The following is an 83,755-nucleotide window of genomic DNA, read 5'->3' on the forward strand; positions in this document are numbered from 1 at the left end:
TCTTTGCCTTCGGACTTTGTTTCCTTGTCATCGTCGGTCAAAACTATGCCGCATTCCTCGCGGATCAAATTGATTGGGTTGGAATCGCCGCGACATATGTCGGTATTCCGTTATTCCTTGCTTTCTGGTTAGGTCATAAATTTAAAAACCGGACATCGGTCGTTCCTTATTCAGAAATGGAATTCCCGAAACATCCGCGTTCGTAAGGTAAAAGTCGATTCCGTTTCAAACGGAGTCGGCTTTTTTTGATGGATGTTGAAAAAGAAATAATCTAGAAAAGCATATCAAACAGTAAAAAATCGTATAAGATAAAAGAAAAATGGAGGCGACCTCAGTGAACTATTGGTATCACTTTAAACGGGCATTCATCCCGATTGCGATTTTGCTTGTGACGTTAGCCATCTATCAGATGCTGTACCGTATGAATAACATATGGTATTCACTCGGTGGATTGATTTTAGTATTTGCGGCGATTTATTTTGTCATGCGCCGTCTAAAAGCGAATCCTGAAGAGTGACTGAGCAAGATAGTAGGGTAGTGGCGCGGAACGCGTTAAAATAGACCTATACAGAGGAGGGGAAGCTAGATGGCAAAAGCAATATTCGCAGGTGGCTGTTTTTGGTGCATGGTCAAGCCATTTCATAAATATGATGGCGTCGAACAAGTCATTTCCGGTTATACAGGTGGTCATACAGAAAACCCGACTTATAAAGAGGTCTGTTCTGAAACGACAGGACATTTAGAAGCGGTGGAAGTGACGTATGATCCGTCTGTCATTTCATACGATGAGTTACTTGAAATTTTTTGGCGGCAAATCGATCCGACGGACGGCGGCGGACAGTTCAATGACCGTGGTCAATCGTACGAACCGGCAATTTTTTATGTCGATGAAGAACAAAAGCAAGCCGCAGAACGTTCGAAAGCGGCGCTGGACGCCTCTGGACGTTTTTCACGTCCTGTAGCAGTCGACATCCGTCCGGCAAACCCGTTTTGGCCGGCAGAAGAATACCATCAGGATTATTACAAAAAAAATCCGTTCCGTTATCAGATGTACAGTGTCGGATCGGGACGTGCCAAGTTCGTGAAGGAAGCCTGGAAGGATCAGGGAAAAGAACAGGAACTGAAACAACGTCTGACGCCGATTCAGTATAAAGTTACGCAGGAAAACGGGACGGAACCGGCTTTCCGTAATGAATATTGGGATGAGGAACGACCGGGACTTTATGTTGATATCGTCGACGGGACACCGCTCTTTACGTCAAAAGATAAGTTTAACTCGAACTGCGGATGGCCGAGCTTCGCCAAACCTATTTCCGAGGACAAGATGGAAGTGGAACTCGATACGACACACGGCATGACACGGACAGAAGTCCGTTCCGCGAATGCAGACAGTCATCTTGGTCACATCTTTGATGACGGTCCGACCGAGCTTGGTGGTCTCCGCTACTGCATCAATTCGGCAGCACTCCGGTTTATTCCGGTAGAAGAGCTTGATTCGGCAGGATATGGGGAATATAAAAAACACTTCGAATGAAGTCAACAGGCAGGCAGCAAAGCGGATTCGTTTTGCTGTCTTTTTTCTAGAAAAAGGAGGGTTTTGTATGTTTACACAAGTCTATGAAGAAATTCGACAGCTGACCATCGCGAAAGTACTGGATTTTTACGATCATGAAGTCCGTGGACTGGATGAAGCAGCACGGCAAACGAAGTATCAAAAGATGAGTACCAGCCCGTTTCTCTTTTTCCGCGGCAGTTCACATTTGTTTTATTATGATGTGACACGGATTCCGCTCGGATTTGATACGCCCCCTGAGACACCGACCTGGATTCAAGGTGATCTCCATTTTGAAAACTTCGGGGTTCATGGTAATGCCAAGGGTGAAATCATTTATGACGTCAATGACTTTGACGAAGGGTATCTCGGTTCTTATCTGTACGATTTGATTCGGATGGCGGTCTCCGTCCAATTGTTTGCGGAAGAAGCGGGGTATGATGCAGAGCCAGCCATTGCAGCCTACATTCAACATTACTTAGATGACTTACGCCAATATGCCAAAGGGAAAAATCCAAGCAAGGTCTGCTTTACGATCGACAACACGAAAGGTCCGATCCGTAAACTGATTAAAAAAGCAGAGAAAAAGAAGGCGGAATTACTGGGAGAACGGACGACTGTCGTCGATGGACAACGTCAGTTCACTGATTTACCGGATATGAAGCGGCTGGATGCCTCGACTTATGCAGCAATTGAAGCCGTTTGGCCGGAATATATCGCAACGATTGATCCTGAAGATCGGCAAGAGGACGGATTCTATGACATTAAGGATATCGTCTATAAACTCGACAGCGGAACGGCTTCGATCGGTCTTGAGCGGTATTATATTTTGGTCGAAGGAAAAGGGGGAGAGCATGAAGACTTGATTCTTGAGATGAAGCAAGCCCAGTCTTCTGTGCCGTCCTTGTTTGTCCCGGTGTATTTGCAGGAGGTTGAGACGGTTCACCAAGGTCGCCGGATTATCACGTCACAAAAGGCCATGCAGGCACATGAGGATCCGTATCTCGGTTATGTGACGATGCAAGAGAAAGAATATTATGTAAGGGAACGCTCTCCATACAAAAAAAAGTTGAAAGCAAAACACATTAAAAGCCAGGATGACCTCGAAAACGTCCTTTCGATTCAAGGTCAAATTACCGCCAAAATCCATGCACGGGCCGACATGGATGCAGGAATTGAGATTGATGTCTTAAACCATCATGCGGACGTCGTCATCATCGAATCGATTGGGGTATTGGATACAGAATTCACCCGTCAAATTCAACGGTGGTCGAGTGCCTATGCAGCACGGACAACGCTTGATTTCCAAGTGTTTTTAAGTTGGTTAGCTACTCGTTAAACACTATTTTCGAAGAGCTTTTTTTTAGACAAAGATTCCTTCTGAATACCAGTTCATACTGGGCTGAGAAGGGATTTTTTCATGCATTTAAAAACATGTAAGCGAAACACAATTTACAAATGGGTCTAATGACCTATATCAATTTATCTGAAAACTTCGTAAATTTTGGATTAAGTAATTGCAAAACATTTTTTGTAATTCGAACTAAACATACAACAGGGGGAGTATCATCATGAGTTTGACGCGGAAAAAAGATGTTTCCGCTATGATTGCTGCGAGTCAGCGTAACAATGGACTTGCTCGAAATCTTGGCGCAATGGATTTAACGTTTTTAGGAATTGGCGCCATCATTGGTACGGGAATTTTCGTCCTAACCGGAACAGGAGCATTGACAGCAGGACCTGGTCTTATCGTCTCATTCATTTTATCTGCCATTGCCTGTGGGTTAGCGGCACTCGCTTATGCGGAATTCGCTTCGACGATTCCAGTCAGTGGTTCCGTCTACACGTACACGTATGCAACGATGGGAGAAATCTTTGCCTGGATCATCGGGTGGAACTTGATTTTGGAATATGGACTCGCCTCCAGTGCCGTTGCGGCAGGGTGGTCAGGTTACTTCCAGTCGTTACTCGGTGGATTTGGCATTCATATCCCGACAGCACTCTCAGCAGCTCCCGGGGCGGTAGAAGGCGCAAAAACGTTCTTCAACTTACCGGCTTTCCTGATTTTACTTGCCATTACAGCCCTGTTATCGATGGGGATTAAAGAAACAAAACGTGTCAACAACATCATGGTTGTCATTAAACTGGCAGTTGTTGTCTTGTTCATCGTCGTCGGTGTCGGCTATGTTGAACCAACGAACTGGGCACCATTTACACCTTTCGGATGGGGCGGCGTCTTCTCTGGAGCAGCCATCGTCTTCTTTGCTTACATCGGTTTTGATGCCGTCACATCGGCAGCAGAAGAAGTACGTGAGCCACAAAAGAACTTACCACGTGGTATCATCGGTTCTCTTGCGGTCTGTACAGTCCTTTACGTCATCGTAGCGGCTATCATGACAGGAATCGTCCCGTACCAAAAATTTGCGGGCGTCGATCACCCGGTTTCACTCGCCATTCAAATGGCAGGACAAAACTGGGTCGCCGGTTTCATCGATTTAGGTGCCATCCTCGGGATCACAACCGTTATCCTCGTCATGACATACGGAATGGTACGTTTAGCGTTCGCCATCTCACGTGACGGAATGTTCCCGAAAGTATTCTCGGAAGTACATCCAAAATACAAAACACCGTTCAAAGCAACATGGATGATTGGTCTTGGTAGTGCGACAGTCGCAGGACTCGTTCCACTCGATGTCATCGCAAACCTCGTTAACATGGGGACACTCGCAGCATTCGTCTTAATCTCTGTTGCGGTCTTGATCCTTCGTAAAACACAACCGGATCTTCCTCGTGCATTCAAATGCCCGGGAATGCCTTATGTGCCGATCGCAGCGATCGCTTCTTGTCTCTTCTTAATGTTCAACTTGAAACTCGAAACATGGATTGCTTTCTTCATCTGGCTGGCGATTGGACTTGTCCTGTACTTCGCCTTTGCCCGGAAGAACTCGAATCTGGAACCAGGAAACATGCCGGCTACTGAAATCGCAGCTGCAGACGAAAAATAAAAAAATGCGATCCCGTGAAGGGGTCGCATTTTTTTGTTGTAAGTCAGAAGTATAGTGAATTAAGAAGGCAGAGAGGTCTTGATCCGAACCGCATCGAACTCACGTTGGATGCTGGCATTGGCTTTAGCTTCTTCTTCTGCCGACCATCCAAGTTCGCTTCGCATTAAAGCGAGAACACCGTCGGCATATTTTTCTGCATTCGGGAAATCGAAGAAGACGGCAGAGGCGCGGCGATTCAAGAAATCACCCGGTTGCATGACGAGTTCTGCTTCCATTCCGTATAACAGTCCTCCGAACCAGTGAAGGGGAAGCTGATAACGCTCCGCTTCACTGCCGCGCGAGCGAATTAATTCAAAGACACGTTCGACATCCGTTCCGTAACGTTGAATCAGCCATGTCGCTTCCTTCGGAGACAATCCGAGGGCTTCACCTTTAGGTTGCTGTTCTTTCAAGTAACGGGCAAATCCTTTACTGCCGTCAGGATGACCGCCGCCGAGTAAAATATCGTGTGTCCGGGACGCGAGATAAATCCGGTTCTCCTCCTCCTTGAACTGATCGGCGACCATATCGATGATTCGTTCTGCCATCTTCCGGTACCCCGTCAATTTTCCGCCGGCAATCGACATCAAGCCGGATTTCGAGACGAAGATTTCATCTTTACGCGACAGTTCACTCGGATCTTTGCCGTCTTCGTGAATCAACGGACGTAAGCCGGACCATGTCGATTCGACGTGGTCAGGGTGCAAATCAACGTTGAACATCTGATTTGTCGCATCCAAGATATAGTCCCGGTCTTCTTCTGTCACACCAGGTTCGAGAATGTCACCCTGATAATTCGTGTCCGTCGTGCCAACATAAGTTTTTCCTTCGCGCGGAATCGCGAAAATCATCCGTCCGTCCACCACATCAAAGTAGACGGCTTGTTGCAACGGGAAGTGAGCTTGGTCGATGACGAGATGAATGCCTTTCGTCAGATGAAGCGACTTCCCTGATTTCGAGCCGTCCTTTTCGCGTAATTCATCAACCCACGGACCGGTCGCATTGATGATTTTTTTCGCACGAATCGTATAAGTCTTGCCGGTTAAGACGTCCTGTACTTCAACACCGACGACTTTTCCGTTGTGGTAGACCAGTGACTCAGCCTTCGTATAGTTGACGGCACGTCCACCGTATCCGACCGCCGCTTTTAATACTTCGACCGTCAAGCGGGCGTCATCCGTTTTGTATTCGACATAACGTCCGCCTCCGACAAGGTGTTCCGATCGTAAAAGCGGTTCGTAGCGAAGCGTTTCTTCTTTAGATAACATCGTCCGTCGTTCATGGCGTCGGACGCCTGCCAGTTGATCGTAAACCCGCAGACCGATCGACGTCGAAAAATTGCCGAATGTCCCACCTTCGACAAGCGGTAACATCATCCACTCAGGTGTCGTGACGTGCGGTGCATTTTCATAAACAATCGCCCGTTCTTTCCCGACTTCTGCGACTAACTTGATTTCAAATTGCTTTAAATAACGTAAGCCTCCGTGAACAAGTTTCGTCGAGCGGCTTGATGTGCCTTCTGCGAAATCCTGCATCTCAATCAATCCGGTCCGCATACCCCGGCTTTGAGCATCGAGTAAAATCCCTGCACCTGTAATGCCGCCACCAATGACCAATACATCGAGCAATTCCTGTCCCATCTCTTCTAACCATGCGGTTCGTTCCGTACTTGAAAACATGCATTTTCCCCCTGTTCGTCTGAAGTGGATTATTTTATTCTACTTCTATCCATGTACCCTCTTTTACACTTTTTTGAGCACAATCAATAATTTTCATGACGAGCAGAGCTTGTTCCGTCGTGACGGCAAGAGGGGCCTCATGACGTAAGGCCTGCGCTAAATCATGATAGTAGTCGGCAAAACCAGAAGCGACGAAAGGACGTTCCTCGAGAGGCTGTTCAGGTCTTCCCCATGTGTACGTCGAGCGTTTCGTATCCACACTGTCGACGAAATAACTCGCTTTCGTCCCGTGGACGGCAAGCGAAGGACCGGGAGCCGGAACAAGTGAGCCGATATGCAAAACAGCGCGTCGTGTTCCGAAAGCCAGAATCAGGTGCGTATAGTCTTCGACCGGACCATCCGGCCGCTGAATCGTCTGATCACAAAAGACACGATCCGGTCGTTCGCCAAATAATATCAGGGCTTGATCAATTAAATGAGAGCCTAAATCATAAAGCAGACCGGCACCCGGGACGTCCTGTTCCCGCCAGCGTGCCCGGACGGTCGGACGATAGCGGTCATAGTGGGCTTCGAAGGTCTGAACGACGCCCAGTTCGTCGGCTTGCACCAGTCCGAGCAACGTTTGGAAGTCTTTTGTATAACGGCGGTTATGGTAAACTGTCAGTAATCGATTTTGCTGACGCGCAAGATCCGTCAGCTGTTCGGCTTCCGTCAAGGTGACGGTAAACGGCTTCTCGACAAGGACATGACAGCCGGCAAGTAACGCTGTCTTGGCGAGGGGATAATGTTCAGCATTCGGTGTCGCGATGACGACCAGTTCAATCGTTTCAGCAGCTAACAACGCTTCAAGCGAAGAATACACCGGCACATCCGGATAACGGGCGGCGACTGCTTCCGGACGACTGGACTGAACTGCAACAAGTTGATAATCAGGTGGTGTAAGATACGGGGCATGCAGGTGTTCGCCGGCAAGTCCAAAACCAATTAAAGCAGTACGAATCATGGAGGACACTTCCTTTTCGGTTAATACATTCAATCTATCATATGAGGTGAGCAAGATGATTACAGAACAACAAGTCATTGAAAAAATGCGACAGATGATGGCAAAAATTGAGCAATCGAACAGTTCGTTGCAAATCGAATACGTTGCGGCCATGAAAGCCTATTGTGAGTTGCTGCTCGAACAACCGGCGACAGAACAGACGATCCGTCCGGTCATGACTCCGGCAACCGAACAGCAAAAGCCGGAAGTCGATCCGATGCTGGCCCGTTTTATGGGAGTTGCCCAGGAAAAAGAAGAAAAAGGACCTTCCTTACTCGATTTTTGAGTAAATCAAATCAATTGTGGGAATAGGGTAAAAGGAAAAAATAAGGGGGAACAGATCATGAAAACAGTCATCGTCATTGGCGCCGGCCCAGGAAACGGAGCCGAAATCAGCAAGCGGTTCGGTAAAGAAGGCTTTCAAGTCGTTTGTGCCGCACGAACACAGGAAACATTGGCAGCCGTCATCACAGAACTGAAAGAACAAGGCATCGAAGCCGTTGGGGTTGAATGTGATGCCTCACGCCGCACAGATCTCGAATCACTCGTCGAATGGACAAAAGACCAATACGGACAAATTGATGTCCTTGTCTATAATGCCTCAATCCTGCATCAAGCGTCCGTACTCGAGGTATCGGCTGAACAGATTACAAAAGAATTTGAAATTGATGTCCTTGGAGCGTTGCATGCCGCGCAAGTCGTTGCACCGGATATGGTGGCACGAAAAGACGGAGCCATCTTGATTACCGGCGGCGGAGCAGCACTGAATGCGATTAAATCCTTACCGGGTTTATCGATTGGGAAGGCCGGTGTCCGTCAACTGACGCATATGTTGCACGACACGCTAAAAGACGACAATGTCTACGTCGGGACCGTGACGATTGCCGGAGAAGTCAAACGTGGAACGGCACTTGATCCGAAAAACGTTGCCGAAGCCTTCTATACGCTGTACACGAATCGCACCGATGTCGAAAAAGTGCTCGAAGCAGACTGATCAGCCGTCAGCCTCGGCAGAACGGCATAGGATGAAATGAACTTCAGGCAAGATGGGAATGGGCAAGCGTCGACGCTGATGTCGACGCTTTTTTGAATCGAATGAACGAGGGGGACGAGAATATGAAACGATGGTTCACCCAACTGCTTCTCATCGTCAGCATCATCAGTTTGACCGGATGTGCGCTGGATTCAGAGACATATGAACAGATTGGCATCAAGCAACCGGATGAAACAAAAGTGACGGAAGCCACCGTCGAGCGTGTCATCGACGGGGATACGGTGAAAGTCCGGCTACAAAACGGTCAAACGGAAGATGTCCGTTTTTTATTGGTCGATACACCGGAAACCGTAAATCCGGAAAAGCCGGTTCAGCCGTATGGTCCGGAAGCCTCCCGTTTTACGAAAGAGGCATTACCGGTAGGGAGCGACATCCTGCTTGAACGGGATCAGTCAAAGACAGACCGCTATGGGCGATTGCTCGCTTATGTCTGGTCAGACGGCAAGATGATCAATCAGGAACTGTTGCGAAAAGGCTTGGCCCGGGTCGCGTATATCTATGAGCCGGATACCCGGTATGTCGAGACTTTTCAAGAAATTGAACAGGAAACAAAAGGGCAACAGGCAGGCATCTGGCAGACAAAAGGGTATGCCACTGATCGGGGATTTGATACCTCGGTCATGAATGGGACATCGGAAGAGTCAGCGGACTGTGCCGACATCAAAGGCAACATTAACCGCCAAGGGAAAAAAATCTACCACATCCAAGGGGGACGTTCATATGATGAGGTGAACCCGGAAGAGATGTTTTGCAGTGAACAGGAAGCAAAAGAGGCCGGATTCGTCCGGGCGGCGAATTGACTAAAAAAGCAGGAACATCCCCAAAAGGACGTTCCTGCTTTTTTTGTGTTAGGGCTGTGTCGGTGGCTGATAGTGTTGAATCTTATCATCTTCATCAAAAGAAATTGTAACATCCGTGATCCCTTTTAGAATCCGAATCTGCAATTCAAGGCGGTCTTTAATATCGTCTGCTTGAGCAATCGTCAGTTCAGGATCCACTTCAATCTCAATTTCGACGTGGAAGTGATCTCCTTCTTTGATGACTTCAAGTTTTTCGATATCACGTACGTCCGGATCACGCATCAGGATTTCCCCGATTTTTGCGGTTAAGACTTCATCAATTTCACCGAGCGCACCGGCAGCATTTTGAATGAAGACATTATAGACGACATAGAACATCATTAAACCGATCAATATCGAAGCGATTCCTTCTGCCTGATAAAACGACGTATAATGTGAAATCAAGACAGCGATAATGGCGATGACACCACCGAGCGTTGCGACCAAATCTTCCATGAAGACAAGCCGTGTCGCCGGTTTTGCCTGCGATAAGTTAGCAAAACTTTGACCGACCAGCGTCAGGCCACGGGATTTTAATCCGGTCTCATGGGCAATCTCAATCATTGCTTTGTAAAAGACACCGATTTCAAGTACGACACCGATTCCAAGCGCAGTCAGGATGATCCAAAGACCGCTTGTTTTCTCACCCGGTGCATGCAGGATGTGCAGGATACCTTCACGAATCGTTTCGTAGGCAAGAATGGCGACAACAAGAATGGCGGCAAGTAAAACAAGGTTGACGAGTCGACCGAATCCGTTCGGGAACCGTTTGGTCGGTGCTTTTTTACTTAATGCTGATCCGATATAAACAAAAAACTGATTGGCTGCGTCACCGATGGTATGCATCATTTCTGCAAACATGGCGATATTACCCGTCAAGATGTAAGCAACGAATTTTATAATGGCGATAATGGTATTGACGATTGCAGCAGCGAGAGCGGATTTATTTCCGCGCCTGAGCAGAGTAAAAAAATTCGACATGAGGGTTCCTCCCTTTAAAGAGCGGAAACGCGGGAATTACCCGCGTCCAGCTTGGAATGATGGATAAAGTGTCATACCGCCGTCAGCAAACAGAGTAATCCCCGTTACATAACTCGCTTCGTCCGAAGCAAGCCATGCTGCGACTGCAGAAATTTCTTCCGGCTTCCCGATATTACCCATCGGAATCATGCTTTCGACGTCAGCACGTTGTTTCGGATCCTCGAATTTCTCGGCATTGATGGGTGTATTGATTGCACCCGGTCCGATTGCATTGATGCGGATACCTTTTGGTGCATATTCCATTGCAAGCGTCTGAGTCATCAGTTTGACGCCACCTTTACTTGCTGCATAATGGACGAACGTCGGCCATGGAATGATTTCGTGGACGCTCGACATATTGATGATGTTTCCTTTGACGTTATGCTCAACAAAGTATTTGAGTGCTTCGCGGGCACCGAGGAAGGCACCGGTTAAATTGACATCGATGACTTTTTGCCAGTCTTCAAGTGACATTTCATGCGAGGGTGACGGCATTTCAACACCGGCATTGTTGACGAAAACATCGAGCTGTCCGAAGTGATCGACCGTTTCTTTGACGAGGTTGATCATGTCCTCCTCTTTTGATACATCCCCTTGAACGGTGATGGCTTCACCGCCGGCTTGGATGATGTCATCGGCAATTTTCTTGGCTTCTTCCGGATGACTCCGGTAGTTGATGACGACACGCATGCCTTCTTCCGCATAACGGCGAATGATGGCTTCACCGATTCCCATTGATCCACCTGTGACGATAGCGACTTTACCTTTTAGACTGTTATACATAACATGAATTCCTCCTTATTATTGCTTCGTAAATCCAATCATGATCCCACCGACGACGACTAAGATACAGCCGATAACGACGAAGGTCATTTCTTTTTTTGTTTTTGCTTCTTTTAGCAGGACGACACCACCGATTGTCGAGATGACGACACCGGTTTGTGACAGTGAAAAGCTGGTGGCGACACCGACCTTGGCAGTTGCAAACAACAGGGCGATGTTACCGACTGCCCACATGAGACCACCAATTGTATTACCGGCTGTTTTTTTCGTAAACAAGTTTCCTTTTCTTAAAGATAAAAGGATGGCACTGATGACCATACCGATGGCCTGCGGCAAGACCGCTTCCCAACCGTTGATGTTGAACCAACGGGCGATGACGACATAGCCGACGTAACCGACAGTTGAGATCAGGAGTAACAGTAAACCTTTTCCGATATGTTCATCCTGTTTGCTTTTATCTTCTTTATAAGAAGTGAAAGCGGCACCGGCAACGATCAAAACGAGTGCACTGATACCGAGGATCAAGGCGGTTCGGTTTGACCATTCGCCAAAAGCGAGGACACCGAACAATGACGTCCCGACGAGTTGCATCCCGGTTGAAATCGGCATCGTTTTTGAGACACCCATCTGTTTAAAGGCAGCAAACTGATTCATTTGACCAAGTGCCCAAAAAGCACCGGAGAAGAATCCAGCCACCCAGGCAGTCGTCGAAAGTTCAGGACTGACGAAAAAGAACGTAATGATGGCAAACGCTAACGCCCCAAGTGTTGTTCCGATAATTTGTTGTTCCGTCGAACCGCCGATTTTAGAGACGACTAATGGAAGTGTCCCCCACATCAAGGCAGGTACGAGCGCGATTAAGATATCAATCAAGTGTTTCACCTCTTCTAAATTTCTTTCTATCTACTTGAAGATGTACCCCGGGAACAGATCTGAAAAACATAGAAGAATGAAGAAACATTATTTTAAAATAAAAAAACGTCCTCTTACAAGGACGTTTTGGTGATTATTTAAACGGTTCATCAGCAATCCGGACGATTTGTCGTCCGATGCGTCGACCGTTCCATAAAGCAATGATGGCAATGGTCAGTGAAATTCCCATCAAATCGTAGTGGGCGAGAAAATAGCCGGTGTAGCTGACCGGCAGGCTGACGATTCCGACAAGAGAACTGGTCCACTGACGGATTTTCAACGACTCCATGTTAGCGACACGGGAAAACTTCTGTTGTTCAAACAGACGCCATCTTGTCGGTTCACTTAAGGCATCGTTGACGAGACGAGGGAAGGCAACTAATCGTGCGCCGTAGGAAGCGGCGATTTGCAAGTAACGGTTTTGGTTTTTCCCTTCTTCGTCGAGCCATCTCCGGACCATCGGCTTAGCAAGATCGAGTAAATTGATTTTCGGTGATAAGATTTGTAAGATACCGAGAATCGTCGAGGCCGCACGACCGAAAAAGGCAAATTCTGCCGGAAGTTGGATTGGTTCGTTTCGGACCAGTAATTCAATATCGGATAATACTTTTTCAATCAACTTCGTATCAACGTTCTCCATGTCACTCTCAAGATAGAAGGTAACGGCTTTTTCGATCGCTTGACGGATGTTTTGTTTGTTGGCGTTTGGTAATAAAAAGCGTAAGTCTTCGAGTCCGTCGACAATGGCATCGTAATCGAGCGTCACGAAGGACTGGAGAATACGTTGAATGGCCCGCATATCGTCGGCTGTCGTCGCACCGATCATCCCGAAATCGAGTAAGACGATCCGACCGTCACTTTGGACAAGGACATTACCCGGATGGGGATCGGCATGGAATTTACCTCCGAACAATAACTGTTCTCCGGCATTCAGGAACAGGTTTTGGGCCAGTTCATCGCGGTCGATGTTATGTTCCGCTAAGTAATCAAGATCCGTGATGCGTGTGCCTTCGATCCATTCCATGACAAGAACGCGGTTGGTACAGTGTTCTTCAAAATAATCGGGAATATAGATGACAGGATTCGTTTCGTACATTTTCTTGAAGTACAAACCGTTTTTCAGCTCAGTCCGGTAGTTCAGCTCATCTCCGATGACGAACACCATCTGACGGTACAGACTTTGTAAATCGGTTGATTTATTGAGTGACGTCCGGCGGAGCATCGCAATGACGAGCCGCATCGCCCGGAAATCGGTTTTGATGATTTGATCAATGTTCGGCCGTTGAACTTTGATCGCTACTTTCCGGCCGTTTGATTTAAGAGTTGCGCTGTAGACTTCACCGATTGAAGCAGAGGCAATCGGCCGGGGGGAGATGTTATCGACGATGTCTTCGATCGTCGTTCCCCAGTCTTCTTCGATGATTTTCCGGGATTCGCCGAGTTTACTGGATGGAACTTTGTCGACGAGTTCCGTCAGCTCCATCAAGACGGACGGGGGAAACAGGTCGGCCCGAATCGACAGGAACTGCCCCAGCTTAATGAGGAGTCCTTCGAGACGAAGGGCTTTTTTCTTATAGTCACGCGCAATCGTAATCATGATGCGCTCAAATTCTTCATTATTCGTACCGGGTCGGTTCTTCCGGGTGAATCGATAAATCGTCCAAATGTAACGAGCGAACATCGTTACGATGATGAAAATCCGATAAAGCGCCCAACGTTTCATGCCTTCACCTAGCTTCCTGTACAGTTTGTTTCAGTATAGGTTACTTTACCTAAAAACGTCACTTACAAACGGTTGAATCGGTGACAGAAAAAATAAGCTTGCCGGAATCAAAAAAGAGCGTATAGTAAGTATTGGAATTTCTAATGGGAAAGGTGAAATGTGCGTATGTCCTGGGACTTATTAAATATCATTGGAACGGTTGCGTTTGCGATGAGTGGCGCGATTGTCGCGATGGAAGAAAAGTATGATTTGTTTGGTGTTTGGCTGCTCGCTTTAATCACGGCCTTCGGTGGTGGTGCCATCCGTAACCTGTTGATTGGTGTCCCGGTTTCTGCGCTCTGGTCGCAAGGCGGATTGTTTTTAATCGCGATTTTAGTCGCTTTGTTGATTTTCATTTTGCCGCAATTATTTTTACCGCACTGGACGCGATGGGGCGTGCTTGCTGATGCCCTCGGTTTATCCGCCTTTGCGATTCAAGGAGCTTTGATGGCTTCTGCGAAAGGTCTGCCGTTATCGGCAACCATCTCCGCAGCAGTTTTGACAGGTGTCGGTGGTGGTGTCATCCGCGATTTACTCGCCGGACGTAAACCGCTTGTCCTGCATAAAGAAATCTATGCGATGTGGGCCGTCATGGCAGCACTCGTCATCGATCGGTTCGAACTGACGAATCCACTCCATTTGTTCACATTACTCGGACTGATTACGATTTTACGTATGCTATCCTATTATTATGAATGGAATTTACCAGCACGACGTTTAGGGGGAGACAAAGAATGAAGATTTTCATCATGATTGGAGCATTATCGATGATGCTCGCCGTAGCACTTGGTGCGTTCGGTGCCCATGCCTTAAAAGATATGTTATCGGAGCGGATGCTCGCGAACTGGCAGACGGGTGTGTTATATCAAATGGTTCACTCGCTTGGAATCCTCGCACTTGGCGGGATGTTATTGAAAGTATCAATTTCCCAGTTCTCATTAGCCGGTTGGTTGATGCTTGCCGGAATCGTTTTCTTCTCAGGAAGCCTGTATGTGATGGCGCTGACAGGTGTGACGAAACTCGGTGCTGTGACGCCGATCGGCGGAGTCCTGTTCATCGCAGCATGGATTTTCGTTGCCATCGGGGCGTATAAAGGATTGTAAAGACAATAAGGATCTACTCGCTTCACGTGACTCACACAGAGAAACGTATGAAGCGAATAGGTCTTTTTTTGATATGTGAATGTCTACAAAAAACCGGTGAACAGACAATAATTGTCTGTTCACCGGTACGATAGAGCGACAAAAGCAAATGCTTTAGCGCTTGGCAGGTTGTGTTTTGTTTAGCTTCGATAATGCTTGCTCATAGCGGTCCAGTACGCGTTCTGCGACTGGCTTTAGCTCTTTTGAAAGCACAGCGAATTGCAATTCACGCGATCGTGTTGATCGGTTCATAGCATTCCCCATGGTAATTCCTCCTTCAGGTACAAATCTGACAGTTTTTGTGGCCGCAAAGAGTATATTCCCGCAGGGTTTTCCTATGAAACGTGATTTAGCAGATTAAAGTGCGAAATGTGCTTCAATATCCGCTGTTTCGAGGCGGTTACCGATAAAGAACTCACCGAACTCACCGTATTTGGCACTGACTTCGTCAAAACGCATTTCGTAGACGATTTTCTTGAACTGCAGAATATCGTTTGCGAACAGCGTGACGCCCCATTCCCAGTCGTCGAATCCGGTTGATCCGCCGATGATTTGCTGGATCTTCCCGGCGTAGCTCCGACCGATCATCCCGTGGCGGTACATCAGTTCTTTTCGTTTCTCCATCGAAAGCGTATACCAGTTGTCCCCGTCGCGGCGTGACTTGCTCATCGGATAGAAACAGATATGCTTCGATTTTGGCAGGATTGGATAGAGACGGTCGCGGACGTATGGATTTTCGTACGGGTTACCTTCTCCGGATCCGCGGTATGTGCCGAGTTCGACAACAGAGACGTACGAATACGTCGGAATCAGGTAGTCATATAAATCAAGTTTTTGCATCTTCACTTCGACGTCTTGAATGTCTTCCATTGTCGGACGAAGGACCATCAGAACGAGATCCGCTTTTTGACCGATGATCGTATAGAGGGCGTGACTGCCTTCTTTTTGTTCTTCGACTTGTGCGAGTTCGCCTAGGAATGCCTGAAACTCCTGTACCATCTTCATCCGGACAGAAGCGTCGACCTGCTTTAGACGGGCCCAGTCAATCCGGCGGAAATCATGAAATGTATACCAGCCGTCGAGTGTTTCGGCAGCTTGTTGTGTAACGGTTGGTTCGGATGATTGATGTTGCATGAGAAAACCTCCTGAATCTGTAGTAGTAACGTGTTAATCCATGTTCAATCTTACCATATCTTTTTGTTTTTCCCGTAAGAAAACGGGTTCGATCTTCAGGCGTCACCGACATAGAAAAACAGAAAGCAGGGTATGAAGTAAAAGGGTGTGAGAAACAGTCTCTCTTTTTTTCTGTACTATATTAAAAAAGATACTGTAATAGTATTCGAAAAGTCAGGCGTCAGAATGAAAAACACACTTTTTTGCAAATTGTTTTAACAACGAAACAGAACTGTGTATAATGAACAATGGAATGGAATAACAACAGAAACCGACACTTATTCGCCACAAAAGGAGCTAATATCATGCAATTATTCGAAATGCTTGAGACAAAAGTCAAAGCCCATCAACCAACGATTGTTTTCCCTGAAGGAATCGATGCCCGTGTTCTTGGTGCAGCTGTACGTTTGAAAAAAGACGGTTTAGTCACACCGATCGTCATCGGACCACGCGGTCAAATCGAAGAGACGGCAGCAGCGAACAACATCGACGTTGCAGATCTCGAAACGATTGATCCTGCTTCATATGAAGGAATCGAAGAACTCGTCGCGTCATTCGTTGAGCGCCGTAAAGGAAAAGCGACGGAAGAGCAGGCACGTGCGCTTATCCTGAAAGACGTCAACACGTTCGGAACGATGCTCGTTCACACAGGAAAAGCAGAAGGTCTTGTTTCGGGTGCGATGCACGCAACAGGTGACACGGTTCGTCCGGCGCTGCAAATCATCAAAATGCAGGAAGGCTATAAAAAGACATCAGGTGTCTTCATCATGGTCCGTGACGATGAGCAGTACGTATTCGCCGACTGTGCAATCAACATCGCACCGGACGCAAACGATTTAGCGGAAAACGCGATTGCTTCTGCGAAAACGGCAAAAACATTCGGCATCGAGCCGAAAGTTGCGTTGCTCAGCTTCTCGACAAAAGGTTCTGCAAAATCACCGGAAACAGAGCGTGTCGTCGAAGCAACACGTCTTGCAAAAGAACGTGCACCGGAACTCGCAATCGACGGAGAATTACAATTTGATGCAGCGTTCGTCCCGAGTGTCGCGAAATCAAAAGCACCAGAATCAGACGTTGCCGGTCAAGCGAACGTCTTCATCTTCCCAAGCCTTGAGTCTGGAAACATCGGCTACAAAATCGCACAACGTCTTGGTGGTTTTGAAGCAATCGGACCGATCCTGCAAGGACTCAACAAACCGGTCAACGATCTGTCACGCGGATGTAACGAAGAAGACGTCTACAAATTGGCGATCATCACGGCAGCGCAAGCGGTTGAAGAACGCCAAGCGTAATCCATTTTCGAAAAAGACTTTACTTTTTCAGTGAACTCCGTAAAATGGAACACATCACGCATCAACGAATAAACGTATAGCAACGCTCGTATAATAGTGGGAATTGGCCCACGAGTCTCTACCGGATCGCCGTAACGATCCGACTACGGGTGGTGAGTTACTGCTCTCTTTTTAGCGTACAGTGGCTGCCCCCGGGTAGCGGCTGTACGTTTTTTTCGTTCAAAAAGGAGAAATCAGTTATGAAACGTTTGGAAGAAATGATTCAACAAGAAGGGTTAGTCTTATCGGATCAGGTATTAAAAGTCGATTCCTTTTTAAACCACCAGGTCGATCCGACCTTAATGTGGGAAATTGCTTATGAATTCATGGATCGGTTCAAGGATGCCGGAATCACACGGATCTTGACGATTGAAGCGGGCGGAATCGCCCCGGCGATGATGACCGCTCTCCGATTAGGGGTTCCGATGGTCTATGCCCGGAAAACCAAGTCGTTGACGTTAAACGAAGGTACGATTTCAGCAGAAGTCTACTCGTTTACGAAACAGCAGACGAGTACGATTACGGTCGCGGAAAAGTATCTGCAGGCAGGAGAACGCGTTCTGATCATCGATGATTTCCTCGCGAACGGGGAAGCGGCATTTGGTTTAGCGAAACTCGTCGAACAGGCAGGAGCAGAAGTTGCAGGTTTCGGCATCGTCATTGAAAAATCATTCCAACCGGGACGTCAAAAGCTGCTGGATGCCGGATTCCGTGTCGAATCGCTTGCCCGGATTAAAAAGTTAGAAGCCGGAGAGGCGACGTTCGTTGACCCGGTGACGGTATGAAGACGTTATCCAACGCCAAAGCGGCGAGCCTTGGTCTGCAACATGTCCTCGCCATGTATACGGGAGCCGCGATTGTCCCGTTGATTGTCGGCAGCGCAATCGGTTTATCAGGGGAAGAACTGGCTTATCTCGTTGCAATTGATTTGTTCATGTGTGGTGTAGCGACGTTGCTGCAAGTTTTCGTGACGAAGTATACGGGTGTCGGTTTACCTGTCGTCCTCGGCTGTACGTTCACAGCTGTCGGTCCGATGATTGCGATTGGCAGTCTGCAAGGCATTACCGCGATTTATGGAGCGCTGATCGCCAGTGGATTAATCATCTTAGTCATTTCCGGTTGGTTCAGCCGGATTGCGATTTTATTTCCACCGGTCGTGCTCGGTTCTGTCGTGACGATCATCGGGATCTCGTTGATTCCGGCTGCCATTAACGATATCGGCGGCGGACAAGGAGCAAAGGATTTTGGTGACATGCGGTACTTGGCACTTGCCGGACTGACCATCGTTTTGATTTTAGTCTTTAACCGTTACGGAACGGTCTTTTCGAAAGCGGCAGCGGTCTTGATTGCCGTCCTGATCGGAACGCTCGTTGCATTCGGTATGGGGATGATTGATTTCAGCCCGGTTGCCGAGGCGTCGTGGTTCCAAATGGTGACACCGTTTTATTTTGGTGTCCCGACCTTTAATGCAACAGCGATTTTGACGATGACACTGGTCGGACTCGTTTCGATGGTCGAGTCGACCGGAGTCTTCTTGACGCTTGGAGAAATCACCGACAAGAAGTTGACGGATCAGGATTTAGCCCGCGGCTACCGCGCGGAAGGGGCAGCGACCATCATCGGCGGAATTTTCAACAGTTTCCCGTATACGACATACAGTCAGAATGTCGGTCTTGTTCAATTGACAGGTGTGAAAACACGAAAAGTCATCATCTTTGCCGGATTCTTTTTGATTGTGCTCGGTTTCCTGCCGAAAGTCGCAACCTTCACGACGCTGATTCCAAAGCCGGTTCTCGGCGGGGCGATGCTCGTCATGTTCGGAACGGTCGCAGCGAGCGGAATCCGGATTTTATCCCGCGTCGATTTTTCCAAAAATGATCATGTCATCACGGTGGCTCTTGCGCTTGGTGTCGGACTCGGTATCAGCATGAATCCGGCGATTGTCGCGTCACTTCCGGATCAAGTCCGTGTCTTAACGGACAGCCCGATCGTTGCCGGATCAGTAACCGCGTTGCTCTTAAACGGTTTATTCCGATTGACGGAAAAGAAAACCACAATGAAAAAATCATCTTTGGCAAAGGTTGAATAAGTTTTGTAACCCTTATGAAAGGAGCAGTCATGTATACTATTCGGTATAGGTGGTTGCTCCTTTTATGTACCGTTACATAAATCAGAATATTTCGAGTATGTGGGATTCGGAGAAAATATCTCTTGAAAACGTTTACAAAACGGACACAATTTCTTTATACTGACAACGTAGCGGTTAGGGGAACTGCTAAGAATCAAACACAGACGGGAAGGACGTCGTACAGATGAAACAACAGACAGAACTGAATCGGGGATTAGAGGAACGTCACATTACACTGATGTCGCTGGGGGCGGCAATCGGTGTCGGATTGTTCTTGGGATCCGCAAAAGCGATTCAATTAGCTGGACCAGGAATACTGATCGGGTACTTAATCGGTGGTCTTATTATCTTCATTATCATGCGGGCTCTTGGGGAACTCGCAGTCCGTGAACCGGTATCAGGCAGCTTTGCCGAGTATGCCCGAAAATATGTCAGCCCGCTCGCCGGTTTCCTGACAGGATGGAATTATTGGTTGCTCTGGATTTTCACATGTATGGCCGAAATTACGGCCGTCGGGATTTATATGCAGGAATGGTTCCCGAATTCGCCCACTTGGATGTGGGCGCTTGGTGCACTGATTTTGATGACGAGCATCAACTTCATTGCCGTTAAGTTTTACGGGGAATTCGAATTCTGGTTTGCATTGATCAAAATTGTTGCCATCGTCGCAATGATCATCCTCGGAACGCTGACGATCGTCATCGGGTTCGGGAACGGCGGTACGCCGGTCGGGATTTCAAATCTTTGGTCGCATGGCGGATTCCTGCCGAACGGGTTCGGCGGTGTTCTACTTGCGATGCAAATGGTCATGTTTGCCTTCTTAGGGATTGAAGTGATCGGGGTCACAGCAGGAGAAGCAAAAAATCCGAAGAAAACGATTCGCAAAGCGGTCAACAATGTCTTCTTACGAATTTTAGTCTTCTACATCGGTGCTCTGTTCGTTATTCTTTCGATTTATCCATGGGATCAAGTCGGACAAAATAACAGCAGTCCATTCGTTTTATTATTTGATTCACTAGGCATTCCGGCCGCTGCCGGAATCATTAATTTCGTGGTCCTGACGGCGGCTTTATCCTCATGTAACTCAGGGATTTTCTCAACAGCCCGGATGATGATGAACTTGTCACAAAATCAGGAAGCACCGAAGCGTTTTGCGAAGATTTCTAAAAACGGTGTGCCGGCACTTGCAACGATCCTTTCTGGCGTTGCGTTGCTGGTCGGTGTCGCACTCAATTACTTCTTGCCGGACGATGTCTTTGCGATCGTCACAAGCATTGCGACATTCGGAGCTGTCTGGACATGGGCGATGATTTTGATTGCTCAGATGCGGGCACGTAAAGTGCACGGATCAGCTGAATTCGCAGTTCCGTTCTTCCCGATTGCGAACTATCTTGCGTTAGCCGCACTCGCGGGTGTCATCGTCCTGATGGCATTTGATGCCGGAACACGGATTGCACTGATTGTCGGACCGCTCTGGTACGTGATTTTGATTGCTGTGTATTATGCACGGGGAATGCATAAGCAAAAGCGTCAACCACTGGATCAGGCATCCGGAGAATAAGAACTGGAGATCAGCTTTGGCTGGTCTCTTTTGTTCTGTTTCGACGTCAGTTTTGCTACACTGGACACAGATACGTCAAAGGAGGAATAATCATGAAAACGATTCATGTCGATGAACTGCAAGAAAAGCTTGAAGCGGGTGAATCTTTACACGTCGTAGATGTCCGGGAACAGGACGAATACGATGCCGGTCATATTCCGAATGTCCGTTTTCTGCCGATGTCTGAAATCGGTGAACGGTATACAGAGTTGCAGGAAGGCGAAACGTACTATCTGATTTGTAAAGCAGGCGGACGAAGTGAAAACGTCGGACGCTTCCTCGAACAGTACGGATATGACATCGTCAACGTCGAAGGCGGCATGATGAACTGGAAAGGCGATCAAGAAGCGTAAGTCATGAAAATTGGAAGCGGATTCCTAAACGGATCCGCTTCTTTTTTTTTATTTTCTGTGAAAAAGTATACATTTTAACCGATAAAGAAACTAGAACAGCGATTATGTAGCGCGAGAAGGAGAGTTGGATATGGAACAGAAGAAAAAACGCACGTTGAGTATTAAACAGAAGTTGATCCTGACATCGATGCTCTTATTATTGATTCCTTCTTTATTGATCGGTTTTGTTTCTTACAGCCAGGCCAAACAAAAAATCACGAATGAAATTCTGCAGTCGGCGCATGCCGGCGTCGACCGGATGAATGATGAAATCATGAATATCATCGATCCGATGCGCCGCGATGTCGCCTTTTTTGCGGACCGAATTGACGGAACATTATACCAATCAGGCAAACAGAATCTCAACTTAAAAGAAAAGATGACCGAATACTTAGATACGCATCCGCAAGCCACTAATATTTATTATGCAACGACGTCAGGCGAGATGACGATTTATCCGGAACAATCGATGCCGGATGATTATGACCCGCGGGAACGCCCCTGGTACAAAGCAGCAGAAGGCGCCAGCGGAAAAGTCGTCATCACGGATCCATACGTCGATGCTGCATCGGGCAAGATGATGGTCACACTCTCGCAAACAGGTGGAAACGGACAGGGTGTCATCGCAATCGACGTCGATGTCGACCGGATTTCAGAAATCGCCCAAAAAATCAAAATCGGAAAAGAAGGTTATGTCACGATTTTGGATTCGAAGAAAAAATTCGTCACCCATCCGACACTCAAACCGGGTGAAACGGCATCCGGCAGTTGGGTTGGATCTCTTTATGCAGGAAAAGAAGGACGCTTCTCTTACTTATTTGAAGATGAAGACAAACAAATGGACTTCATGACGAACGGTCTGACCGGTTGGAAAGTTGCCGGGACATTGTACGATTACGAAATCACGGATGAAACAGCAGGTATTTTATGGACGACATTAGGTGTCATTGCCGGTACGTTCATCCTGGCTGCACTCCTGTTATTCTTTATCCTACGTTCGATCATCAGCCCCTTGAACCGATTGACGAAAAGTGCGGAACGAATCCAGGAAGGAGATTTGACGGAGGAAGTCGTCGTCGAGTCGGATGATGAGATCGGCCAAGTCGCCAAGAGCTTTAATACGATGATTCTGTCACTGCGTGGTATCATCTCAAATCTTGATCAATCCATCGGCCAAGTCGCGGCTTCTTCCGAAGAACTGATGGCGAATGCGGCGCAAACGACGGCAGCCTCAGAACAAATTGCCGGTTCGATTCAAGAAATGGCCGCCGGGGCAGGTCAATCGAAACGACAACTCGACGGTAATGCCGTTTCTCTGCAAGCCATCACATCAGGTGTCATGCGGATTGCCGAGAGCTCAACGAATGTCTCGGAACTGTCGCGCGCAACCGCTTCAGAAGCAGAAGACGGGACAGCAGCTGTCACGAAGAACGTGGAACAGATGAAAGCAATCGATGCATCGGTCGAGAACTTTGGTGAGGTCATCCAGTCGCTCGCGCATCGCTCGAATGAGATTGGCAAGATTGTGGATGTCATCAACGGCATTGCGACCCAAACGAATTTACTTGCCTTGAATGCTGCAATTGAAGCGGCACGGGCAGGGGAAAACGGCAAAGGATTTGCTGTCGTTGCCAGTGAAGTCCGGAAACTTGCAGAACAATCGCAGGAATCGACGAAACAAATTTCCCACCTGATTCAAAACATCAAACAGGAAACGGAACGTTCGGTTTTCTTGATGAAAGAAGTGTCGCATCATACGAAAGCAGGACTCGAAACGACGGAAGATTCAGCCGTTCGATTCAAACAAATCATGTTACGGACGCAAGAGATGACACCGCGGATCGAAGATGTCACGGCAACGGTCGAAGAGATTGCTGCCAACGTCCAGGAAGTCTCGGCATCGGCAACGGAAATCGCCCATATCGCAGATGAAAATTCTGCAGCATCAGAGCGCGTCGCAGCGACGACGGAAGAACAGCTCGGCTCGATGGAAGATATTTCGCAATCGGCAAAAACCTTGTCCGATATGGCGGAAGAATTGCAAGTCCTCGTATCGCGATTCAAAGTATAACCTGCAGACGACCGTCCTCTTTCAGGAACGGTCGTTTTTTTTGAAAAAGACGTTATCTTCGACCGGATTACTGATGAATGTTGCTTGAATAGAATAAGAAACGGGAAAATACTTATATAGCCTGGCAGCTTGTAATCGGGAGGTGTTGGTGATGGCACGACAGACGAAATTAATGGAATGGCAACAGGCTGGTTTGATTGACGCAGAGACGATTCAACGGATTAAAGAGTATGAAGCCCACCGCCAAAAAAAGAAACGTGTTCCGCTGTTGTTGATTGTCGGATTGACATTTGTCGGTTTAGCACTACTCAGTTTTTTAGCCGCCAACTGGCAAGTGATTCCTGTCCTCATTAAAATTGGTTTAGTTTTGATCATCATGGTCAGTTGTTATGTTTTGGCAGATGTATCGGAACGGCGTACCATTTGGAATCCGGTCGCTTTTCGAATTCTTGGATTAATTGCCTTTGCCGGAGCACTCATCGTCACCGTTCAGAGCTTCCATATGTCCATGCAAGGTTCCTTTATTGGTTGGGCCGTCTTTCTCGCTGCACTGGCTCATTTCTTTACGTGGCGTCATCCGGCCTATGCCATTCTCGCATTCATCTCGGGTTTGAATATGTTTACCGGAGTTGGCGGATTCGGAAGTGAGCACGCCACGTTCCTCGACTGGACATCGATTGTCTTCGTCGTGATCGTTTCGCTTGCCTGGTTTTATTTCAGCCAGTCCTTCCCGTCGCTCATTCTTAGTTGGTTATTTCTTTATGTATCGGGACTTGAGTTGTTTGCACTTGTCTCTTACGACGGTGTCCTTTGGCCGATTTGGACCTTGTTCGCGCTTGTCCCGCTGTTACTCGTCGTCAAACAGGAAGAGGACCGTCATTTTTTATACAACCTCTATTTAATCGTCGCCGCAATCAATTCACTGATCTATTTAACAGTCCGTGCGGAAACAACGGACTCTGTCATTCCTTTAGGAGAAGCCATCGCACTTGCCGTTTTTGGTCTCGCAGTCGGTTATTTGATTTATCAAAGATTCCGTCCGCTTCTTTGGATTTTGCCGCTCGGTTTGTTCGGATTCCTTTGGTTTGACGAACAAGCCATCTTGATTGCTGCGCTCGTCGAAATCATTGCCTTTGTCTATTTGATTGTGCAGGAGCGCCAAGGTCGTCGCCTGACGATTCCATTCGTTTACTTCATCGCCGTCCAACTGACGATTTATTTCATCTATGCCTGGGATCGCCTCGATATGTCGTTATTCTTCCTTGTCGGTGCATTGCTCGTCTTCCTGATTGCCGGTGTCTTGTGGTGGATTCGAAAACGTCATGAAGGAGGGGTTCCGTCATGAAACGGTATCTGTTTCCAGTCCTGCAAATTATCGTTGTCCTCGGTGTGATCCTCAGTTTTTATTCCATTTCCTGGTTCGGTGACAGCTATCGTTTTCGGGCCGAACCGTATGATCCGTTTAGCCCGGTCTACGGTGAATATGTCATGTTGCAGTATCCTGACTTGAAGCCGGCGGATTCCGTTAAAAAAGGATTGGTCTACGTTACGTTTACGACGGATTCTGATGGTTATGCCAAGATTGACCGTATCTCGAATGAACGCTTTTTTGGTTCAGTTGCCGGAGATTATTATGACAAATACGTCACGATTCCCCAATTGAACCAGTATTATGTGGAGCAGGGAACAGGAAAAGGATACGAAGATGAAAAAAAATTAGTGGTCAAAGCCGATGTCTCGCCATGGGGTACGGTTCGGGCAACTGATTTGGGTGTTCGTAAATAAAAAAACCGCTTGGATGGATACACGAAATCCGTGTACAATCCAAGCGGTTTTGATTAAGCTGATTTTTTCACTTTTTCCCAACGCGGTGAATTGAGCAATTCAATCCATTTCCGCACAGCTGAAATCGTGATGACAATCGCTAAAACGCCCATCGTGACCGACAGGATCGTATTCAGAATACTGAAGCCGGCAGAGGCCGGGTTTGCATAGACATTGGCGACCATCCAGATGTCAGCGAACGTGACCGTTACGAGCAGGTAGACAAGTGGAATGAATGTCGTTAACGCATAGACTTTTTTATCGGCAATTTTCAGGATAATCGTTGTTCCGATGATCAAGCCGATCGAAGCCATCAACTGATTCGAGACACCGAATAAGGCCCAAATCGAACCGATATCGCCGGAGAAGAGCAGGTACCCCCAGAAGAACGTTCCAAGCGCACTGGCAAAAATGGCACCCGGAATCCAGTCAACACGTTTCAATGGTTTGTAAAATTCACCGAAGAAATCTTGAATCAGGTAGCGGGCTACACGTGTTCCGGCATCGATCGCTGTCAGGATGAAGACTGCTTCGAAGAGAATGACGAATTGGAAGAAGAAGCCGGCAATTTCACGGAACCAGGGAATGGCCCGGAAGATAAACGTCATACCGACGGCCAGCGAAACAGCTCCACCAGTCCGCCCGGCGAGATCGAGACCGATTTCCCGTGACAATTCATCGAGATAGACCGTACTCATCCCGAGTGTTGCAAAGACTTCCGGTGTTGAGTTGATGGCGAAGTAATCACCGACTTCAAGGGAAGTCGCGGCAATCAAAGCCATGACAGCGACGAGACACTCAACAAGCATCGCACCGAAGGCGACCGGTTTGATATCGCTCCACCGATTGATCATCTTTGGTGTCGTTCCGGAACCGACGAAGGCGTGGAAGCCGGAAATCGCACCACAGGCAATCGTGATGGAGATGAACGGCCAGACCGGACCGGCAATGATGGGACCGCCACCGTTGACAAATTTCGTGAAAGCCGGGAAGCGGATGTCCGGGTTGATGATGAAGACACCGACGATCAAGGCCAGGAAGACACCGATTTTCATAAAACTGGATAAGTAATCACGCGGTGCAAGCAACAACCAGACCGGCAGTGCTGCAGCGAAGAAGGCATAAATCGGTAACGCAATCGCGAGTTGACGTGACGACAGGTCGAACCATGTTCCGATGAACGTGTCAGTCAACTGGGGACCGAAACCAATCGCAGCAAGAATTAATAGGAAACCGACGACTGAAGCCAAGGCGAGGTTGCCGCCTTTTCGTAAGTAGATGCCGACACCCATTGCAATCGGAATGGTCGAGAAGACAGCGAATGTTCCCCATGGATTGTGCTCAAGGGCATGCAGGACGACCATTGATAAGCCGGCCATCGTGATTGTGATGATGAATAGCATCGCAAGACCGGCACAAAAACCGGCGACAGGTCCAAGCTCTTTTTTAGCGACTTCCGATAACGACTGTCCATCTTGACGCATCGAAGCGAACAAGACGACCATATCGTGGACGGCGCCACCGATGACGGCACCAATCAAGAGCCATAACAGTCCCGGTAAGTAGCCGAACTGGGCAGCAAGTACAGGACCGACGAGCGGACCGGCAGCGGCGATTGCTGCGAAGTGGTGACCGAACGACACCCATTTGTTGGTCGGGACATAATCTTTTCCATCCGCAAACTTATGGGCCGGTGTTTCCCGGTCCTCTTTGATTTTTAAGACTTTGACAGCCATGAATGTGCCATAAAGACGATAAACGATCAATAAAATACAAATGACGGCAATAACAATTGGTGTAGCACTCATGTATGAACCTCCTCATAAACTGGTATGAGAAAAGTGTACTTGATTTGGAAGCGCTTTCTTTCGTTAAGCGGATGAACTGTTCGTTTTGACCGATGACATGTCGAAAAAGAAGGATGAACGGAAAAAAGAAAACCCTCAGATACCGAGAGCTTCCTTCAAGACTTTGACATACGTCCGACTGACAGGTACATCAATCTGTTGGATCTTGATCGTATAGGCACCATTGAACCAGGGTTCGATCGCTTCGATGGCAGCCAGGTTGACGAGATAGGAGCGGTGGACCCGCAGAAAACGGTGATCCGATAATTTTCGTTCAAGTTCCTGTAACGTATCATTTGACGGATAGGATTCGGAACGGGTCACGATTTTTGTTTTTCCGCTTTCAGCGACGATATAGTCGACATCCTGCGGGGAAAGCAATTTTAACTGCTCTCCGGATTCGACGGCCAATCGTTCGATCCGCGGTGTTTTCAGCGCCGGTTTTCGCATGATTTTTTCAATCGCCCGAATAATCCGTGACGGATCATACGGTTTTAAGATGTAATCGTAAGCGTTCAGTTCGAACGCTTCGAGGGCATGGGCATCATAAGCCGTCACAAATAAAATCGCCGGCGGATGCGGCATCGATTGCAAACGTTTGGCGACGTCAAGCCCGCTCCCGTCAATCAGTTCGATATCTAAAAACACGAGATCCGGTTGCAACGTCCGAACGAGTTGTTCAGCCTCACCGACGTGTCCTGTCTCGGCGATGACTTCGAGTCCGGCCCGGACGACATGATACCGTAGTTCATCGCGGGCAAGTGGTTCATCTTCAATTAAGATCGTGCGCATGCGGCGCCTCCTTTCCTGTTTCGATCGGCAGATGGATGGTAATGGTCGTACCTTCTCCAGGTTGACTGGTCAATCGGAAAGAACCGTTTTCGGCATACAGGCTTTTGATTCGTTCCGCAGTATTGAACAGGGCGGTCCCGGTGCCACGCGATTCGATGACTTCCCGGCCGAGGCGTGTGAGTTGCTCCGCTTCAATCCCGCGTCCATTATCGACGACTTCCAATACCAATTGATCGGCGGTCAACCAGGCAGTGACACCGACATATCCGGTTTGTCCGGGACTGAACGCATGTTGGAAGGCGTTTTCGATTAACGGTTGGAGAATAAACGGAGGAACGAGTAGTTGTTCTGTGCCTTCCTCTAAATCAATATCAACGAACGGACGGCTGGGAAAACGGGCAGCTTCAAGCGAGATGTAGGCTTCGATATGTTCCAGTTCCTTTTGCAATGGAATTTTCGTCGAGCGGGCGCCTTGCAGATTGCTGCGGAAAAAGGTCGACAGTTCCAGCAGTAATGTCCGGGCCTGTTCAACATCTGTCCGGCACGACGCATAAATCGTATTGATGGCATTAAACAAAAAGTGCGGATGAATTTGCGCTTCGAGTGCGCGGATTTCGGCATCCTTTAATAAACCGGCTTGCCGTTCCGCTTTGCCGAGAGCGAGTTGGGTCGAAAAGAGCTTCGCCAGTCCTTCGATCAATTCGACTTCGACCGCATCGAGTAATTCAGGGTGAGGATAATAAACCTTCAATGTCCCGATCGTCGTTTCACCGATCGTCAACGGCGCGATGATTCCGGCTTGTAACGGGCAGTCTGCTTTCGGACAGCCAATCTCATCCTGATCAGTGACGAGGCGGAGTTGTCCGTCTGTCAGGACATGTTCCGTCGGACGGGTCGTCCAGTGCCCGCCGGATCGATGGTGGTCACTGCCGACGCCGATATGTGCCAAAATAACCGATTGATCGGTCAAGGAGACGGCATCGGCGCGTGTTTGTTGTAACAAGATATCGGCAACGGCTTCAGCCGTTTGGATATTTAAGCCGCGTGTCAAATACGGTAAGGTCAAATCCGCAATATGCAGGGAGCGTTCCGCTTCACGGGCCCGGACATGCTCTTCTTCCCGCGCTGCGAGACGGATGATTGATAAGAACAGCCATACTCCAAGGACATTGACGACGGTCATCGGAAGAAAGATGAACTGGACCAGTTCGAGGGCAGCTGGAAACGGATCGGACAACAGAAGAATTAAAGACATTTCGAAAACCATTAAAAAGCCGGTCAGACAAATCGGTAATAACGCTTGGCTGCCGAGACGATCGCGCCAGTAAGGACGGAGTAAGCCACTGACACCTCCTGCGACGACAGTCGATAAAGCACAAGCAAAGGCGGTAAAACCACCGAGTGTATAACGATGAACACCGACGAGCAGACCGGTGATCGTGCCGCCGAGTGGACCGGCGAGCAATCCACTGATGACGACAATCATCGTCCGTGTATTCGCAATAGCCGATGTACCATCGACCTGTTCGAGCCAGGTGTGCGGTAAAAACTTGGCCAAATCGACTTTGACACCGGTGTAGTTACTCAAAATCCCGTATGTGGCGAAAAACAGAATCAACAACCCGAACTGCCAGCCGGCTTCAGGCTGTTTCAGTAAACGCCTTGTCGGTCCCCACTGGGCGAGGATGAACGCTAAAATGATCATGATTCCGAGTCGTTCCAGTAAAAAGGGTATGAGTTCAAACATGACATCCCTCCATTCGTCCTAAGTGTAAACGTTACCGAAAAGGAGGACAACGAAAAAAAACTCCAACCGATCCGAGGATTGGTTGGAGTTTCCTTATAGATTACTGTGCATCTTTATCAAAGGTGATGCGTGCAATCGCATCATGCTGGTGAATCGTTTCTTCGTTGCGGCATTCGACGAAGAACGACGCGATGGCATCCATTTCGTAAAGATCAGCGGCGATTAGGCGCACCATATCTTCGACAAAACGTGGGTTTTCATAGGCCATCTCTGTGACACGTTTTTCATCCGGACGTTTCAGGACCGGGTGCAGAGGTGCTGATGCATTGGATTCCGCTGCATCAAGAAGTTCTTGTTTCCAGTTGAAATCATCGGCTTCATCGCGTAATGAAGCTTCCATTGTCACGTAACCGCGTTGGTTATGTGCACTGTATTCGCTGATTTCTTTTGAACATGGGCAGAGTGTCGTGACGTTGATTGTCAGACCGACTGATAAAGTTGCTTCGTTTGTTTCTGTGTTGACGCTGACCGTCTGCCAGACTTCCGCGTTCATCAATCCGCTGAGTCCTGTTGCCGGCGCTTTGCGTGTGAAGAACCATGGGTAACGGATTGTCAGTTGTCCTTCGGATTGTTCCATGCGCTCCGCCAGTTCGCGGGCGAACTGGATGAGTGATTCGTTTGTGACGACCCAACCTTCGTTGTGGTACTGATCCAGTTGTTCCGTCAAACGGCTCATATTGATCCCTTTACGGTCCTGGACAAGTGAAGTCGAAAGTTCAAATGTCGCAATCGTTGCTTGTGTTGTTTCGCCGTCTTGGATGACGACAGGATGTTTGACGTTTGAAATTCCTACAGCATCGAGTGCGAATAGGAAATTCTTCGGTGTATTTTGCAAGTCGATCATTTTATCTTTTTCAGTCGGCTTTGTCCCTTTAATAGGAGGAACAGAACCAAACAGCTTGTGGCGCTCTTCTTTGGTTGGCAGTGTAACCGGGTAGGTAGACATTCATATCGGCCCCTTTGTCCTTTTGTAGTAATGCAAGTAGTAATAACATGACAGGAATGCTAGAGACGAGCAAGTCTGATGATTCCGTGAATGTGTTGTCGCGACGTATCGTTGCTATGAATTTTATCACGAACCTTCCTAAAAACAAAACTTACAAGGCTCGGAAGAAACAGTTTGCTTATTTTCAGGTATAACTTGCTTGCAATCGGGTATATTATCCTATAGTATATGTTCATATGAACGCATAAACGATGTGTCTAATGAAAACTTGATTTTCAATTTAAAATCATAACTTAGGAAGGAATGAAGTAGATGGATTGGCAGTTAGTACTTCAATATGCCTGGGTTGTCCTCGTCTTAATCGCGTTAGAAGGACTCCTTTCGGCAGATAACGCACTTGTCTTGGCCGTCATGGTAAAACATTTACCGGGCGAGCAGCAGAAAAAGGCTTTATTTTATGGATTAGCAGGAGCATTCGTTCTTCGATTTGCAGCATTGTTCGCAATCTCATTCCTCGTCGATATTTGGCAGATCCAAGCACTTGGTGCCGCCTACCTGTTAATCATGGGACTCCGGCATATTTATAAGACGATCAAAGCCCGGCGAATCGGTGAGAATCATGGGGCGGAAAATGAACTCGACGCAGAACCGAAATCAGATGAGCCGGTTTCTAAAGCCGAGTTCTGGAAAACAGTCGCGAAGATTGAATTCGCCGACCTCGCGTTTGCCGTCGATTCAATTTTGGCAGCCGTCGCACTTGCCGTTGCGCTCCCGAACTGGGGAACAGGTGAAATTGGTGGCTTGAACACCGGTCACTTCGTCGTCATTTTGACAGGTGGACTGATGGGTGTCGTCCTGATGCGTTTTGCAGCCCGCGTCTTCGTTAAGTTACTGGGGGAACGTCCGGGTCTTGAAACAGCAGCATTCGCCATCGTTGCCTGGGTCGGTGTAAAACTTGCGGTCCTCGCACTCGAACACCCTAAATACCATGCATCAATCGAAGGTACGATTTTCGAAGCATGGAAACTTCCGGAAGGATTCGCCCACAGCACACCGTGGCAAATCTTCTTCTGGACAGTCATGGTCGGTCTCGCACTCTGGGGTTGGTTCTCTTCTCCGAAGACGAAATCAAATCCGGATGCTGAAAAGAAAGTCGAAAAAAATCTGTAATTTCAATTAGGCTCTCCTTCAAGGGGAGTCTTTTTTTGTCTACTAATCCGGAAGAGCAGATAAAAAGAACCGTCAGATTTAAGTCTTGAGTCTTTTGCTTTTAGGTAAGCGGCCTTATAATAAACTTACTGAACAAAAAGGGGATTCGTTTTTATGGATATTGGATTAATTACACAGTATGCGACGGTTGGGCTTGTTTTAATCATTTTACAAGGTCTGCTGTCAGCTGATAACGCCATGGTCATGGCTGTTCTCGTGCGTCCGTTGCCGGACGATCAACGAAAAAAGGCATTGTTTTATGGATTGATCGGAGCACTTGTTTTACGCTTCGTTGCGATTTTCTTCGCGTCTTACCTGGCGACGATTTGGGAGCTTCAGGCACTCGGCGCCATTTATTTGTTCTATGTTGCCTTCAAAGGGATTATCGAAGCACGTTCAAACAAACATCAGGTTCCCGATGCAATGGCGTCACAAAAAGCGTCGCCGAACTTTTGGTGGACGGTTGTCAAAGTCGAGTTCTCGGATTTAGCGTTCGCGGTCGACTCGACGCTCGCAGCTGTTGCGATGGCGACGACGTTACCAATGATCGGCGGAACAATCGGCGGCTTGAACACAGGACAATTCTGGGTTGTCTTCTTCAGCGGAATCATTGGACTTGTCATCATGCGTTACTTCGCCAGCTGGTTTGTCGTCTTATTACAAAAACGGCCGGGAATCGAAGAAGCTGCCTTTTGGCTTGTTGCGTGGGTCGGGGTCAAGCTTGTCGTCATGACACTGGCGCATCCGTCGATTCATGTCTTACCGCATGAATTCCCGGAAAGTACGCTTTGGCAATCGATTTTCTGGATTGTACTCGTCTTGATTTTAGTGTTAGGTTGGTTTAGAAGTGGTACGAAAACAGACGAATAATAATTAGAAACGGACAGGGTCATCATTCCTCTGTCCGTTTTTTATGAGGAGAGATGACGATGCAAAACGGTAATTTTATTCGCATGTTGACACGGATGCAGAATGTCCCGCGTTGGGACGAATATGCCCCTCGCTTTCCGGATAATGCGGCGAGTCACAGCTTTCGTGTCGCTTTATTCAGTTTGATGGCGAGTTATATTGAAGAAGAGGTAGCAGATACTAAATACGATCGATTGACGTTGCTTGGAAAATCCTTGTTCCACGATATGAACGAGGTCATCACGGGACCGATTAAACACCGGACAAAAAAAGAACCGACGTTGCATGCCCACATCCAGGCGATGGAGCGCCAGGCGAGTGAAAAACTCGTTGCGTTGCTGTCGAAGTCCCTTCAACCGGATTTCACGAATTATCTGGTGTTTGCAGAAGATGACTCAACAGAAGGAAAGCTGGTCGAAGCAATCGACACGTTTGATGCGATGCTGTTTGCGAAACGGGAAGCAGAAGTGACGGGATCGACGTTTTTCCTCGACAAGGCGAATGAACTCAAAGAGGCACTATCGGTTCATCCGTTGTTTTCAATTCGGACGTTGACGGAGTCAGTTTGGGCAGAGGATGACATGTCACGTTTCATTGACAACGTCTTGATGATGGATACGATTCGGCGCTGGAAAGGACGATTCAATACGATTGACGACAATGATGCGACACATGCGTTCCGTGCGGCATCACTCGGTTTGTTCAACGGATTGATTGAGTCCAAAAAATACGGTGTGAAGATCAATACGGCAGAAGTCGTTTCGCGTCTGTTGTGTCATGACCTGGTCGAAGGGACAACAGGCGATGTCCTCGGACCTGTCAAACATGCGACCCCGGTCACGGCAGCAGCTTTTGAAGCGTATGAACGGACGGAAGGCGAAGCGTTGATCAATTTGTTGCCGTCCTCGATGCGAAAGGAATTTCACCGGTTCGTCGTCGAAGCAAAAGATGATACGTACGAAGGACAGATGGTTGATGTCGTCGATAAGCTCGATGCGTTGATCAAGATGAACATGGAACGAAAATTGAATGGTGTGGAATATGAGACCGGTTACCGGGCCCAGTTGAAGAAAGTCCAAACGGCCTATGAAAATCCATCCGTCGTCTTCTTTTTAGCTTATGTCTTACACGATTTAGACTACGTGACATCTTAATAGGAAGGAGGAAAATCATGACGAACACTTCACCGATTCAAACCAAACGATTGACCCTAATCCTGATTTTAGGATCACTCGCCGCACTCGGTCCACTTTCGATTGACATGTATTTACCGGCATTTCCGGACATGTCGCGTTCATTTGGCGCCAGTGCTTCCTCGATTCAACTCAGCTTGACCGCCTGTATGCTCGGGATGGCAATCGGGCAGATCATCGTCGGTCCGCTCAGTGATGTCCGGGGACGAAAACGTCCGTTGATATTGGCCTTATTTGCCTATTTACTGGCATCGCTCGCCTGTGCCTTTGCGCCGACGATTGAAGTTTTGATTGCTTTACGTTTCGTTCAAGGAGCAGCCGGTGCATCCGGAATCGTCATCTCGCGGGCGATCGTCCGGGATTTGTTCGAAGGGCCAGAATTGACGAAGTTTTTTGCGGCGTTATCACTGGTCAACGGAACGGCACCGATTTTGGCGCCGATCATCGGGGGCCAAATTTTGCGGTTCGGCGACTGGCGCGTCGTATTTTATCTGCTTGCCATCTTAAGTACGTTGATGCTGATTGCAGTCGCGTTCCGGTTGCCGGAAACACTTCCGGTTCATCACCGGGTCGAAGGGAATTTGAAGACGACCTTCGGGACGTTTGGACGCTTGCTGTCAGACCGGACCTTCATCGGGTATGCCTTTGCCCAAGCGTTTGCGATGGGTGCGATGTTTGCGTATATCTCCGGTTCCCCGTTCGTTTTACAAAACATCTACGGGGCGAGTCCGCAACAATTCAGTTTTCTGTTCGGTCTGAACGGGATCGGAATCATTCTGGCTGCCCAAACGGCCGGACGGTTGGCCGGGCGCGTCGACAGTGAGAAAATGATGCGGATCGCCTTGACGGTCGTCGCCTTAGCCGGGATCTGTCTGTTTCTTGCGCTGACGTTATCCGACTCCTTGATTCTCGTTATGATTCCGTTGTTCTTCGTCGTTTCGAGTGTCGGGATGATTTCGACGCTCGGTTTTACCTTGGCGATGCAAAACTACGGTTCGACGGCCGGAAGTGCTTCGGCATTGCTTGGTCTGTTGCCAATGCTTGTCGGCTCACTCGTCTCGCCACTCGTTGGCGTGATGGGGGAAGATTCGGCGTTGCCGATGGGCTTGATCATCATGACACTTGATTGTCTGGCATTGCTCGTGTATACCTTACTGATTGTGCGCAGAAATCAATAAAAAGATGCATTCAATGAAGCCGATTCCTTTTTGAGGAAATCGGTTTTTTTGTTGAAGACTGTATTGGAAGAAATGCTGTCAGAAAAAATCAGTGGATTTTGAAACTATTTCCAAAAATAAACCGTAAATAAAGAGGAGCTCAGCAAAGAAGAGAGGAGCAGGCGGATGAAAAAACGATCTCTTTCGGATACACGGCCGGTATCTGAACCGAAGAATCAGAGGACACTGGAGAGTTTATTGGCGCGGCATTACGCGGCACAAAAAAAGTATGCCCGCAGATGTCAGGAAGCAGACAGTCCACGGGAAAAAGAATTAGCCGAATTGTTATATGAAGAAAATCGTCATGCGTACCTTCAAGCTTACCGGCAACTGTACGGATCGAATCCGTTTATCGAGGTGACCGAAGATGGACGTTAGTACGCTTTATCTGTATGCCCTTGCCGCTGCGGCCTGTGGTGTTTTACTGTCTGTCGTTTTTTCAGACTTGATTCCCGGTATTGATCAAATCTTTCATCCGACGTTAATCCTGTCCTTTGTCATTTTGACATCTGCTTTTGGATTTGGACTCGAGCATCTGACGTCACTTGGTTCGCTCGTTATTTTGCTGATCAGTGCCGGTATCAGTCTCATCTTGACGTCTTTGTTGCATTTATTCATTTTTGTACCGCTTGCGAAAGCGGAGCAATCCATCAGTTTTTCGGAACAGACGCTTGAAGGACGCAGTGCCATCGTCATCCTCCCGATTCCGGAGGACGGCTACGGTGAAATTCTCGTCGATGATGTGTCAGGACGGATTGCCAAATCCGCCGTTCTTTTTGAAGGTCCGGCTCTGGCACAAGGAACAAAAGTCATCATCATTGAAATTAAACAAGGCGTGGCGCATGTCATGACCTATCCTACGCAGTGGAAAGAGGAGATGTTTTCATGAATCCGATTATTATTGTAGCAATCATAGCCGGCGCACTGATTTTAGCGCTGATCGCCTTATTCGTCACAAAGTACCGCACAGTCGGACCGGAAGAAGCGTTGATCGTGTCCGGGAGTTATCTCGGGAACAGTCCGACCGTCAACACTGATGAATCCGGCAACCGGGTCAAAATCATCCGTGGCGGCGGAGCGTTTATCTTACCTGTCTTTCAACAAGCATCCCCGCTCAGTCTGCTGTCGAGCAAGCTCGAAGTGACGACACCGGAAGTCTATACAGAGCAGGGTGTTCCGGTCATGGCAGACGGGACAGCAATCATCAAAATCGGCAGCTCGATTTCTGAAATCGCGACGGCAGCCGAACAATTCCTCGGTAAATCAAAAGAAGACCGGGAAGGCGAAGCACGGGAAGTCCTTGAAGGGCACCTGCGCTCGATTCTTGGTTCGATGACAGTCGAAGAAATTTACAAAAACCGTGATAAATTCTCACAGGAAGTGCAACGTGTCGCGTCACAGGATTTAGCGAAAATGGGACTGATCATCGTCTCGTTCACGATCAAAGACGTCCGCGATAAAAACGGTTATTTGGAATCACTCGGGAAACCGCGGATTGCCCAGGTCCGCCGCGATGCCGATATCGCAACAGCCGACGCAGAAAAAGAAACACGGATCAAGCGGGCGGAAGCCTCAAAAGATGCGAAAAAAGCTGAACTCGAACGGGCAACGGAAATTGCGGAAGCGGAAAAAGAAAATCAACTGAAGATGGCAGATTACCGCCGCGAGCAGGATATCGCAAAAGCGAAAGCCGACCAGGCGTATGATCTTGAAAATGCACGCGCCCAGCAGGAAGTCACGGAACAACAGATGCAAATTAAAATCATCGAACGTCAGAAACAAATTGAGCTCGAAGAACGCGAGATTCTTCGTCGTGAGAAACAATACGATGCGGAAGTCAAAAAACGGGCGGACGCTGACCGTTATTCCATTGAGCAGGCGGCCCAGGCCGACCGGGCGAAACAATATGCGGAAGCTGATGCGACGAAGTACCGGATTGAAGCCTCTGCCAAAGCCGACGCCGAACGGATTCGTCTCGATGGTCTGGCGAAAGCGGAAGCCGAACGGGCGCAAGGGGAGACAGAAGCCGATATCATCCGTCTGAAGGGTCTCGCGGAAGCGGAAGCGAAAGAAAAGATCGCTCAAGCGTTCGAACAGTTCGGACAAGCGGCGATTCTCGACATGGTTGTCCGGATGATGCCGGAATATGCGAAACAGGTCGCAGCACCACTCGGCAACATCGACAAGATTACAGTCGTCGATACAGGGAGCGGCGAAGGCGGCGGAGCAAACCGGGTGACCGGATACGCAACCGACTTGATGGCGTCATTGCAGGAGACACTAAAAGCGTCATCCGGCATCGATGTCAAAGACTTGATTGAAAACTTCTCGGGTAAAGGAACGGCGAAACCATTGACGGTCAACTTGAATCAAGGGGAACCGGTGACGTCGGGAACGAAGTCTGAATGAAACCGAACGTTGTCTTGACAGCGTTGCTTTTACTGGTCGCGGTGAATCTTGTTTTCCCGCTTTCGACACTCGTCCTTGTAGCGCTCGGTGTGGCGTTCGGGCTGTATAAAGGCTATACATCAGAGGGCGGGTTTAACTCAATCTTTAATGTAAAACGTGTCTCGTACTCGCTCCGCCATCCGCTGACGCGCGCGGAAGCAGCGGCGGCCGGTCTGTTCGGTCTGTTGACGACAGATATCCCTTACTGGTGGAATGAAATCCGGTCGGGGTTATCGCTTCAAGGCGTTGGTTATTTATTATTTGAATGGGTGACATTGCTCTTGTTTGTGTATGTCATGTTCCGCTTTTTGTTGCTCGGACTTTTTGAGCCGGGAAAAGAACGGACTCCAACAGGACTAACCGAATAAAACGATTGTACCAGGTAACAAAAAATCCGAATGCTCCCATCCCTCTGTCAATAAGAAGAGGTGGGGACATTCGGATTTTTTAATGATGAATCAGGCCGGTAAATCATAACCGATGACGATTAATCCGGGACCGGTGTGAGAACCGATCGCGGCTCCAGCGACTGTGATCAGGATTTCACTCGGTGAGAATTGGGATTCAATCAACTGTTTCAGTTGTTCCGCCCGTTCGATTGAATCGCCATGACCGATGATTATCCGGTGTCCATCAATGGATGGACGTGCTTCTTCCATCCATTCGACAATCCGGTTCATGACTTTTTTCTGACCGCGGATCTTTTCTTTTGGAATCAGTTTCCCGTCTTCGACCGTCAAAAGTGGAAGAATCGACAGTAAACCACCGATGAAAGCACTGGCCCGCGAAACACGGCCGCCCCGCATCAGGTATTCGAGCGATTCGACAGTAAACAAATGACGGACGGTATTGATTTTTTGTTCGGCATACGCTTTTGTTTCCTCAAACGAATGGGTTTTCGCAAATTCAGCGACATCTAACACGAACAGTCCTTGACCGGTCGAGGCTGTTTTCGTGTTGATGATGGCATAGGGGACATCCGGATACGTTTCAGCAAGTTCTGCTGCGAGCATCGTTGCGGTTTGATACGTACCGGATAGTTCGCTTGAGAAAGCCAGATAGATGAACGATTCACCTTGTTTAAAGTGTTCTGTAAAGACTTCGACCATCCGTGACACTTCTACTTGAAACGTCTTTGGTGCCGCCCCGTTCCGCATTTTTTCATATAATTCGACCGGTGAAATCGATTCGCCGTCGAAAAATGTCTCTTCGTCAATCAACACGCCGAACGGCATGACGGTGAAGCCGTAAGCGTCTAGTAATTCTTTAGGTGCATCAGCACCGCTGTCAGTAATAAAACGTACCATGTTCGTTCTCTCCTTTATCAACCTAGGACTTTTTCATTTCGATCCAACATCCGACCCAGGTTTACACCGAAGCGTTCGTTCTCGACCTCGCTCAAGACGGACGGCGTGAGTGTCGCGCCAAGTTCCATTAAGGAGCGGTAAACACGTACCAAGCAGTCTTCGACCGTGAAGGGGAGTTGCAACAGCTCTTCCAAAGAGGCCATTGTTTCGGGAACGACTGTCGGATACACGAACTTGGTCGCTTCTCCTTGTAGGGCGGCAGCATAAAAATCACGGACAAGTTGCGCCCGGGCACTGCCACTGCCGTTCACGCAGAGGTAAATTTGAACCGCGACGCCTCCGCGGACACGCCGCTGTGAAATACCGGCGAACTTTTTGCCGGCAATCGATAAATCATAGGATCCGGGGCAATATGATCCGACGACCTCACCGGCGACGATGGCATCGGTTTCTTCGGCGAACATCTGCCGGACAAGGGCGAGCATTGCTTCATAGCCGCTGTCGATATCGATTCCACCGCGTTCCGGGAGGACAAGCGAGATGTTCAGGACACCGGCATCGAGCACGACGGCCAGCCCGCCGGAATTGCGGATGACCGGTTGAAAACCATGAGCGTGTAAGACGTCGATTCCATCATCGAGATGAGGGAGACGCGCATCTTGAATCCCAAGGACAACCGTTTCATGGTGGACCCAGGAGCGGATGGCGGCACCCTCTGTAGCGACGGAGGCGCACAATGTATCGTCCATCGCAAACGATTGTGTGGCATGAAAGGTGTTTCCGAGTGACGTTTGATCAAAAATACGATAATGTTCTTGTTTTAAGAGTTCGATTCCCATAGGCTCGTTCCTTTTTTTCTAGATTTGCGACATTATTATAGCATACGGCAGTGTAAACTTTTTAATAAGAAGCCAGTGAAGCAACAGGAACGGACCGTTTCAAACCGAACTATGAACTATACCGATCGAGAACGAGCTACTAAAGGAGAGAGTGTATGTATCAGTCACTGGGACAGCTAAAAGAAACAAAAGTATTCAAGGATCCCGTTCATCGCTACATCTATGTCAGCGACCAATTGATTTGGCAATTAATCGGAACAAAAGAATTTCAACGTCTCCGCCGGATTAAACAGCTCGGCACATCATTTTTGACGTTCCATGGAGCCGAGCATACCCGTTTTCATCACTCGCTTGGCGTGTACGAGATTACCCGTCAATTGATTGATGTCTTTAATGGTCGCGCCGATTGGGACGATCAGTACCGCGAATTGACACTCGTCGCCGCACTCTTGCACGATGTCGGTCATGGTCCGTTTTCCCATGCCTTTGAAAACGTCTTTGGTGTTGATCATGAAGAATGGACGGAACGGATTATCCTTGGGGATACAGAAATCAAACAGGTCCTCGATCAGGTCGGGGAAGGATTTGCAGAAGAAGTCGCGTCAATCATCAACAAAACCCATCCCAATCAATTGCTTGTGACGATGATCAGTTCCCAGCTCGATGTCGACCGGATGGATTACTTGTTGCGGGATGCACATTTCGCCGGTGTCAGTTACGGAAAGTTTGATCTCGAACGGATGTTGCGTGTCCTGCGTCCGGCACCGAATCAGATGGTCGTCAAGCAGTCCGGGATGCATTCGATCGAAGATTACATCATGCGGCGTTATCAGATGTACTGGCAGGTCTATCTCCATCCCGTGACGCGTTCGAGCGATTACTTATTAAAAGCGATTCTTGAGCGGGCAAAAGAACTGTATACGGGCGGGTATGCCTTCACGATTGATCCGGTCCACTTAAGTCCACTTTTTACACAACAGATGTCGCTGAAGAATTATTTGGCACTGGATGAGACGATCGTCTACTTCTATTTCCAGCAGTGGGCAGAGGAAGAGGACGCCGTATTAAGCGATTTAGCACGCCGGTTCGTCGACCGGAAATTATTTAAATATGTGGATTATCCGGCAGAAAAGCGCGCGCGTGTCCATGAGAAACTGTGTACGTTATTTGAAAAAATCGGGCTCGATCCCACTTATTATCTGCTCGAAGACAAGCTCAGCCGCCTGCCGTACGACTTATATGGAGATAATGGCGAAATCAGTAAACAACCGATCATGCTGCAGATGAAAAATGGTCAGATGAAAGAAATATCGCAAGTCTCACCGCTCGTTCAGGCGATTGCCAATTCACGTCAGACGGATGAAAAGCTATTTTTCCCGCAGGAAATCCTGCATGACTTACGGGAATTTGCGAACGAGAAGATGCAAATCGATCAATTGTTACTCGGCGAAGAAATATGAACAATATCATCGCAACCATCTTAAAGCATGCCGGCTTGGAAGGGGAAGCGGTTATCCCCTTAAAGGGAGCGACTTCCTCGTACGTGTTTCGAGCGGGGAATAGTGTCTTTCGAATTCATACCAATCCTGCCTGGCTAAAGCAGGAACCGGACCTCGTCGCGCACGAGGTCTTTGCGTTACGGGCGACCGGTAGATTAGGGCCGGATGTCGAAAATTATCAATTGACGTGGGAGGGGGAGATTCCCCCATGGATTCAAATGACGTGTTTACCGGGAGAAGTCCGACTCGAACCGTTAAATCGAGCGTACCTCAAACAATTGGCAAAAACGCTAGTTGCGATTCATCAACTGCCGGTTCCAGAAGCCCGGTACCGGTATGCACCATACGTGACAAAGCGAACGGTTCCTTTTTGGGCAGTTCAAAAGGAGATGTGGCAACGGGCTGTGGCAGAACCGCCGGCAACGAGTCAACAAGTTCGATTCATCCACCGCGATTTTCATCCGGTCAATGTGTTATACGAATCAGCTGAAAAGTATAACGTAGTCGATTGGATTAGTGGCTGTGTTGGACCCATTGAAGCAGATGTCGCCCATTGCCGATTAAATCTGGCGTTGCTTGAATCGGTCGAAGCAGCAGATCAATTTTTAGCTGAATATATTGCTTGCAGTGGATTTTCGTACGATCGGAAATGGGATTTAACAGCTGTTTTTGATTTTGAACCGGACACCCTCGATGTTTATCCCGGTTGGAAAGCATATGGGAAGGCGAACATCAGTCAGGGCAATGTTCGGGAACGGATGGAAAACATTGTATTGAAAGTTTATGAAAATGACGAAAGCGGTTACTAAATGAACTTTACCCCTTGCAGTTCTTCCGAATGTTGATTATTGTAGTACTTGGGAAAGAGATTGAACGTCAGACCTCGTACTTATGTACAACTGATAAAATAAACTATGGATTGAGGGATAGTTCGTGAAATATTTAATCGCAATACTGGGACTTGTCATCGTGTTTGGTTTGGCATACCTTGTCAGCAGTAATCGTAAAAGCATCAAATTGAAACCGCTTGCGGTCATGCTAGTGCTTCAGCTTGTCCTGGGATACATTCTGTTGAACACGTCATTCGGCTATATCGTCATTAAAGGGATCGCTCAAGTCTTCGAAAAATTGCTCAGTTATGCCGCGATCGGTATCAACTTTGTCTTCGGTGGATTAGCGAACGAAGGCGCGCAACCATTCTTCATCAACGTCCTGTTGCCAATCGTTTTCATCTCGGCTTTAATCGGAATTTTGCAGTTCACGAAAATCCTGCCGCTCTTAATGCGCGGAGTCGGGTTCGTCCTTTCGAAAATTAACGGAATGGGACGACTTGAGTCATATAACGCCGTAGCGTCAGCAGCGATCGGTCAATCAGAAGTATTCATCACGGTTAAAAAGCAAATTGGTAAATTACCGCCTCACCGTCTGTATACATTATGTGCGTCTGCGATGTCGACAGTTTCGATGTCAATCGTCGGTGCATACATGACGATGGTCGAACCGAAATATGTCGTCACAGCAATCGTCTTGAACCTGTTTGGTGGATTCATGATCGTTTCAATCATCAATCCGTATACAGTTGATCCAAAAGAAGACATTTTGGAAATCGTGGAAGAAAAACAAACGTTCTTCGAAATGCTCGGCGAATACATCATGGATGGATTCAAAGTCGCGATCATCGTCGGCGCGATGTTGATCGGATACAATGCTTTGATCGGCATGGTCAACGATATCTTCTTGATGGTTCTCGGTATCTCGTTCCAGGATATTCTCGGTTATATCTTCGCACCATTCGCTTTCATCATGGGGATTCCGTGGGCGGAAGCAGTCAGTGCCGGTAGTATCATGGCAACGAAACTGATTACAAACGAATTCGTCGCGATGCTCAGCCTGCCTGAATACGCAAAAGAATTCTCAGCACGGACACTTGGAATCGTTTCCGTTTTCTTGATTTCATTCGCCAACTTCTCGTCAATCGGGATCATCGCGGGTGCTGTCAAAGGACTCGACGATCGCCAAGGAAGTGTTGCAGCGAGCTTCGGACTGAAATTGCTTTACGGAGCAACACTCGTCAGTGTCTTGACGGCAATCGTCGTCAGTATCTTACTCTAAATCACATACGAATGGCAGATCTGTCATTTCTTAAAACAAAGCAGGACCCGACTAGAAAATCGGGTCCTGCTTTTGGTTTCTACTATTTTTAGCCGCGTGAAGCAATTCCGACCCGTTCGCGATGGAACAGCCCTTCATCGTAAACGTCATAAGCGAAGCGGGCGACATTGATGCGGGGGATTGGACCGGTTTCGTGGGTGAATCGATTGGATTCAATCAAGACGTCCTCGATCGCATCTTCTTCGACGAGTTGTGTCGGACAAATGATGGTATAGTCGACATCTGCGTCTTTTAACGTCAAGTAGGCTTTGAGATGATCTTCAGCTGCAATCGTCGAGCGACGACGGGATTCACTGGATTGGAAACGATATTTTCCCGGTTCTTCCGAAGCATCAAGAATGCCGGCCGTTCCGACGAACACGATTCGTTCGATTTGCTGTTCTTTCATTTTAATGATGAGGTGGGGAACCGCAACAGAAAGAATTTGTTTTTGATCGGTTCCTAAACAGCTGAAGACGGCAGACGTCCCAGCGATGACCCGTTCGAGATCGTCTGCATCCGTCGCATCTCCTTTTATAACCGTCAAGTGGGGATGGTCAGGTAGTCCATGCTGCTCCGATCGGACAAGGACCCGGACGTCATGTCCTTTCTCCAATAGTAAATCCAGTAAAGGCCGTCCTGTACGTCCGGTTGCCCCAAGTAAGCTGACTTTTGCCATGATGATTCATCCTTCCTGTGATAAGTATATGGAACAGGAGGAACGACGGGTTAAATCGTTCCTCCTGAAAAGTGTTTATTTGTCGGCGAACATGACGCCGGCTTGACCGTAATCGGTTTTCTCCATCTCTTCGATGAAAACCGTAATATTTTCTTTTGGCGCATCGACGGATTCAGAAACGGCTGCTGTGACTTTTTCGATCAAAGCACGTTTTTGCTCCACTGTGCGTCCGGATAACATTTTAACAGTAACGTAAGGCATGTCAGATTCCTCCTCTTAGCATAAGTACAATACGCCCTCAGTATACCGTACGCCACCCGGGTTCCGTCAAACCGCACATTGAAATTGAAAAAGATGGGTATAGAACAGGAATAGTCTGTCGGAAGCAAGAAGTAGTACTTAATAAATGATGAGGATGAGGTGAAGGCATGGAGATGGAACCGGTGATTCGTAAAAAAATCCATACGCTACTGATTTTTGACCGCGCTTTACCAGAAGACAACACATACCCGTTATCAGGCGCAAAAGGTCTCGAAGTCGCAGATGTCTTATTTGATCAAAATATTCCGTTTGGACGGCTCGTGACGGATAAGGAATTGGCAGCGCTTGTCGGAAATGAAGAAGCAAAACGCTACGGGATGTTGACGTTGCTTCGGGATGAGGACCGCTTCAAGCCGATTTTTCAAAATCGTAAACCGACACCTGATATTGAAGACGAGTTGGCAGAGCGGATTCGGGAACTGGCCAAGCAATTACGGGCGATTCGTTCGAAATGTTCATCACTGGAGCGGATTGTTCTGTTCGGTCGTGCCTCGCAAACGTTGTATGACCGGGCATTGGTGCAACTGGAAGAGTTGAATCCACCCGCTCATGAAGAACTCACGTCCCTCGAATGTCTGCGGTTACCAACGATCCGTCGTGTCACCCGGGAGCAGCTTGAGACACTCAAGCGGTAAACGAAGGCTTGCACCGACTGTTGGATGCGGTATGATAGAAGCAACAGTAGTAAAAGGGGACAAGTAAACGATGGAAAAGAAAATTAACTTCAATATCATTTCAGATAACTCAACGGACGGGCATGGTGGATTTGGTGTCGGAACACTCAGTCTGAACAGCATGTCACCGGTCATCATCTCGCCGGAAGACGGTGAAGCCTATATTGATATGGGTGCGATGCATGCGAAAGCAGCTATCGAGAAACGGATTAAATTCACGACGGACAAGGCGGATTCACCAAACGGAAAGCTGTACTGGATCGTTTGGGTGACGGTTGGCCGGAAACCGGAAGGATTTTATTACGGTGGCGTCGCAGCGTGTGACCTGTTAGTTGATGTCGAAGCACGACGCGGCTTTAAGATTTTAGCAGATCATGTCAATAAGATGGATAAATCGTTAAAAGGACGGATTGTCGTCGATCATATGGACGATACATCGAAACACTTGTTGCGTGACTTCCTGCAAACACATAAACCGGAGATGTGGGAAAATGCTGAACCTGAGTTGCATGAAGCGCTCACTTAAAAATAAAAGTGCCGACTCTGTGAAAGAGTTGGCACTTTTTTGATTGATTATCTGCGTAACGTCACGACAATTAACTCAGGGTGATTAAAGATTCGGAACGGAAATAAGCTGTTGCCGAGCCCACGGCTGATGATCAACCGTGTGTTCTCCATCGTATGCTGTCCAGCTGTCAGTTCAGGGAAAAAGCCTTGACCGGGAGCATACATGCCGTCCGTGAACGGTAACCGGATTTGTCCGCCATGGGCATGACCCGATAACACCAAATCGACTTTCCGTTCCGCGTACAACGGTAAATATTCCGGACGGTGCGCCATCAATAGTTGAAAAGCACGGGGATCAGCAGTCGACTGGGCTTGATCGAGACTTTGCCGGATGCCATCCGGCTCCTGCAGCCCTTCACTCCAACGGGTCGTCGTCGGATCGTCAATTCCAAGCAACTCAATGAACTGACCGTCTCGTTCAAGCGGAACGGACGTATTTCGAAGGACGGTGACGCCAAGTCGTTCAAGCTTCGGTAAAATCGTCAAATTCAGACGGACTTCATGATTGCCTGTCACGAAATAGACCGGATAGTCCGGTATCAGCTGTTTCATCAGCTGAAGTGCTTCTTCTTCTCCATTACGTCTTGAATCAATCAAGTCACCGGTCATTAAGATGACATCCGGCTGCAGTTTATTCACTTTTTTCAAAAGAACCTTTTGACGGGAACCAAAGGATTTACCATGCAGATCGGCAATCTGTAAAATCTTATAGTCATTAAACGCGGCAGGCAGTTTATCCGATTGGACCGTTACTGCCGTCGTGTCGATTTGATTATTTTCCCGGTACAAAAACCAGCTACTGAGAGCGAGAATGCCGATGGGAATAAACCATTTTTTCTTGACGCGCAAGTCTTCACCCCTTTTCTTGTATTCAGCATACCAAAAAGACCCTGACTTCCGCCTGACGGAAGACAGGGTCTGACTGCAGTTAGGCTTCTTTTTTCAACTCGTCGGCTGATTTCGCAGCATCCGGTTCATTGGACAGATCCATGAACAGGGCAATCACCATCATCCCGACAACGAAGATGAACGGGAAGGCGGCAAGGACAGCTGCGGCCTGCAAGGCGCTGAGTCCGCCTGCGTACAAGAGAACAGCTGCGATTGACGACTGGATGATTCCCCATGTCAATTTGATGCGGAGACTCGGCAACAGACTACCGCCGGAAGATAACATCCCGAGGACGTACGTCGCGGAGTCGGCAGACGTGATGAAGAACGTCGTGATCAAGAAGACAGCAATGATACTGAGGAATGTTCCGAGACCACCGAATGTTTCGAACAAGGCGAACATACCGGTTTCGACTCCTTTTTCGTTGACCGTTGAAATGAGATCAACATTGTTGAACAGTTCGTTCCAAATCGCAGATCCACCGAAAACAGAGAACCAGAGCAGACCGAAAATTGTCGGTACCAGCATGATGCCAAGTACGAACTCACGAATTGTCCGTCCTTTTGAGACACGGGCGATGAACGTTCCGACGAACGGCGACCAGGAAATCCACCATGCCCAGTAGAAGATTGTCCAGTCATTGATCCATCCCCGTTCATCGGGATTGAAGGCTGACGCCCGGAAGCTCATTGTCGGTAGGTTTTGCAAGTAAGCACCTGTCGTTTGAACAAACAGATCCATGATGAAGCTGAACGGTCCGAGGAAGAGAACCCCAACCATCAAGAGGATCGCCAAGACAATATTGGCGTTGCTCAAGCGGACGATTCCTTTATCAAGACCGGAAGCGGCACTCATCATATAGAGGACGGATACGACTAAAATGATGATTAATTGGGTCATGAAGGAGTTCGGGATGCCGTCGACAAGGAAGTGAAGTCCACCTGAAATTTGTTGGGCTCCGAGACCGAGTGACGTGGCAACACCAAATGCCGTAGCTACAATGGCAAGTACTTCAACTGTTCCTTTACCGGCCGCTTCGTACTTCGGTTTCATCAGGGAAGCAACGGTATCACCGATTGTGGCCGGACGTCCTTTACGGAACGTCGAGTAAGCGATGGCGAGGGCGACGACCGCGTAGAGTGCCCACGGATGCAGACCCCAGTGGAAAAAGGAATAACGCATGGCGAGTGGAGCAGCTTCTGTTAAATCATTTGTTGCGACCGGGGGGGTATGAAAATGGGTCAGTGGTTCTGAGACACCCCAAAAGACTAAACCAATCCCCATGCCGGCACTGAATAACATCGCGAACCATGAGATAAGACCGTACTCGGGACGATCGGAGTCCTTACCGAGTCGGATTGAACCAAAACGTGAAAAAATTAAAAAGATGGCAATTAATAAAAAGGCACTCATACCAAAAAGATAAAGCCAGCCGAAGCCGTTCGAAACAAAGTTTTGAGCGATGCCTGTGACATTGCCAAGATTTGCGGCACCAATGAGTGATTCAGGCAAGATTCCCCATATGGTAAAGAGCACACAGAAAATGACAGAGATGATAAAGACATTCGTAATTTTACTTTTTCGTTTATTTTCCATCGTGATCAACACCTTCTTTCGAATTTTACATGTAGTTTTGTAACTCTTTTAGACAACGACATTAGTAATACCCGTGTCATTTGAAAACAAAACTTTATCACGCAAGTTCTAACCGTAACAAAGATGGAGCAGACTGGCAAACCGAAATGGGTAATGATGGAAAGGGGACGGACAGTAGAAAAACTAACGAAATTTAAATAAAGCCTGAAATGACGGGTCTGAATCAAGGGGATAGAAAAGGTTGAAATGATCGAATTATTTATTATTTCCCGCTTCAGATGTTTTGTAACATGCATTTCAGATACATTGATGAAGCAAAAAAACAGACGGAGTGAAACGGGTTTGATATCGTATCAGGTAGTCATCATATTAATCAGGAGGAATCAGTTATGAATCACAATCAGACAAAACAACAGATTATCGATGCTTTTCAGTTCCGGCATGCAACCAAATCATTTGATCCGACTAAAAAAATAACAGAAGAAGATTTTTCATTTATTTTGGAGACAGCGCGTCTTTCACCGAGTTCTTTCGGATACGAACCATGGAATCTGCTTGTCATTCAAAACGAAGCCGTTCGAAATGAGATTCGGGACGTCTCGTGGGGAGCACAAGGTCAATTGCCGACAGCGAGCCACTACGTCATCTTTATGGCCCGGACAGGTGGACAGATGCAACCGGACGGGGAGCACGTGAAACATATGATGGATGTACTCGGTCTGTCGGATGAAGCAAAAGCCGGTCGGACAAAACGGTACGGTCTGTTCCTCGAAGAAGATTTCAAGATTGGGGATAATGAAAAGGCGATGGCCGATTGGTCGGCGAAACAAGCTTATATCGCGCTTGGAAACATGATGTCGACAGCAGCGCAAATCGGCATCGACTCGTGTCCGATTGAAGGATTCGATCAGCAGGCAGTGGAACAGATTCTCGAACGGCACGGTGTGCTCGACCGGTCTGTTTTCACCGTACCGGTCATGGTCGCATTCGGCTACCGGGCGGATGAACCGAAACGGGCGAAGCAGCGTCGGTGCCTGGATGAAATCGTCACGTTCGTCGACTAAAAAAACAGTCGAATCTTTTCGAATTATATAGAAGTTTCTTTCAAAGTCCGGTATACTCGCATTTGTATGATTAAGAAGCGCCGTAAACGCCACTCGCATACGAACAACTTTTGTCTTGATGAAAGAAAGGGGTTCTATCGCAAATGGAACAAAAATTAAAGTTATGGTTCACGGAACACCAAACGGAAGATTACGGTATCACATTCCGTGTCAACCACGTTTATGAGAGCGAACAAACGGAGTTTCAACGCCTGGAGATGGTTGAGACGGACGAGTTCGGTACAATGTTGTTACTTGACGGAATGGTCATGACGACAGATCGTGATGAGTTTGTCTATCACGAAATGGTCGCACACGTTCCACTCTTCACACACCCGAATCCAAAATCTGTTTTGGTCGTTGGTGGAGGAGACGGCGGAGTCATCCGTGAAGTCTTGAAGCATCCATCTGTTGAGAAGGCGGTTCTTGTCGAAATCGACGGAAAAGTCATCGAATACTCGAAAAAATATTTACCAAACATCGCAGGTGGTCTTGATGACGCACGTGTTGAAGTCATCGTCGGAGACGGATTCATGCATATTGCAGAAGCAGTCAACGAATATGATGTCATCATGGTGGATTCAACGGAACCGGTCGGTCCGGCCGTCAACCTGTTCACAAAAGGATTCTACTCAGGAATCTCAAAAGCATTAAAAGAAGACGGTATTTTCGTCGCTCAGTCGGATAACCCGTGGTTCACACCGGACTTAATCCGTGATGTGCAACGCGACGTTAAAGAAATCTTCCCGATCACAAAACTCTACATTGCCAACGTTCCGACGTATCCGAGCGGTCTGTGGACATTTACGATTGGATCGAAAAAACATGATCCCCTCGCTGTCGCACCAGAGCGTTTCCACGATATCGAAACGAAATACTATACACCGGAACTTCATACAGCTGCATTCGCGCTACCGAAGTTCGTCAAAGACTTAACGATTTAATTAAACGTCAGGAGTGTTCCGTTTTCAGGGGCACTCCTTTCTATGACTGGAGGAATAATGATGCGATTTGATGAAGCTTACTCAGGTAAGGTATTTATCGCGAGTCAACCGACTCACGAAGATGCAAAAGGTGTGTTGTACGGTATGCCGATGGACTGGACGGTCAGTTTCCGCCCCGGTTCACGGTTTGGTCCGGCCCGGATCCGTGAAGTCTCACTCGGACTTGAAGAATACAGTCCGTATCTTGACGGCGATATCGCCGATGCGAAACTGTTTGACGCTGGAGATATCCCGCTTCCATTCGGTAATGCGCAAAAATCACTTGATATGATTGAAGAATACGTAGACTCGTTATTGACGGCAGGTAAGTTCCCGCTCGGTATGGGCGGCGAACACCTCGTTACATGGCCGGTCGTCAAAGCTTTTGATAAACATTACGAAGATTTTGTTGTCCTGCACTTTGATGCGCATACGGATTTACGCGATTCGTATGAAGGTGAGCCGTTGTCACACTCGACACCACTTAAAAAGATTGCGAACTTAATCGGACCGGAAAACTGTTATTCATTCGGGATTCGTTCAGGGATGAAAGAAGAGTTTGAATGGGCGAAGACATCTGGTTACAACCTGTTCAAATACGAAATCGTCGAACCGTTGAAAGCTGTTTTACCAAAACTTGCCGGTAAAAAGGTCTACGTGACGATCGATATCGATGTCCTTGATCCGTCAGCGGCGCCGGGAACAGGAACACAGGAAATCGGCGGCGTGACGACAAAGGAATTGCTTGAAGTCGTCCATATGATTGCACGGGCTGATGTTGACGTCATCGGAGCTGATCTCGTAGAAGTTTGCCCGGCGTATGATCAGTCAGACATGACAGCAATTGCGGCTGCTAAAGTCTTGCGTGAAATGATGATTGGTTTTATAAAGTAAAAGAAAAGGTCAGATCCGTTTTTGCGGAATCTGACCTTTTTGTTGTCAGACAGACAGTTCATACAAACCGCAGTTACCAAAACCGAACAGCAACAGTGCGGGTACACAGTAAAATGAATGTGATCATACGGACGGAAATCATCTCATTTCGTCAGGAAACTTAATGTGTTTTTCCTGACAAGAAAGCACACTCAGACATTTACAGGTTTGAACAATTGCTTTAAGTTTAAGATGTCACCACAAACAGAATATTCTGAATGTAAAACGAAATGTTGGTTTGAGAGCGAAATACATTATGACATGAGAGGTGGAAAAAAGATGAAGAAACTCTTATCTTTCGTCACAGCTGCTCTGCTATTCGCACTATTTGTGCTCCCGGTAGGTGCAGCAGACGATGCAATGGTTCGTGTGATTCACGCTTCACCTGATGCTCCCGCAGTGGACATCGCCGTCGATGGCAAAAAAGCAGTCTCAGGAGCAGAATTTAAAGCCGTTACAGATTATCTCACTCTCCCAGCCGGAGAACATAAAGTAGAAGTCTTCGCAGCCGGTACAACAAAAGATCCTGTACTTTCTCAAACACTCAACATCGAAGCCGGAAAATTCTATTCTGTAGCCGCAATCGGTAAATTGGCAGATATCAAACTTGCTGTCATGGAAGATAACGGCAAAGGCGAAGATGGAAAATCAATGGTCCGTGTCGCTCACTTTGCACCGGATGCACCAGCCGTTGATGTCGCACCAAAAGGTGGAGATCCGCTCTTCAGCGACCTCGAGTTCTCGAAAGTCTCTGACTACGGTACACTGGATGCCGGTACGTACGACCTTGAAGTACGACCAGCCGGTGCAACGGATGTCGTTAAAGCACTCGATGGTATCAAACTCGACAGTGGCAAAAACTATACAGCACTCGCAATTGGACTCCTTGAAGGCGAACCGGCCTTTGACGTCCTCCTGATTCCGGACGGCGGTGAAATGGCAGCAATGCCGGACACTGGTCTTGGCGGAACAACTGAAAATTCTTCGATGGCGACAACTTGGGCACTCGTAGCACTTTCTGGAGCTGCACTTGTTGGGACAGCTTATGTCGTCCGTCGTAAACAAAACGCGTAATCTCTTATTATTTCTCACCGTGGTGCTTGCAGGGTGTGGAGGAGCAGAAGAGGCTTCTCCGCCGCGCTCTGAGGAACCGGCACCACCTGTCGTCGAATCACCGGCACCAAAGTCTGACTCAAAAGCAGAAGCCGTCGAAACATTCATACCGAACCGTTTAAAAATCCCGGCGATTGATGTGAATGCAAAGATTGAAGTCGTTGGAAAAGATGATAAGGGACGGATGGATGTTCCGAAGCAGACGGATCAAGTCGGTTGGTACCAATACGGGGCAAAAGCCAATCAGACCGGCAATGTCATTTTGGCAGGACATTTAGATGACACGGATGGTCCGGCTGTCTTTTATGACTTGGCAAAAGTGAAACGGGGACAACGGATTGAAGTAAGTTCTAAAACGGGAGAACAGGTTTCATACGTGGTGACGAACGTAATGTCTTATCCCGTTGACCAGGCACCTGTCGGATCAATTTTTGGTGCGACACTTGCGCAACGTTTAACGTTAATCACCTGTGTCGGAACGTTTACCCAATCAAAAGGATACGATCAGCGATTGGTTGTGACCGCCGAACAGGAAAAATAAACGAAGGGACCTTTCCGCTAACGGAGAGGTCCCTTCGTTTGTTTCGTTTGCTCAAGCATTGACTTCAGAAGCGGCAACGAGATCTGTCGTTAAGGCAGACAATCCTTGGGTCGTCTGACTGATTCCTTGAATCGTTTGAACGATTTGGCTTAAGTCGTTTTTGTTGCGACCGAACATCTCCAGATAGTTTTCCATTTCCTGTTTAACGGTATGGATACCGCTCTTCACTTGTTGAAGTTCGTTACGGGAAGCAGAATTTGACCGGGTGATATCATCCATTTGGGAAACAAGTTCATTGATGTTCCCGTTATTTTTTTGAATCAACGTATTGATACTGCTGCTGAGTAATTTCGCATTTTCCGCCAAGTTACGGACTTCGATTGCGACGACAGAGAATCCTTTACCGTGTTCACCGGCACGAGCCGCTTCAATGGAAGCATTCAAGGCAAGTAAGTTCGTCTGATTGGCAATATCTTCGATGCCTTGTGTCATCTTGACGATTTCGTCTGATGTCGTTTTCAGTTGCTGGATACTTGTCAATGAAGTGCTGACCTGTTCTGTTGCCTGTACAAACTGCTGCTCCATTTTATCCATTTTCGTCTCATTTTCTGACGTCAATCCGACCAGATTACGGCTTGTTTTTTCCGTTTGATCCGTTTCGGATAAGATTTGTGTCGCCCGGCGGCTCGTCTCGGAAATCGCTTCTTCCGTCTGTTCGACGGTGCTTGCGACTTCTTGACTGACACGGACGACGTCCTGCAACAGACGGCTCCGTGATTCGTTGGCTGCACTCACTTCATGCAAGCGGGCATCAACATACTGGCTTGTCACGATTTGAGCATCAAGATTCATCGCATGATTCAGCGCCAGAATCGCATTCGTCAATCGTGCCGGATCATGTTGGAAATGTTCGACGATTTTTGGAATCAACAATGTATTGAACGCCGCATAAGAAGCGATGAACCAGGTCACCGGGACGAAGTTACGGTTATGGGTTTTCCCCATTCGTGTCCGCATCGCAAGAAATTTATCATCCATATTTCCTGTCAATAAACTACCGAAGTAGTCGGCAAATACTTTTTTCAGACGTTCGCGTGTGGATGAATTTTGAGCGATTTGAACCATTTCAGGATGAAGAAGTAAATGATCAAGTACTTGCTCGAGCACTTCATCCAAAATGCTGTTGACGATAGGCGCCATGGCTTTCAAAGTTTGCAGATGTTCTTCCGTATAGCCCATGTATTCCAGGCGTCCGGTTAAGGTCGGATCACTGGTTTTAGTGATTAGTCGTTTGTCTGGGAATCCGATTGTCGCCTGATAGGTCGACATCGATGATTTAGCTTTAAATGGATTGCGCACGATATGCCCCCGATTTTCTTGGAATTAAGATTTTTAATGTCTTATTTGTTATCGGCTGTTTTAAGAACTCTGATAATCGTTTTCTGAAGAATTTGTCGGATGTGAATAAAGTATTGACCTGAAATCAAAAAACTCATGATCAAGGACCATGAGTGGAATGACCGCTTCTGAAACGAAGGGTACCTGCTATATATGTCAAACGGTGATTTAAACCGGTTGATCTTCTTGGAAGGCTTTTTTGGCATCGACAATCGATCGCATCCGATTCACACAAGTTTGGACGAATTGAATGTCGATGGACGTAAACCGGGTGACAGGTCCTTTGGCTGATTCAGCACTGAATGTGAAGGTTCCGAGATTCCAAAGTTCGATTTTAAATCGTTTTCCTTTGTTGTCATCGAAGTGTTCTACGAATTCGATTTTCGGTACCATACGAACCCCTCCTTGTAGAACCATTCCCGTTTTTTTCAAAATAAAAAAGCCAAACTGCATGTTTCGCGCAGTTTGACTAAAAAATTAGGCAGTCGGAACATCGTATCCAATTTCTTCAATCGCTTCGACGAGACGTTCTGTTGCGACGTCTTCATGTGTCACCGTAACATTGTTGTCTGCAAGTGAGACGGTTGCATTCGTTACACCATTGAGTTCGTTTAACGCCGATTCGACGCTTGCTTTACAGTGATTGCACGTCATTCCGACGACAGTTAAAGTTGTTTCTTTCATGATTGGTTTCCTCCTTTGGATAGTGGAATACGTTTTAAGCGTAACGCATTTGTGACGACAGAGACAGAGCTGAATGCCATCGCGGCACCTGCGACCCAAGGGGCAAGCAGGCCGAGGCAGGCAATCGGAATCCCGATTGCATTATAACCGAGGGCGAAAAACAGATTCTGCCGAATGTTCTTCATCGTTTGTTCGCTGAGCCGGATGGCTGTAAGGACTTGCTGCAGGTCATGTCCAAGTAACGTGACATCTGCCGCTTCGAGTGCGACATCTGTTCCGCTGCCGAGGGCAATCCCGACATTTGCCGTCGCAAGAGCCGGCGCATCATTGATCCCGTCTCCGACCATCGCGACCCGTTGTCCTTTCGATTGAAGGGCTTTGATATGATCAGCTTTTTCAATCGGCAGGACATCGGAAAAGACATGGGTCTGTGGAATCTGAAGTTCCGTTGCGAGTTGTAGGGCGACTTCGCGCCGGTCTCCGGTCAGCAGGTAAACCGCTTTTGTCTGCTGAATCTCCTGAATGACCTGTTTGGTAGTCGGTTTCAGCTCATCCCGGATCGCATAACCCGCTTCAATCGTTCCGTTTACCGTGACATACACAACGGTTGCGCCGACAGATGTCCAGTCGGGCAGGGAGAAGCCGTGTTCCTCCATCATCCGTGCCGACCCGACCATGATGTCCTGATTCATAATCGATCCCCGGACACCGCGTCCCGGATCGACTGTAAAGTGTTCGATGTCAAAGACGACATCGCGCTCTTCGGTAATGGCATGAGCCAGTGGATGTTCCGATTTTTTTTCAAGAGCCGCTGCAAAATCGAGTGCCTGTTCCTGTCCGAACGTCTCGATCACGACCGGGCGGCCAATCGTCAATGTTCCGGTCTTATCAAAGACAACAGCATCCACGTGTTGTAACGACTCGAGTTGTGCTCCTCCTTTAAACAAAACACCGTGTTCTGCCCCTTTACCCGTCCCGACCATGATCGATGTCGGAGTCGCAAGACCGAGGGCACAGGGACAGGCAATAACGAGAACGGCAATTGCCGGACGAATCGCTTCGGCGAATGAACCGGTCGTCCACCACCAGACGGCAAGCGTCACGAGTGCTATGGCGACGACGATCGGGACGAAGATACCGGAAATCCGGTCGGCCTGACGCTGAATAGGGGCTTTTTCCGTTTGCGCTTGTTCGACGACACGGATGATGCTTGCGAGCATCGTCTCCTGACCGACTTTCGTGGCTTGAATCGTCAGGTGACCGTTCGTGTTCAAAGTCCCGCCGATTACAACATCCTCGATTCCTTTATGAGCCGGAAGTGGTTCTCCGGTCAACATCGATTCGTCGAGATGAGCATCACCGGCTGTGATGACACCGTCGACCGGAATTTTTTGACCGGGTTTAACGATCAACTGCATGCCGGGTTGAACCTGATCGAGTGAAACCGTCCGCTCGACGCCTTGCTCCAGGACGATAGCATCTGTCGCCTGCAAGGAAAGGAGGCTTTTGATGGCACCCGTTGTTTGTTGTTTGGCACGATCCTCGAGGACTTTTCCGAGCAGGACGAGCGTAATCAGAACAGCACTGGTCTCAAAGTAGAGATTCGGCATCACCGGGTGAATCATCATTTCGGCAACGGAATAGAAATAGGCTGCGGACGTTCCAAGTACGACCAGGACGTCCATGTTGGCACTCCCGCTCCGAAGACTTTTATAGGCACCGACATAGAAGGGGGCACCGATGATGAACTGGACCGGCGTCGCCAGGGCGAACTGCAGCCAGGGGTTCATGAGCCAAGGCAGATGGATCGGACTGTTCGGAATGTGGGAGACCATACTGAGCAGTAACGGCAGGGACAAGAAAGCGGCAATCCAAAAACGGTAGAGCATCCGGCGGTTTTGCACCTGTTCGTGTGGCGTCGTTTTAATCGTGGCACCATATCCGATTTTTTTAATCTTATCTAAAATCAGTTGTTCATCCATCTCTTCCGGAACATCAATCCGTGCTGTTTCGAGCGGCAGGTTGACGGTGGCTTCGACTCCGTCCATCCGGTTCAAGACCTTTTCTATCCGGGCCGAACAGGCCGCACACGTCATGCCTTCGATATTCAGTTCCATCGTTTTCGACATTGAAATCCCTCCTTACTTCTTAAGACGGGCAATAACGGCCATCAGTTCATCAACGTAGACATCTGTATCCTGTTTGCCGGTCGCCGCATCGTGCATACAAATTTTGACGTGGCGTTCGATGACCTGCAACTCGACTTGGCGGAGCGCCGCTTGAATCGATGCGGTCTGGGTCAGGATATCGATACAATACCGGTCTTCTGCGACCATGTTGGCAATGCCGCGGACTTGGCCTTCAATTCGTTTTAAACGTTTCAATAAGGCGTCTTGTTCTTCCGCGGAACGGGGAACAAGAGGATGATCGTGCGTCATGGGGACACCTCTTTCTTGGTTAGTTGATACATTGAGTATATCATATAGGTATAGGGGGTACTAGTATAAAGATTGATTTTCAAAAAAACCAAATGAAAAAGGCAACGGATTTGGTGTCCGTCGCCTAATCATCAAAGAAAAAGTGTTCGTTTGCTCGAAATCGCTTCCTAGGAAAAAAACAAGCAGGAGCGACCCTGCAGCGAAGCGAAGCGGCGCGATGATTGTTCCAGGAAAACGATTCAAAGCAAACAACAAGAGGTTCTTCCCGATAACGGGAAAAACCTCTTGGCGTTATTGATTGGAAACTTGCGGTTTAATGATTTGTTCATTCAACGACCGGTTACTGATCATGTCTTCCGCTTGGGTCGCCCGTTTAATGAAGAACGACAGAACAAACGCGAGACCTGCGATGAACGTTGAGATGAAGAACGCATAGTTGATGCCGTCAAGCGTTGCCTGCATGATGATTTGTTGTTTCATCGCGGCTGCGGCTTCCGCTGTGGGTTGGCTCGTCATGTTTTTCGCTGCTTCTTGTGCAAGTTCCGTTCCACGCGTTTTTGCGTGCGTAGACATGATTGTAACGAGAAGTGCCGTTCCGATTGCACCGGAAACTTGTTGCAACGTATTATTCATCGCCGTTCCGTGCGGATAGTAACGCGTCGGTAATTGGTTGAGACCGTTCGTCGAGACCGGCATCATGACCATCGACATCCCGAACATCCGGAGTGAGTAGAGAATGATCAAGTGTGTATAGGTCGTATCCATTTTAAGCTGACTGAAATAATAACTCGTGACGACGGTGATGAACAAGCCTGTGATGGCAAGTGGACGACCGCCGATTTTATCAAACAGTTTCCCGTTGATCGGTGACATGACCGCCATGAGGATCGCACCCGGCAGTAACATCAGACCGGCATCGAGCGGAGAAATTCCGCGAATCGTCTGAACGTAAATCGGTAACAGCAACATACCGGAGAACATCGCGATTGTGACGACCATCGAGATGACGGACGATAAAGCAAACATCGGATAACGGTAAATTTTGAAGTTCAGCATCGGACGTTCCATTTTCAACTGACGTGTGATGAACGTGACGAGTGCGACGACTCCGATAATCAACGCTAAAATGACTTGCAGACTGTCCCAACCTTTTGAGCCGGCAGAACTGAAACCATAGAGCAGACCGCCGAATCCGAAGGACGACAAGACGACAGACATAAAGTCGAGTTTAGCGTTAGACCGTTCTTTTACATCACGAAGCAGGACGAATCCGGCAACGAGGACAAGTAAGGCGATTGGTGTAATGAAGTGGAACAACATCCGCCAATCGTAATGTTCGATGATCCAACCGGAAAGAGTTGGACCAATTGCGGGAGCACCCATCATGATGAGTCCGAAGAAGCCCATCGCCGTTCCGCGTTTTTCAATCGGGAAGCTGACGAGCATGACGTTCATCAGAAGCGGCATCATGATTGCGGATCCGGAAGCCTGGACCATCCGTCCGGCAAGCAAGACCGGGAAAGCATCCGCGAAGCCGGCAAGAATCGTACCGGCAGAGAACAACGTCATCGCGAGCAGGAACAGACGACGGACTGAGAATTTTTGAATCAGGAAAGCAGAGGTCGGGATCAAAATCCCGTTGACGAGCATGAAACCGGTCGATAACCACTGGACCGTTGACGTTTCAATTTCAAGATCCTTCATGATGGAAGGTAAAGCAATGTTCAGTAATGTGTTATTTAAAAAAGCGATAAAGGCACCAATCATCAATACGGCAAGGATGCCGTAAGGGGGACGAGCGGTAGCAGATTTTTCGTGTGACATGGTTTTCCTCCTTAATGAACTAACAGTACACAATTCTATACGGTCGTTATATCTGTTGTCTATCTTAATCTGAATTAGCTTGAATTACAAATATTAATAGCTAAGAAAGGTAATTTTATTTGTTATGAAGAAGACGGGCTGTAATGGAATATGAAATCATCAAAAAAACGTGCGCCTTTTCCTGTTAGGAAGCAACAGGAAAAGGCGCACGCTTAGAAATGCCGGGACAATCATCCGACGTGCGTGTGTAAGGCATCTGTCGTGATGTCATAATGAGAGGTCGTCCAGACCGCTTTTCCATCTTGAATGAACAAGACTTGCGGTGATTCATGCCGGACGTTGTACTGTTCTGCGATGTGATTCGATAATGTCCGTGCTTCCTGAATCAATAAATAAGCAGTCGGAATTTCTGTCGTATCCGCATACTTCGTATAGGCGGAAAAACCGGCTGAACTAATCGGACAGGTCGTGCTGTGTTTACAAATCACGAATGTTGCATGTTCGGAAACGAATTGATCAAAGTCGGAAATCGATTGTAATTTTCTGAGTTGTGTCATTTTTATCAGCCTCCATAAGTCCGTAAACGGTCACTTAACTTCAGATTTTCCCTGTAATCGACCGGACAGTCAATTAAAACGGGTCCGTCACTCAGAAAAGCTTGTTCAAGACAACTGGACAGGGTGCCATGTTCTCCGACACGCAGACCAAGTGCTCCAAAGGCGACCGCCAGTTTGACGAGATCCGGATTGTCGAATTCGATATAAGGTGCACGACCGTACGCTTGCTGTTGTTTCCATTCAATCAGTCCGTATGTGCCGTCGCGCCAGATGATGACGACGATCGGCAATTTCAACCGAACTGCGGTCTCGAGATCCTGACCGTTCATTAAGAAGGCACCGTCACCTGAAGCGCAGAGGACACGTTGATCCGGGTGCAACAGTTTAGCGGCAATCGCACTCGACAAGCCGTATCCCATCGAAGAAAAACCGTTCGAGATAAACAATTGATTAGGGCGTGTCGTCTGAAAATGCCGTCCGAGCCATACTTTGTGGGCCCCGACGTCTGAAAAAATCATCCCGTCCTCACCGGTTGCCTGTTCGAGCTCACGCACGATGCTTTGGGGATGCAACGGAAGGGCAAGGGAATACGTCGCCCGGATTTCCTGACGCAACCGGTCGCGGTCCTGTTGCCATCCAGTCCAGGACCGGTTCGGAATACTTTCCGAAAGCAGATGCAGAATGTCAGGTAACGAGCCAATTAAATTCGCGACGACAGGATAGAACTGATCGATTTCATGCTGATTCGTATCAATATGCAAAACGGGCGTCTGATTCGGATTCCACTTCGAGGGCGGCAACTCTGTAATATCGTAGCCGACAGCGATAATCAAATCACTTTGATCCAGAATCCGTTGGTTATAATCGGCATTCGGTAAGCCGATCGTATGGGCTGCGAGCTCATGAAAAGACGAGATTGTTCCTTTTCCCATCATCGTCTCGACGACAGGGGCGCCTAACCGCTCGAAGAAAGCATGAAAAGCATCCGTAGCGCCACTCCGGTTGATACCGAATCCGGCAATCACGACCGGCCGTTCTGCTTGTTCGATTTGTAACAGGACATCACTGTCCGTAACCGATGTCGGATGCAGGAAGGTCGGAGTACTGTCGCGTAAAATCGGTGTCTTGGCATCAACATCGGCTTTTGCGATATCTTCCGGGAACGAGAGATGCGTCGCACCGGGTTTTTCGGAAACCGCCTTCGCGAAGGCTTGGCGAACGACTTCTGAAATGATGTCTCCCGACACAATCGATGTACTTGCTTTCGTGATCGGCCGATACATCTCGACTAAATCAAACATTTGATGGGACGCTTTATGTTGGCGCCACGTCGCACCTTGTCCGGTAATGGCGACGACCGGCGAGTGATCCATCGTCGCACTTGCGATTCCCGTCATCATGTTGGTCGCTCCGGGACCAAGCGTCGACAGACAAACGCCGGGGCGCCCGCTCAACCGGCCGAACATCGAAGCCATGAAGGCGGCATTCGTCTCATGACGTGTCGTGATGAACGTGATATCTGATTTGCTGATTGCTTCAAGTAAGGTGATGTTCTCTTCACCGGGAACGCCGAAAATGTGCGTGACTCCCTCGGCCTCCAGACACTGGACAAATCGTTCGGCCGCGTTCATTGGTCGAGTCCGCCAATCGATACATACTTCGTCTCAAGGTAGGCTTCAAGACCTTCCGATCCGCCTTCGCGACCGACACCGGATTGTTTCATACCGCCGAACGGGGCCTGAGCGGCTGAAGGCACACCGTCATTCCATCCGACGATGCCGTAGTCGAGATGCTCGATGGCTTTAAAAGCGCGGGCATAATTGTTCGTAAAGACGTAAGAGGCAAGACCAAACGGCGTTTGGTTGGCATAATGGACAGCTTCTTCATCCGAACTGACGCGCTGGACAGGTGCGACCGGACCAAAGGTTTCTTCATTCATGATCAGCATCTGCGGAGTGACATCCGCAAGAACGGTTGCCTCATAATAGTAGACTTCGTTTTCGTCATCCGTTTGTCCTGATCCGCCGGTGACAACGCGGGCACCCGCCGATGTCGCATCATCAACATGTTTTTTGACCTTATCGAAGCCGGCCTTATTGATCATCGGACCGATCTTTGTTTCTTCTTCCAGTCCGTTGCCGGTTTTGAGTTTAGCGGTTTCCTGACCGAGCTTTTCAACGAACGCATCATAGATTGAATCCGATACGTAGATGCGGTTTCCGCAGACACAGGTCTGTCCGCCGTTGCGGAACTTCGATTTGATCGTTTCCCGGACGGCAAGATCGAGGTCGCAATCGTCAAAGACAAGAATCGGGGCGTGTCCGCCAAGTTCGAGTGACATGGCTTTGATGGTCTCTGCGCCTTGCGCCATCAACGTCCGACCGACTTCCGTCGACCCCGTGAACGTGATCTTAGCAACATGTGGATGAGTGGCGAGGGATTCGCCTAAGTCTTTTCCGCTTCCGGTCACCGCATTGACGACGCCGTCCGGAATGCCGACTTCCTGACAAAGTTCAAGCAGCCGGAGTGCAGTCAATGGAGTAGCCGTTGGTGGTTTCAGGACAAATGTACAGCCTGCGACGAGCGCTGGTGCCAATTTCCGGGTAATCATGGCAGCCGGGAAGTTCCATGGGGTAATCGCAGCGACGACCCCGACCGGTTGTTTGATGACGTGGAGACGTTTAGTCGCATCATGCGACGGGATGATCCGGCCATAAGCCCGTTTTCCTTCTTCCGCAAACCACTTGACGAAGTTTGCCGCGTACTCGACTTCACCTTCCGACTCCGCGAGCGGTTTGCCCATCTCGAGTGTCATCAAGCGGGCCAATTCATCTTTTTTCTCAAGCATTTTCGCATACAATTTTTCAAGAAGCGCCGCGCGTTCATAAACCGTCCGTTTCGACCATTCCGGAAAAGCCTTGTGAGCTGCTTCAACCGCTTCATTAACATCGGATTTCGTTCCGTTTGGCACACTGCCGACGATTTCACCTGTCGCCGGATTTTTCACATCCGTCCGTTCACGTCCCTGATCGAGCCACTGCCCATTGATTAAAAACTGCCCCTTCATTTACAAAATCCCCCTTTTTTATTCGCATTGTTAAAGATATACCCGAAGATTGAAAAAAAGATTCGCTTTTCCGAAAAAGGTTGTGCAAATGGCTAGAAATTGACCGATAAACAGTGTAGGATAATTCAGTAAATGTAATGTATTTTTTCAATAACAATTCGTAAAGAATCAAATTTCATACATGTGTGAAGTGATGGAGAATGTCCCGAATCATTGACATTCCAACTGGGTTTGATAAGATAAATATAGGGTATCTGCGCAATCGGTTGCGCTTAATTAGAATGAACCGATGATTACTATAAAATATCAAGAATTAGTATAAAAAAACGGACAACAAAGACTGAAATACGAGAGGATTTATCCATAATGACACAAATGATACCGCGCCCTGAAACGGCACAAAAAACACTTACACGAGCTTGGTGGAAAGAAGCCGTTGCTTACCAAATCTATCCGCGCAGCTTTTATGATGCAAACAATGATGGAATCGGCGATATCCCGGGTATCATCGCAAAATTGGATTATCTGAAAGATCTCGGAGTCGATGTACTATGGATTTGCCCCATGTTCAAATCACCGAATGATGACAACGGATATGACATCAGTGATTATGAAGACATCATGGACGAATTCGGAACGATGGCCGATTTTGATTTATTAATGGAAGAAGCACATAAACGTGACATTAAAGTATTACTCGATTTAGTCGTCAACCACACGTCGGATGAACACCCGTGGTTCCTCGAATCCCGTTCGTCAAAAGATAATGACAAACGCGACTGGTACATCTGGAAGGATGCCGTCAACGGCGGTGAACCGAATAACTGGGAAAGTATCTTCGGCGGTTCCGCTTGGGAATACGATGAAAAGACCGAGCAGTATTTCCTGCACGTCTTCTCACGTCGTCAACCTGACTTGAACTGGCGGAATAAAGACATGCGCCAAGCGGTCTACACGATGATCAACTGGTGGCTCGACAAAGGGGTCGATGGTTTCCGGATTGATGCAATCAGCCACATTAATAAAGATCAGTCATACGCAGATCTTCCGAATCCACTCGGCATGCCGCACGTGCCATCGTTTGAGATGCACATGAATGTCGAAGGGATTCACGAATATCTCGAAGAATTGAAAAACGAGACGTTCTCAAAATACGACATCATGACAGTCGGTGAAGCAAACGGTGTAACGCCGGAAGAAGCAGATCTTTGGGTCGGAGAAGAAAACGGCAAGATGAACATGGTCTTCCAGTTTGAACACATGGACCTGTGGCGGGCGGATGCCGAAAAAGGCGTCGACGTTGTTAAACTGAAACAAGTTTTGACGAAATGGCAAAAAGGACTTGAAGAAACAGGCTGGAATGCACTGTATCTTGAAAACCACGATAAGGTCCGCTCCGTCTCCCTTTGGGGTGATGAAGGACAATACTGGAAACAAAGCGCGAAGTCACTTGCAATGATGTATTTCTTCATGCAAGGAACACCGTTCATCTATCAAGGACAAGAAATCGGGATGACGAACGTCCAGTTCCCGGATATCTCCGACTACGATGATGTCGCGACGAAAAACATGTACAACATGCAACTGGCATCAGGGAAAACACACGAAGAGATCATGGAAGTCATCTGGAACTCGTCGCGTGATAACTCCCGGACACCGATGCAGTGGACAAATGAACAAAACGGGGGTTTTTCGGAACAATCCCCATGGTTCGGTGTCAATCCGAACTTTGCCGACATCAACGTGGCGGCGCAGCAAGCCGATGAGGATTCGATCCTGAACTTCTATAAACGGATGATTCAAATCCGGAAGATGGAAGAGACGTTGATTTACGGAGAATACGATCTCATTCTTCCGGAAGATACAAAAGTCTATGGTTACACGCGGACGCTCGGAAACGAACAGTTCCTGATTGTGACGAACCTGAAAGACGAAGTGGCGGAAGTCGACACCGACATCATCCTCCATTCGGATAACATCATGCTTGCGAACTATGAGACAACGTATCATGAAGGAACCGAACTCACGCTTCAACCGTTCGAAGCACGCCTGTACCGCGTACGTTAAAACAAGGCTGGATTTGGCAGATGCCAAATCCAGCCTTTGCTGTCGTGAAAAAAGAAATCAAGAAGATGCAGGACAGAAGAAAATCGTGTACGCTAGACGATGAGGTGATAGAAGTGAAACCAGTACGTTACCCGGTCCGCCTGCGCCAAGTGACATCGATTCAGGATGACGCGGTGCGGGAGTCCGTTGAACTAGAAGCAGAGGGAACCTTGTTTGAAACAAAAGACGGGTTTGCTCTGAAGTTCATGCAAGAAGATGAACAACCGATCGATACGACCATCAAGTGGTCGCACGATCAGGTCGCCTTGAACCGGAAAGGTCCGGTCTCGATGCATCATGTCTTCATTTTAGGTCAGAAGACAAAAAGTGGTTATGAGAGCCAGTTTGGCCAAATGGTGATGGAGACGGAAACAGCTACCATCGAAATGACAGAACAACGGATGCAATTCCAGTACGAGCTGATGATGAACCATCAGCCGGTCGGCCTGTATACGATTGAATTAACTTGGGAACGGAGTGAAACACATGGCATTTGAACAAACAGTAAAAGAGATGGAACAGATGCTCGAAGAAGATTGGTTCGAGTGGTTAGAGAATGACGAACCGAAGTACAACGAGTGGCGCGATCAGCTCGAGGCGCTCGCAGAACAGGTCATGACGGAATACAATTCGAAGGTCGATTCCGATGCGATTGATTCGTTATTATTGATCAACGAAGATTTACCGGTCTTGTACGGAGAAGATACGGTCATGCTCTACACGGCGTTGCTTCATGCACGCAAGGAAGATGATTCGGTCTACGAACGGTACCTGACGATTTTAGGGGCGTTTTCAGAAGAAAACCATCCGGCCCTCCGCGAAGTCGAACAGGCTGTCGCGAAAAAAGATTACAAAACGGCGTATGCACGTGCCGTTAAATTACCGCAATCGCTTGGATTAGAATAAGTACGTGCCAAAGCAGTTCCATTCAAAGGATATTTGAACGGGCTGCTTTTTTTTATGTTCATGACACAGGGGGGATCAGCATGAGAACGTTATACCGGATTGTCGCTGCGATTGTCAGGCAGGAGCAGCAGTTGCTGTTGGTCAAAAATCAGGCGGATGGAGCGGAAGCGGTTTGGAGTCTGCCGGGCGGTGTGATTGAAGACGGTGAAACTTTAAAAGAAGCATTGCAACGGGAGATGAAAGAAGAGGCCGGGCTGTCCGTCGAAACGTTCGAACTGGCTTACGTCACAGAAAACTTCATCGAACAGTTTGACGCCCATAGTCTTGTCACGTATTTTGAATGTTCGGTGACAGGAGAGCTGTCACTGAACGATCCTGACCGAGAAGTCGTTGCCTGTCAGTGGGTGCCGATCGAACAGCTTGGGGACTATCTCCTGAATCGTGATGTGCTTGAACCGTTGCAGGATTATTTGAATGAGACATCCAAATCTTATTATCTGTACGAAAATATGGTCTGGTAATTTCACAGAATAAAGTCTAAAGCTTTTAAAAAGCGGACAAGGGATAAAGAGAAATTGTTTTAGAGATGGAGGAAAACATATGAAAGTTGTCCAAGTCAACGGATACGGCGGTGTCGAGCAACTCGAAGTCATCGAACGTCCAGTCCCGACACCGCGCGCTGGGGAAGTCCTGGTCGAAGTGAAAGCATGCGGCATCAACAACACAGAAATTTGGATGCGAGAAGGCGCCTACGGAACGGATGACAAATCGGGTTGGAAACCGGAGGGCGTTCAGTTTCCCCGTGTCCCTGGTTCCGATATCAGCGGCCGGATCATTGAAGTCGGGAGCGGTGTTGATCCCTCCCGGGTTGGTCAAGATGTCGTCCTGTTTCCGTTTACTTCAAGTGGCGCCGATGGAACGGAACATATCAGTGAAGATATGGCGTTCATCGGATCGGAATATGACGGGGGATACGCCGAGTATGTCGTCTGGCCGGCAACGCTCTGTTACGACATGCCGCTTGACGATTACGTCAAAAGTGCTGTTTTTTCCGTCAGTGGCTTGACGGCATGGCATATGAACGAACAACTCCAGTTACAGCCGGGACAAACCGTCCTCGTAACCGGAGCAAGCGGCGGTGTTGGCTCGTTGAACGTTCAAATCGCCTCGCGGGTGTTTGGAGCAACTGTGATTGCCGTCGTCGGCGACATGAAGATCGAACAGGAATTGAAGCGTCTTGGGGCGAAATACGTCGTGTCTTACCGTTCCGATCAATTGACAGAAGACATCCTAGCTGTTAACAGCGGACCAGTTGACGCAGTACTCGATGTCGTCGGGGATGCGTTATTTAAGACGGCTTTGGCGGTTCTGAAAAACGGCGGTAAATTCTGTATTTCCGGTTCTGCCGGCGGACAACAGACGAGCCTCGATTTTCGGATGCTGTACCTGAAGCACTTAACATTTTACGGCTCAGTGCTTGGAACGCGTGACGAGTTCGGACGGATGCTTGAAGCGATTGCTGACGGTAAACTCGAACCGGTCATTGATCGGACGTTTCCGCTTGAGGAAGCGGCGGCAGCCCAGTCGTATTTTAAAGAGACAGGCAAACTCGGGAAAATCGTGTTGATACTGAAGGCGGATTGAAGCCTATAGTTTTTTTCTGGAGGAGTCTTGGGAAGCGAATAAATTCTCGATAATTCAAAGAGGACACCGGAATTGAAATCCGGTGTCCTCTTTGAATATGAAGAGTGACGCATCCGTCATCCTTATTTTTTAGAGATAGTTACAGGAAAGAGTATTACACTGCTGATTGTGAAGTCGGAGTTTCAGATAACAACTTTGCATGAATTCCACGTTGTTTTAATGCTTGTTGGAATGAATGGTCGATCGGACGATAGCCTTTTTCGATTAAATCATTGATGTAAATTTTATTGTATAAGAAAGAAAAGACGATATTGACAATCCATCCCCCGAAACCGGCAGTCAAAAGTGTAGTGACGATACCGACAATCAATTGAATCAATCCCCATTTAATATCGCCTCGGAAAAATGCTGGAAAGAATCCAAAAAAGAATGTTGTCCATGAGAATCCCGCTTTTACTTCTTTAATTAAGCCGCTTGAATGTTGTAAAATTCCGTTCAAAGCCAATTACCTCCTATAAAATATACATATATTAGAACTTTTTAATTTTAACCTACTTATTTTTCAATTTAAACGGTTTTTTTGTAAGGTATAGTCAATGATTAAGATAGAAGAAAAAACAGTAAAATAATGAATGAATAGTCATTCATTATATGCTATACTCATATCAAATAATGGCTTTAGGGGGAAAGGGGCTTGTTTTATGGGGACATTTTTACTGATTAACTGGATCGCCTTCCTGCTTGTCGCAGGGTACGCGGGCTATTTATTCGTGACGCTCGTCAAGAGTCGGTACGAGGCGATTCGCCGGGGGAAAAAAGCGGAATGGACGCTGACGAACAAAGAACGTCTGAACGCTGTTCTCGTCAATGTCTTTGGGCAAAAGAAACTGCTGAAGGACAAGAAAAGCGGGACGATTCATGTCATGATGTTTTACGGATTTTTACTCGTTCAATTTGGAGCGATTGATTTCATCTGGAAGGGGCTCGCAGTCGGACAACGCTTCCCGCACATCCCGCTCGGTCCACTGTATCCGATTTTTACATTTTTCCAGGAAATCGTTATGCTCGTCATTCTGGTGGCGGTCGTTTGGGGATTCTACCGCCGCTATGTTGAAAAATTGGTCCGTCTGAAACGGAACTTCATGGCCGGTCTTGCCTTGATTTTCATCGGCGGTCTGATGGTCGCTGTTCTGTTCGGAAACGGATTTTTCTTAGTCTATGAAAATCATTCCACGTTCGGTGAACCGGTCGCGTCGGCGATTGCCTTCCTATTCAGCTGGGTGCCGCAACAAGTCGCCTTTGGATTGTTTGTCTTCTTCTGGTGGGCGCACTTGCTGTTCTTACTCAGCTTCATGGTCTATATCCCGCAAGGCAAACACGCCCACCTGATTGCCGGAACAGCCAATGTCTGGCTTGGCCGGACATCAAAAGTCGGACGGATCACGCCCATCGATCTGTCAGTCATGGAAGAAGCAGAAGATGACGAGGCGGAGTTCAGTTTCGGGGTTAACCGGATCGAAGATTTTAATCAAAAACAACTCGTCGATTTATATGCCTGTGTCGAATGCGGCCGCTGTACGAATATGTGCCCGGCCAGCGGAACAGGAAAAATGCTGTCACCGATGGACCTGATCGTTAAACTTCGTGATCACCTCAACATGAAAACGGCAGCGATCACGCAAAAGTCACCGTGGGCACCGGCTTTCGCCTTTGAAGGATCACAAGGCAATCAAATTGCGTCACTTGCCGCAGCCGGACAGATGGATGTCGTCCCGGATTCTTTAATCGGCAACGTTATCACGGAAGAAGAAATTTGGGCGTGTACGACATGCCGGAACTGTGAAGATCAATGTCCGGTCATGAACGAACACGTCGATAAAATCATCGATCTCCGTCGTCACCTCGTGATGATGGAAGGGAAAATGGATCCTGAGATGCAACGGACGATGGCGAATATCGAACGCCAGGGGAATCCATGGGGCATGAACCGGAAGGAACGCGAAAACTGGCGCAAGACGCGCGAAGAGCTGGTCGTGCCGACAGCAAAAGAAAAGAAAAAAGCCGGCGAAACGTTCGAATACCTCTTCTGGGTCGGCGCGATGGGCTCGTACGACAGCCGCAGTCAAAAAATCGCGATGGCGTTTGCACGGATTCTGAATGAAGCGGACATCTCGTTTGCGATTCTCGGAAACGATGAGAAAAACTCAGGCGATACACCACGCCGGATCGGAAACGAAGTTCTGTTCCAGGAACTGGCGGAAGCAAACATCAAATCGTTTGAGAAATATGACGTCAAAAAAATCGTCACGATTGATCCGCATGCGTACAATACATTCAAAAACGAGTATCCTGACTTTGGTCTCAGCCCGGATGTTGAAGTCTATCACCATACCGAGTTGCTCGCGCGGTTGATTGACGACAAAAGGATTACACCAACCCATGAGGTCAGTGAACGGGTCGTCTATCATGATTCGTGTTACCTCGGTCGTTACAATGATATTTATGACGCACCACGCTACATCCTGGAGAAAATTCCGGGCATCACACTGGTCGAAACGGAACGCAACCGCGAAAAAGGTATGTGTTGCGGAGCCGGCGGCGGTATGATGTGGCAGGAAGAAAAAGTCGGCGCTCGGGTGAACGTCGCCCGGACGGAACAGTTGTTGACGGTCCAACCGTCCGTCATCGGATCTGCTTGTCCGTACTGTCTGACGATGCTCAGCGACGGAACGAAGGCGAAAGAAGTCGACGAGCAGGTTGCGACGTATGATGTCGTCGAACTGCTCGAACGGTCAATCGTCGGAACACCGATGAAGGAAGCGGTAACAAACTAAGTTCAAAAAATAGCTTGAGCAAACGGAACGTCTCCTCTGAGAAAGAGGAGGCGTTTTTTAAAGGCGCCTAATAAGCATAACGTTGTTGTGTACGGTTTAACCGTGGTATGATAAAAGCATTATTTAATGAGAGGGAGGTGAGGATCTTTGGGAAGGCGTTGCTTAAAATCGGTCAGGTCGCGGAGGCCACCGGCTTATCAAAACGGACCATCGACTACTATACATCGCTCGGTTTATTAACAACAGAGCGGACACCGGCTGGTTATCGTTTGTATACGGAAGATGTCGTCCAGCATATTCAAAAGATTGAGTATTTAAAGACACAACGGCTGTCCCTGCAAGAGATTCTTGCTTTCTTCACCGAGCGTGAAGTCAAAACGGGTGACGCCATTTATCAAGAAGTACAGCAGCTTCAAGAAAGCGTCAACGGGCTCGAACAGCGTTTATTGCAATCGACCGACTATGAGAAACAGGAGATTCGTCTCGAACTGTCTCAACGTCTGACGTTGATTGCTTCCCTGATTGCGCAGCTGTAACAATAAAATGGAGGTGACCCCTGTTTAGGGGATTTTGGATACTATATTATTTATCAATTTATTTTTAGTGGTGTTATTGATAGTTTTGACCGCGTTTTTCGTCGGATCAGAGTTTGCCGTCGTTAAGGTACGGATGTCCCGTCTGGATCAAATGATTCAGGAAGGAAACAAAAGTGCCATCCTGGCGAAGAAGATTGCCGGAGACCTCGATTATTACTTGTCTGCTTGTCAGCTGGGAATCACGGTGACAGCACTTGGTCTTGGGGCACTAGGTGAACCGACCGTCGAAAAAATCCTGCACCCGGTGTTTGATGAATTCGGTGTCTCGGCTGCTGTCTCGACTTTGTTGTCGTTCGGGATTGCCTTTGTTTCCGTGACGTTCCTACACGTCGTCATCGGAGAACTGGCACCGAAGACACTTGCGATTCAATACGCGGAAAAGATGACGTTGTTGTTTGCCCGTCCACTGTACATTTTCGGGAAAATCATGTATCCGTTCATTTGGTTACTCAATGGTTCGGCCCGCTTTTTCCTTGGATTATTCGGTGTCAAACCGGCTGGTCATGAACAAGCCCACTCAGAAGATGAATTGAAAATCATCATGGCACAAAGTTTTCAAAGCGGAGAAATCAATCAGACGGAACTCGCACTGATGCAGAACGTGTTTGCGTTTGACGAGCATGTCGTCAAAGATTTGATGGTGCCGCGGATGCGAATGGCGACGATCTCAGAACGGTTGTCAAAAGACGAGCTGATGGAAATCTTCATGGATAATCCATTTACCCGTTATCCGGTGACGGAAGAAAATGATAAAGACCGGATTCTTGGTTATGTCAACGTCAAGGAGATGTTGACGGACTTCGCCAACGGAAACAATCATCCGGTTACACATTACGTGAAGGATTTACCGGTCGTCTCGGAAGTCACGTCGCTGCAGGACACGTTGCGAAAGATGAAGAAAACACGCTCGCATATCGTATTGGTCGTCGACGAATACGGCGGAACGGCCGGAATCGTCGCGATGGAAGACTTACTCGAAGAAATCGTCGGTGAAATTCGCGACGAGTTTGATACGGATGAAGTCGAAGAAATCCAGGAGTTGCCGAACAATGAATACCTCGTTGCCGGTACCGTGTTGCTTGAAGATCTCGAAGACCGATTCGGTTTGACGTTTACGAACGATGAAGACGTCGATACGATCGGTGGTTGGATTCAGATGCACAACATCGATCTGCAACCGGGAGAACACATTGATACGGAATCCTTCTCGGTCGAAGTGATGGAGATGGAGAACTATCAAATCAACCAGATCAAATTGTGGTTACACCCGCTCGAACGAGCAGAATAATCCGAAGTGTCTTTCGTCTCGTACGAAAGACGCTTTTTTTTTCGGTAAGACGTCAGTCGGAAAATGAAGTTTAAAACGAATGTGCAAAGAATGAACACGTTGGTAGGGAAACGGGGGCGGGAGCGGGAAAGAGTAAGGAGAGGAAAGATTATTTTTTCTGAGAAGGGAGACGTCCAGTGCTCGAGCAAATCCCGTTTTTACTCAGCCGCTTAGGCATGTTAGCCTTATTGGCTTTTTTATTGTCACAATGGCGCATATCACGCCATTTGTTTCAAACGTCGTCGCGCCGCAGTCATCGTTTTATTTTACTGAGTGTGTTTGTCGTATCGGGTATTTTGATGAACTATGCCGGAATTGGTCTTTCGGCTGATAAGACGATTGATCCGTTACTCGGGTTAGCCGTTTCACCGGAGCAATGGATTGTCGACACCCGATTGACGATCATCGTCACCAGCGGTCTGCTGGGGGGACCGCTCGTCGGTGGTGTGACCGGTTTGCTGGTCGGATTTCACCGCTATTATCTTGGTGCATCCGGTGCGGAATCAGCCTGGATCATTGCGGTCGGAACCGGATTGTTGAGTGGGATGTACAGCCGCCAGTGGAGCAGGAAAGACGGCTATTCCCTGCTCCAACCGATCGGCATCGTCTTAAGTGCCGTCATCCTCGATATTGGAGTCGCATTGATTTTGGCACCGGACCAGGCGCGTGTGTTGGAGTTGACACGTCAAGCTGTCTTCCCGATGTTATTTACGAATGCAGTCGGAATCAGTGTCTTCATCGCCATCTTACGGACGCAATTAAGGCTCGAGAACGAATTGTTCGTTCGCGAATCCGCACGTTCCTATCGTTTACTGGATGCGATTCGTCCGCTACGTAAAAATGGCATGACGGTTGATGTCGCCCGGCAAATCGGATCGACCATCCTGGAAGAAACGAAAATCAACCGGGTCGTTTTACTTGGACCGGATGGGATTTTAGCCGATGTCCGGACGGGACACGATACAGCCGATTTATTCCAGCATCAGACGATTTTGGACTGGGTGGAGACAGCTGTCGTTTACCGGTCGGAAGATGAGTTGACGCGTCAAATCGTCTCGTTTCATCCACTACTCATCGAGGGCAAGAAAGCGGGCATCGTCTGTTGGTTTCCGGCTCATCTGTTCGATGATACGATGGAGTGGACGATGGAACAGTTGGTGGATCTCCTGGCACGCGAACTCGTCGTTCACCAAGAAGAGCAACTGAATCAATTTCCAAACACCAGCATCAAACCGATTCTGAGTCCGAACTATCTCCTCGGCATCGTCGATGAAATCCATCAGACAGCTGATCCGGATACCCCGGTCAAACACCAACTCGAAGCGTTGCGACAGCTTCTTACGACCGCACGACGACTTGATCTGTATCCTTTTCGTGAAGAATTACTGACCTTAAAATCGTATCTGTCGCTGGAAGGAATCCGCCGACACCATCCATTGACACCGGCTGCGGTCACGATTGATTTGGATATCGAAACGGCCGTTGAAGAGCATTTTGTTTTTCCGTTGCTCGTGACACAGCTTGTCGATAATGCGTTACGGCATGCGTTTCCCGAAAGCGGTCCGTATCACCGGATTGATGTTCGGGCATTTCAGGAAGAAACACACTGGATGCTTGAAGTATCGGACAATGGGGTCGGTGTACCGGCTGAATTCCTGAAACGCTGGAAGCAGGATAAAAAAACGGAAACGAGTAATTTATTTTTATTACGACGTGCTCTTCACCGGAGATACGGGGAACAGGCGAGTTGTACGATTCATTCACGCCCCGGTGGAACACACCTGAAACTGATGTTGCCTCTTACGACCGACCAAGTGTAATGATCGTTCGATTCTGATTGCCGGAATCGGACGATTGTTTTTTTTTAGCCAATCCTGGGTAAAAATGAAAGCAAGAGTAGATCGATACAGGAGGATAAGCGCATGATTACAACAAAAGAAGTCGGGTTTTCCGGCGAGCAGCCGATCATCGCTTTTACATTGATGAATCGTAACGGACACAGTGTGGAATTACTCAATTTGGGCGGGAAAATCACGGCAATCCGTGTTCCGGATCAACACGGGACCATCGAGAACGTCGTCCTGGCCTTTGATGATATGGAAGAATATTTAGAGGATCCCCACCACTTGGGGGCAACAATCGGCCGGGTCGGCGGCCGGATTGCCAACGGTGCGTTTGCATTAGAAGGGATGAACTACATCCTGGAACAAAATGAAGGAGAACATCACCTTCACGGAGGAAGCGTCAACTGGTCGAACCGTTTTTTTGATTATGAAATCGACGGTGAACAGTTACATCTGCTCCTGACGAGCCCGGACGGAGAAAACGGTTATCCGGGTCAACTCGATGTCCGGTTGACGATTGACTGGACGGACGACGACGCTTTGATTCTGACGTACCACGCGACGACGACGGCCTCGACACCGTTCAGTCCGACGAACCACACGTATTTTAATTTGACGGGAAATGCGAAAACGACGATTGAGCAGCACCGTCTCCGGATGGATGCCCCGTTTTACGTCCCGTTAAATGCAGAGTCCGTTCCGACAGGCGAGATTTTATCCGTCAACGAGACGGTCTTTGATTTCCGGACAGCCCGCTCGTTGTATGAAGTGACACATGCGAGTGACGAAGCGTTGCGTCAGGCAGGCAGTGGTGTCGACCACCCGTTTTTATTAAAAGAAGGCGGTGAAATCGTCTTGGAGGAACCGGTCAGTGGTCGGATGTTACAGGTGAAAACCGATCAGCCGGGTGTCGTCGTCTATACCGGAAACCATTTGGCCGGTGAGTTTACGATTGCCGGGCGACGGGCGACACCGTATCTCGGAATTTGTCTCGAAACACAAGGATTGCCGGACGCCATCAATCAGCCCGATTTTCCGTCTGTTGTTTTACGTGCCGGCGAGGTCTATGAAAAACGGACGACGTTCCAATTTAGTCGAGTGCAGTAACGTTTTTTTGCTGACATCCGAAGCGAATGTGGTAGGATAAAGCGAGAAGAATCTAACGGAGGCATAGGAAAATGACTAAAATAGCATGGGTGACCGATAGTATGGCCTATTTCAAAAAAGAAGAGGCGGAAGCAATCGGTGTGAATGTCGTACCAATTCAAATCTTGCTTGGTGACACAGCCTACAATGAAGATACGATTACGGTCGAACGGTTGTTTCGGGCACTGGAAGCAGATAAAAAGCTGGTCGCCAAAACGTCACAACCGATTTTCGGGGAATTCGTCGGGACGTATGAACGCTTAAAAGAAGAAGGATACGACTGTGCGATTGCGGTCCACTGTACGAACGGTCTGTCGAGTACGGTCCAAAGTTCCGCTTCAGCAGCGGAAGCAGCAAGCTTCCCGGTCCACATCATCGATTCGCATACGGCGTTTGAAAATCAGCAGGAGTTCATCCGTTACGGGATGGCACTGGAAGCGGAAGGTAAGTCGGTCGAAGAGATTACGGCGGCTTTACAAGCGTTAGCGAAAAAAACGCACTTTTATATGATTGTCGGGAACATGGAGACGATGCGCCGGGGCGGACGTGTCTCGTCCGGTGATTTGTTCCTCGCAAACCTGCTCAGCATTAAACCGATCATCACGACGGATGAATCGGGAAAAATCGTTCCGTTTAAAAAAGCCCGTTCCCTGAAAAAAGCCTACATCGAAATCATCAAACAGGTCGAAGAAGCGATGCGTCAGCATACGTTTTATAAAAACCGGATTTATGTCGCGACGACGATGGCACCTGAGATGGCAGCCGATTTACGGACACAGGTCGCAACAAAATTCCCGGAACTAACGGTGCTCGACGGCACGTTTGGTCCGGCCATCGGAACACACGCCGGTGCAGAAACCGTTGGCTTGTTCTGGCTGAATGACTAAAAAATAAAAACGAACAAGAACCAGGAATTGTTCCCGTGTGCCGGGGCAAGTCCTGGTTCTTTTTAGATATTTAATGAAACAATGATTCCTAAAAATGCGGCACTGATGCCAAGGAGATAACTGAGTCCGAGGTAAAGGGTCAGCGTTTTTCTGTTTTGATTCTGAACGAGTTGCAGTGTCTCGAGCTTAAACGTCGAAAACGTCGTAAAGGAACCGAGAAAACCCGTGCCGAGCAATAACGTCCATGTCGAATCCAAATGCGAACCGATGACGAGACCGAGTAAAAAAGAACCGAGGATGTTGATGACGAATGTCGCGAGTGGAAAATCCTTTTTCCAAAATGTTTTCATCCACTGGCTGACGGCAAACCGGCTGATGGCACCAAAAAAAGCACCGGTCGCAAGAGCAACAAGATTCATGAAGCGTCCTCCTTCTGAAACAGACGTAACCGTCTTGTCCCGAGTGTGTAGCCGAGATAAGACATCAATAATCCGCCGAACAAACTGATGCTGATATAGAGAAGGGCGTAACCGTAAAAACCGCTCCGTAACAGTTCAACGGATTCGACACTGAACGTTGAAAATGTCGTAAAGGAACCGACAAAACCGGTTCCGAGCGCCGTCATCGCGTATTGATGAAGCAACGTCGTCTTAAATAGAAAGTGCGTCGCGTACCCCAAGACGAAACAGCCGATCAGATTAATGCTTAATGTCGCCCACGGAAACGTTCCGACGGCAAAATGAGTGATAAAAAGGCTGAGACCATAACGGGCGGAAGCACCGAGGATACCAGCCAGTCCGACTAATACATATAACATCTGAAGCCGCCTTTCTGTCCATTTTGTATTTACCATACGCTTTTCTGAAATCAAGCGTCAAGTTGTGAAAATGAGCGGGAATACTTCACGTCTTCTTCAAACTGGACGATAAGAAAGGGTACGAATCCAACAGAAGGAGTTTTGCAGATGGTCTCACCCCTTGAAAGACTGAGTACGAAAATTCTCTCTCGTCTCATTGCCTCATTAATTACAATCGCGCATCCTTTGATTTTCATTTTTGTTCAACTGGACTATGTGCCCATGAGTGTATTTTATCAATTTTTGGTCGGAGGTCTGTTACTGACGGTCGCCTTGCTGGGGGGAAATCGTTTTTTTGGCGATCAGCTCAGCGGAAAATATATTCAAATCATATTGACCTATCTGGTACTGGCACTTGTCCTTGTGACCTTGCCAACTCAAAGTATCTGGACGATTGCTTATCTGTATTTAACGATTTCAGTCATCTACCTCATTCCCCATTTAGTCGTAGTGGCAGGTTTGCTCGGATTACTGGAATTGTTACTCTTTACGGTTTTTGGAACGATTCAGTTTTCAAATCTGTTTGATATGATTGTCGCATTCGTCATCTATCTGATGGTTTTTTCAGCAGCCACGTTTGTTGCTGTCTTCGGACGAAATGTCATGCGGGAAGTCAAACGCCAACAGGAGAAGGCGGAGCATTACGCAGCAAGCTCACAGCTGACGCTTGAGCAATCAGCCGCTACAGCAACCGATGTCACGACGTTCACGGCAGGAATGAGTGAAACCGTCGATACGGCGAAAGTGTCATTTGAAAAAATTGATCAGGCGATGCAGATGTTAGCCGATAACTCGTCGAAAAATGCCCAATCCGTCCGGCAGATTAAACGGATGAACACGGATAACGTTGCGTTGATGACGGATGTCGCGACAGCCGTCGACCGGGCACTTGCCCTCAGTTCTTCGTCGAAGGTGACGGCTGAACAAAGCCGCGAGACCATCAGCGAAGCCGGTGAATCATTACAAGAACTGACCGCGAGCATGGACGAATCCGTCACTGCGTTTGGACAGCTTGCTGGACGTTTTAAAGAAATTGTTACGATTACCTCCAGCATCAATGCCATCGCGACGCAAACGAACTTATTGAGCTTAAACGCATCGATTGAGGCGGCACGCGCCGGAGAGTTCGGAAAAGGATTTACCGTCGTCGCCCAGGAAATCCGTAATTTGTCGGCACAGACGGCGGCCGCCTCGACCGAAATCAATCAAATCATCGAACGGGTCGATCGTGATGTCATGCAGACCGGTAATTCGATTGATGCCAGTACCAGCTTGCTGCGGCAGCAGGAGGCCCGGATGCAAAGAAGTCAAGACGCCTTGCAGACGATTGCGACGGATTCCAATGATTCCGTTCAGGCAATCAGTGGAGCGCAGCAACAATTCGTGACGATCACGAACAGTCTGACGAACATTGCGCAGGCAACCGAACAACTGGATGCTTTCATGGATCTGTTGCTGACGAGCAGTGATCAATTGTCCGGTCTGACACGGTCACAAGTCGAACAAATCGTTGATTTACAGCAGGCAATCCATACGTTAAATGCCACGGCCTTAACACTGCAACAGACAGCGCATACCTGACAGGCGTGTACCGATTCGAAAGAGCCGGTACACTTTTTTCGTTTGTCGCAAGTCTTGAAAGGGAACAACTAAAAGGTAAAACAATCAGAGGAGGAAATGACATGAAAGCAGCTTATATTGAACAGTATGGTGGATCGGAACAATTTAAAGTAGGGGAACTCGAACGTCCGATCGTCGGAGCAGACGATGTCTTGATTGCGATTCATGCGGCGAGTGTCAATCCTGTTGATTGGAAACTGCGTGAAGGATACTTAAAGGAAATGCTCAGCTATGATATGCCGCTGATTATCGGTTGGGATGTCTCCGGTGTGATCGAAGAAGTGGGGGCGAACGTGACGGATTTAAAAGTCGGCGATGAAGTGTTCAGTCGTCCGGATATTGCCCGTCAAGGGACGTATGCGGAGTATGTCGCGGTGGATGCCCATCTTGTCGTCAAGAAACCGGAGGCCCTGACGTTCGAAGAGGCAGCATCACTGCCGCTCGTCGCCCACACGGCCTGGCAGGTCATGTTTGAAGTGATGGACGCGAAAGCGGGAGATAAAATCTTTATCGGTGCCGGTTCAGGCGGTGTCGGAACGGTTGCGATCCAGCTTGCGAAAGCACACGGTCTTCATGTCATCACATCGACGAGCACGAAAAACGTCGACTGGGTCAAAGCGCTTGGAGCAGACGAAGTCATCGATTACAAACAGCAGGATCCGGCAGAAACTGTCCGCGATCTGGACTTTGTGTTTGATACAATGGGCGGCGACGACCAGGCGAAGCTGTACCAGATGCTCAAACCGAACGGAATGCTCGTTTCCATTTCGACACCACCGGATGAAGAACAGGCAAAACAGGCGGATGCCCGTGTTGCTTACGTCTTCATGCAACCGACAGGCGAGCGGCTTCAACATATCGCGCAAGCCGTAGAACGGGGAGAATTAAAACCGGTCGTCGATCGGATTTTCGATTTGGATCAAATCAAAGAAGCGCATGATTATGGAGAAGAAGGTCATGCGAAAGGGAAAATTGTCATTAAAGTGAAGTAAGCACATGAAAAGCCGGTTTCCTTGCTCAAGGAACCGGCTTTTTCTATGGCGTCTAACAAACTTGTTTTGATTCGAGCAACCGGTCGAGCAACTGTAACGTGTCCGGTTGATCGATCAGCATCTGTTGCAAGTGTGGCAATTCAGCCTGTAACAATTCCCGGTAAAGACGAGCGGCTTCGTGATGGGTGGCCGGAACGAGGACATCATAAATCGCTTCAAGGCGCAGGCGTGGAGCGTCCGGTAAATAATCAGCAACCGTTTTTAAACCGAGTTGTGCCCGGTCGGGAACATACCGATGTAATAGGACTTTGGCAAATTTGATCAGTGCGCTCCGCAACATCTCGACTGCCCATAAGGCATTCCTGCGTCCGGCTGCTTTTTGATACTGGAACAGGAACCAGACGGCATCAATCGCTTCATCCGCAGCTTCCTGTGTCCCGAGTGCCAAAGAGGAGGTCTCGACGGACGCATCGAGTTGTCTTTTCGGATCATACAAGACACGAATCGTATCGGAATGGTTTAACGATTCGCGGGTCACCGTAAACAGATCGACATGCAAAAGATCGTCATATACGACAATCAGTTGCGGGGCGACAATAAAGAGGTCGTCTTTCCAGATGATTGGGCGATAGACGGACAGGTGGGTCAGTCGACGGGTTAAAAATTTCGCCATCCGTTCTTCGGACACGAGACAATAGAGGTCGATATCCGAATAGACATCTTCTTCACCACGTCCAAATGAACCTTTCAAAAAAATGGCTTCGACAGCAGGATCTTGTTTAAAACGTGTTACTAGCTGTTCAATCGCATGAAGTTGATGCATGGGTTTCGCTCCCTTACGTAGTCTATTCAGTCAGTATACGTGAAATAAGGGAGATTATTCCATAAAAAAAGAGCGATTCATTTAAAATGAATCGCTGGTACTAGAAATAGTGACATCTTGAAGCATGTCTTTCTGAGCCAAATGCTCGACATGTTTTTCGCCCCAGGCATTGATGGCATTTAAAACAGGAATCAGTGTTTTTCCGTAATCCGTCAGTGAATATTCGACGCGGGGCGGGACGACCTGATAGATTTCCCGGTGGACGATATCGTTCAGCTCCAGTTCCCGGAGCTGAGCGGTTAACATTTTTTGCGTGATATTCGGGAGATTTCGTTTCAATTCACTGAACCGGAGCGTGTCGTGGGTGATCAGTTCGAGCAAAATCGACGGCTTCCATTTCCCGGTCAGGATTTCGAGTGCCGTCTCGACGCGGCAGCTTGGTGTCTCTTCCATGGCTGTTCCTCCTTCATGGTATCGTTTAGGATACTATACCACTTCTTTGTGCCTACTTCCGTTCTCTTCACTTCTGACTGATAATGAAGATACGAAGCGAACTTATGAGGAGGAAACAAGATGAACATCAATCCAAATATTACACTGGGACCGGTCAGCTTACGGATTACCAATCTGGAACAATCGATTGCGTTTTACCGGGATGCACTGGGGCTAACCGTTTTAACACAAGACGAGAAAACGGCAACACTCGGTGCAAAGACAACACCACTCGTCATTTTGGAGCAACACAGTACGGCAAAACAACTTCCGAAAAATTCGGTGGCGGGGCTGTATCATTTCGCGATTTTATTACCGAACCGGAAAGAACTAGGATTTGTCATCCGGAATCTGATTGCCCAAGGAATTGAACTCGGGCAAGGGGATCATCTCGTCAGCGAAGCTTTTTATTTATCGGATCCGGACGGAAACGGGATTGAGATTTATGCCGACCGTCCGCGTGATACCTGGACGTATGAAGCAAATGGAGACGTCAAAATGACGACAGATCCGGTCGACTGGCAAAGTATGCTCGTCGAGGCGGGAGAGGAAGACTGGTACGGCATGCCGGAAGATACCGTCATGGGACATGTCCATTTCCATGTGAAGTCACTTGAAGCGGCCCGGAAGTTTTATGTCGAGACACTTGGGTTTGATGTCGCAGCGGACGCGTCCCGGATGCGGGCGTTGTTCCTGGCTGCCGGCGGCTATCATCACCATATCGGAACAAACGTCTGGTCAGGCGTTGATGCGCCGAAAACACCGGAGGATGCCGTTGGACTGACTTACTGGACACTGATTTATCCGGACGCGGCTTCGCGCGAAACGGCAGTCGCAGCACTCAATCAATCACCGTATGAAGTGAAGCGACAAGCAGACGCGATTTACGTGACAGATGATGCCGGAATCACTGCCCGATTAATGGCTCAAGCCTGATGAATCCATAGAAAAAAGCGATTTCGTCATCGAAATCGCTTTTTTGACGTTTCTTAATTTTGACCGGATAAAGCCGACGGGGCATTGCCGTCATAACGGCTGATCAGTTCATAGGGCCGGACTTTATATAAGGCATGCGGGAAGTAATGTGGATCCATCGCATCGAGCGTCCGCAACTGGAAGTGTTCCCGTTTGATATAGGTGTCGATGTTCTCCCGGTTCAAGTCGAAGAAGCCGACTTCCGCCGTCTCGCCTTCTTGCGGACGGAGCTCGCCGCCGGTATAGGTACCACGGAAAGCGACACAAAGGACGTGACTTGAGATATTTTGATAGATACCGGTAATGCCTTCAATCGTGACATCCGCTCCGGTTTCTTCTTTGACTTCCCGTTTAACAGCATCGAGAATCGATTCGTGGTTCTCGACTTGTCCACCCGGCATTTCATACGTGTCACCACGATGGAGATTTCGGACGAGCAGGACTTCGCCGTCTTCATTTGTAATATAAGCGGTGACACTGACGATGGCGCGTGGCGGAGCATAGACGCCGGTTGCCGTCAAAAAGTCTTCCGTTGATTTAATATAAAGGTTTTTTCCGAGACGAGCGCGTTTTTTCATCGCTTCGCGGCGTAACGTACTGCCACGGACGTCCCGGTCGACTTGTTCGTAATGTTCGCGATCACGGTATTCCCAAATCGCAATGACTTCATCTTCTGCTTCATTCACCCAGCGACCAACAAGACGGGCGCCGTGGCTGATTTGTAAAGGGTAGAGATACGTGTGAAAGAACTCGGTAAATTCCTGCAGTCGTTCCGGGCGGATCGTATAGGTCTTCCGGCGATGTAACATGGAAATTCCTCCTCTATCTTTTAAGCAGTTAGGTTCCTTGACTACCTTCTCGCATCAGGGGGAATATCCCTGCTTTTCTGTCGGATTCGATGTGAAAAAAGCGACTTTGCAGGCGTAGGAATCTTTGCGCATGTAAAAGAATATTTTTGTAGCAAGAAGCAGAAAAAGAAAAAAGAAAGAAAAGAAGAGGGCTCAACTCAAGAAAATTCGGGCATACTTTACTTATAGAGAGAAAAAAAGGACGTGAGAGAATGGTAGATGTTATGGCATTGGTCCGATTAGCCGGCGGGATTATGTTTACGCCGCTGTCAGATGACGTCCTGATGATGGGATATGCTGCGTTACGAGTCCGGGAAGGAATTCATCCGGTTTTGATTTGGTTAGCCGCATGGCCTGTCTTTTTTATTGCCTTTGCCTGGTTCTATCTGTTGGCACGCTTTTTCCGTGAAATTCCACTCGTCAAACGGTTGATGAAATCAAAATTCCTGGAGCAGGCTGAATCGATTTTAGAACGCCGTGGACTATGGGCAATCGGGTTGTCGTTCTTTTTACCGGGTGTCCGGCACCCGATTCATTACGTAGCCGGGTTACTTGGTTATCCGTTACCACGGTATTTAGCAATGACATTCTTTGCGGCAGGGCTGTACACCGGATTATGGACGTTCTTGATTGTCCGAATCGGTGAAGCTGTCACATGGTCGGAACTCGGAATATGGTTAAGTGAACATCCAGGTATGGTACTTGTAATTATGGCAGCGTTATTGACAATTATTATTTCAGGTGTCGTGCACGCAAAACGGCGAAATCGTCTAAAAAAAGAAGAAGAATTCGTCACGGAATAAAAACATCCCCTTCAGAAATGATTCCTAAAGGGGATGTTTTTGGTTTAGGTGTAAACTCTTATGCGTTTTGACGTTTGCGTGCGAGGATGATTCCGGCTGCACCGAGTGCAAGACCGAAGAGAGCGATCGCACCAGTTGTACCTGCTGTATTGTTGTCGCTCATGCCGCCGTTACCTG

84 protein-coding genes and 1 riboswitch (1 of these 85 running past the window's edge) are annotated in these 83,755 nt (G+C 48.2%); of the genes, 51 read left to right on the plus strand and 33 right to left on the minus strand.

Annotated elements, in window-relative coordinates:
- From KNP93_RS13410 to bcaP, 5 genes are all read left to right on the plus strand, one after another.
- A protein-coding gene (locus KNP93_RS13410) for an amino acid permease (RefSeq protein WP_131503234.1) crosses the window boundary here: on the plus strand, positions 1–206 show its 3' end. It extends 1,273 nt beyond the left edge of the window; 206 of the gene's 1,479 nt are visible here — the last part of the coding sequence; its start codon lies off the left edge, out of view; its stop codon occupies positions 204–206.
- A gap of 128 nt (positions 207–334) precedes the next feature.
- The gene (locus KNP93_RS13415) at positions 335–517 is read left to right on the plus strand and encodes a hypothetical protein (RefSeq protein ID WP_131503235.1); all 183 of its coding nucleotides are present in this window, start codon (positions 335–337) and stop codon (positions 515–517) included.
- A gap of 69 nt (positions 518–586) precedes the next feature.
- Positions 587–1,534: a peptide-methionine (S)-S-oxide reductase MsrA gene (msrA, locus tag KNP93_RS13420; protein ID WP_131503236.1), complete on the plus strand. Its 948-nt coding sequence runs from the start codon at positions 587–589 to the stop codon at positions 1,532–1,534.
- Between the two features lie 67 nt (positions 1,535–1,601).
- Positions 1,602–2,891 (plus strand): DUF2252 domain-containing protein, encoded by a 1,290-nt coding sequence (locus tag KNP93_RS13425; RefSeq protein ID WP_214855741.1) that lies wholly within the window; start codon positions 1,602–1,604, stop codon positions 2,889–2,891.
- Between the two features lie 232 nt (positions 2,892–3,123).
- Positions 3,124–4,557: a branched-chain amino acid transporter BcaP gene (bcaP, locus tag KNP93_RS13430; RefSeq protein ID WP_131503238.1), complete on the plus strand. Its 1,434-nt coding sequence runs from the start codon at positions 3,124–3,126 to the stop codon at positions 4,555–4,557.
- A gap of 59 nt (positions 4,558–4,616) precedes the next feature.
- Here bcaP and KNP93_RS13435 read toward each other — a convergent pair whose 3' ends face one another.
- Positions 4,617–6,275, minus strand: coding sequence for a glycerol-3-phosphate dehydrogenase/oxidase (locus tag KNP93_RS13435; protein WP_214855744.1), 1,659 nt, complete (start codon positions 6,273–6,275; stop codon positions 4,617–4,619).
- Positions 6,276–6,309: 34 nt separating this feature from the next.
- Positions 6,310–7,278: a Gfo/Idh/MocA family oxidoreductase gene (locus tag KNP93_RS13440; protein WP_131503240.1), complete on the minus strand. Its 969-nt coding sequence runs from the start codon at positions 7,276–7,278 to the stop codon at positions 6,310–6,312.
- A 55-nt stretch (positions 7,279–7,333) separates the two neighbouring features.
- Between KNP93_RS13440 and KNP93_RS13445 the strand changes: the two genes are divergently transcribed.
- The 3 genes from KNP93_RS13445 (at position 7,334) to KNP93_RS13455 (ending at position 9,171) form a co-directional block, all read left to right on the plus strand.
- On the plus strand, positions 7,334–7,603 hold the full coding sequence (locus tag KNP93_RS13445) for a DUF5327 family protein (protein ID WP_214855747.1): 270 nt from the start codon (positions 7,334–7,336) through the stop codon (positions 7,601–7,603).
- A 57-nt stretch (positions 7,604–7,660) separates the two neighbouring features.
- A complete protein-coding gene (locus KNP93_RS13450; RefSeq protein ID WP_131503242.1) occupies positions 7,661–8,311 on the plus strand; it encodes an SDR family NAD(P)-dependent oxidoreductase in 651 nt (216 codons plus the stop codon).
- 122 nt (positions 8,312–8,433) lie between these two features.
- Positions 8,434–9,171, plus strand: coding sequence for a thermonuclease family protein (locus KNP93_RS13455; protein ID WP_214855750.1), 738 nt, complete (start codon positions 8,434–8,436; stop codon positions 9,169–9,171).
- 48 nt (positions 9,172–9,219) lie between these two features.
- On the opposite strand, the gene KNP93_RS13460 is transcribed toward KNP93_RS13455, so the two are convergent.
- The 4 genes from KNP93_RS13460 to KNP93_RS13475 all read right to left on the minus strand — a co-directional run bounded on the left by KNP93_RS13460 (position 9,220) and on the right by KNP93_RS13475 (position 13,648).
- On the minus strand, positions 9,220–10,191 hold the full coding sequence (locus KNP93_RS13460; protein WP_131503244.1) for a cation diffusion facilitator family transporter: 972 nt from the start codon (positions 10,189–10,191) through the stop codon (positions 9,220–9,222).
- 36 nt (positions 10,192–10,227) lie between these two features.
- Positions 10,228–11,013: a glucose 1-dehydrogenase gene (locus KNP93_RS13465; RefSeq protein WP_131503245.1), complete on the minus strand. Its 786-nt coding sequence runs from the start codon at positions 11,011–11,013 to the stop codon at positions 10,228–10,230.
- A gap of 18 nt (positions 11,014–11,031) precedes the next feature.
- Positions 11,032–11,883 (minus strand): GRP family sugar transporter, encoded by an 852-nt coding sequence (locus tag KNP93_RS13470; RefSeq protein ID WP_188005401.1) that lies wholly within the window; start codon positions 11,881–11,883, stop codon positions 11,032–11,034.
- 136 nt (positions 11,884–12,019) lie between these two features.
- The gene (locus KNP93_RS13475) at positions 12,020–13,648 is read right to left on the minus strand and encodes an ABC1 kinase family protein (protein WP_214855753.1); all 1,629 of its coding nucleotides are present in this window, start codon (positions 13,646–13,648) and stop codon (positions 12,020–12,022) included.
- A 165-nt stretch (positions 13,649–13,813) separates the two neighbouring features.
- On the opposite strand from KNP93_RS13475, the gene KNP93_RS13480 reads away from it, so the two are divergent.
- Positions 13,814–14,425, plus strand: a complete 612-nt coding sequence (locus KNP93_RS13480) for a trimeric intracellular cation channel family protein (protein ID WP_012369125.1) — start codon at positions 13,814–13,816, stop codon at positions 14,423–14,425.
- Positions 14,422–14,790 (plus strand): DUF423 domain-containing protein, encoded by a 369-nt coding sequence (locus KNP93_RS13485; RefSeq protein ID WP_012369126.1) that lies wholly within the window; start codon positions 14,422–14,424, stop codon positions 14,788–14,790. The genes KNP93_RS13480 and KNP93_RS13485 overlap by 4 nt, the downstream gene beginning before the upstream one ends.
- 153 nt (positions 14,791–14,943) lie before the next feature.
- Here the strand turns inward: KNP93_RS13485 and KNP93_RS13490 are convergent, their stop codons facing one another.
- Positions 14,944–15,093 (minus strand): hypothetical protein, encoded by a 150-nt coding sequence (locus KNP93_RS13490; protein WP_012369127.1) that lies wholly within the window; start codon positions 15,091–15,093, stop codon positions 14,944–14,946.
- A 93-nt stretch (positions 15,094–15,186) separates the two neighbouring features.
- Positions 15,187–15,963: a hydrogen peroxide-dependent heme synthase gene (hemQ, locus tag KNP93_RS13495; protein WP_131503248.1), complete on the minus strand. Its 777-nt coding sequence runs from the start codon at positions 15,961–15,963 to the stop codon at positions 15,187–15,189.
- A 344-nt stretch (positions 15,964–16,307) separates the two neighbouring features.
- Between hemQ and pta the strand changes: the two genes are divergently transcribed.
- The 8 genes from pta (at position 16,308) to KNP93_RS13535 (ending at position 25,309) form a co-directional block, all read left to right on the plus strand.
- Positions 16,308–17,294 carry a phosphate acetyltransferase gene (pta, locus tag KNP93_RS13500; RefSeq protein ID WP_114597171.1) on the plus strand — a complete coding sequence of 329 codons (987 nt, stop codon included), beginning with the start codon at positions 16,308–16,310 and terminating at the stop codon, positions 17,292–17,294.
- Between the two features lie 66 nt (positions 17,295–17,360).
- Positions 17,361–17,460: riboswitch (purine riboswitch) on the plus strand.
- A 73-nt stretch (positions 17,461–17,533) separates the two neighbouring features.
- Complete coding sequence (locus KNP93_RS13505) at positions 17,534–18,118, plus strand: xanthine phosphoribosyltransferase (RefSeq protein ID WP_131973417.1); 585 nt, start codon at positions 17,534–17,536, stop codon at positions 18,116–18,118.
- Complete coding sequence (locus tag KNP93_RS13510) at positions 18,115–19,422, plus strand: nucleobase:cation symporter-2 family protein (protein WP_131973416.1); 1,308 nt, start codon at positions 18,115–18,117, stop codon at positions 19,420–19,422. The genes KNP93_RS13505 and KNP93_RS13510 overlap by 4 nt, the downstream gene beginning before the upstream one ends.
- 223 nt (positions 19,423–19,645) lie before the next feature.
- Positions 19,646–21,022 (plus strand): amino acid permease, encoded by a 1,377-nt coding sequence (locus tag KNP93_RS13515; RefSeq protein WP_131973415.1) that lies wholly within the window; start codon positions 19,646–19,648, stop codon positions 21,020–21,022.
- A 92-nt stretch (positions 21,023–21,114) separates the two neighbouring features.
- Positions 21,115–21,414 carry a rhodanese-like domain-containing protein gene (locus KNP93_RS13520; protein ID WP_131973414.1) on the plus strand — a complete coding sequence of 100 codons (300 nt, stop codon included), beginning with the start codon at positions 21,115–21,117 and terminating at the stop codon, positions 21,412–21,414.
- A gap of 130 nt (positions 21,415–21,544) precedes the next feature.
- Positions 21,545–23,524, plus strand: coding sequence for a methyl-accepting chemotaxis protein (locus KNP93_RS13525; protein WP_214855756.1), 1,980 nt, complete (start codon positions 21,545–21,547; stop codon positions 23,522–23,524).
- 151 nt (positions 23,525–23,675) lie between these two features.
- Positions 23,676–24,869 (plus strand): DUF2157 domain-containing protein, encoded by a 1,194-nt coding sequence (locus tag KNP93_RS13530; RefSeq protein ID WP_214855759.1) that lies wholly within the window; start codon positions 23,676–23,678, stop codon positions 24,867–24,869.
- Positions 24,866–25,309, plus strand: a complete 444-nt coding sequence (locus tag KNP93_RS13535; RefSeq protein ID WP_131973411.1) for a GDYXXLXY domain-containing protein — start codon at positions 24,866–24,868, stop codon at positions 25,307–25,309. The genes KNP93_RS13530 and KNP93_RS13535 overlap by 4 nt, the downstream gene beginning before the upstream one ends.
- A gap of 53 nt (positions 25,310–25,362) precedes the next feature.
- Here KNP93_RS13535 and KNP93_RS13540 read toward each other — a convergent pair whose 3' ends face one another.
- From KNP93_RS13540 to folE2, 4 genes are all read right to left on the minus strand, one after another.
- Positions 25,363–27,156: a carbon starvation CstA family protein gene (locus KNP93_RS13540; RefSeq protein WP_131973410.1), complete on the minus strand. Its 1,794-nt coding sequence runs from the start codon at positions 27,154–27,156 to the stop codon at positions 25,363–25,365.
- 135 nt (positions 27,157–27,291) lie between these two features.
- Positions 27,292–27,987: a LytR/AlgR family response regulator transcription factor gene (locus KNP93_RS13545; protein WP_131973409.1), complete on the minus strand. Its 696-nt coding sequence runs from the start codon at positions 27,985–27,987 to the stop codon at positions 27,292–27,294.
- Positions 27,968–29,734 (minus strand): LytS/YhcK type 5TM receptor domain-containing protein, encoded by a 1,767-nt coding sequence (locus tag KNP93_RS13550; RefSeq protein ID WP_214855762.1) that lies wholly within the window; start codon positions 29,732–29,734, stop codon positions 27,968–27,970. Before KNP93_RS13550 ends, KNP93_RS13545 begins: the two co-directional genes overlap by 20 nt.
- 100 nt (positions 29,735–29,834) lie before the next feature.
- The gene (gene folE2, locus KNP93_RS13555) at positions 29,835–30,740 is read right to left on the minus strand and encodes a GTP cyclohydrolase FolE2 (protein ID WP_214855765.1); all 906 of its coding nucleotides are present in this window, start codon (positions 30,738–30,740) and stop codon (positions 29,835–29,837) included.
- 312 nt (positions 30,741–31,052) lie between these two features.
- Here folE2 and KNP93_RS13560 point away from each other — a divergent pair, with 312 nt between their 5' ends.
- The 8 genes from KNP93_RS13560 (at position 31,053) to KNP93_RS13595 (ending at position 38,084) form a co-directional block, all read left to right on the plus strand.
- Positions 31,053–31,910 carry a TerC family protein gene (locus KNP93_RS13560; protein WP_131503259.1) on the plus strand — a complete coding sequence of 286 codons (858 nt, stop codon included), beginning with the start codon at positions 31,053–31,055 and terminating at the stop codon, positions 31,908–31,910.
- A 153-nt stretch (positions 31,911–32,063) separates the two neighbouring features.
- On the plus strand, positions 32,064–32,819 hold the full coding sequence (locus KNP93_RS13565; protein WP_131503260.1) for a TerC family protein: 756 nt from the start codon (positions 32,064–32,066) through the stop codon (positions 32,817–32,819).
- A gap of 59 nt (positions 32,820–32,878) precedes the next feature.
- The gene (locus KNP93_RS13570; RefSeq protein WP_131503261.1) at positions 32,879–34,012 is read left to right on the plus strand and encodes a YfbR-like 5'-deoxynucleotidase; all 1,134 of its coding nucleotides are present in this window, start codon (positions 32,879–32,881) and stop codon (positions 34,010–34,012) included.
- 17 nt (positions 34,013–34,029) lie between these two features.
- Entirely contained in the window at positions 34,030–35,229 is a 1,200-nt protein-coding gene (locus tag KNP93_RS13575; RefSeq protein WP_214855767.1) for a Bcr/CflA family multidrug efflux MFS transporter, read from the plus strand.
- Positions 35,230–35,394: 165 nt separating this feature from the next.
- A complete protein-coding gene (locus tag KNP93_RS13580) occupies positions 35,395–35,646 on the plus strand; it encodes a hypothetical protein (protein ID WP_131503263.1) in 252 nt (83 codons plus the stop codon).
- Entirely contained in the window at positions 35,636–36,157 is a 522-nt protein-coding gene (locus KNP93_RS13585; RefSeq protein ID WP_131503264.1) for an NfeD family protein, read from the plus strand. Before KNP93_RS13580 ends, KNP93_RS13585 begins: the two co-directional genes overlap by 11 nt.
- Positions 36,154–37,677 carry a flotillin lipid rafts scaffold protein FloT gene (locus tag KNP93_RS13590; RefSeq protein ID WP_131973404.1) on the plus strand — a complete coding sequence of 508 codons (1,524 nt, stop codon included), beginning with the start codon at positions 36,154–36,156 and terminating at the stop codon, positions 37,675–37,677. Before KNP93_RS13585 ends, KNP93_RS13590 begins: the two co-directional genes overlap by 4 nt.
- Complete coding sequence (locus tag KNP93_RS13595) at positions 37,674–38,084, plus strand: hypothetical protein (RefSeq protein ID WP_131973403.1); 411 nt, start codon at positions 37,674–37,676, stop codon at positions 38,082–38,084. The genes KNP93_RS13590 and KNP93_RS13595 overlap by 4 nt, the downstream gene beginning before the upstream one ends.
- Positions 38,085–38,174: 90 nt before the next feature.
- On the opposite strand, the gene KNP93_RS13600 is transcribed toward KNP93_RS13595, so the two are convergent.
- Together KNP93_RS13600 and lipL are read right to left on the minus strand one after the other, a co-directional pair.
- Positions 38,175–39,023: a DegV family protein gene (locus tag KNP93_RS13600; RefSeq protein ID WP_214855769.1), complete on the minus strand. Its 849-nt coding sequence runs from the start codon at positions 39,021–39,023 to the stop codon at positions 38,175–38,177.
- Between the two features lie 17 nt (positions 39,024–39,040).
- Positions 39,041–39,862, minus strand: coding sequence for an octanoyl-[GcvH]:protein N-octanoyltransferase (lipL, locus tag KNP93_RS13605; protein ID WP_131503267.1), 822 nt, complete (start codon positions 39,860–39,862; stop codon positions 39,041–39,043).
- A 155-nt stretch (positions 39,863–40,017) separates the two neighbouring features.
- Here lipL and KNP93_RS13610 point away from each other — a divergent pair, with 155 nt between their 5' ends.
- The 3 genes from KNP93_RS13610 to KNP93_RS13620 all read left to right on the plus strand — a co-directional run bounded on the left by KNP93_RS13610 (position 40,018) and on the right by KNP93_RS13620 (position 43,473).
- The gene (locus KNP93_RS13610) at positions 40,018–41,322 is read left to right on the plus strand and encodes an HD domain-containing protein (RefSeq protein WP_214855771.1); all 1,305 of its coding nucleotides are present in this window, start codon (positions 40,018–40,020) and stop codon (positions 41,320–41,322) included.
- Entirely contained in the window at positions 41,319–42,170 is an 852-nt protein-coding gene (locus KNP93_RS13615) for an aminoglycoside phosphotransferase family protein (protein ID WP_214855773.1), read from the plus strand. Before KNP93_RS13610 ends, KNP93_RS13615 begins: the two co-directional genes overlap by 4 nt.
- A gap of 124 nt (positions 42,171–42,294) precedes the next feature.
- Positions 42,295–43,473, plus strand: a complete 1,179-nt coding sequence (locus KNP93_RS13620) for a NupC/NupG family nucleoside CNT transporter (RefSeq protein ID WP_114597149.1) — start codon at positions 42,295–42,297, stop codon at positions 43,471–43,473.
- Positions 43,474–43,561: 88 nt separating this feature from the next.
- Here the strand turns inward: KNP93_RS13620 and KNP93_RS13625 are convergent, their stop codons facing one another.
- Positions 43,562–44,191 (minus strand): NAD(P)-dependent oxidoreductase, encoded by a 630-nt coding sequence (locus KNP93_RS13625; protein WP_131503270.1) that lies wholly within the window; start codon positions 44,189–44,191, stop codon positions 43,562–43,564.
- A gap of 75 nt (positions 44,192–44,266) precedes the next feature.
- A complete protein-coding gene (locus tag KNP93_RS13630) occupies positions 44,267–44,452 on the minus strand; it encodes a 2-hydroxymuconate tautomerase (RefSeq protein ID WP_114597147.1) in 186 nt (61 codons plus the stop codon).
- A 167-nt stretch (positions 44,453–44,619) separates the two neighbouring features.
- Between KNP93_RS13630 and KNP93_RS13635 the strand changes: the two genes are divergently transcribed.
- Together KNP93_RS13635 and KNP93_RS13640 are read left to right on the plus strand one after the other, a co-directional pair.
- A complete protein-coding gene (locus tag KNP93_RS13635; protein ID WP_114597146.1) occupies positions 44,620–45,147 on the plus strand; it encodes a hypothetical protein in 528 nt (175 codons plus the stop codon).
- Positions 45,148–45,217: 70 nt separating this feature from the next.
- Entirely contained in the window at positions 45,218–45,712 is a 495-nt protein-coding gene (locus KNP93_RS13640) for a YwhD family protein (protein ID WP_131503271.1), read from the plus strand.
- A 47-nt stretch (positions 45,713–45,759) separates the two neighbouring features.
- Here KNP93_RS13640 and KNP93_RS13645 read toward each other — a convergent pair whose 3' ends face one another.
- On the minus strand, positions 45,760–46,602 hold the full coding sequence (locus KNP93_RS13645) for a metallophosphoesterase (RefSeq protein ID WP_131503272.1): 843 nt from the start codon (positions 46,600–46,602) through the stop codon (positions 45,760–45,762).
- A gap of 79 nt (positions 46,603–46,681) precedes the next feature.
- Positions 46,682–48,238 (minus strand): BCCT family transporter, encoded by a 1,557-nt coding sequence (locus KNP93_RS13650; RefSeq protein ID WP_131503273.1) that lies wholly within the window; start codon positions 48,236–48,238, stop codon positions 46,682–46,684.
- Positions 48,239–48,627: 389 nt separating this feature from the next.
- Here KNP93_RS13650 and KNP93_RS13655 point away from each other — a divergent pair, with 389 nt between their 5' ends.
- The 5 genes from KNP93_RS13655 (at position 48,628) to KNP93_RS13675 (ending at position 52,911) form a co-directional block, all read left to right on the plus strand.
- Positions 48,628–49,302, plus strand: coding sequence for an NAD(P)H-dependent oxidoreductase (locus tag KNP93_RS13655; protein ID WP_131503274.1), 675 nt, complete (start codon positions 48,628–48,630; stop codon positions 49,300–49,302).
- Positions 49,303–49,445: 143 nt separating this feature from the next.
- On the plus strand, positions 49,446–50,285 hold the full coding sequence (gene speE / locus KNP93_RS13660) for a polyamine aminopropyltransferase (protein WP_026829494.1): 840 nt from the start codon (positions 49,446–49,448) through the stop codon (positions 50,283–50,285).
- Between the two features lie 60 nt (positions 50,286–50,345).
- Positions 50,346–51,218: an agmatinase gene (gene speB, locus KNP93_RS13665; protein WP_012369162.1), complete on the plus strand. Its 873-nt coding sequence runs from the start codon at positions 50,346–50,348 to the stop codon at positions 51,216–51,218.
- A 318-nt stretch (positions 51,219–51,536) separates the two neighbouring features.
- Entirely contained in the window at positions 51,537–52,331 is a 795-nt protein-coding gene (locus tag KNP93_RS13670) for a DUF4397 domain-containing protein (RefSeq protein WP_214855775.1), read from the plus strand.
- Positions 52,291–52,911: a class F sortase gene (locus KNP93_RS13675; RefSeq protein ID WP_251138828.1), complete on the plus strand. Its 621-nt coding sequence runs from the start codon at positions 52,291–52,293 to the stop codon at positions 52,909–52,911. The genes KNP93_RS13670 and KNP93_RS13675 overlap by 41 nt, the downstream gene beginning before the upstream one ends.
- Before the next feature lie 51 nt (positions 52,912–52,962).
- Here KNP93_RS13675 and KNP93_RS13680 read toward each other — a convergent pair whose 3' ends face one another.
- From KNP93_RS13680 to KNP93_RS13720, 9 genes are all read right to left on the minus strand, one after another.
- The gene (locus tag KNP93_RS13680) at positions 52,963–54,270 is read right to left on the minus strand and encodes a protoglobin domain-containing protein (RefSeq protein ID WP_214855778.1); all 1,308 of its coding nucleotides are present in this window, start codon (positions 54,268–54,270) and stop codon (positions 52,963–52,965) included.
- A gap of 207 nt (positions 54,271–54,477) precedes the next feature.
- Complete coding sequence (locus KNP93_RS13685; RefSeq protein WP_131503277.1) at positions 54,478–54,702, minus strand: hypothetical protein; 225 nt, start codon at positions 54,700–54,702, stop codon at positions 54,478–54,480.
- Positions 54,703–54,786: 84 nt separating this feature from the next.
- Positions 54,787–54,993, minus strand: coding sequence for a cation transporter (locus KNP93_RS13690; protein WP_114597139.1), 207 nt, complete (start codon positions 54,991–54,993; stop codon positions 54,787–54,789).
- Positions 54,990–57,122 carry a heavy metal translocating P-type ATPase gene (locus KNP93_RS13695; RefSeq protein ID WP_214855781.1) on the minus strand — a complete coding sequence of 711 codons (2,133 nt, stop codon included), beginning with the start codon at positions 57,120–57,122 and terminating at the stop codon, positions 54,990–54,992. Before KNP93_RS13695 ends, KNP93_RS13690 begins: the two co-directional genes overlap by 4 nt.
- Before the next feature lie 12 nt (positions 57,123–57,134).
- The gene (locus KNP93_RS13700) at positions 57,135–57,431 is read right to left on the minus strand and encodes a metal-sensitive transcriptional regulator (protein WP_214855784.1); all 297 of its coding nucleotides are present in this window, start codon (positions 57,429–57,431) and stop codon (positions 57,135–57,137) included.
- 291 nt (positions 57,432–57,722) lie between these two features.
- A complete protein-coding gene (locus tag KNP93_RS13705; protein WP_214855786.1) occupies positions 57,723–59,255 on the minus strand; it encodes a DHA2 family efflux MFS transporter permease subunit in 1,533 nt (510 codons plus the stop codon).
- 230 nt (positions 59,256–59,485) lie between these two features.
- Entirely contained in the window at positions 59,486–59,812 is a 327-nt protein-coding gene (gene ytxJ, locus KNP93_RS13710) for a bacillithiol system redox-active protein YtxJ (RefSeq protein ID WP_131503281.1), read from the minus strand.
- A gap of 5 nt (positions 59,813–59,817) precedes the next feature.
- Positions 59,818–61,443 (minus strand): acetolactate synthase large subunit, encoded by a 1,626-nt coding sequence (locus tag KNP93_RS13715; RefSeq protein WP_131503282.1) that lies wholly within the window; start codon positions 61,441–61,443, stop codon positions 59,818–59,820.
- On the minus strand, positions 61,440–62,879 hold the full coding sequence (locus tag KNP93_RS13720; protein ID WP_131503283.1) for an NAD-dependent succinate-semialdehyde dehydrogenase: 1,440 nt from the start codon (positions 62,877–62,879) through the stop codon (positions 61,440–61,442). The genes KNP93_RS13715 and KNP93_RS13720 overlap by 4 nt, the downstream gene beginning before the upstream one ends.
- 366 nt (positions 62,880–63,245) lie before the next feature.
- Between KNP93_RS13720 and KNP93_RS13725 the strand changes: the two genes are divergently transcribed.
- The 5 genes from KNP93_RS13725 to KNP93_RS13745 all read left to right on the plus strand — a co-directional run bounded on the left by KNP93_RS13725 (position 63,246) and on the right by KNP93_RS13745 (position 67,535).
- The gene (locus tag KNP93_RS13725) at positions 63,246–64,946 is read left to right on the plus strand and encodes a glycoside hydrolase family 13 protein (RefSeq protein ID WP_012369176.1); all 1,701 of its coding nucleotides are present in this window, start codon (positions 63,246–63,248) and stop codon (positions 64,944–64,946) included.
- A gap of 113 nt (positions 64,947–65,059) precedes the next feature.
- Positions 65,060–65,482 carry a YwiB family protein gene (locus KNP93_RS13730; protein WP_255508413.1) on the plus strand — a complete coding sequence of 141 codons (423 nt, stop codon included), beginning with the start codon at positions 65,060–65,062 and terminating at the stop codon, positions 65,480–65,482.
- Positions 65,472–65,891 (plus strand): hypothetical protein, encoded by a 420-nt coding sequence (locus tag KNP93_RS13735; RefSeq protein ID WP_014969289.1) that lies wholly within the window; start codon positions 65,472–65,474, stop codon positions 65,889–65,891. Before KNP93_RS13730 ends, KNP93_RS13735 begins: the two co-directional genes overlap by 11 nt.
- Before the next feature lie 80 nt (positions 65,892–65,971).
- Positions 65,972–66,412, plus strand: coding sequence for an NUDIX domain-containing protein (locus KNP93_RS13740; RefSeq protein WP_131503286.1), 441 nt, complete (start codon positions 65,972–65,974; stop codon positions 66,410–66,412).
- Positions 66,413–66,491: 79 nt separating this feature from the next.
- Complete coding sequence (locus KNP93_RS13745) at positions 66,492–67,535, plus strand: zinc-binding dehydrogenase (protein WP_214855788.1); 1,044 nt, start codon at positions 66,492–66,494, stop codon at positions 67,533–67,535.
- A 154-nt stretch (positions 67,536–67,689) separates the two neighbouring features.
- Here the strand turns inward: KNP93_RS13745 and KNP93_RS13750 are convergent, their stop codons facing one another.
- Positions 67,690–68,034, minus strand: coding sequence for a hypothetical protein (locus KNP93_RS13750; RefSeq protein WP_012369181.1), 345 nt, complete (start codon positions 68,032–68,034; stop codon positions 67,690–67,692).
- A 202-nt stretch (positions 68,035–68,236) separates the two neighbouring features.
- On the opposite strand from KNP93_RS13750, the gene KNP93_RS13755 reads away from it, so the two are divergent.
- The 6 genes from KNP93_RS13755 (at position 68,237) to KNP93_RS13780 (ending at position 76,169) form a co-directional block, all read left to right on the plus strand.
- Complete coding sequence (locus KNP93_RS13755; protein WP_131973391.1) at positions 68,237–70,369, plus strand: (Fe-S)-binding protein; 2,133 nt, start codon at positions 68,237–68,239, stop codon at positions 70,367–70,369.
- Between the two features lie 137 nt (positions 70,370–70,506).
- On the plus strand, positions 70,507–70,905 hold the full coding sequence (locus KNP93_RS13760; protein ID WP_012369183.1) for a MerR family transcriptional regulator: 399 nt from the start codon (positions 70,507–70,509) through the stop codon (positions 70,903–70,905).
- Between the two features lie 34 nt (positions 70,906–70,939).
- A complete protein-coding gene (locus tag KNP93_RS13765) occupies positions 70,940–72,253 on the plus strand; it encodes a hemolysin family protein (RefSeq protein WP_131503289.1) in 1,314 nt (437 codons plus the stop codon).
- Positions 72,254–72,429: 176 nt separating this feature from the next.
- Positions 72,430–74,112: a LytS/YhcK type 5TM receptor domain-containing protein gene (locus KNP93_RS13770; protein WP_214855790.1), complete on the plus strand. Its 1,683-nt coding sequence runs from the start codon at positions 72,430–72,432 to the stop codon at positions 74,110–74,112.
- Positions 74,113–74,214: 102 nt separating this feature from the next.
- On the plus strand, positions 74,215–75,243 hold the full coding sequence (locus KNP93_RS13775) for an aldose epimerase family protein (RefSeq protein WP_131503291.1): 1,029 nt from the start codon (positions 74,215–74,217) through the stop codon (positions 75,241–75,243).
- 71 nt (positions 75,244–75,314) lie between these two features.
- Positions 75,315–76,169 carry a DegV family protein gene (locus KNP93_RS13780; RefSeq protein ID WP_131503292.1) on the plus strand — a complete coding sequence of 285 codons (855 nt, stop codon included), beginning with the start codon at positions 75,315–75,317 and terminating at the stop codon, positions 76,167–76,169.
- 62 nt (positions 76,170–76,231) lie between these two features.
- Here KNP93_RS13780 and crcB (KNP93_RS13785) read toward each other — a convergent pair whose 3' ends face one another.
- Both crcB (KNP93_RS13785) and crcB (KNP93_RS13790) read right to left on the minus strand, forming a co-directional pair.
- The gene (gene crcB / locus KNP93_RS13785) at positions 76,232–76,588 is read right to left on the minus strand and encodes a fluoride efflux transporter CrcB (protein ID WP_131503293.1); all 357 of its coding nucleotides are present in this window, start codon (positions 76,586–76,588) and stop codon (positions 76,232–76,234) included.
- Entirely contained in the window at positions 76,585–76,986 is a 402-nt protein-coding gene (crcB, locus tag KNP93_RS13790; RefSeq protein ID WP_131973387.1) for a fluoride efflux transporter CrcB, read from the minus strand. The genes crcB (KNP93_RS13785) and crcB (KNP93_RS13790) overlap by 4 nt, the downstream gene beginning before the upstream one ends.
- Positions 76,987–77,247: 261 nt before the next feature.
- Between crcB (KNP93_RS13790) and KNP93_RS13795 the strand changes: the two genes are divergently transcribed.
- Both KNP93_RS13795 and KNP93_RS13800 read left to right on the plus strand, forming a co-directional pair.
- The gene (locus KNP93_RS13795; protein WP_251138830.1) at positions 77,248–78,606 is read left to right on the plus strand and encodes a methyl-accepting chemotaxis protein; all 1,359 of its coding nucleotides are present in this window, start codon (positions 77,248–77,250) and stop codon (positions 78,604–78,606) included.
- A 101-nt stretch (positions 78,607–78,707) separates the two neighbouring features.
- Positions 78,708–79,637 carry an NADP-dependent oxidoreductase gene (locus KNP93_RS13800; protein ID WP_214855794.1) on the plus strand — a complete coding sequence of 310 codons (930 nt, stop codon included), beginning with the start codon at positions 78,708–78,710 and terminating at the stop codon, positions 79,635–79,637.
- A gap of 52 nt (positions 79,638–79,689) precedes the next feature.
- Here the strand turns inward: KNP93_RS13800 and KNP93_RS13805 are convergent, their stop codons facing one another.
- Together KNP93_RS13805 and KNP93_RS13810 are read right to left on the minus strand one after the other, a co-directional pair.
- Positions 79,690–80,460 carry a nucleotidyltransferase domain-containing protein gene (locus KNP93_RS13805; RefSeq protein WP_214855796.1) on the minus strand — a complete coding sequence of 257 codons (771 nt, stop codon included), beginning with the start codon at positions 80,458–80,460 and terminating at the stop codon, positions 79,690–79,692.
- An 81-nt stretch (positions 80,461–80,541) separates the two neighbouring features.
- Entirely contained in the window at positions 80,542–80,913 is a 372-nt protein-coding gene (locus KNP93_RS13810) for a winged helix-turn-helix transcriptional regulator (RefSeq protein WP_114597118.1), read from the minus strand.
- Positions 80,914–81,033: 120 nt separating this feature from the next.
- On the opposite strand from KNP93_RS13810, the gene KNP93_RS13815 reads away from it, so the two are divergent.
- Positions 81,034–81,888, plus strand: a complete 855-nt coding sequence (locus KNP93_RS13815) for a VOC family protein (RefSeq protein ID WP_131973384.1) — start codon at positions 81,034–81,036, stop codon at positions 81,886–81,888.
- A 53-nt stretch (positions 81,889–81,941) separates the two neighbouring features.
- On the opposite strand, the gene KNP93_RS15905 is transcribed toward KNP93_RS13815, so the two are convergent.
- Positions 81,942–82,736 carry an NUDIX domain-containing protein gene (locus KNP93_RS15905; protein ID WP_188005035.1) on the minus strand — a complete coding sequence of 265 codons (795 nt, stop codon included), beginning with the start codon at positions 82,734–82,736 and terminating at the stop codon, positions 81,942–81,944.
- Positions 82,737–82,987: 251 nt separating this feature from the next.
- Between KNP93_RS15905 and KNP93_RS13825 the strand changes: the two genes are divergently transcribed.
- Positions 82,988–83,578 (plus strand): DedA family protein, encoded by a 591-nt coding sequence (locus tag KNP93_RS13825; protein ID WP_131503300.1) that lies wholly within the window; start codon positions 82,988–82,990, stop codon positions 83,576–83,578.
- The last annotated feature ends 177 nt before the right edge of the window (positions 83,579–83,755 follow it).

This window comes from Exiguobacterium sp. s166 (assembly GCF_018618855.1).
In the GTDB taxonomy this organism is placed as follows: Bacteria; Bacillota; Bacilli; order Exiguobacteriales; family Exiguobacteriaceae; genus Exiguobacterium_A.

Bases quoted from the DNA above. Each gene is read 5' to 3' on its own strand.
- KNP93_RS13475 (WP_214855753.1), bottom strand. From the start codon at position 13,648: ATGAAACGTTGGGCGCTTTATCGGATTTTCATCATCGTAACGATGTTC.
- ytxJ (WP_131503281.1), bottom strand. From the start codon at position 59,812: ATGACACAACTCAGAAAATTACAATCGATTTCCGACTTTGATCAATTC.
- KNP93_RS13670 (WP_214855775.1), top strand. From the start codon at position 51,537: ATGAAGAAACTCTTATCTTTCGTCACAGCTGCTCTGCTATTCGCACTA.
- KNP93_RS13615 (WP_214855773.1), top strand. From the start codon at position 41,319: ATGAACAATATCATCGCAACCATCTTAAAGCATGCCGGCTTGGAAGGG.
- KNP93_RS13705 (WP_214855786.1), bottom strand. From the start codon at position 59,255: ATGTCACACGAAAAATCTGCTACCGCTCGTCCCCCTTACGGCATCCTT.
- KNP93_RS13515 (WP_131973415.1), top strand. From the start codon at position 19,646: ATGAAACAACAGACAGAACTGAATCGGGGATTAGAGGAACGTCACATT.
- KNP93_RS13440 (WP_131503240.1), bottom strand. From the start codon at position 7,278: ATGATTCGTACTGCTTTAATTGGTTTTGGACTTGCCGGCGAACACCTG.
- KNP93_RS13795 (WP_251138830.1), top strand. From the start codon at position 77,248: ATGAGTGTATTTTATCAATTTTTGGTCGGAGGTCTGTTACTGACGGTC.
- KNP93_RS13595 (WP_131973403.1), top strand. From the start codon at position 37,674: ATGAAACCGAACGTTGTCTTGACAGCGTTGCTTTTACTGGTCGCGGTG.
- KNP93_RS13570 (WP_131503261.1), top strand. From the start codon at position 32,879: ATGCAAAACGGTAATTTTATTCGCATGTTGACACGGATGCAGAATGTC.
- KNP93_RS13540 (WP_131973410.1), bottom strand. From the start codon at position 27,156: ATGAGTGCTACACCAATTGTTATTGCCGTCATTTGTATTTTATTGATC.
- KNP93_RS13690 (WP_114597139.1), bottom strand. From the start codon at position 54,993: ATGAAAGAAACAACTTTAACTGTCGTCGGAATGACGTGCAATCACTGT.
- KNP93_RS13580 (WP_131503263.1), top strand. From the start codon at position 35,395: ATGAAAAAACGATCTCTTTCGGATACACGGCCGGTATCTGAACCGAAG.
- msrA (WP_131503236.1), top strand. From the start codon at position 587: ATGGCAAAAGCAATATTCGCAGGTGGCTGTTTTTGGTGCATGGTCAAG.
- bcaP (WP_131503238.1), top strand. From the start codon at position 3,124: ATGAGTTTGACGCGGAAAAAAGATGTTTCCGCTATGATTGCTGCGAGT.
- KNP93_RS13535 (WP_131973411.1), top strand. From the start codon at position 24,866: ATGAAACGGTATCTGTTTCCAGTCCTGCAAATTATCGTTGTCCTCGGT.
- KNP93_RS13655 (WP_131503274.1), top strand. From the start codon at position 48,628: ATGAATCACAATCAGACAAAACAACAGATTATCGATGCTTTTCAGTTC.
- KNP93_RS13805 (WP_214855796.1), bottom strand. From the start codon at position 80,460: ATGCATCAACTTCATGCGATTGAACAGCTAGTAACACGTTTTAAACAA.
- KNP93_RS13450 (WP_131503242.1), top strand. From the start codon at position 7,661: ATGAAAACAGTCATCGTCATTGGCGCCGGCCCAGGAAACGGAGCCGAA.
- KNP93_RS13640 (WP_131503271.1), top strand. From the start codon at position 45,218: ATGGAAAAGAAAATTAACTTCAATATCATTTCAGATAACTCAACGGAC.
- KNP93_RS13780 (WP_131503292.1), top strand. From the start codon at position 75,315: ATGACTAAAATAGCATGGGTGACCGATAGTATGGCCTATTTCAAAAAA.
- KNP93_RS13775 (WP_131503291.1), top strand. From the start codon at position 74,215: ATGATTACAACAAAAGAAGTCGGGTTTTCCGGCGAGCAGCCGATCATC.
- KNP93_RS13755 (WP_131973391.1), top strand. From the start codon at position 68,237: ATGGGGACATTTTTACTGATTAACTGGATCGCCTTCCTGCTTGTCGCA.
- KNP93_RS13520 (WP_131973414.1), top strand. From the start codon at position 21,115: ATGAAAACGATTCATGTCGATGAACTGCAAGAAAAGCTTGAAGCGGGT.
- KNP93_RS13585 (WP_131503264.1), top strand. From the start codon at position 35,636: ATGGACGTTAGTACGCTTTATCTGTATGCCCTTGCCGCTGCGGCCTGT.
- KNP93_RS13530 (WP_214855759.1), top strand. From the start codon at position 23,676: ATGGCACGACAGACGAAATTAATGGAATGGCAACAGGCTGGTTTGATT.
- folE2 (WP_214855765.1), bottom strand. From the start codon at position 30,740: ATGTCTACCTACCCGGTTACACTGCCAACCAAAGAAGAGCGCCACAAG.
- KNP93_RS13480 (WP_012369125.1), top strand. From the start codon at position 13,814: ATGTCCTGGGACTTATTAAATATCATTGGAACGGTTGCGTTTGCGATG.
- hemQ (WP_131503248.1), bottom strand. From the start codon at position 15,963: ATGCAACATCAATCATCCGAACCAACCGTTACACAACAAGCTGCCGAA.
- KNP93_RS13460 (WP_131503244.1), bottom strand. From the start codon at position 10,191: ATGTCGAATTTTTTTACTCTGCTCAGGCGCGGAAATAAATCCGCTCTC.
- crcB (WP_131973387.1), bottom strand. From the start codon at position 76,986: ATGTTATATGTATTAGTCGGACTGGCTGGTATCCTCGGTGCTTCCGCC.
- KNP93_RS13740 (WP_131503286.1), top strand. From the start codon at position 65,972: ATGAGAACGTTATACCGGATTGTCGCTGCGATTGTCAGGCAGGAGCAG.
- KNP93_RS13610 (WP_214855771.1), top strand. From the start codon at position 40,018: ATGTATCAGTCACTGGGACAGCTAAAAGAAACAAAAGTATTCAAGGAT.
- KNP93_RS13575 (WP_214855767.1), top strand. From the start codon at position 34,030: ATGACGAACACTTCACCGATTCAAACCAAACGATTGACCCTAATCCTG.
- KNP93_RS13700 (WP_214855784.1), bottom strand. From the start codon at position 57,431: ATGACGCACGATCATCCTCTTGTTCCCCGTTCCGCGGAAGAACAAGAC.
- crcB (WP_131503293.1), bottom strand. From the start codon at position 76,588: ATGAATCTTGTTGCTCTTGCGACCGGTGCTTTTTTTGGTGCCATCAGC.
- KNP93_RS13630 (WP_114597147.1), bottom strand. From the start codon at position 44,452: ATGCCTTACGTTACTGTTAAAATGTTATCCGGACGCACAGTGGAGCAA.
- KNP93_RS13505 (WP_131973417.1), top strand. From the start codon at position 17,534: ATGAAACGTTTGGAAGAAATGATTCAACAAGAAGGGTTAGTCTTATCG.
- speB (WP_012369162.1), top strand. From the start codon at position 50,346: ATGCGATTTGATGAAGCTTACTCAGGTAAGGTATTTATCGCGAGTCAA.
- KNP93_RS13720 (WP_131503283.1), bottom strand. From the start codon at position 62,879: ATGAAGGGGCAGTTTTTAATCAATGGGCAGTGGCTCGATCAGGGACGT.
- KNP93_RS13590 (WP_131973404.1), top strand. From the start codon at position 36,154: ATGAATCCGATTATTATTGTAGCAATCATAGCCGGCGCACTGATTTTA.
- KNP93_RS13465 (WP_131503245.1), bottom strand. From the start codon at position 11,013: ATGTATAACAGTCTAAAAGGTAAAGTCGCTATCGTCACAGGTGGATCA.
- KNP93_RS13445 (WP_214855747.1), top strand. From the start codon at position 7,334: ATGATTACAGAACAACAAGTCATTGAAAAAATGCGACAGATGATGGCA.
- KNP93_RS13545 (WP_131973409.1), bottom strand. From the start codon at position 27,987: ATGCGCACGATCTTAATTGAAGATGAACCACTTGCCCGCGATGAACTA.
- speE (WP_026829494.1), top strand. From the start codon at position 49,446: ATGGAACAAAAATTAAAGTTATGGTTCACGGAACACCAAACGGAAGAT.
- KNP93_RS13525 (WP_214855756.1), top strand. From the start codon at position 21,545: ATGGAACAGAAGAAAAAACGCACGTTGAGTATTAAACAGAAGTTGATC.
- KNP93_RS13485 (WP_012369126.1), top strand. From the start codon at position 14,422: ATGAAGATTTTCATCATGATTGGAGCATTATCGATGATGCTCGCCGTA.
- KNP93_RS13800 (WP_214855794.1), top strand. From the start codon at position 78,708: ATGAAAGCAGCTTATATTGAACAGTATGGTGGATCGGAACAATTTAAA.
- KNP93_RS13490 (WP_012369127.1), bottom strand. From the start codon at position 15,093: ATGGGGAATGCTATGAACCGATCAACACGATCGCGTGAATTGCAATTC.
- KNP93_RS13815 (WP_131973384.1), top strand. From the start codon at position 81,034: ATGAACATCAATCCAAATATTACACTGGGACCGGTCAGCTTACGGATT.
- KNP93_RS13435 (WP_214855744.1), bottom strand. From the start codon at position 6,275: ATGTTTTCAAGTACGGAACGAACCGCATGGTTAGAAGAGATGGGACAG.
- KNP93_RS13600 (WP_214855769.1), bottom strand. From the start codon at position 39,023: ATGGTACGTTTTATTACTGACAGCGGTGCTGATGCACCTAAAGAATTA.
- KNP93_RS13725 (WP_012369176.1), top strand. From the start codon at position 63,246: ATGACACAAATGATACCGCGCCCTGAAACGGCACAAAAAACACTTACA.
- lipL (WP_131503267.1), bottom strand. From the start codon at position 39,862: ATGGGAATCGAACTCTTAAAACAAGAACATTATCGTATTTTTGATCAA.
- KNP93_RS13425 (WP_214855741.1), top strand. From the start codon at position 1,602: ATGTTTACACAAGTCTATGAAGAAATTCGACAGCTGACCATCGCGAAA.
- KNP93_RS13825 (WP_131503300.1), top strand. From the start codon at position 82,988: ATGGTAGATGTTATGGCATTGGTCCGATTAGCCGGCGGGATTATGTTT.
- KNP93_RS13715 (WP_131503282.1), bottom strand. From the start codon at position 61,443: ATGAACGCGGCCGAACGATTTGTCCAGTGTCTGGAGGCCGAGGGAGTC.
- pta (WP_114597171.1), top strand. From the start codon at position 16,308: ATGCAATTATTCGAAATGCTTGAGACAAAAGTCAAAGCCCATCAACCA.
- KNP93_RS13635 (WP_114597146.1), top strand. From the start codon at position 44,620: ATGGAGATGGAACCGGTGATTCGTAAAAAAATCCATACGCTACTGATT.
- KNP93_RS13455 (WP_214855750.1), top strand. From the start codon at position 8,434: ATGAAACGATGGTTCACCCAACTGCTTCTCATCGTCAGCATCATCAGT.
- KNP93_RS13550 (WP_214855762.1), bottom strand. From the start codon at position 29,734: ATGTTTGAACTCATACCCTTTTTACTGGAACGACTCGGAATCATGATC.
- KNP93_RS13695 (WP_214855781.1), bottom strand. From the start codon at position 57,122: ATGTCGAAAACGATGGAACTGAATATCGAAGGCATGACGTGTGCGGCC.
- KNP93_RS15905 (WP_188005035.1), bottom strand. From the start codon at position 82,736: ATGTTACATCGCCGGAAGACCTATACGATCCGCCCGGAACGACTGCAG.
- KNP93_RS13735 (WP_014969289.1), top strand. From the start codon at position 65,472: ATGGCATTTGAACAAACAGTAAAAGAGATGGAACAGATGCTCGAAGAA.
- KNP93_RS13625 (WP_131503270.1), bottom strand. From the start codon at position 44,191: ATGGCAAAAGTCAGCTTACTTGGGGCAACCGGACGTACAGGACGGCCT.
- KNP93_RS13510 (WP_131973416.1), top strand. From the start codon at position 18,115: ATGAAGACGTTATCCAACGCCAAAGCGGCGAGCCTTGGTCTGCAACAT.
- KNP93_RS13565 (WP_131503260.1), top strand. From the start codon at position 32,064: ATGGATATTGGATTAATTACACAGTATGCGACGGTTGGGCTTGTTTTA.
- KNP93_RS13650 (WP_131503273.1), bottom strand. From the start codon at position 48,238: ATGGAAAATAAACGAAAAAGTAAAATTACGAATGTCTTTATCATCTCT.
- KNP93_RS13685 (WP_131503277.1), bottom strand. From the start codon at position 54,702: ATGGTACCGAAAATCGAATTCGTAGAACACTTCGATGACAACAAAGGA.
- KNP93_RS13745 (WP_214855788.1), top strand. From the start codon at position 66,492: ATGAAAGTTGTCCAAGTCAACGGATACGGCGGTGTCGAGCAACTCGAA.
- KNP93_RS13560 (WP_131503259.1), top strand. From the start codon at position 31,053: ATGGATTGGCAGTTAGTACTTCAATATGCCTGGGTTGTCCTCGTCTTA.
- KNP93_RS13810 (WP_114597118.1), bottom strand. From the start codon at position 80,913: ATGGAAGAGACACCAAGCTGCCGCGTCGAGACGGCACTCGAAATCCTG.